The organism is Kitasatospora saccharophila (assembly GCF_039529925.1).
Lineage (GTDB): Bacteria > Actinomycetota > Actinomycetes > Streptomycetales > Streptomycetaceae > Kitasatospora > Kitasatospora saccharophila.
In genome coordinates, this window is sequence record NZ_BAAANS010000004.1 from 1 (window position 1) to 111,363 (window position 111,363).

Genomic DNA, 111,363 nt, shown 5'->3' on the forward strand with positions numbered 1-111,363 from the left:
CGCAGGACAGGGTGTGGTCGAGTTCTTCGAGGGGTTCGCGCAGCAGGTCGTCGAAGGTGAGCAACTGCGGCCGGTCCACCAGGCCGTGGATGCGCAGTGTCCAATCGCGCGGGTCGATCCGGGGCAGGGTGAGGGCGGTGTCGACCCGGTAGAAGTCGCCGTTCGGGGTGGTGAACGGGGACAGGCCCGCGACGTTCGGGCGCACGGCCGGGGGCGGCGGGGGGAGCGGACGGGCGGGCGGCGGGACGCGGACGGCCGCCGTGTCGTACGGGGGCTGCGCCAGCAGGCGTCCGGCCAGGCCCGCGGTGGCGCCCGCCGTGAAGGTGCCCGCGGTCGCGGCCAGCGCGGTGCGGCGGGTGACGGTGCGCCGGGTGCCGGTGCGGCGGCCCGGCAGGTGCCGGGTGACGACGCGTCCGGGCGGTGCGGCCGTCAGCGGGTCGACGGGGGGAGCAGCGGGCGGGTCAACTGCGGCGGCGTGCAGCAGGCGGGCCAGGGCGGCGGCCGCGAGCGCGCCCACCGCGCCGGCCAGCAGCGAGGGGCCGCAGTCGGCCGCGGCCGCGACCGGCCGGGACAGCGCCGCCCACCCGCCCAGCAGTCCGAACGCGCCGAACACGGCCGCGCCCGCGACCGGCCGGCGGAGCGTCAGCACCCCCGCCGCCAGGGCCAGCAGCGCGGTGGTCAGCAGGACGCCCGCCAGCAGCACCGCCTTGTCGTGCGTGCCGAACTCCCGTACCGCGTACTCCTTCAGGGCGGTCGGGGCCAGGTCGACGGCCGCCGCGCCCACCGCCACCACCGGCGAGGTCGCGGGCCCGGTCGCCAGCGCGGCCGACTCGCCCGCGCCCAGCGCCGCGACGGCGGCGGCCAGGCCGAGAGCGGCGCCGGTGACCGGGCCGGGGCGGCGCCGGGGGTTCTCGTTGTCCACATCCGGCATTCGGCGGGCGGTGGGGCCCGGATTGGTGCGAGTCGGGGAAGAGCCGGGGAAGAGCCGGGGAAGCGGCCGCGGTGAAGTGGTTCGGCGGCGCGGGCAATCCGGACGGGCGACCGTGACGAACAGGGGTGCAGTCGTGTTGTCGAGTCGTCGCGGCCGGGAGTTCCGGCCGCCGCAGGGGAGGCCCAGGTGCCCGTGGTGCAGCGCAGGAACGTCCAAGGCGGGGTGACCGGATGAGCCACCTGGTCTCACTCGCCCCGCCGCGCCGGCCCGGGCCGGACCTGCGGGAGCTGCTCTCCCGCGTGGTGCGCGGCGACCAGGACGCGTTCGCCACGCTCTACGACGCCGTCGCCGGGCCGGTGTTCGGCCTGGTGCGGCGGGTGCTCCGGGATCCGGCGCAGTCGGAGGAGGTCACCCAGGAGGTGCTGCTGGAGGTGTGGCGCACCGCGGCCCGCTACCGGGCCGAGCGCGGCGAGGTGCTGCCCTGGGTGCTGACCATCGCGCACCGGCGCGCCGTCGACCGGGTGCGCTCCGCGCAGGCCGCCGCCGACCGCGACCGGCGGGTCGCCACCGCGAACCACGGCGGCACCCCGTACGACGAGGTCGCCGAACAGGTCGAGGGACGATTGGAGCGGGAGCAGGTGCGGCGCTGCCTGAAGACGCTGACGGAACTCCAGCGCGAGTCACTGACGCTCGCCTACTACCGCGGCTACAGCTACCCCGAGGTCGCCGAGGTGCTCGGCGCCCCCCTCGGCACCGTCAAGACCCGGATGCGCGACGGCCTGATCCGGATGCGCGACTGCCTGGGGGTGGGCGCGTGAACACCCTCGACCCGCACACCCTCACCGGTGCCTACGCCACCCACGCGCTCGGCCCCGACGAACACCGCGACTTCGAACGCCACCTCGACCACTGCCCGTCCTGCGCCCAGGAGACCGCCGAGTTCGCCGCCACCCTGGCCCGGCTCGGCGCCGCCGAGGCGGTCACCCCGCCCGAAGCGCTCAAGGGCCGGGTGCTGGCCGCGCTGCCCGGCGTCCGGCAGGAAGCCCCGCCGGTCGCCCGGACCGCCCCGGCCCGCGGCCGACTCGCCCGCCACGCGACGAAGTTCGCCCTCGCGGCCTGCCTCGCCCTCGCCCTCGGCGCCGGCGCGGTCGCCGTCCAGCAGCACCACGAGGCCGAGCTGGCCCGCGACCGCGCCACCACGCTGGCCCGCCAGCAGCAGACCGTCACCGCCCTGCTCACCGCACCCGACGCCCGCACCGCGACCGCCACCACCCCCGGCGGCGGCACCGGCACCGTCGTCTGGTCCGGCAGCCGCGGCCAGGCCGGCTTCCTCGCCGCCGGCCTCCCCGCCCCGGGCCCCGACCGCACCTACCAGCTCTGGTACGACGACGCGGGCACCATGCGCCCCGCCGGCCTGCTGCCCACCGGCAGCGGCACCCTGCTGCTCACCGGCGCGCTCGACGGCGCGGCGGGCGTGGGCGTCACGCTCGAACCGGCCGGCGGGTCGGCGCACCCGAGCGGGGCGCCGGTGCTGCTGCTGCCGTTCAGCTGAGGCGGCGGGAGCCGGTCGTCGGTCGTCGGTCGTCGGTCTGCGGCCGTGGCCGGCGCCGCCCGGCTTCCCGCGCCGGCCGCTCCGGGGCGGTCGTGGACGTGTGTCGGCCGGGTCAGGCGAAGGAGAAGCGCGCGGCCGCTTCGGCGGGCGTGGTCGCCTGGCGGCGCCCGGGGACGTCGTGGACGGCCGCCGCGCCCTCGGAGCGGAGCCGGTCGGGGCTCGCGTCCCGGGCCATCACCGCGGCGTAGGCGCGGACGTCCGCCGGGGTCAGGTCGGTGCGGCCCCGCTCGGTGTACTGCCGGAGGAGGTCGGTGAGGCCCGGGTCGAACCGCAGCACGGTCACCGGGGCGTCGAAGCGCCCGGCGAGGGCGATCAGCCGTTCGCGCGCCTGCGCGGTGACGTTCGTCGACTCGGCGACCGCGCACTTCCCGGCGGCCAGCCGGGCGGCGATCCTGCGGTCGCGCTCCTCGAAGACCCGTGCGTCCGCCGCGTCGGATTCCGCCTCCGCGGGTGACGAGGTGCCGAAGAGTTCCGCCCGGATCGCGTCGCTGGACACCACGGCCGCCGCGTCGATCCGGCGGCCCGCGACCAGGGCCCGGACGAAGCTGGTCTTCCCCGAGGCCGGGGGACCGACCAGGACGACGAGCCCGGTCGGCACCCGGATGGTCGGCGGCTGCGGCGGGTTGTTCGGCACGGTCCCATTCTGTCGGGTGGCGGCGGCCGGCCGGGAGACCCGGGGCGGGGCCTCGCCGGTCGGGCCCCCGGTCAGCGGCCGGGGCCGCGGCGCGGCGGCAGCGGCAGGAACGGGTTGGTGCGGGCCAGGTACTCGGACCAGCCGGGGCGGTCGGTGGTGGCCAGGTGGCGTTCCAGCATGGGCTTGCCGCTGCCGAAGGCGAGCAGGTAGGTCATCAGCAGCGGGCTGCCGACGAAGGCCCAGCCGATCGGGTGGTCGGCGACCAGCAGGAACAGGCCCCACCAGACGCAGGCGTCGCCGAAGTAGTTGGGGTGGCGGGTCCAGCGCCACAGGCCGCGGTCCATCACCCGGCCCCGGTGGGCCGGATCGGCCTTGAACCGGGCGAGTTGGGCGTCGCCGACGGCCTCGAAGAACAGGCCGACCGCCCACAGCGCGGTGCCCGCCCAGGCGGTGGCGCCGGGCGGGTCGGGCAGGTACTGGGCGGCCAGCACGGGGAGCGCGACGAACCAGACCAGGGCGGCCTGCAGCAGGTAGACGGTCCGCAGCGCGTACCGGGTGCGGGCCGGGCCGGCGGGGGCCTTGGCGAGCATCCGGGCGTACCGGGCGTCCTCGGGCAGGCCGCGGGCCCGCCACCACAGGTGGGCGGCCAGCCGCAGCCCCCAGACCGCGACCAGGACGGTGGCCAGCGCCCGGCGGCCCCCGTCGCCGTACCCGGCGGACAGCCCGCAGCCGGTCAGCGCGACGGCGGTGAACGCCAGGCCCCAGGCCACGTCCACGCCGCGGTGCCGGCCGGTGCGCACCCCGACCGCGAACGCGGCCAGCATGACGAGCAGCGCCACGCCCGCGGCGCAGGCCGCGCCGACGCCGAACGCGGCGGCGTTCACCGCAGGCCGTCCCGGCTCAGCAGCACCTGGTGGACGTTCAGGTAGCCGGAGCGGAACCCGGCCTCCGAGTAGGCGAGGTACAGCTCCCACATCCGCCGGAACACCTCGTCGAAGCCCAGCGCCGCGACCGGCCCGGCCTCGGCCGTGAACCGCTCCCGCCACAGCCGCAGGGTCTCCGCGTAGTGCGGCCCGTACGCGTCCGCGCTGTCCATCCGCAGCCGGGTGTGCGCGGCGGCGGTGTCGGCGATCGCCCGCAGCGAGGGGATCTGGCCGCCGGGGAACACGTACTTGAGGATCCAGGTGTACGTGCCGCTGCTGGCCAGCATCCGGTCGTGCGGCATGGTGATGGCCTGCAGGGCGACCCGGCCGCCGGGGGCGAGCAGCCCGTCCAGGGCGGTGAAGTAGGCGGGCCAGAACGGGCGGCCGACCGCCTCGATCATCTCGCAGCTGACGATCGCGTCGTACGAGCCCCGGGCCTGCCGGTAGTCGCACAGCCGGACGTCGACCCGCTCGGACTGCCCCGCGTCGGCGATCCGGCGGCGGGCCAGCACGAGCTGCTCGGCGGAGAGGGTCAGGGTGGTCACCCGGGCGCCGCGGGCGGCGGCCCGCAGGGCGAGTTCGCCCCAGCCGGTGCCGATCTCCAGCAGCCGGGTGCCGGGGCCGACCCGGGCCAGGTCGAGCAGCCGGTCGATCTTGCGGTGCTGGGCGGGCACCAGGTCGGCCCAGCGGGTGGCGGGGGACGGGTCGGAGAACACCGCCGAGGAGTACGACAGGGTCGGGTCGAGGAACAGCGCGAACAGCTCGTTCGACAGGTCGTAGTGCCGGTGGACGTTGTGCTGCGCGTTGTCCGCGGTGGACAGTTCCGCCGCCGGGGGCCGCCGCACGTACAGCCGGCGCAGCAGGCCGGAGCCGGGCGGCACCAGGGTCTCCGGGCGGGCGGCCAGCACGGTCAGCAGCCGGGCCAGGTCGGGGCTGTCCCAGTCGCCCGCCTGGTAGGACTCGCCGAAGCCGATCAGCCCGCCCGCGCCCACCCGGTGCAGGAACGCCTCCGGGCGGTGCAGTCGCAGCACCGGCGCGCCGGGCGGGGCGGGCAACAGCGGCCGTCCGCCCGGGAGTTCGACCCGCAGGCCGCGCCGGGCCGCCGCCCGGCGCAGCAGCCGTCCGGCCGCCGCGGCCCGCAGCGGGGCGTGCGGCACCCGGGCGACGTCCGGCCAGCGCGCCGGGTCGACGGCGGACGGGAGCGGGGCGGTGGTGACGGTCATGCGGGCGGGGCCTCTCCGGTGCGGGGACGGGGACGGGGACGGGTGTCGGGGCGGCCGACCGGACGGGTGCCGGGCCGACCGGTGGGCCGACCGGCGGGCGGGCCGGTGGGCCGGGGGTGGACGGGCAGGCCGCGCAGCCACAGGCGGATGCCCTGGGTCCGGATCCGCAAACTGACCGCGAAGGTCGCGAACGGGTGCCGGACGACGGCCCGCAGCAGCGCGGCCGGGCCGGCCGGGCGGCCGGTGCCGGTCACGGTGGCGGTGAACGCCCGCCCGCCGGGCAGCTCCAGCCGGACGGCCAGGTGCAGGCGGGCGGTCCCGGCTCCGGTTTCGGTTCCGGCTCCGGCGCGGTCCGGGGCCGGACGCGGGTGCGGATCCGGTTCGGGGAGCAGCAGGTCGTAGTGGCCGTCGAGCGGCAGGAACGGCGAGACGTAGAACTCCTTCGGGCTCCGCGCCCGCCCGGCGGCGTCCGCCCGCAGCAGGTAGCGGTGCCGCCCGCCGTACGTGTTGTGCACCTCGGCGACGGTGCACAGCGGCGCGCCCGCCGCGTCCCGGCACCAGTACACCGTCAGCGGGTTGAACACGTGCCCGAGCGAGCGGGCCTGGGTGAGCATCAGCACCCGGCCGCCGCCCAGCTCCAGGCCGTGCGCGGCGAGGTGGCGCTCCAGGTCGCGCCGGATACCGCCGGGGCCGCCGCCGGGGCTGCCGTCGAGGGTGTGGTCGCGGGGCAGGAAGCGGGCCAACGGGCGCAGCGGCCACGGCAGTTCGGGCAGCCGGTCGAGATCGACCAGCCACAGGTAGCCGCGGTGCCGGAAGACCCGGCGGGGTTCGGCCCGGACGTGTGTGGTGCGGGTCTCGTACAGCACCGCGCCCCACCGGCCGGGCAGTGCGGCGGGTGCGGCGTCCGGCGCGTGCGAGGGGTCGTTCAGGCTCACGGGGCGACCGCCGCCAGCAGTCGGTGGGCGGCGGCCAGGCCGGAGCGGCAGCCGTCCTCGTGGAACCCCCAGCCGTGGTACGCCCCGGCGAACGCGGTGCGGCCGGTGGCCAGTTCGGGCAGCCGCCGCTGGGCGGCGACCGTGCGGGCGGTGTAGATCGGGTGCTCGTAGACGGTGCGGGAGACCACCAGCGGCTCGGGGACGGGGGAGTGGCCGTCCTCGTTCAGGGTGACCAGGTAGTCCTCGGCGCCGCCCAGCCGCAGCAGCCGGTTCAGGTGGTAGCTGACCCGGACCCGGTCGGAGGGCGCGTCGCAGTCGGGCATCCGGTAGTTCCAGGACGCGCGGGCCCAGGCGGACCGGGGCAGCAGCGAGGCGTCCCGGTGCAGCACCGTCGGGTTGCGGGAGTAGGCGAAGGCGCCCAGCACCTCCTGCTCGGCCCGGGTCGGGTCGGCCAGCAGCCGCAGCGCCTGGTCGGCGTGGACGGCGACCACCACCGCGTCCGCCGTCGCGGACCGCCCGTCCTCGGTGCTCACCGTGACGCCGTCCGGGTGCCGCCGCACCGCGCGCACCGGCGCGGACCGGTGCACGGTGCCGGAGTGCGCGGCCAGGTGGGCGGCGATCCGCTCCACGTACGCGGCCGAGCCGCCGACCACGGTGCGCCAGGTCGGCGAGCCGGTGACGCTCAGCAGGCCGTGGTTGGACAGGAACGCGAACAGGTAGCGGGCCGGGTAGTCGCCGGCCAGGTCGGGCGCGCAGGACCAGACCGCGGACACCACCGGCGTCATGAAGTGCTGCGTGAAGTACGCCGAGAAGCCGTGCCCCGCCAGGAACTCGCGCAGGCTCGGCTCGTGCTGCTCCGGCCCGCTCTGCCCGCTCTGCCCTCGGACGTCCGGCCCCCGGCCGCCCTGTTCCGGGTCGGCGAGCAGGGCGCGGGCCAGCCGGTGGAAGCGCGGCACCTCGCCGAGCATCCGCAGGTACCGGCCGCGGGCCAGGTTGCCCGGCGTGGCCAGCAGCCCGGAGGGGCCGCGGGCGCCCGCGTACTCCAGGCCGCAGCCCGCGCAGGACACCGACATGCTCATGTCGCTCTCCTGTGTCCGCACCCCCAACTCGCCGAACAGGCGCACCAGTTCCGGGTAGGTGCGGGTGTTGTGCACCAGGAAACCGGTGTCCAGGGCCAGCTCCCGGCCGTCCGCGGCGGTGGTCCGCTGGGTGTGCGCGTGCCCGCCCAGGCGACCGTCCGCCTCGAACAGCTCCACCGCCACCCCGGCCCGCGCCAACGCGTACGCCGCGCTCAGCCCCGCCACCCCCGCGCCCACCACGGCCACCCGCCGCACCGGCGGCCGGCGGCGCGGCGCCGGGGGGACGGACCCCCCGGCGGAAACGGTGCCGAGTGTCGTCACGTCGATCCTCCCCTGCTCGCGGACCGCCCGCGGCGGCCCTCACACCCCGCATTCGGCGCCGCCCCCCGCCCGGATTGCTCCGAACGGGCCACCCGGCCCGGCCCCGGTCAGAGCCGGTCCAGCACCTCGGGCAGTCGCTGCTCCACCGCGTCGGCCAACCGCTCGAACTCCCGCCGCAACAACGGCTCCGCCAGCCGCGCCAGCCCGTGGAACCGCAACCGGGCCCGGTAGCGCAGCACGGCCCCGGCCCCGTCCCGGTCCGGATCCGCCAGGATCTCGTCGGTGGCCGTCACCGTCCGGTTCCGCCCGACGAACACCAACCGGTCCGACTCCCGGGCCACCAGCTGGTACACCAACTCGCTGCGCCGCCCCCGGAACACCGACACGTTCCGCCACCGCGCCCCCACCACCGGCCCGCCCGCCCCCAACCGGACGCACTCCACCGTCCCCGGATCCCACTCGACGGCGTGCCCGAAGTCCGCCAGGTACTCCAGCACCCCGCCCGCCGGGCACACCGTCCGCATCTCCCGCACCACCTCGATCACCGGACCTCCTCGCTCAGGGGACGACCAGGTGATTCGGAGCCGGACGGTGAACGGATGGGGCGGAGGCTCGGGTTGCCGGGCCGAGGGCGATCGGCGATGGCCGGCGGTGTCGCCGAGGCGGGCGGGGGACGGGCGGCGAGGGGCGGGGTCGGTGGGTCGGGGCCCGGCTGCCGGGGGCACGGGGCGGCGGCATTGCTGCGCTGCGCTGTGCCCGGGACGGGTGGGGACGGGCAGTGGGCGGTGGGTCGGGGCGTTCTCGGCGGGGGCCTGCGGTCGGCGGTGTCGCCGAGCCGTGCCCGAGCCGGACGGCGTCGGCGGGCGGGGGCTCGGGGTGCTGGGCCGAGTGCGGTGAACGGGACGGAGGTTGCTGCGGGACCGGTCGGTTGTCGGTGGGGCCTGCGATCGGCGGTGTCGCCGAGCCGTGCCCGAGGCGGGCGGGCGGTGAGGGGTGGGGTCGGTGGGTCGGGGCCCGGCTGCCCGGGGCACGGGGCGGCGGCATTGCTGCGCTGTGCCCGGGACGGGTGGGGGACGGGCAGTGGGCGGTGGGTCGGGGCGTGAGTGGGTGGGCCGGTCGGTTCCAGGCGGGGGCCTGCGCGGCCGGCGGTGTCGCCGGGCCCTGCCCGAGCCGGGCGGGGGCTCGGGTCGGCGGGGTCGTGGTCAGCGGGTGACGGCTCGGGTGGCCAGGTCGAGGGCGGCGGTGAGGGAGCGCGGGACGGCGGAGGCCGCGGCGGGGCCGGTGGGGCCCCAGCCGGGGCCCGCGGTCAGGACCACCGAGCCCGTCCGGGCGCCGCGCTGGCCCCAGGCGGCTTCGGCGACCAGGCGGACCAGCCGGTGCTCCGCCGTCTGCGGGGTCTGGGACCAGAGCAGCACGGCGGACGGTCCGATCCGCCGCTGGGCGTCCAGCAGTGCCCGGGCGGGGACGGCGGCGCCCAGCATCCGCAGCGGCAGGCCGCGTTCGGCCGCGCCCGCCGCGACCGCCTCCAGGGGCAGGCTGTGCTGCTCCCCGGGCATCGCCGCGAGCAGCACCGGCGGGCCCGGCAGGACCGGGACGGTCGGGTGCAGCGCCGTCGAGCGCAGCACGGCCGACACCTGCCAGGACAGCAGGTGCTCCACCTCGACGTACTGCTCGCCGTCCGCCGCCCACCGGCGACCGGCGGCCCGCAGCGCCGGGGCCATCACCTCCGTCCAGGCGCGCACCGTCCCCAGGGACCGCACCGCCTCGCCGAGGACGCGGGCGACCTCCGGCGCGTCCAGCCGCAGGGCCGCGCGGGTCAGTCCGCGGCCGGCCGACCGCTCCCCGTCCGGGAGGAAGGGCGGGAGCGGGTCCGCAGGCGGGAGGGGGTCCGCGGGCGGGGACGGGTCCGGGCGGTCGGGGCCGGCCAGGGCGATCCGGGCGGCCTCGCCCGGGGGGAGGCCGCGGGAGGTCAGCCGGCACATCGTCTCCAGCACCGCGACGTCCCCGGCGTGCCAGCGGCGGTGGCGGCCGGGCTCCTGGTCGGCCGGGCCGATGCCGTAGCGGCGCTCCCAGGAGCGCACCGTGGTCGGCGACACGCCGAACAGCCGCGCGACCGCGCCGGTCGGCAGTCCCGGGTCGGTGGTGCCGGGCGTCCGCATCTGGGGCCTCCGGGGACGGGCGGGCAGTACGCCGCGAGTGTGCGGCCCGGCGGCCGTCGCTGTCCTCCCGCAGCGTTCGTGCAGCGTTACGGAGGAGCCGCCGGACGGTCCCGAAGCGCTGCACCAGCGTTGCGGGAGGACGCCCGCCCGGTCGACGGCGAAACCTTTCCGGCAGGAGGGGCAACCGCGGAGGGCCCGGCCCGCCGCAGCGAGAGGAGAACCGCCATGGAACGCCACGACCCGTCCACCGCCGACCGCCGACTGTCCCGGACCCACCGCCTCGGGGCCGGCCTGTGCGCCCTGGTGCTGCTGGCCTTCGGCGCCCTCGGCCTCGCCGACGGCCTGCCCTACTTCGGGACGCGCGGCGAACGCGTCGCCGGGCTCTCCAGCAACGGCCTGCTCAGCACCGTCTCGATCGTCACCGCCGTCGTGCTGCTCGCCGCGGCCCTGATCGGCGGGCGCACCGCCTCCACCGTCACCATCGCGGTCGGGACGCTGTTCGTGCTCAGCGGGTTCGTCAACCTCGCGCTGCTGGACTCCCCGGCCAACCTGCTCGCCTTCCGCGTCCCGAACGTCCTGTTCAGCTTCGTGGCGGGCCTGCTGATCGCCACCTGCGGCATGTACGGCCGGGTCAGCGGCGGACTCCCGCACGACAACCCGTACTGGCTCCGCCGCCACCCCGGGACCGCGCCCGCCACCCGGTCCGCCACCGCGCTGCCCGTCGGGTCCGCCGACCGGCGGACCGCACTGCCCGGCAACCCCGGCTGACGCCCGGAGAGGTGGCGGACCCCGATGGACACCCGACTCACCGCCCGGGAACGCGTCCTGCTCGCGGAGATCGAACACCACCTGCGCCGGGCCGACCCCCGCCTGGACCGGCGGTTGCGCCGCCGGCCCGGGCGGGCCGTCCGGCTCGCCGCCCGTCCGGGCCCGCTGGTCGTCGCCGTCGCCCTGCTGGCCGTCCTGACGGCCGCCGGAGCACTGTGGGCCGGGGCGGGCGGGCCGCAGCCGCTCGCCGCCGCGCTGCTCGCCGCCGGGGCCGCACTGCTGGGCGGGCTCGCGCTGCGGCGGCTGGCCGGGCTGCGCCTCCGCTGACGGCGGGCCGTCCCCCGAGCCGTCCCCCGGGTTGTCCCCGAGCCGTCCCCGGGCCGTCCTCCCGGGCGGCCGGAGCGCCGTTGCACCCTGCGGTGGAACCGGGCGGACCGGCCGTGACCCCGGCGGGGGTCGGAAGTTGGAACGGGCGTGACAGAGCCTGCACATACCAGCCCGCTGCCCGTGGTCCGCCTCCAGTGGACGCAGCTGCAACCCCTGCTGGCCGCCCTCTCGGAGGCCGGAGTGCCGCTCCGGCCCGGGGACCTGGACCAGTTGCAGCACGCCGCCGCGATCGGACCGGAGTTCGCCCACGCCCTGGCCCGGTGGATCCGCGCCGCGCACAGCACCGCCGAGCCCGCCCGCGCCCCGGCCGGGATCCGCACGCTGGCCCCGCGCCCCGAACGCCCCGCCCTCGGCGCCCCCGCACCCGCCGCGGCCCAGGACCGGCACGCCTCCTGAACCCCCGCCGGGCCCGGCCCCGCCCGGCCCGTCGGGCCACCCGAACGTTCCGGCCGCGTAACCGTCGCGGCCCGTGACCCGTTGGACGGAACATGCCCGTGATCAACGAACCGCGCCGCCCGCAGGGCGGGCACCCGGTGTCGGCGCCCCCGCGCGTCCCCGACCCCGCCGATCCGCACGGCCGCCCGCCCGCCCCGCCGGGACGGCCGTCCGGCCCCCAGGGACGGCCCGCCGACCCGCCGTCGCTCGGGCACCAGGCCGCCGCCCAACTGCTCGGCCTGCGCGAGGTCGTCCTCCCCGCCGCCGTGGTCGCCGCCGCCGACCTGCTGCTCGGCGACGCCCTCGGCAGCGACGACCCCGTCACCCGGGAGGCCGCCGCCGCCACCCGCGGACGGCTGCGCGCCGCCCTCGGCCTGGGGTGACCCGGCCCGCCCGCCACCGCCACCGCCACCGCCTTCCGGCACCCCCGCCCGCACCCCGTCACTGAAGCCGCCGCCGGACCGTCCGGGACGACCCGGCCGGGCTGACGTGCTGAAGGGCTGCCGGGCGGTCGGTGCGCGCTCGGTGGGCGGTGGCGCGCGGTGGTGCGGTCGGTGACCGGGCCGGCGCCACCCGCGCCGAGGCCCCCGGATGGTGACGCACGGTGATTGACGTGGTGCCAGTTCCTGTACATCCAAGTGGCACCTGCTCGTGCCCTGCCGGGACGAGGAGGCGGTGATCGGCGACACCCTGGTCTACCTGCGCCGCTCCTGCCCCGAGGCGCACGTCTGGGTGATCGACGACGCCCGCCCGGCCCCCGACGGCGGCTGGCGCAGCCTGCTGCTGTACGCGGCGATCGGCCAGTTCGTCGTCCGGGGCCCGATCTACCGCCGCAAGTGGGAACCGGGCACCGGCTTCTGGCGCTCCGTCGCCTGGGGCCTGACCTACCCCGCCTACCTGCTCTCCCGGTACGTCGTCTCCTGGCGCGCCGTCGGCCGGATGACCAGCGGGCGCAACGGCTGGGCCAAGACCCGCCGCAACGCCGAGACCGCGGCCGGACCGGTCGCCAAGGAGGCCTGAGCCACCGGGCGGCACCGGCCGGCACCGGGCGGTGTCGGCCGACGGGCGGTGCCGCCCGAAGCGCTGACTGTGGCGTGCGCATGGGTAGTTGGGATTTTGCGCGATCCGATCCGGGCATTGCGGATTCATGTCAACGGGATTACGTTCGCTGCTGTCCCGCCGCTCCCCGCCCCACGCGCCCGCGCCTCCGCGGAGCGCGCCCCGCGCACGCCCAGGAAGGGACCCGATGAGACCGCCCGCCGCCCCGCGCCGCGCCCGCACCGCCCTGCTCGCCACCACCGCGCTGCTCGCCACCGCCCTCGCCGGCGCCACGGCCGCCGCCACTACGGCCGCCGCCGCCGACAGCGCGGGCGCCACCCTCCCGTTCGTCCAGTTCGAGGCCGAGGCGGGCACCCCGACCGGCGGCGCCGTCGTCGTCGCGCTGGCCGCCGCGCCCACCACCCGGTACTCCAGCGCCGCGCTGGAAGCCTCCGGCCACGCGTACGTGCACCTGGCGGCCACCGGGCAGGGGGTGCGCTGGACGAACACCACCGGCGGGCCGGTCAGCGCGATCAACCTGCGCGAGAGCATCCCGGACTCCGCGGCCGGCGGCGGCAGCACCGCCACCCTGAACCTGTACGTGGACGGGGCGTTCCGGCAGGCGCTGAACCTCAACTCCCGGCAGAGCTGGTTCTACGAGGGCGGCGACGGCCACTACAACGGCAGCGACCAGAACCCCGCCGACGGCGACCCGCGCGACTTCTTCGACGAGGCGCACGCCTTCGTCACCGGCGCCCCGATCGCCCCCGGCAGCACCGTCGAACTGCGCAAGGACGCCGCCAACACCGCCGCGTACTACGACATCGACGTGCTGGACGCGGAGAACCCGCCGCCGCCCGCCGCCCGGCCCGCCGGGTCGCTGTCGATCACCGACTGCGGCGCCGTCGCGAGCAGCACCCCGACCAACGGCTCGGCCGCGCCCGACGCCGTCGACTCCACCGCCGCCATCCAGACCTGCATCGACCAGGCGCAGGCCCAGCAGCGCACCCTGTGGATCCCGCCGGGCACCTTCTACCTGCGCGGCACCACCGGCCTGACCGCCAGGGGCATCACCATCGTCGGCGCCGGCCAGTGGTACTCGACGATCTACCGGGACGTCCCGCTGCCCAACAGCACGCCGCTGGCCGCCCTGTTCAACCTCACCTCCACCCACGTCCAGGGCTTCCACCTGGACTCCGACTCCACCAGCCGGGAGACGGTCGACGGCGGCGGCGGGGCGATGGACACCACCGGTGACGGCTGGAGCGCCGACGGCATCTGGAGCCAGCACGTCGAGTCCGGCTACTGGGCGTCCGGCACCCGCGGCAGCGTCCGCAACGCCCGGGTCACCGCGGTCTGGGCCGACGGCATCAACGTCAACAACGTCTCGCTCGGCAACTCGGTCGGCAGCGACATCACCGCCACGAACAACTTCGTCCGCGGCACCGGCGACGACGGCATGGCCGTCAACTCGGTGAACTACAACACCGACGGCAACGGCAACCGGACGTACTACACGCCGATGGCCCGGATCACCATGACCCGCAACACGGTCGTCGCGCCCTGGGGCGGCAAGGGCATCGGCGTCTACGGCGGCAGCGGCCACCTGATCGAGCACAACCTGATCTCCGACACCGCCCGCTACATCGGCCTCGGCGCGGGCCGGTTCGGCGTCAACGGCAGCGACCTGCTCGGCGCCACCCTGAACGCCAACACCGTGGTCCGCTCCGGCGGCAACGGCTACGACCAGGGCCAGCCCGCGCTGCACGTCGGCAACGGCGGCGACGGCCAGAACACCGGCACCGTCGACCGGGTCACCGTCACCGACAACACTGTGCTGAACCCGCTGTACGACGGCGTCGGCCTGTCCGCCTCCACCAACACCGTGCTGCGCGACAACACCGTCACCTCCCCCGGCCGCAACGGCTTCGTGGTCGCCCCGCCGTTCTACCCCGCGCCCACCGGCTCGGCCACCCTCACCGACAACACCGTCACCGGCCTGAGCGCCCCCGGCGCCACCGCCTACCGCAACAACTCGCCCGCCTTCGCCGTCACCGCGAGCGGCAACAGCTGGGGCGGCGGCGGTGCCGAACCCGAAGCCCCGTACGGCGGTTCGCCCGCCGCGGTGCCCGGCACCGTGCAGGCCGAGGACTACGACACCGGCGGCCCCGGCACCGGCTACTTCGTCAACACCGTCAACGGCACCGCCAACGGCTACCGGGCCGACGGCGTCGACCTGGAGGCGATCACCGACACCGGCGGCGGCTACGGCCTCGGCTGGACCTCCGGCGGCCAGTGGCAGCGCTACACCGTCGACGTCGCCACCGCCGGGACGTACACCCTCACCCTCCGGTACGCCGCGCCCGCCGCCGTCACCGGCGCCCTGCACCTGGCGGACGCCACCGGCACGAACCTCACCGGCGCCGTCGGCCTGCCCGCCACCGGCGACTGGCAGACCTGGGCCGACGCCACCGCCCGGCTCACCCTGCCCGCCGGACGCCAGGTGCTCACCCTGGTCCAGGACACCGGCGGCTGGAACCTCAACAGCCTCCGCTTCCAAGGCACTTCCGCCCCGCCCGCCACCGACCTGGCGGCCGGCCGGCCCACCGCCGAGTCCTCGCACACCGACGTGTACGGCTCCGGCAACCTCACCGACGGCAACCGCGCCAGCTACTGGGAGAGCGCCAACAACGCCCACCCGCAGTGGGCCCAGGTCGACCTCGGCACCACCCGCACGCTCTCCCGCGCCGTGCTGCGGCTGCCCGCCGGCTGGGGCGCCCGCACCCAGACCCTCACCCTGCTCGGCTCCACCGACGGCACCGCCTTCACCCCGCTGAAGGCGTCCGCCCCCTACCTCTTCGACCCGGCCGCCGACAACACCGTCACCGTCGCCTTCCCCGCCGCCCAGGCCCGCTACGTCCGGGTCCAGGTCATCGCCAACACCGGCTGGCCCGCCGGGCAGCTCTCCGAACTCCAGCTCTGGCAGCAGTAGTTCCCCCCGCCCCGCGCCGGTGGTCCGGACCCCCGAGCAGGGGTCCGGACCACCGGTGCGGAGCGTCGCGGGCCTCAGCCGGAGAGGATCCGGGCCTTCTGCGCCGCCAGTTCGTCGTCGGTGAGGACGCCCTGCTCCTTGAGCGCCGCCAACTGCTGGAGCTGCTCCAGCTTCTGGTCCATGGTCGGGGCGGCGGGCGCGGTGGCCGGAGGCGGTGCGACGGGTGCGGGGGCGGGTGCTTCGGGCGGGGGTGCGTACCGGGTGTCGCCCTGCTGGGCCCAGCGGCCGGCTTGGCGGCGGGACACCCGGTTCGAGACGGCGGTGGCGGTCCCGGCGACGACGGCGGTACGGGCCACTCCGCGGAGCAGTCCAGGCATGTGCGTCCTCCCTCGGAGGCGGTCGGTGGGTCCGGCCCGTCCGGTGGCGCGGGCCGGGGGCGGTCAGCGGGTCGAGCCGAGCGCCTCGATGGTGTCGAGGACCTCGACGACGTCCTGCAGCGGCACGCGCCCGCCGGCGACCATCCGGGCGTCGGCCCGGCGCAGCGCGGCGGCCAGCGGCGCCGCCCACCGGTTCTCGTACAGCAGGACGGCGGCGCTGTCGCCCGGCTCCAGCAGCGCACTGGCCTCGTCGAGGTCGGTGTCGCCGAGCAGGCCGGAGGACGCGCCCTCGAAGACGGCGAGGTCGAGGCGGCCGTCGCCGTCCAGGTCGGCGATCTGGACCACCGAGACCGTTCCGTCCTCGTCCTTGCGCAGGAACGTGAGGTCCAGGACGCGGATGATCGCGCGGTCGACCAGGTCGACGAGGAGCGGCAGCCCCTCGCCGGTCAGTCGGCTGCCCGGGAAGGAGATCACCAGGTAGTCGATCGGACCGAGCTCTTCCGACTCTTCCGGGGCGTGGGACAGGTCGTTCACGTCAGCTCCAAGAGGGCGTCGCCCGGCCGCCGGTACCGCGACCGGGGGCCGGTGCCCGGAACGTCCCCGGCCTCGGCCCGGTCCCACGCTAACCCGGACGGCCGGTCGCCGCCCGGCGGTGCTCCCCGCGCTCCCGGGCCGGGGAGGACGCAGGATGGGGAGGGAGTCCGCTGTCCCCGTGCGACCGGGAGGGTTGCCGTGAAAGACCTGGAGTTCACGCAGAAGCGCGCACTGTCACGCGCCGAGGCCGCCGACCAGCTGGAGGCGCTGGCCGCCGCGATCCGGCGGGGCGGCCAGGCGGAGCTGGCCCTCGGGCCCGGCAGGCTGACCCTGCGCATCCCCGAGGAGCTCCACACCGAGATCGAGGTCGAGCTGGACGGCGACGAGGTCGAGCTGGAGATCGAGATGTCCTGGCGCACGACGGCGGCGGAGCGCTCCGAGGACCCCGGGGACTGACACCCCCGCCCCGCCCGGCCCCGCCCCCAATCACCCCCGGTCGAGCACGCGACCGGGGGTGACGGCTGTTCAGTTGCGCTCCCGCTCAAGGCGGTTAGGCTCGTCCGTCATGTCTGCGACCTCCCTGGACGACCTCCTGCACCCGCCGACCACCCCCTACGACCGAGGGTTCCTCGACACCGGCGACGGCAACCGCGTCTACTACGAGCAGCTCGGCAACCCCGACGGCAAGCCCGCCCTGTACGTGCACGGCGGCCCCGGCGCGGGCACGCCGGACCGGCCGACCCGGGCCTGGGACCCGGCGCGCTACCGGGTGGTCCGCTACGACCAGCGCAACTGCGGGCGCAGCACCCCGCACGCCAGTGACCCGGCCGCGGACCTGGCGCTGAACACCACGCAGCACCTGGTCGACGACATGGAGCGGCTGCGCGCGCACCTGGGCATCGAACGCTGGCTGCTGGACGGCGCCTCCTGGGGCTGCACGCTGATCCTGGCCTACGCGCAGCAGCACCCGGAACGGGTCAGCGAGATCGTCCTCCAGGCGGTCACCACCACCCGCCGGGCCGAGACCGACTGGCTCTACCACCGGGTGTCGGCCTTCAAGCCCGAGGCGTGGGACCGCTTCCGGGCCGCCGTCCCCGAGCACGCCTGGGACGGCGACGTGTACGCCCTGCTGGCCGCCTACGCGCGCCGGATGGAGCACCCGGACCGGGCGGTGCGGGCGGCCGCCGCCGACGCCTGGCTGGCCTGGGAGGACGCGGTGGTCTCGGACGAGCCGAACGGCGTCCCCGGGATGTACAGCGCCCGGGAGGCGGACGCCCGGATCGCCTTCGTCCGGATCTGCGCGCACTTCTTCAGCCGCGGCGCCTGGCTGGCGGAGGACCAACTGCTGCGCGGGGCACACAGGTTGGCGGGCATCCCGGGCGTGCTGGTGCACGGCCGGTACGACATGGGCTCCCCGGTGCAGACCGCGTGGGAGCTGGCGAAGGCGTGGCCGGACGCCCGGCTGCACGTCTTCGACGACTCCGGGCACGTCGGCGGCGAGGCGATGCGGCGGACGGTGTTCGAGGCCCTGGAGGAGTTCAAGCACCGCTGAGCCGCCCGGTGCCGGCCGGTGCCGCCCGCCGCGGGCGGCACCGGCCCGGGCGGTCACTTCTGCCAGCCGACCGAGGTGATCACGATGCTGGCCAGGCTGCCGGCGCCGTAGTTGGCCAGGCCCTTGCGGACGGCGACGATGCTGGGGCGCTGGTAGAGCTCCACGGTGTGGCCGAGTTCCCAGATCCTCGCGTCCGCCTGGTTGTACAGCTCGGCGGCCTGCGCCGGGTCGAGGGTGGCGGCGGCCTTGCGCAGCAGGGTGTCGATCTCGGGGGTGCTGAGCTTCGAGTAGTTGCCGAACACGTTGTCGCCCTGCGGGGCGCGGTAGATCGCCACCGTCTGGGAGAGCGGGAAGGAGTCGGTGTTGCGCCAGCTGGCCAGGTCGAACTTCCCCTGGTTGACGTACTTGGTGAAGTACTCCTTGCTGGGCACCTTGTCGACGGTCAGCTTGACGCCGACCTGCTGGAGCATGTTCTGCACGGCGGTGGCCAGGTCGGTCTGCGCCTGGTTGGAGGCGTCGTTCAGCACGTAGTGCAGCTCCAGCGGCTGCCCGTCCTTGCTGCGGGTGCCGCCCGCGTCCTTCCACCCGGCCTCGTCCAGCCACTTCTTCGCGGTGGCCGGGTCGTAGGAGGCCCAGTCGCCGGAGTTGTCGCGGTAGCCGTTCTGGTTGGTCATGAACAGGTGGTTGCCGAGCGGCTTGAACTCCACCGGGACGCCCTTGTTGGCGATCTTGATCAGCGAGGCGCGGTCCAGCGCCCGGCCGAGCGCCTGGCGGACTCTCTGGTCGGCGAGCGCGCCGTTGCCGCCGAAGGAGATGTGCACCTCGTCCCAGGGGGTGCCGGTGCGGATCGCGGTGTCGGGGGCGTCCTTGAGCTGGCCGTACGCGGCGGCGGTGCCGGCCGTGGCGAGGTCGGTCTCGTTGTTCAGGAACGCCTGGGTGATCGCGGCGGCGTCCAGCACCCGGTAGGTGATCCGGTCCAGCTTGGGCTTCGGGCCCCACCAGCGCGGGTTGGGCGTCAGGGTGATGGTCTGCGCGGTCTTGTCGGCGTTCGCGACCACGAACGGGCCGCCGAAGACCGGGGTCTTCTCCACCCAGCCCTCGTTGAAGTCCTGCGGGGTGGAGAGCCCGGAGGCGGGCAGCAGCGGGTTGAACAGGTTCTGCCAGTCGGCGTACGGCTCGGCGAAGGTGATCTTGACCTCGCTCGGGTCCGCGCCCTGCTCGACGGCGGAGATCTGCTCGTAGCCGGAGGGGTCGGCGATGTTGTAGGCCGGGTCCTTGCCGTTGGAGGACTTCCAGACCGCCGCGAAGTCGCGGTAGCCGATCGGGGTGCCGTCCGACCAGACCGCCTTCGGGTTGAGCTTGTACGTCACCACCTGCGGCGAGGTGGAGGTGACCTCGGCGGAGACCAGGTACGAGGGGTCGGGGTGGAAGACGCCCTTGGCGTCGACCCGGAAGAGCTTGGCCTCGGTGTAGTACATGATCTCCACCGCGTCCCCGTACCGGCCGTCGACCTGGTACGGGTTCCACTGGGTGATCCACTGCTGGAGCGGGAGGCGCAGCTCGCCGCCGTCCTTGACGTTCTCCGGCGGCTGCGGGTTGTTGTCCTCGGCGTCCACGGTGGGGGAGACGGTCTTGGCCACGTCACCGCCGGAGCCGCCCGCCGAGCTGCAGGCGGTCGCGGTGAGGAGGACGGCGAGGGCCGCGGCGGCGGCGCGGCCGGTCCGGCGGGCGGCGGGCGGTGTGCGCATCGGGGGAGTCCTCGGATTTCGAAGAGTCGGGGGCCGCCGGGTGTGGCGGCACTTGATGGTGGGCAGCCAAGTCGGTGCCGGCGGGCCGAACGTAACAGCCCGTCAGCCGACCCACCAGGGGGCCGTGCGCAGAACTGATCGAAGCGAAACCCGGCGCAACACCGCCGCAACACGCCGTCCGTACCCGTCTGGTCAGCTGTGACCAGCGGGTTCACCGGACCGGACGGACCCGCCGACCCGGCGGGCCTGGACGGACCGCCCGGCGTGGCGTACAACTGCTGCGCGAAAGTGCGTCAAAACCCGTACTAGCGAAGGCAAATGACCATGTTCCAGAGGTGTGCGAACCACACCGGGGGCAGGCCGTGACGCGATACCTCGCGGGGCGGCTCGGCTACTACGCCGCCCTGCTGACCGCAGCGGTGTTCCTCTCGTACGCCCTCACCGGCACCGCGCTCGGCCCCCGCTCCTACTTCGAGGCCAGACAGCCGCGCCCCTCCGCCGCCTCCGTGGACCGGCAGCTGACCGCGCTCAACCTCAACGACCGCACCCCCGTGGTCGAACGCTTCGGCACCTGGGCGAACGGCCTGCTGCACGGCGACCTCGGCCGCACCATCCACGGCACCGCCGTCAACGACGAGTTCGGCCGCCGGATCTGGGTCTCGCTGCGGCTGCTGCTGGTCGGCAGCCTGCTCGGCATGCTGCTCGGCGTCGCCGCCGGGGCCTGGAGCGCGGTGCGCCAGTACCGGCTCTCCGACCGGGCGCTGACCGTGCTCTCCTTCGTGCTGCTCTCCACCCCCGTCTTCCTGCTCGCCCTGCTGCTCAAGAACGGCGCGATCGCCGCCAAGACCGCCGCCGGGCACGAGGTGATCCCGTTCACCGGCTACGAGACGCCCAACCTGGCCGGCGGGATCGGCACCCACCTCGCCGACTGGGGACTGCACCTGCTGCTGCCCACCCTCTCGCTCGCCCTCGGCGGCCTCGCCACCTACAGCCGCTACCAGCGCGCCACCATGCTCGACGTGCTCGGCGCCGACTACCTGCGCACCGCCGAGGCCAAGGGGCTCACCCGCGGCCGCGCCCTGCTCAAGCACGGCCTGCGCACCGCGATCATCCCGATGACCACGATGTTCGCCTACGCCTTCCTCGGCCTGTTCACCGGCGCCGCCTTCACCGAGACCATCTTCGGCTGGCACGGCATGGGCGAGTGGTTCATCCAGGCCGTCAACGAGCAGGACGTCAACTCGGTGGCCGCGGTCAACCTCTTCGCCGCCGTGGTGGTCCTCGCCGCCGGCTTCCTCGCCGACGCCCTGCACGCCGCGCTCGACCCCCGGGTGCGGACCGGATGAGCGCCGAACTCGCCGCCGCCGCCCGGCAACCGGCCGAGGAGCCGGCCGCGCCGCGCGGGCGGGTGCGGCTGGCCGCCGCCCGGCTGAGGGCCTCGCGCGGGGCGGTGCTCGGGCTGGCCGTGCTGGTCCTGCTGTTCCTGCTGGCCTTCGCCGGGCCCTACCTGACGCCCTGGGACTACGCCGCCCCCGACTACGGCAGCCTGCGCCAACCCCCGTCCGGCACGCACTGGTTCGGCACCAACGGGCTCGGCCAGGACGTGTTCGCGCAGACCGTCCGCGGCCTGCAGAAGTCCCTGGTGATCGGACTGCTGGTGGCCGTCCTCTCCACCGGACTGGCCTCGCTGGTCGGCGCCTGCGCCGGGTACTTCGGCGGCTGGACCGACCGGGTGCTGACCTTCCTGGTCGACCTGCTGCTGATCTTCCCCGCCTTCCTGGTGATCGCGGTGCTCTCGCCGCGGCTGCGCGGCAGCGGCTGGATCGCCTTCGTGCTGCTGCTCGCCGTCTTCAACTGGATGGTCACCGCCCGGGTGGTCCGCTCGATGACCCGCTCGCTGCGCGAGCGCGAATTCGTCGCCGCCGCCCGGTACATGGGCGTCGGACCGTTCCGGATCATCTGGCGGCACGTGCTGCCGAACGTCTCCTCCTTCCTGATCATCGACGCCACCGTGACCGTCGGCGGCGCCGTGATGAGCGAGGCCGCCCTCTCCTACTTCGGCTTCGGCGTCCGCCCGCCCGACGTCTCGCTCGGCACCCTGCTGGCCGCCGGAGCCGCCGACGCGCCCGTCTTCCCCTGGCTGTTCTACTTCGCCGCCGGACTGCTCGTGCTGTTCGTGCTCGCCGTCAACCTGGTCGGCGACGGCCTGCGCGACGCCCTCGACCCGACGGCCGCCGCCGGGCGCCACCGCCCCCGCCGCCGTTCCACCACCCCGCCGCGCCGGAGCAGCCCGTGAACACCCCGCCCAGCACCCCGCCCACCACCCCGCTGCTCACCGTCCGCGACCTCACCGTCGACTTCGACGGCCACCCGGCGGTCCGCGGCGTCGACCTCGACCTGCACCGCGGCGAGACGCTCGGCCTGGTCGGCGAGTCCGGCTCCGGCAAGTCCGTCACCGCGCTCGCCGTCCTCGGCCTGCTGCCCGCCACCGCCCGCACCGGCGGCTCCGTCCGGCTGGACGGCCGCGAACTGCTCGGCCTGCCCGCCCGGCAGCTCGCCGCCGTCCGCGGCCGCCGCATCGCCATGGTCTTCCAGGACCCGCTGTCCGCCTTCACCCCCGTCCACCGGATCGGCGACCAGATCGCCGAAGCCGTCCGGATCCACCAGGACGTCGGCCGCGCCGCCGCCCGCAAGCGCGCCGCCGACCTCCTCGACCTGGTCGGCATCCCCGACCCGGCCCGCGCCCTGGACGCCTTCCCGCACGAGTTCTCCGGCGGCATGCGCCAACGCGCCGTGATCGCCATGGCGGTGGCCAACGAACCCGACGTGCTGCTCGCCGACGAACCCACCACCGCCCTCGACGTCACCATCCAGGCCCAGGTCCTCGACGTGCTGCGCACCGCCCGGCGGGAGAGCGGCGCCGCCCTCCTCCTGGTCAGCCACGACCTCGGGGTGATCGCGGGCAGCGCCGACCGGGTCGCCGTCATGTACGCCGGACGGATCGTCGAGACCGCCCCCGTCGACGAACTGTTCGCCGCGCCCCGCCACCCCTACACCCTCGGCCTGATCGGCGCCGTCCCCCGGCTCGACGGCCGCGGCGGCCCGCTCGTCCCGATCCCCGGCCGGCCGCCCGCCGCCGGTGAACCCGCCGGCCCCGGCTGCGCCTTCGCCGACCGCTGCCCGCTCGCCGAGGACCGCTGCCGCACCGCCGAACCCCCGCTGGCCGGCACCGGTGGGCACCGCGCCGCCTGCGTCCGCGCCGACCACCTCGCCGCCACCCGGCCCGCCCCCGCCGAGGTCTACCCCGTCCCGGCCCCGCCCGCCGCCGTCCCCCGCCCGCGCGCCGCCCGCGACAGCGTCCTCGCCGTCCGCGGCCTCACCCGCAGCTTCCCCCGCCGCCGCGGCGGCCTGCTGCGCCGCCGGGCGGGCGAGGTGCACGCCGTCGACGGCGTCGACCTCGACATCCGGCGGGGCGAGACGCTCGGCCTGGTCGGCGAGTCCGGCTCCGGCAAGTCCACCACCCTGTACGAGATCCTGCGGCTGGCGGCCCCGCAGGGCGGCCGGATCGAGCTCCTCGGCCAGGACACCGCCGCCCTCGACCGGGCCGCCGTCCGACGGCTGCGCTCCCGCGTCCAGATCGTCTTCCAGGACCCGGCGGCCTCCCTCGACCCGCGGATGCCGGTCGGCGACGTGCTGGCCGAACCGCTGCTCGCCCGGCGCACCCCCAAGGCCGAGGCCCGCCGCCGCGTCCCCGAACTGCTGCGCCAGGTCGGCCTCGACCCCGCGCACGCCGACCGCTACCCGCACGAGTTCTCCGGCGGCCAGCGCCAGCGGATCTCCATCGCCCGCGCCCTCGCCGTCCGCCCCGACCTGCTGGTGCTGGACGAACCCGTCTCCGCCCTCGACGTCTCGGTCCAGGCCGGCGTGCTCAACCTGCTCCAACGGCTCAAGGCCGAACTCGGGCTGGCCTACCTGTTCGTCTCCCACGACCTGTCGGTGGTGCGCCACCTCGCCGACCGGGTCGCCGTGATGTACCTCGGCCGCACCGTCGAGACCGGCGCCGCCGAGGAGGTCTTCACCCGCCCCCGCCACCCCTACACCCGGGCCCTGCTGGCCGCCGTCCCGCTCCCCGACCCGGCCGCCGAACGGGCCCGCCCCCGCCTGCTGCTGGCGGGCGACCCGCCCTCCCCGGCCGAGCGCCACCCCGGCTGCCCCTTCCGGGCCCGCTGCCCCGTCCACGCCGCCCTCGCCCCCGAGCGGCGCGAGCGCTGCGCCACCGAGGCGCCCGCCGCCCGGCCCGCGGCCCCGGGGACCGACCACACCGCCGCCTGCCACCACCCGGACCACCCGGACCACCCGGACGACCCGGACGACCCGGACCATCCGGGCTGAGGGAACGCGTCGGGCCCCGGGCACCAGCGCCCGGGGCCCGACGGCCGGTCACTTCCCGTAGATCCCGACCTCGTCCAGCGAGTAGCGGTTGTCGGTGCCGCGCGCCAGCATCACCACCCGGACGTGCCGGGCGTCGGTCGGGGTGAAGGAGCGGTTCTCCAGGCCGCCGCCGTCGGTGGTGGTGGAGTAGACGGTCCGCCAGGAGGCGCCGTCGGTGGAGACGTCGATCCGGTAGGCGGTCGCGTACTGGTCGGACCAGTCCAGCACCACCCGGCCGACCTTGCGGACGCCGCCCAGGTCGACGTTCAGCCAGGCGGTGGCCACCGTCTTGGAGGCCCAGCGGGTGCCGGCGTCGCCGTCGACGGCCTGCTTGGGCGGGTAGGCCACCACGATCGCGTCCTGGTAGTCGGAGGCGGTCGCGGTGGCGCCGCGGGCCAGGTTGGTCAGGTCGTCGGTGCGGCGGGCCGGGAACTCCACCACCTGCTGGTAGGTGGGCCGGTTCTGCCAGGCGATCCGCGGGACGGTGATGCCGCCCATCGCCCGGTGCACGATCGAGTCGGCGCACAGCTGGTCGCCCGCCGCGCAGTACTTGTCCGCCGGGTACGTGGTGGTCGCCGGGGTCGCCACCGCCTGGGTCAGCGTGGTCAGCAGCACCTGCCGGCAGGCGCCGAGCGCGCCGCCGCCGCAGTACGCCCGGTCCAGCGGGCCGGAGACCGGCCGGCCGAGCACCGCGCGCAGGTCCTTGTCCACGTACGACCACCAGCCGTGCTGGAAGGACGAGCCCTTGTGTGCCTGGCCCGCCGCGATGTCGTCGCCGCCGGACGTCCCACCCAACTGCCCGCCCGAGGGCGTCTCGTTGATCGGGGCGACGGCGGTCAGCGCCCGCCACGGCCCGTCGCCCAGGCCGGGCCGGAACTCGCCCTCGACCAGCAGCGGCCACCAGGCGTCCAGGATCCGGATCGCCTCCGCGTCGGTGTACACCCCCGCGCCCTTGGTGGCCTCGCGCCGGTGCGAGCCGCCCGCCGCCCAGGCCCGCAGCTTGGTGACCGCGGCGGCCGCGGCCGGGTCGGTGACCGGCGCCGAGTCCAGCACCGCGAGCAGTTCGGGCAGCACCCGATCGGCCCGCAGGTCGACGTTGGCGGCGTCCTCCATCGCCTTGACCAGGTCGGTGCGGGTGACGCCGCCGCGCTGCGTCAGCGCCTTCACCCGGGTGTCCAGCAGGTCGGCCCGGTGGACGGCGCCGTTGCCCCAGGCGGAGGTGAAGCCCGGCGCCTGCTTGTTGTTCCAACTGACGTAGTAGTCCTGGTCGGTGGACTGCGCGTGCCGGGCCGGCGGCTCGACCGCGGAGGTGTTGGCGGCCTTGTCCCAGCCCTGCCAGGTGTAGCCGCCCTGGGCGAGGATCGGCAGGTCCGGGTCGGTGCCGGCGGCGCGCAGCGGCTCGGTGCCGGAGTTGTAGTACGCGGTGTGGTCGGCGTCCGCGTAGAACCAGTTGAAGGTGTAGCCGATGTCCTGCGCGGCGCGCTGGAAGGCCGCCGCCGAGGTGATCGCCGCCGGGTCGTTGAACTGCTGGAAGCCGATCACCGAGTCCACCTCGTGCCGGTAGGTGGAGCGCAGCGCGGTGTACGCCACCGGCCGCCCGCCGACCTTCCCGGTGTGGGTGACCAGGCCGTACGCCGAACGCAGCGTCACCAGGTCGTAGGCGCCCGCCGCGGTGGAGTCCGCGGTGCTCGGCTGCCAGGCGTTGTGCTTGGTCAGCTGCTCGAACGGGGTGCAGACGCCGTCCAGCAGGTAGCCGCGCGAGGAGGTGGACGGCGTGCCGCCGCCCGGCTCGCACAGGTCGACGGCGAAGGTGTCGGTGATGTCCTGGTTGGCGGAGGTCGCGCTCCACGAGTAGTCCAGGCCGCGGCCGATCTCCACGTAGAAGCTCAGCCCCGGGAAGGACGCGCCCCGGCTGCGCAGGCCCGGGCCGTCCAGCTCCTGCACCATCAGGATCTGCGGCGCGTAGTAGCCGGTCTGCGGGCCGTACACGGCGATCGGGTGCCCGGAGGCGGTGTGCGCGCCCGACACCAGCAGGGCGTTCGACATGCCCTTCTTCGCGGTGATCAGGTCGGCGGGCAGCACGCCCTCGGCGCTCGTCGAGGTGCTCGCGGCGCTCGTCGAGGTGCTCGCGACCGCCGCCGTCCCGGTGCCGTTGGCGGTGTGGGGGACCTCGGTGACCGAGCCCGGGTCCGGCAGCGCGGTGCCCACCGGGTTCGCGGGCGAGGCCGCGTACGGGAAGGCGGTGCCGTCGTGCACGGTGGCCGTCGCCTCCGGGTCGTCCTCGGCCCGCCAGGCCGCGTACGCCCGGTCGCCCGCCTCGGTGCCGTACTGCTGGCGCAGCGCGATCCGGGCCAGCGCGTTGCCGACCTCGCCGCCGCCACCGCCGCCGAAGATCGCCCCGATCACCGAGGAGATCGCCACCACGTCGGTGGCCGTGAACGGTTCGATGGTCGAGCCGTGCCCGGTCAGCACGTACTCGCCCGGGTAGTTGTTGGCGGCGACGTCGGCCGCGGCGAAGGCGTTCAGGCCCGCCACGTAGTCCTGCACGTCCTGCCAGGCCTGCGCGCCGCGCGGGCCGGACGCCTTCACCCGGTCGATCTGCTGCTGCAGGTCCGCCTCGGTGTACGGGGCCACCGCCCACAGGCTCTGTTCCAGCGCCCGGTTGCCCGCCGCGCCGCCCGCGAACGAGGACAGCTGCCCGCGGCCCACGTGCCGCAGCACGTCGATCAGCCAGAGCCGGTCCTGCCCGGCCGCGTACCCGGCGCCGAACTCGGTGTCGGAGCGGGTGACGCCCTTGACGTGCGGCGTCCCGGTCGCCTTGTCCCGGGTGATGGTCACCCCGGTGCGCGGCGTGGTGGTGCTCTCCACCTGCCCGGCGGGCACCCCGAACGAGGCGTCGTTGAAGTACGCGGAGAGCTGGTCCGGCGTCAGGCCGCTGTAGTCGTGCAGCAGCGCGTCGTACTCGTCGACCTGGTCCGCCGAGTGCGCCGGCCGGGTGCCCACGCTCTGGTGCAGCAGGATCCCGGCCAGCGTGGCGTGGCCGTTCTCCCCGGCCGTCAGGATGTCCTGGCACTGGCCCAGGCACGGGTCCCCGGCGGTCGGGGCGGGCCCGGCGGCGGCCGCGCCGGCCGGCTGGGCGGTGAGCGCGCCGAGCAGCAGCGCGGCGGAGGAGAGCAGGGCGACGAACGCCGAACGCGTTCGGCGCGGGACGGGAGCAGCGGGCACCTGGGCCTCTTCCTGACAGGGGGTATCGGAAGTCCGGCCGCACGTTAGTCCGCGAAGTGACCCCCGGGTAGGGGGTGCGCGGGCACCGCCACGGAACTGTCATCCGGCTGTCATGAACGCGAGTTGACGGCCCGTCGGGAGGGGCCGGAACGCGCGGGGAGGTGAGCGGGCGGCCGCGGAGCGTCAGGAGCGGGCGGACCCGGACCCGGAGCCGGACCCGGACCCGACCGGGACGGGCCGCCGCTCGGCGAGCAGGCGCAGGGCCGCCTGCGAGGGGGAACCCTCCTCGGCGGTGTACGTCACCAGGGTCTGGTCGGGGTCGCCGGGCAGGGTCAGGCTCTCGTAGGCGACGGTGAACCCGCCGACCGCCGGGTGGCGCAGGCGGTAGCTGCCGTGGGTCTTCTCGCGGATCTCCTGCTGCTCCCACAGCCGCCCGAACTCCGGGCTGGCGTCCGACAGTTCACCGATCAGCGCCGGGTAGGCCGGATCCTCCGGGTGGCGGCCGTGGTCCAGCCGCAGGTAGCCGACGACGTCGCGGGCCTTGGCCTCCCAGTCGACGAAGCGGCCGCGCAACTCCTCGTGGCAGAACACCAGCCACGCCTTGTTCAGCCGCCCGGCGGGCAGCGCGGCGAAGTCGACCATCATCGCGGCCATCGGCGCGTTCCAGGCCAGCACGTCGGTGCGCCGCCCGACCACGTACGCCGGGGTGTGCGGCATCGAGTCCATCAGCCGGCGCAGCCCGGGCCGCACCCGCTGGGCGGGCGCCGGCCGGCCACCCGCGCCGGCCGGGCGCACCAGCCGGTGCAGGTGGCCGGTCTCCACCGCGTCCAGCCGCAGCGCCGAAGCCACCGCGTCCACCACCGCGTCCGAGACGTTCTCCGCCCGGCCCTGCTCGAACCGGGTGTAGTAGTCGACGCTCACCCCCGCCAGCTGCGCCAGCTCCTCACGGCGCAGCCCGGGCACCCGGCGGCGCTCGCCGAAGGACCGCAGCCCCGCCTCCTCCGGCCGGATCCGGGCACGCCGGGACCGCAGGAAGGCACCGAGGTCGGCTCGTCGGTTCATGGCCACGATCCTAGGCGCTGCCCCGTACGGGCCCGGTGCCCGGTGCTCGGCGCCCGGAGCCCGGAGCCCCGCGGAATTCGGCGCGCCGCCGATCCATCCGGATCCGGCCGGGCTCCGAAACCGGTCGTGGACCACCCGCCGGACCGGCGGCGCGGCGGCCGCGGGCGGGAGGGGCACCAGGTGGAGCTGGTCGGTGGCGGTGGCGGTGGCGGTGGCGGTGGCGGACGGGTGTGGGAGCCCTGGGCCGAACTGATGGCCGATCACCGCCCGGTGCTGGTCGCCCCGGCGGCCCCGGGACGCCCCGCCCCCGCCGGCGACGGCTGGAGCGGCCCGGGCGCCCCGCCCGAACTGCGCCGGGACTGGTCCGCGGCCTTCGACGGCACCCGACTGGTCGTCACCCGCCCCGACGGGCAACCCTGGTACGACGGGCCGCTCACGGCCGCCCGCGAATGGGCCCGCGCGCTGCGCGCCCACGGCACCCTGGTCATCGTCACCGGCCCGTTCACCGCCCCCGCCGACCTGCGCCCCGCCGCCGCCGGGGGCCGGCTCTCCACCCTCGCCGTCCCGGCCCGCCTGGTCGACGCCCACCGGCCCCCGCCCGCCGCCGCGGACTGACCGGCCCCGGCGGCGAAGGGGGTTCCGGCAGACCCGGGTTCGGCGGTACCGGGGACGAGCAGGGCCCTGGGTACGGGCGGGGCGGGCCGCGACGATGGGTCGGGCGCCGCCGGACGGACGGCGGCGCACCGCGACCCGAGACCCGAACGCGAGGACCCGCATGACCGCGAACGCCCTGCCCACCACCCCGCTCGGCGGCACCGACCTGCACGTCACCCGGCTCGGCTTCGGCGCCTGGGCGATCGGCGGGAGCGGCTGGAGCTTCTCCTGGGGACCGCAGGACGACGCCGACTCGATCGCCACCGTCCACCGGGCCGTCGCCGCCGGGATCAACTGGATCGACACCGCCCCCGCCTACGGCCTCGGCCACTCCGAGGAGGTCGTCGGCAAGGCCCTCGCCGCCCTCCCGGAAGCCGACCGCCCGTACGTCTTCACCAAGGCCGGCCTGGTCTGGGACGAGCCCGACCCGTTCGCCGCCCCGCGCAAACTGCTCAAGCCCGCCAGCATCCGGGCCGAACTGGAGGGCTCGCTGCGCCGCCTCGGCGTCGAACGGATCGACCTCTACCAGGCGCACTGGCCCGGCGACGGCGCACTGCTCACCTTCGGCCCCGACCAGGACCCGGCGACCACCGCCCGGCACGCCACCGCGCTGGAGGAGTACTGGGCGACGCTGGCCGCACTCAAGGCCGAGGGCAAGGTCCGGGCGATCGCGCTGTCCAACCACGACGCCGCCCAGCTGACCGCCGCCGAAGCGGTCGCGCACGTGGACGCCGTCCAGCCGCAGTTCAGCCTGCTGCACCGGCACGCCGCCCCCGAACTGGCCTGGGCGCACGCCCACGGCACCGGCTCGATCGTCTACCAGCCGCTGCACTCCGGACTGCTGACCGGCACCTTCAGCCCCGAACGGGTCGCGGCCCTGCCCGCCGACGACTGGCGCAAGGGCGCCCCGGACTTCACCACCGCCCTGCCCGCCAACCTCGCCCTGGTCGACGCGCTGCGCCCGATCGCCGAGGCGCACGCCACCACGGTCGCCGCCGTCGCCCTCGCCTGGACGCTGCACTGGCCCGGCGTCACCGGCGCGATCGTCGGCGCCCGCCGCCCCGAACAGGTCGACGGCTGGATCGCCGCCGCCGACCTGAGGCTGACCGGCGACGACCTGGACGCGATCGCCGCCGCGCTCACCGCGACCGGCGCGGGCGGCGGCCCGGTCCGCCCGTGAACCCGGCGGTCGGGGCCGGAGCGCGGGCCCGCCCCGACCCGCTCGGCCCGCGGGCGGCGGTGTCGGCGGTGCGCTGTTGAATGTGCGGCATGACCGCCCGTGAACTGGTGTCCTCGTTGCCCGAACCCGCTGCCCTGCTCGCCCGTTGCCGGGCGATCGCGCTGCTCGACACCATCCTCGACCCGTACGGCCCCATGCACACGTTCGTACCCGGCTGGCGGGACGGCGTGGATCTGGCCTGCATGGACAACGGCTCGGGCGACCAGTACGCGATCGTGTTCGACCCGGCCGGAGTGTTCCTCTACGGCTTCGACCACGAGAGCGACGCCACTCCGTGGCGGGAGCAGGACCGCGCGCACTGGCCCGGCCTGCTCGACGGCCTGCCCACCCCGCTCGCGCACTACCCGGAGGCGCCGGAGTTCCGGTTCGAGGGGTTCTTCGACGCCACGGTGTGCGCCTGGCGCGAGAGCGGTGACACCGGGTGGCGGTGCGGGCCGGTGGAGTTCGCCGACGACGAGTCGGACGGCGCCGACTGGCTGTTCGACCTCGTCGTGGACGGAAGCCCGGAAGCCTACGTGAGCCACACCGAGGAGTACCTCGAACGTTCCGTCGACCGGGACGCGGTGGCGGCGGTCATGGCAGGCGCCCCGCTGACCCGCGGGACGGTCGCCTCGCTCGCCCCCTCCGCAGGCTACGAAGCCGTCGCCGAGCAGGCCCGCAGGCTGGGCTACAGCGTCATGGACTGACCCTGGTCCGACCGCCGCCCCGCCCGCCGGGGACGGACGTGTGCGCGGGGCCGGAGTCGGGGCCCGGGCCGGCCGAGGGCGATGCTCGCCAGGACCAGGGCCATGCCGGCGTACTGGGCCGGGCCCGGGTGCTCGCCGCCCAGGGCCGCGCCGAGCAGGACGCCGGTGACGGGGTTGAGCAGGCCGATCAGGCCGACGGTGGCGGCGGGCAGGCGGCGCAGTCCGGTGAACCAGACCAGGAAGGCCAGCGCGGTGGCGACCAGCGAGCTGTAGCCGAAGGCGAGCACGGCCCCGCCGTCCAGTGCGGGCGGCGGCCCTTCGGCGAGGGCCGCCACCGGTAGCAGGAGCAGTCCGCCGAGCGTCAACTGCCAGGCGGTGGAGGCCAGTACGCCCGGGGTGGCGTCCCCGTCCGGGGTCGGGGCGCCGCCCCCGTCCGGGGTCGGGGTCGTCCAGCGGGCGGTGAGCACGTAGCCGACCGAGGAGACCAGCAGGGCGCCCAGCGCGGCGAGCAGTCCGGCGGGCCCGGCCGGGCCGGTGCCGCCCGCGAGCATCAGGGCCGCGCCGCCGACGCCGACCACGCCGCCCGCGAGTTGGGCGGGCAGCGGGCGCCGGCCGGCCAGCAGCCAGGCGCAGAGCATCAGGGCGAGCGGGGAGAGGGCCATCACCATGGCGGCGGTGCCCGCCGGGAGCCACTGCGAGGCCAGGTAGACCAGGACGAAGAAGGCGGCGGTGTTCAGCGCGCCGAGCACGGCCGAGCGCCACCACCAGGCGCCGCGCGGCAGCCGCCGGGCAGCGGCGAGCAGCAGGAGGCCGGCGGGCAGGGCGCGCAGGACGGCGCCCCAGAGCGGGGCGCCGGCGGGCAGGTAGTGGTGGGTGACGTAGTAGTTGGCGCCCCAGGCGACCGGGGCGAGGGCGGTCAGCGCGCCCCACCGGAGAACAGCTTCCATGGAAGACAATATAGCTTCCATGGAAAACACCGGGCTATGCTGGTGCCATGGAGCAGCCGGCCCAGCGGCCACCCGACCACGTCGCCCGGATCCAGGCCGTCTGGCGCCGCGAACGCCCGGACCTGGACGTCGCCCCGCAGGGCGTGATCGGCCGCCTGCACCGGGTCGCCACCCTGCTCACCCACGAACTGTGCGCCGTCTACGCCCGCTACGACCTGGGCGAGGGCGAGTTCGACGTGCTCGCCGCACTGCGCCGGGCCGGGGCCCCGTACGAGCGCGCCCCCGGCGAACTCGCCGCGCACACCATGGTCACCACCGGGGCCGTCACCAAGCGCATCGACCGCCTGGAACGGGCCGGACTGGTCACCCGCCGCGCCGCCGCCGAGGACCGGCGCGGCCGGGTCGTCGCCCTCACCCCGGCCGGGCGCGAACTGATCGACCGCGCCTTCACCGACCACATCCGCAACGAGCACGAACTCCTGGCCGCCCTCACCCCCGCCGAGGCCGCCCAACTGGAGGCCCTGCTCACCGGCTGGCTGGCCCGGCTCGAACCCGCCGACGGCACCGCGCCCGGAGCTGCGCCCGGTGCCGCGTCGACCGGCTGAGCGCGGTCCGGTCCGAGCGGGCTGAGCGCGTTCCGGCCCGAATCCGCCGAAAAGCCGCGCATGCCCCGGCCGAAACCGGGCAGCCGGACCGCAGAACGACGAACTCCCCTCGACAAGGAGGCAGTTGTGAGCGACGGCATGTGGGGTTACGAGAAGGCCGAGGGCTACAACCCGGGCGTCGACCTGACCGGTTACCGGGTCGAAGCCACCGACGGCCACATCGGCAAGGTCGACAAGCACTCCTACGAGGCCGAGGACGGCTACGTGGTGGTCGACACCGGCCCGTGGATCTTCGGCCGCGAGGTGCTGCTCCCGGCGGGCGTCATCCGGCGCATCGACGAGGAGGCCAAGACCGTCTGGGTCGACCGCCCCAAGGAGGAGATCAAGAGCGCCCCGGAGTACCACCGCGAGTCGCACGCCATGGACAGCGACTACCGGCGCGGCGTCGGCGGCTACTACGGCACCGGCCTGTGACCGGCCCACCAGCTCGGACGCGCCGCAGCGCCCCGTCGGCGGACGGGGCGCTGCGGCGCGTCCGGCGGACCCGGGCGATCCGGGGCGTCGCGTCGCGGCGCGGCCCCGCCGTGGAGCGTCACTCGTTCGGCTGACGGTGCGGCGCGGTGGAGGTTCCCGGCCGGATCGGTCGTACTCGATCTGCCATGGTGGGCGACGGGGCGTCAGACGCCCCCTCACCCGCCAACTCCCGTACCGGGGGCCCCTGGTGCGCGGGCCGCCGCAGTCCGGCCCCGCGCCCGCCCGGTGCGGCGGAAAGGACGTCGAGCGCGATGACCGACGACATCTCCTACGCGAAGATCCACCCCGCCATCGGGCTGGCCCGGCTGGGCAACAGCGCCCACCCCGACGGCTGGTTCTACGGACCCGAGACCCCCGCCCCCGAACCCGTCACCCCCGGCGCCCACAAGGACGACACCGGCGCGATCAAGCGCCAGGCCGCCCGGTTCCGGATCTACGGCTACGACGCCCGGGGCCGGGTGGTGCGCGAACTCACCACCGCCGAGGCCGGGGTGGAGATCGAGTGGGCCGTGCACGTCGCCAACCGGAAGTCCGCCTGGTACAACTTCGACCTGGCCTTCGACATCCCCGACATGCAGGGCATGAAGTCCGCCCGCCGCAACCCCAAGCAGACCGACCGCGCCCGGCTCGTCATCGACCCCGGCCGCAAGACCCTGCGGGCCGGCACCGGCGACCAGGTCGAGTTCACCGGCGGCACCTTCCTCGGCGTCGACGTCCCGCTCGGCCGGATGCACACCGACGACCACGGCCGGCTCGTCCTCCTCGGCGGCACCGGCACCTCCGGCGCCCCGAACGGCGAGGAGCTGCACTCCTTCGGCAACAACGACGGCTGGTACGACGACACTTCGGACGGCCCGGTCACCGCCACCCTCACCCTCGGCGGCCGCAACGTCCCGGTCGAGGGCGCCTGGGTCGCCGTCGCCCCGCCCAACTACGCCCCCGACGTCAAGACCCTGCGCACCCTGTGGGACCTGCTGCACGACCTCTTCCTCCAGCAGGGCACCGTCCCGCCCGACCCCGCGGTCAACTTCGAGCGCGACGTCCTGCCGATCCTCCGGCGCTTCCACGAACTCCAGTGGGTCAACAACGGCTTCGCCGCCCACTACGGCTTCGGCGGCCCCCAGGACTTCCTCGCCCCCGCGATGCTCGCCCGCCTCGGCAGCACCGCCGACCGCAACCGCGAACTGCGCCGCCAGGTCTGGATCGCGATCCGCGACCACGCCCGCGACGGCCTCTCCCCGCAGCCCTGGCCCTGGTTCTACGGCGACGCGATGGCCAGCAGGCCCAAGTCCGCCCTCCAGTACATGACCCTCTCCGACACCCAGATCGCCCACCTCGCCGCCTGGGCCAAGGGCGAGTTCGACACCACCCCCTGGCCCGGCTTCCCGCACCGCCTGGAGGACGCCCCCGTCGCCGACCAGCCCGGCCTGCTCGACCGCGCCGCCCTCGACTTCTGCCTCGCCGACGCCTTCCACCCCGGCTGCGAAGTCACCTGGCCGATCCGCCACACCACCATGTACCAGGAGCCCTACCGCATCCTGCACCGCCCCGACGGCCAGGACGAACCCGACTACGGCCCCGAACTCACCGACCGCCAGGCCCTCGCCGCCGACGGCCCGCTGCACGCCCAGGGCCCCGGCGACCTCACCCGCTGGATGGCCATCCCCTGGCAGACCGACACCGCCAGCTGCCGCTCCGGCTACGAGTCGATCGCCCTGCCCAGCGTCCGCTACGACCCGCACGTCCCCACCTTCTGGCCCGCCCGGGTGCCCAACCACGTGCTCACCGAGGAGGACTTCCGGATCGTCAACAAGGAGGACGGCGGCACCCCCACCGAGGAGGAGCGCGAGGACGCCTTCGCCCGCCGGGCCTCCTGGCTGCGCGGGCTGCGCGGCGAGTACAAGGAGCAGCTCGCCCAGGCGGTGAAGGAGTGGCACGACTTCGGCATCGTCGAGACCCGGCGGTACACCGTCGGCGACGGCCGCTTCCCCGAGGTCCTCCAGGTCGAGTCCACCCCCGGCTTCCCGCTCGAAGGCGTCTCCCCCGACCGCAACCGCGTCACCCTGCACGTCCCCGAGACCACCCTCGACACCGCCCCCCACTCCGGCCTCCTCGCCGCCGCGGCCACCCACACCGGCTACTCCACGGAGGAGATCACCGTCGGCTACATCGACAAGCTGGACCCGTTCGGCGAGGAGTCCGCGAACGGCGGCGGCGCGAAGCCCGTGGACGGGACGGAGTGAGCGCGGCGGGGTCGGTGGGGGACGGCATGAGCCTGGTGCCCGGGATGCCGGGGGGCGGAGGGGGCGCGGCGGGGTCGGTGGGGGAGGTCCTGGTGGCGGGTGGGGCGGGGGGACGGTGAGCGGGCGGTACGAGGTGGTGGTGGCCGGGGGCGGGCCGGCCGGGGTGGCGGCGGCTTCGGTGCTGGCGCGGGCCGGGCGGGCGGTGCTGCTGGTGGAGGCCGGACGCGGGCCGGGGTCGGTGGGGGAGGCGCTGCCCGCCGCGGCCCGGGTGCTGCTGCGGGACCTGGGCGCGGAGCGGGTGCTGGCGGACGGTCACCTGCCGTGCCTGGCCAACCGCTCGGCCTGGGGCAGCGCGTTGCTGGGCTCGGCGGACAGCATCCTCGATCCGCACGGCCACGGCTGGCACCTCGACCGTCCGCGCTTCGACCGCCGGTTGCGCGAGTGCGCCCTCGCCCAGGGCGTCCGGTTCGCCGACCGCACCACCGTGCGCCCGCTGGCCCGGACCCCGGACGGCGGCTGGACGGTCGAACTGCGCGGGAGCGGACGGCGGACGGTGGACTGCCGCTGGCTGGTCGACGCGACCGGCCGCCGGGCGGCCCTCGCCCGGTCCTGCGGGGCCCGGATCCTGACCCGGGACCGGCTGGTCGCCGTCCACCTCACCCTCGGCCCCGCCGAACCGCCGGGCGCCGACACCACGACCACCGTCGAGTCCGCCCCCGACGGCTGGTGGTACACCGCACCGCTGCCCGCCGGGCGGCGCCTGCTCGCCTGGTACACCGACGCCGACACCCTCGCCGGGCAGACCGGGAGGAGCGGCTCCCGGTCGGCCGGCCCGGAGGCTTTCCGGCGGGCCCTCGCCGCCACCCGGTACGTCGGCCCGCTGGCCGCCGCACACCCGTGGCCCGCCGCCGGGGTGCCGAGGCGGGCGCCCGCGCACGGTGCGGAGCTGGACGCCGTGCACGGGGAGGGCTGGGTCGCGGCCGGGGACGCGGCCGTCGCGTTCGACCCGCTGTCCTCGCAGGGCATCCTGACCGCCCTGTTCACCGGCCTGCGGGCCGGGCAGGCCGTGCACGCCCGGCTGGGGGGAGACCGGGGGGCACCGGGGGAGTACGCCCGGACGGTGGCCGCCGTCCGGGAGGCACACCTGCGCAACCACCGCGCACACTACGCCGCCGAACGGCGCTGGTCCGACCGGCCGTTCTGGCAGCGCAGACACCGCACCACGACACCCGAGGAGACACCCGCATGAGCACCGGACCCCTGCCCGACACCCTCAGCGCCACCGGCGACCGGCACGGCCACCGCTTCCTGCTGATCGGCAAGAAGACGGTCTTCAGCTACCACCTGGGCCTCTACCACGTCCCGATCCACGCCTTCCAGCTGATCACCGCCTTCGGCCTGGACGACCGGCTGCGCACCACCTACCTCGACGACCTCGCCGCCCACGAGGACCAGCAGGTCTACTACTCGCTGTTCACCGAGGGCCACTGGCCGCTCCAGGAACTCGTCGACGGCACCCGCACCTCGCTCCCCGTCGAGCTGGAGCGGGTCACCGTCGACGCCGAGGGCCGGCGCACCTTCACCCCGCTGCTCCCGGCCGTCGACGTCAGCAGCCGCAAGGAGGACGTGGTCCACTACCGGCCGCTGGTGGCCGACGCCGGCTACCCCGACTTCCTGACCGAACTGGTCTTCGGCCGGGGCGACGAGATCCACCTCACCCACGCCCTGGCCGGCGCCCCCAACTGGGACGAGGTGATCACCACCGTCGACCCGCAGGGCTTCCAGCCCGCCGACCTGGCCCCCGCCGCGACGCTCACCGTGCCCTCGGTCAAGGACCCGCACGGCGCCGCCCCGAAGAGCCCGCTGACCCCCGGCGCCCGCTACGAGGCGGGGATCGGCGACCGCGCCGTCTCGTTCACCGTCGGCCGCCAGGGCTGGTGGAACAACACCTCGCTGAACGCGCAGTGACCGCTCCGCGCTGACCTCCGCCCCCGGCCGCCAGGGACGAAAGCCCCGGTGACCGGGGGCGCGGGGGCGGGCAGGCTGGAAGGGGGAGCGGCCCCGCCGGGCGCCGCCGTTCCGGGGCGGGCCCGGGGCCGGGGAGAGTCCAGGGCCGGGGAGAGCCCGAGGCCGGGTGGGTCCGAGGCCGGAGAAGTCGCCGGAGAAGTCCGTGGGGAGTCCGCGGGGGGAGGAAGCAGAACCGTCATGCCGCTGCGCACCGTCGGGCCCCCGTCGCTGCCCGCCCTCGTCCTGTCGCTGTCCGCGCTGGTCGCCGGGGCCTCCGCGGTCGGCGGCTACCTGGTCAACGAGCGCCACGAGAGCACCGTCCGGCAGTTGGAGCAGCGGATCCGTCCCGCCCAGAGCGCCCTCGCCCAGGCCCGGACCGCGGTCGGCGACGCCCGCAGCGCCTGCCTGGCCGAGGACGGCGCCCAGGCCGAAACGCTGCGTACCGACGCCCGCGGCCGCCTCGCCCAGCGGCTCCCGGAACTGCGCACCCTCACCGCGTACCACCCGCAACTCGCCGCCAGCACCGCGGACTTCGACCGCGCCACCACCGGCTGGCTGGACGGCCTGCCCGCCGAGGACCGGGCCGCCGCGCTCGCCGCCTGCGGCGCCGCCGGCACCGACGTCGACGGCACCAGCGCGGCCGGCGCCGACGGGGACGGCTACCCGGCCGTCCACCGGCACGCCGACCGGCTCGGCGGCCAGCTCGCCGCCGAGGCCCACCACGCCACCGCCGACGCCACCCGGGAAGGCCGGGCCGTGCTGCTCTACCTGCTCCTGCTGTGCGGCGGCCTGGTCGTGCTGGCCGGACTGACCGCCCGCCAGATCACCCGCCGCCTGCTCACCCCGCTGGCCGGGATCGAACAGCGGCTGCGCCAGGACGCCCCGGCCGCCGGCCCCCCGGCCGCCGACGGCCCCGCCCCCGCCGCGCTCAACCGGCTCGCCCACGCCGCCGACACCCTGCGCGGACGGCTGCGCACCGCCCAGCGGCAGGCCCACCGCGACCACCAGGCGCTGGTCCAGAACGGGCCCTGCGTCCAGGGCCTCGGTGCGATCCTCGCCTCCCGGCACCGCTCCGGCCCCGGCGTCACCGCGCACGGCGAACTGGTCGCCGCCGAGGGGCTGCTGGCCGGCGACTACCTCGGCGTGCTCGCGCTGCCCGACGGCTCCACCGCGCTGCTGCTCGGCGACGTCTCCGGGCACGGCGTCGAGGCCGCGCTGCTCGCCGTCCAGCTCAAGTGCGCGCTGCGCGGCGCCCTGCGCACCGCCGCCGACCCGGCCGCGGCCGTCCGCGCCGCCTGGCACACCCTCGACCCGGACGACGAGCACTTCAGCACCCTGGTGCTGGCCCGCCTCGACCCGCGCACCGGCCGCCTCGGCTGGCTGAACGCCGGACACGAACGGCCCTTCCTGCGCCGCGCCGACGGCACCGTCGAACGGCTCGCCCCCACCGGCCCGCTGCTGCACCCGCTGATCGAGCCCGACGCCGACACCTGGACCGAGCGCAGCACCCCCTTCCACCCGGGCGACCTGCTGCTGCTGTGCACCGACGGCCTGACCGAAGGACGCGGCCCCGGCGGCGAGTTCGGCGAACGGCGGATCGCCGAGCTGCTGGCCGCGCTGCCCGCCGGCGCCACCCCCGCCGAGGCGGTCCGCGCCCTGCACGCCGAGGCCGAGCGCTTCGGCCTGGACTGGCGCCGGGACGACGTCACCGTCCTCGCCGCGACACTGGATTGACGGAGCGTCAGGCGATGGGTTCGAGCGCTGCCCGGGCCCGAGGGGCGCTGGCCGTCCGCGCGTTGGTGGGGGCGCCACTCTCCTTGCGGCGGGGCCGGATCGACGTCGGGTCAGGTTCCGGGCTCGAGCACCACCCGCTGGTCCGGTCCGAGGAACGCCGCCAGTCGTTCGGCCTCCGCCGCCACCTCCCCGGCGGCCGGACCCGGCAGCGGGCGGAACGGGCGGACCAGCAGCTCCGGGCCGCTGACCGTCCAGGTGCCCGCGACGAAACCGTCCAGCAGGAAGGTCGGCAGGACCCGGGCCGCGCCCGGTAGCACCCGCGGCCGGTCCGCGTCGGCGAGCACCCGGGTGCGGTCGGCGTGCCCGAGCAGCAGGTTGTCGTACGCGGGCAGGAACCGCACCGGGACGGGGCGGGCCGGGTCGGCGAGCACCGCGTCCGGCAGGTCGAACAGCTCGGTGCCGCGCTCGTCGCGGTGCACCCGCAGCCGGGGGCGCAGCTCCTCGAACACCGCCCGCATCCGGGTCAGCCCGGACCAGCTCTGGAAGTCCTTCACCCCGGCGGGGCCGAACGCCGCCAGGTAGCGCAGCACCGCCGTGCCCGCCGACAGCTCGCCGGGCCGCAGTTCGGCGAGTGCCAGCGAGGTGTTCGCCCGGGTGCCCCAGCCGCCCCAGGCGGCGCTGTCCGGTCCGTGCAGCACCGGCACCCGCAGTTGCACCGCGCCCGCCAGCAGTCTGCCGTCCCGGCCCGGGTAGCGGGTGGCCAGCCCGGTGGCGAGGGTCTGTCGGGACAGTGTCCGGCCGGCCAGCAACTCCCGTCCGGCATCGGCGAGTTCGTCCAGGTCGAGGCCGTCGGTGGCGGGGGCGAAGTACCGGGACCGCGAGGTCCGGTCCAGCACCGGCTGGAGCAGCGGCCGCCACTGCCCGAAGTCCGCGCCGCCGGACAGGTGCTGGGTGCTGCGCAGCGAGGCCGAGCGCACCACCCGCCCGTCGGCGAGCAGCGCCGCCAGCTCCTCGCGCCGGAAGTCCTCGATCCGCGCCCACAGGCCGAGGTAGGGCCAGTTCGGCTCCTGCGCCTGGAGCGCGACCAGCCGGTCCACCACCTCCGCCGCGCCGAGCCCGGTCCGTTCGGTGAGGAACTGCCGTTCGAGCAGCGTCCGGTTCAGGGTGCGGACGGACAGTACGTCGTTCATGCGGCGCGGGTTCTCCCGTCGGATCGTGGGTCTGCCCGCCACGCTACGGGCCGCAGCGGTCACTTCCCGTCCGCAATTCACGGCTCACCGGAAGCGGGCGAGCGCGGCGGCGGGACGGTCGGGCCCTGCGGGTGTGTCGCGCGGGCGGATCGATCTTCGGCGGTCAGGATGGTGCTTCCCGCGCCGAAACGCCCCTCCCCGGGGCCGACGAGGAGCAGTCATGGACGTGTCCGCAGGGCTGTGGGCAGGCACCATCGCGGTGCTGGTCGCGCTGATCGTGGCCGACTTCTTCATCGGCGGCCGCAAGCCGCACGAGGTCTCGATCAAGGAGGCCGGGATCTGGACCACCGTGTGGGTGGTGCTGGCCGGCCTGTTCGGCGGCTTCGTCTGGTGGTACGGCGGCTCGAAGCCCGCGGTGGAGTTCTTCGCCGGGTACGTCACGGAGAAGTCGCTCAGCGTGGACAACCTGTTCGTGTTCATCCTGATCATGGGCAAGTTCGCGGTGCCGAAGATCTACCAGCAGTGGGTGCTGATGTTCGGGGTGATCATCGCCCTGGTGCTGCGCGGCGTCTTCATCGCGGGCGGCGCCGCGCTGGTCGCCAAGTTCTCCTGGGTGTTCTACCTCTTCGGCGCGTTCCTGGTCTGGACGGCCGTCAAGCTGGTCAAGGAGGCCGGGCAGGACAAGACCGAGGAGGAGTTCGAGGAGGGGCGGCTGCTGCGGCTGATCAAGAAGCGCGTCCCGTCCACCGACGAGTACCACGGCACCAAGCTGTTCGTCCGGATCGACGGCAGGCGGCTGATGACGCCGATGACGACCGTGATGCTGGCCATCGGCACCACCGACATGCTGTTCGCCCTCGACTCGATCCCGGCGATCTTCGGCCTGACCCAGGACGCGTACATCGTCTTCACCGCCAACGCCTTCGCGCTGATGGGCCTGCGCCAGCTCTACTTCCTGATCGGCGGCCTGCTGACCAGGCTGGTCTACCTCTCCTACGGCCTGTCGGTGATCCTCGGCTTCATCGGCGTCAAGCTGATCCTGCACGCCCTGCACGAGAGCGGCGTGCACGTGCCGGAGATCAGCATCGCATTCTCGCTGGCCTTCATCGTGGTGGTGCTGGCGGTCACCACCGTCGCCAGCCTGCTGGCCTCCCGGAAGCAGGACCGGGGGCAGGACCGGGCGGCCGGCGCCTGACCCGCGGTCAGGCACCGGCCCCTAGGGTTCAGCCGCGCGGGCTGAGCTCGGCCATCGCGCTCCAACCGGTGCCGGGGACCTCGACGTTGACGATCTCCGGGGTCCGGGAGATGAAGTCCGGCATCCAGGCCATCGCGGTCTTGAAGTGCTCCGACTCGACGTGCCGGGCGCCCGCCTCGCCGTCCCGGAACGCCTCCAGCAGCACGTACTGGTGCGGGTCGTCGACGCTGCGGGACCACTCGAAGAAGACGTTGCCCTCCTCGGCGCGGGTCGAGGAGGTGAACTCCTCGACCCGCTCGATCCAGCCGGCGCTGTACTCGGGCCGGACGGTGAACTTGACGGCGATGAAGATCACGACTGCTGCTCCTCGACGGTGGTTCGCGCGCGCTCGCGCGCCTTCACCTGCAACGATCGCAGATCGGCGCGGTGCGCCGCGTCACCGGCTCCGCAGGTACGCCGCCGCGGCCGCCCGCAGCCGCCCGTGCAGGCCGTCGTACGCCCGGGCCCGGCCCAGCACGGACTTCGGCAGCTTGGCGACCATCGTGTAGTTGGTGTCGCAGACGTTCGCCGCCGGGGCCAGCCCGGCCTGGCTGACCAACTGGTAGGCGTCCAACTGGTCCAGGCCCAGCAGGTCGGCCGTCCAGCCGACCAGGTCGTGCTGGCTGATCCGGAACGCGTCCTCCAGCGGACGGGCCGAACCGGTGCTGATCAGGAAGTCGTCGTTCTCCAGCCGGGGCCAGGCCGGGCCGCCGCCCTTCACCAGGTCGACGATCACGGTGGTGCGCATCGCCGCCTCCACCGCCGTCCCGCACACCTCGCCCTCGCCCTGCCGGGCGTGCCCGTCGCCGATCGCCAGCAGCCCGCCGGCCACGTTCACGCCGAAGTACGCGGTGGTCCCGGCCCGCATCTCGGGGGTGTCCAGGTTGCCGCCGTGCGCGCCCGGCGTGATCGAGGCCAGCACCTCGCCCGCGGCCGGGGCCACCCCGACCGTGCCGTGCATCGGGTCCAGCGGCAGCGCGACGGTGAAGTCGCCGCTGCGGGCCCGGAAGTGGCACCGGCCCGCCGCCACGTCCAGCTCGTACACCCAGACCCGCTCCTCCAGCGCCGGGTGCAGCATCGCCGTCTGGTGGGTGGCCGTCAGCGCCCCGAAGTGCGGGAAGGTGCTGGAGAAGCCGTGCTCCCGGGCCGGGACGACCTCCACGAAGTGCACCGCCAGCACGTCCCCCGGCTCGGCGCCCACCACCGCGATCGGCCCGGTCACCGGGTTGAGGTACGGGAACACGCACACCCGGCTGGGCAGGTCGTCCACGCCGCGCACCTTGCCGCCGAAGCAGTCCTCGGTGGTCAGCTCCACGATGCTGCCGGGCCGGACGGTGAGCAGCGGGGCCCGGCCGCCGAAGGTGTAGGCCCAGTCCTCCGGGCCGGGGGACAGGCGAACGGGCTCGGGCAGGCTCACGGGGTCTCCTCGGTGGTGTTCTCGGTGGCGTTCTCGGCGGTGGGGGCCCCGGCGACGGACAGCTTCGGGGTGCGGCCGGTGACGACCAGTCCGGTCAGCACCACCGCGCCGACCAGCAGCCAGACGAAGCCGAGCCGCTGCGCCGCGATGTTCGCGTTGACCACCACGTACGCCAGGATCGCGAAGCCCAGTACCGGCGCGGCCAGGTGCCGCCAGTAGTCCCTGCTGCGGTTGCGCACCAGGTAGTGCACGACCACCGCGACGTGCAGCACCAGGAAGGTGGTCAGCGCGCCGAAGTTGACCAGGGTGCTGAGCAGCGTGATCCCGTCGTCCCGGGAGGACATGTACAGGCCCAGGGCCAGCGAGACCCCGGCGGTCAGCAGGGTCGCGTTCACCGGCACCCGGCGCCTCGGGTGGACCTTCGCCAGGAAGGACGGCAGCTGGCGGTCGCGGGCCATCGCGAACAGCAGCCGGGACGTCGCCGCCTGGGCCACCAGGGAGTTGGCGAAGCCCCAGGCCACGGCCGTCGCGGCGGCCGTCAGGGTGGCCAGCCAGCCGCCCGCCGCGGTGCGCGCCGCGTCGTAGAACGCGGTGCCGTCCGGGTCGCCGTCCGCCACCAGCGCGGCCGGATCGGTGACCAGCAGCGACGCCACCCAGGTCTGCACGATGAACAGGGTGCCCGCCAGCAGCAGCGCGGCCACCATCGACCGGCCGATCGCCCTCGCCGAATCCCGGTTCTCCTCCGCGAGGGTGGAGATGCCGTCGAAGCCGAGGAAGCTGAGCACCGCGATCGACACCGCGCCGAACACCAGGCTCCAGGAGAAGGTGTGCCCGTCGTACAGCGGCGTGAAGTCGAAGCCCCGGCCCTTGCCGTCGGCCAGCGCCGCCACGCCGACCACCACGAACAGCGCCAGCACCACCAACTCGCCGACCAGCACCGCCTTGTTGACCTTGGCGGTGGTCTCGATGCCCAGGTAGTTGACCGCCGTGTTCAGCAGCACGAACCCGACCACCCACAGCCACACCGGCACCGAGGGCACCAGCGAGTTCATCGCCACCCCGGCGATCAGGTACAGCAGCCCCGGCACCAGCACGTAGTCCAGCAGGATCATCCACCCCGACAGGAAGCCCACCGGCGCGCCGATCCCGCGCCCCGCGTAGGTGTACACCGAGCCCGCCATCGGGAACGCCCGCGACATCTGGGCGTACGAGAGCGCGGTGAACGCCATCGCCACCATGCCGAGCACGTACGCCAGCGCGACCATGCCGCCGGAGCCCTGGAAGACGCTGCCGAAGATGCCGAAGGGCGCGATCGGCACCATGAACACCAGCCCGTAGACGAGCAGGTCGGTGAAGGTCAGCGAGCGGCGCAACTCCTGTCGGTAGCCGTAGCTCTCGATGCCCTGCGGCGCGGGTGTGTCGGCCATGGGTGGTCCCTCTCCGTGGCGGGCCAGCGGGTGTGGGGGAGACTGTAGGGGCAAGTATTTCCATATGGAAGGGTTTTCTCGGCGTGCGGGACGGCCCGGGGCAAGGCGGGCGGCGCACGGCCGCGGACGGCTCGGGGCAGGACGGCTCGGGGCAGGACGGCTCAGGGCAGGACGGTGAAGGCCGGGCCCTCGGCGCGGGCCAGGTGCACCGTGCGCCGCCCGGCGCGCAGCAGCGGGGCGGCCGCCCGGACCAGGTCGGCCGGCTCCAGCGCCCGGCGGGCGGCCAGCGCGGCCAGCAGGTGCAGGCCGTCGTACAGGCCCACCGCGTACGCGTCCAGCACCGGCGCCCACGGGCCGCACAGCGCGCGGTGGCGCTCGGCCAGCAGTTGGCGGGGCTCCTCGGCCAGGGTCGCGAACGAGGGCATCGCGGCGTACAGCGTGCCGGTGCCGTCACCGCCCAGGGCCAGCAGGCCGTTCTCCTCCAGCGCGCCGGACAGCCGCACCAGCCGCCGGTCCAGCCCGCTGCGGCGCAGCGCCCGGTGGAACACCACCTGGTCGCGCCCGATCAGGCTGAGCAGCAGGCCGTCCGCGCGGGAGGCGCGCAACTCGTCCAGCAGCGGCTCGACCGCCCGCTCGACCGCCCCGAACGCGACCCGGCGGTCCAGCACCACCCGGGCCCCGGCGCGGGCCGCGAGCCGGGCGGCGGCCCGGTGCACATTGCGCGGCCAGATGTAGTCGTTGCCGATCAGCGCCCACCGGCGCAGCCCGTGACGCTCCGTCAACGTACCGATGGCTGACCCGAGTTGGGCGGTCGGCGCGATGCCGGTGCAGAGCACCCCGGGCCGCCGGGAGCCGCCCTCGTGCGGCGGGGTGAACACGTACGCGATCCGCTCGGCGGCCACCGCCTCCACCACCCGGTGCACGTCGCTGGTGTGGCAGCCGGCCAGTGCGTCCAGCGCCCCCGCCGCCAGCAGCCGGCGCACCTCGGCGGCCACCGGCTGCGGCGCGCCGCCGCCGTCCACCAGCACCAGTTCCAGCGGGCGGCCGAGCACCCCGCCGCGGGCGTTCACCTCGTGCGCCGCCAGCAGCGCGCCGTCCAGCGCGGACGGGCCGGTCAGCCCGAGCGTCCCGGACTGCGGCACGACGAGACCCACCCGGAACGCGCCGCCCTCCCGGCCGAGGAGCAGCGCGTCGAGCGGATCGACCAGCCTGGCGTCCAGCATCACCCGTCCCTCACGCCCTCCCCGACGGTGCGAGTATGGTCGTCCCGCCGGGCGCCGGGAAACCCCGGCGGGCCGCGGCAAGGGATCGGAACGGATCGGAACGGATCGGAACGGGAGGCCGGATGTCCGCGAACACCGCCGGGTCGGACGCCGCCTACCTGGACGCCGGCCTGGACGCCGGCACGCGGGACGCCGCCGGGTCGGACGCCGCTCCCGCACCGCTGCTGGTCGAACTCGTCGCGCTCGCCCACCGCCGCCTCACCACCGGCCTGGCCGTCGCCCTCGCCGAGGAGGACTGCACCGTCGACCAGTGGCGGGTGCTGCGCGCACTCGCCGACGGGCAGGGCCACCCGATGGGCGAACTCGCCCAGTCCCTGCTGATCCCGCAGGCCAGCCTGAGCCGCCTGGTGGACGCCCTCGCCGACACCGGCCAGGTCTACCGCCGCCACGACGACCGGGACCGCCGCCGGATCACCGCCCACCTCTCCCGGCAGGGCCGCACCCGCCTGGCCCGCCTCGACGCCCTCGCCGCCGCCCACGACGCCGCCGTCCGCGCCGCCTGCGCCCCCCTCCCCGACCCGGCCGGCCCGCTGGCCCGGCTCGCCGCGCTCTGACGCGTCGCGCCCTGGCGCCCTGTCAGTAGGGCCAGGGCTCGGTCCGCCAGTGCGGGAGTTCCCGCTCGAGCCGGTCCTCGACCGCCCGCCGCCACGGGTCCGCCGGGCCGCAGTCGGCCGCGTCCGTCCAGCTCGGCTCCGCCGTGTCCGGGTCGAGGACCAGCGCGTCGGTCCGGGGCGACCTCGGTGCGCACCCCGTGCCGCAGCCGTCCCGGCCACGGGACGCCGAACACGTAGGCGCACAGCCGTCCGTGCGTCGCCGGGCACGGGTCGGGGAACAGGGTGTCCCCGCCGCCGCTGCGGGCGATCGGCAGCAGGCCGCGGAACTCCGGCGGGTTGGCCCGGTGCTCGCCCAGCAGGGTGCCGGGTCGTACCGCCCGGCGGCGTCCCGGCCGAGCGCGTACAGCAGCTCGTCGAAGGCGTGCAGCGGCTCCAGCTCGCAGGCCGGCAGGTGCACCGCGTAGTCGAGCCCGGAGCCCCGGCGGCCCGCAGAAGGGCCGGGTACGGCTCCGGCAGCGGCCGTCCGGTCTCCCGTTCGAGCGCCGCCGCCTCGGCCCCGTCGACCGCCGGGAACGGTCCGGTGACCATCCGGCCCCGGTAGTGGCGCACCGGTTCGTCGCCCGTCTCCTCGTGCACGGCCGGGATTCTCACCCCCGTCCCCGTCCCCGTCCCCGTCCCCGTCCCTGCCCTCGCCCCCCCGGCCGCACGGCCACCGCCCTGACCAGGGGAAATCCGCTTGCACGGCACCCCCGGCGGGTGCTGGGGTGGGCGGATGGACCAGCACGAGGTACTCGCCCTGTTCGACCGGCGGTTGCGGCGCGACGCGCGGCCGGACAGCCCCACCGCCCGGGTCGAGCGGGACGGCGCCGTGGTGCGGCAGACCGGGGCGGAGCACGACTGGAACGGCGTCCTCTGGTCGGACCTCGACGCGGCGGGCGCGGACGCGGCGATCGCCGCCCAGGCCCGGCACTTCGCCGCGCGCGGCCTGGAGTGCGAGTGGAAGGCGTACGCCCACGACCGGCCCGCCGACCTCGGGCGGCGGCTGTGCGCGGCCGGTTTCACCGCCGGGCCGGCCGAGGCGGTGATGGTCGCCGACGTCCGGGAGTCGGGGACCGACGCGGTCCTGCCCGCGGGCGTCCGGCTCCGCCCGGTCACCGACGCCGCCGGGGTCGACCTGGTGGCGGCCGTCCACGAGCAGGCGTTCGGCACCGACGCCGCCCAGCTGCGGCAGCGGCTGCTCGACCGCCTCGCCCACGACCCCGACACCCTCCGCCTGGTGGTCGCCACGGTCGACGGGACGCCCGTCTGCTCCGCCCGGATGGAACTCCTCCCCGGCACCGGGTTCGCCGGCCTCTGGGGCGGCGGCACCCACCCGGCCTGGCGCGGCCGGGGCATCTACCGGGCGCTGGTCGCCCACCGGGCCCGCCTCGCCGCCGAGCTCGGCTACCGCTACCTCCAGGTCGACGCCACCGACGACAGCCGTCCGATCCTGGGCCGGCTCGGCTTCACGACCCTCACCACGACCACGCCGTACCTCCGCCCGCCCCTGGCCTGCTGACCGCCTCGGCCGTCCGGCCCCCCTGGCCCCTCTGGCTGTCCGGGCCGTTCGTCCACCACCGCCGTGAAGTGCGGGGACGGGCGCCGCGGTGCTCGATGGGCGTCGGTCGCCGCCCCTACGATGGGCGGCATGACGACAGCCGGGCCCGGGGGCCAACTGATCGACGGCCGCTTCGAGTTGCTGGCGCGGCTCGGGGGCGGCGGGATGGGGCTGGTCTGGCGGGCCAGGGACACCCTGCTGGAGCGCGAGGTGGCGCTGAAGGAGGTCCGGCCGCCGGACCCGGCGATGCTGGACGCGGATCCGGCGGCCGCGTACGAGCTGCGCGAGCGGGTCCTGCGGGAGGCGCGGGCGCTGGCCCGGCTGCAGCACCCCAACGTGGTGACCATCCACCACATCGTCGACAACGCCGAACTCGCCCACCCCTGGCTGGTGATGGAGCTGGTCCCCGGCGGCTCGCTGGCCGACCGGCTCGGCCGCGGCCCGCTCGCGCCGCAGGAGGCGGCCCGGCTCGGCCGCGGCCTGCTGGCCGCGCTCGGCGCCGCGCACGCCGCCGGGATCCAGCACCGGGACGTCAAACCGGGCAACGTGCTGCTGCGCGCCGACGGCACGCCCGTGCTCACCGACTTCGGGATCGCCGCGCTCAGCGAGTCCACCAGCCTGACCGCCACCGGCGCGCTGATCGGCTCCCCCGAGTACATCGCCCCCGAGCGGATCCGCGGCCACGAGGGCGACCCGGCCTCCGACCTGTGGTCGCTCGGCATGACGCTGTACGTCGCCGTCGAGGGCCACCACCCGCTGCGCCGGGCCAACAGCATCGCCACCCTGGCCGCCGTCCTGGACCAGCCGCTGCCGCCGCCGGTCCGCTCCGGCCCGCTCGGGCCGACGCTGACCGCGCTACTGTCCCGCGACCCGGCCGAGCGGCCCGACGCCGCCCGCCTGGACCGGCTGTTCGCGGCCGCCGAGCAGGGCGTCGACGGCACCCTCGGCGGCAGCCCGGCCTTCTCGCCGACCGAGACCAACTCCCCGCCCCCGCACGCCCGGACGGAGACCGACGGCACCCTCCCGCACACCCCGGACACCCCGGGTACCCCGGACACCCCGGGTACCTCGGGCACCCCGCACGCTCCGCACGCCCCGACCGGGGCGATCGGCCCGGAGCGGTCGCGGCGGCCCGGGGCGCAACTGGCCGTGCTGGCCGGGGTCGCGGCGCTCGGGGTGCTGGGGTGGACGCTCGGGCCGGGCCTGTTCGACCGGAAGGAGGCCGAGGGCGGCGGGCGTTCGGCCCCGAAGGTCTCGGCGCCCGCGAGCACCCCGGCCGCCCCGCCGAGCAGTCCGGCGGCCCCCGCCTCGTCCGCCGGTGCCGACCCCGGGGCGTCCGTCGACCCCGTCACCCCCGGTGCGCCCGTCGATCCGGGCACGGGCCTGCTCACCGCGGACGGCGCCCGCGGCCTGGTGGAGAAGATCCGCGCGGCCACCGGCAGCACCACCGTCATCGACATGTCGATCTATCCGGACCACGCCAACGGCAAGGTGCTGAAGAAGGACGACCCCACCCGCTACGACGAGGTCAGCTACCGCGACGGCAAGCTCACCAGCCGGCCCGGCGGCACCGTCATCGAGGGGCAGGACCCCGCCGACCTGGCGAAGATCGACTGGAGCCAGATCCCGACCGTGATGGCCACCGCCAGGGCCCAGCTCGGCGTGCCGCACCCCAAGTCCAGCTACCTGCACGTCGACTACGGCTGGTTCGCCGACGAGATCACCCTGCGCTACTACGTTTCCGACGACTACAACAGCAGCGGCTACCTCACCGCGGGCGCCAGCGGGAAGGTCCTCCGGGTGGTGAAGTCCTGACCACCCGGAGCGCCGCGGTGACCGGCCGTCAGCCGACGGCCGGTCACCACGGCGGCCTTGCCCGCTCCACCGCCCAGTGCCACCTCAGACGACGCGCCCAGGACCGCCGGCTGCGGCTGTCGCTGCGCTACGGCGACACCGGGCGCCCCGCACACCGCCACCTGCCGGCCGCCGCGACGCCCCGCTGATCCTTTTCAGCGGACCGGGCGGACCATCGCCACCAGCTCCGGCGACACCGCCGTGGCGGGCTGCGTGCCGAACGCCCGGTAGCCCCAGTCCTCGTACAGCCGCCGCACCCGGCCCGCCCCCGCCAGCGGGTTCACCATCAGGCAGACCCGCCGCTCCGGCCGGTCGGCCAGCAGCGCGTCGTGGATCCGGCGGGCGAGCCCGGTGCCCCGCCACGGACCCCGGACGCCGATCTCCCGCAGGGCGAACACCGGCTCGTCGGCGAACCCCGCCGGCAGCGGCCCCGCCAACCGCCCCCAGTACCCGTCACCGGGCCCGACCGTGTTCCCGTACGCGTACCCGACCGGCGTGTCGCCGTCCCGGCCGAGGACCAGCGCGAAGCCCGCCCCCGCCGCGTGCAGGTCGAGCCGCCCGGCGAACGCCCCGACCCGGTAGTTCGGCTCGTGCAGCAACGGCGCCCGCACGTCCGCGTACACCTCCAGCAGTGCGGCCCGGACCGGCGGGGTGAGGACGGTGCAGCGGCGCAGTTCGACGGGCACGCGGGGCCTCCGCTTCCTCCGCGAGGCGGATCCAGGGTCGGCGAACCGTAGCACCGGGGCGGCGGGCGCCGGGCGGTAAACGCGTCGACAGTGCCGCCGGTGCCCGGCAGAGTGGACGTCCGTGACGAGCAGCGAACTGTGGGACCGGGAGACCGCCGAGCGCTACGACGCCGGGGAGGCCGAGTCGTCCTCGGCGGCCGCCCTCGAACCGACCCTCGCCTTCCTCGCCGAACTCGCCGGGGACGGCCGCGCCCTGGAGTTCGCCATCGGAACCGGACGGGTGGGCGTCCCGCTCCGGGAACGCGGCGTGCCGGTGGCGGGCATCGAACTGTCCGAGCACATGGCGGCCGTGCTGCGGCGCAAGGTCGACGAGGACACCCTCCCCGTGGTCCTCGGGGACATGGCAACCACCGTCGTCCCCGGCGGGTTCACCCTGGTCTACCTCGTCTACAACACCATCTCCAACCTGCTCACCCAGGACGAGCAGGTCGAGTGCTTCCGCAACGCCGCCCGCCACCTGGAACCCGGCGGCCGGTTCGTCATCGAACTCGGCGTCCCCCCGCTACGGCTCCTGCCACCCGGCCAACTCGCGGTGCCCTTCGACCTCTCCGACCGCCACCTCGGCTTCGACACCTTCGACCCGGTCGACCAGATCCTGGTCTCGCACCACTTCACCCGCGACGGCGACCACGCCTCCTACCGCCGCGCCAACTCCCGCCACCGCTACGCCTGGCCCGCCGAACTCGACCTGATGGCCCAGATCGCCGGCCTCGAACTCGAACGCCGCGTCGCGGACTGGGACGGCACCCCGTTCACCCGGGACTCCGCGAAGCACGTCTCCGTCTGGCGCAGACCGCCGTCCTGACCGGCCGTCCCACCGCCGGACCGGGGATGTCGGCGGTCGTGGCTAGAGTGGCGGCCATGACCCTGGCAGCAGTGATGATCACGGTGGACTGTGCGGAACCGCGGGAACTGGCCCGCTGGTGGGCCGAGGCGCTGGGCGGCGAGATCGCCGAGGACCACGGCGACTTCGTCATCGTCGGCGCGAAGCCCGTCGCGATGGGCTTCCAGCGGGTGGCCGAGGAGCGGCTGGGCAAGAACCGGGTGCACGTCGACTTCGCCGTCGCGTCCGGCGCCGGCATGGCGCAGGAGGTGGCGCGCCTGGTCGCCCTGGGGGCGAGCGTCGTCGGGGAGCACAGCATCCCCGGCCTGACCTGGACGGTGCTGCGGGACCCGGTCGGGAACGAGTTCTGCGTCCACTGAGCCCGGCCCGGCGGCCCCGGCCGCAACGACGGAGCCCTGTAGGGTGCTTGGCCGAGCGGGGCGTTCTGCTGTCTCGGCCACCAGGCCCGGCAGGTGCTCCTGGAGTGCCGCAATGACCATCCCGGTCTGTGCGAGCCTCCGGGCCAGTGGGGCGGGGCGTGGGCGGTGCGCTGCGGGGCGGCCGGTGGGGGCGTCCGTCAGCGCGGGAGCCGTGGCAGCAGCCGCACTCCGAGCGCCAGCCAGGCGGCTGCCAGCAGCCAGCCGCCCAGGACGTCCAGGGGCCAGTGCACGCCCAGGTAGACCCGGGTGAAGCCGATCACGGCGGTGAACAGCGCTGCCGCTGCCGCTGCGGGGCGGGCCGCCGGGGGGTGGGCGCGGGCCACCGCGACGGCGAGCAGGCCGGCGGAGAGGGCCGAGGTGAAGGCGTGGCCGGAGGGGAAGGCGTGGCCGGAGGCGTCGAAGGCCCAGTCGGCGATCGGGGGGCGGGGGCGGGCGAGGATGCGCATCAGCCCCTGTCGGAGCAGTTGGCCCGCGATCAGCCAGGCCACCGGGGCGAGGAGGAGAAGGGCCGGCCGGGCGCCGGAGGGGCGGCGGGACCGGACCGCGACCGCGCCCGCCGCCAGGGCCAGCAGGTACGGGAAGACGTCGGTGCCCAGCGCGGTCACCGCCATCGCCACCGTCCGGGCCCAGCCCGGTCGGTGGGTCACGCCCCAGTGCACCGCCGCCGTCTCGAAGCCGAACGGGGCCCGGCCGTGGGCCAGCACCACGACCGTGAGCAGTGCGAACGCCCCGCCGCAGGCCGAAGCCGGCAGGACGGGGCGACGCGGGGAGGAGGCGCTCACTCGGCCCCGGCCCGGCGGCGGGAGCGCAGCAGTTCCAGGGCCAGCGGCAGCAGCGAGACCAGCACCACCAGGGCCACGATCGGCAGCAGGTAGTGGTCGACGTTCGGGATCGACGAGCCGAGCGCGTACCCGGCCAGCACCAGCCCCACCGTCCAGACCAGGCCGCCCGCGACCTGCCACACCGTGAAGGTCCGGACGTCCACGCCCAGGGCGCCCGCCAGCGGGTTCAGCACGGTGCGCACCACCGGGACGAAGCGGGCCAGCACCACCGCCTTGGCGTGCCCGTAGCGGGTCAGGATCTCCTCGGCCCGCACCGCCCCGGCCTGCAGGTGCTTGTTGCGGGACCGGGCCAGCAGCGCCCGGCCGCCCCGCTTCCCGATCAGGTACCCGACCTGCGCCCCGGCCAGTGCGCCGACCACCGCGGCGGCCAGCACCTCGCCCAGGTTCAGGTGCGGCCCGCTGTGCGCACCGGTGGTGCACAGCAGGCCCGCGGTGAACAGCAGCGAGTCGCCCGGCAGGAAGAACCCGACCAGCAGGCCGGTCTCCGCGAACATCACCACCGCGATGCCCAGCGCGCCGAACGAGGCCAGCAGCGATCCCGCGTCCAGCGGGTTGACGGCCAGCAGGGCCGAGGAGGAGAGCATCGGCGGTGCGCCTTTCCGAGGAGGGACGTCGAGGAGATCCGTTGAGGACGGGCGGCACCCTCACCACCAGCATGGCCCAGGTGTGCTGAACGGTTCCTGAAGACCTGAAGACGGCTTCAGGTGGCGGCGGGACCCGAGGTCAGGCGGCCCCGCGCCCGTGAGCAGCACCGCCAGCAGCAGCCCCGACGGCGGGTGGCTGCTCACCGCGGGTGTGGCCCTGCCGGGGGAGGGGAGGGGGCGGAAGGGAGGCAGGAGGGGCGGTCAGCCGTTGAGGACGGTGTTGCCGGTCAGGGCGCCGGTCGTGCCGTCCACCGTGACCAGGTGCCGCACGCCGTCCGGGCCGAGCACCACCACCTGCCAGGCCCGGCCGCCGTCGGCGGTGGGCGCCGGGCGGAGCGACTCGGCCCGGCCGTCCGGTACCGCGGCGGTCGCCTTCGCCACCGCGTCGGCGGCGGCCAGCGCGGGCAGCGGCGCCGGTGCGGCGGAGGAGCCGGAGGAGCCGGGGGCGCCGGGGCCGGTGGGGCCCGGCCGGTCCTGCCGGGTCGACCCGTCGCCGGAGCGGCCGTCACGGCCGTCGCGCCCGCCCCGGTCGTGCCGTTCGCCGTGCCGCCCCCGGCCGTGCTCCTCGCCGCGGGCCGCGCTCTTCCCACCGTGGAGCTCGTGGCGCTCGTGGTGCCCGGCGGCCGCGACCGCCGCCGCCCCGCCGAGCAGCAGCGCCGCGACCGCGACCCCGCCGCCCCAGCGCACCGCCCGCCCGCGCAGCCGTACCGGCACCGACCGTCCCGCCGGCTCCGGGCGCCCCGCCGCCGGCTGCTCCGCCGGTATCGGCGGGCCCGCCGGCTCCGGGCGCCCCGCCCCCGACCGCTGCTGCTCGTCCACGGTTCCCGACCCCTGTTCCCCTCCGTGCCCGGGCACCGCGCCGGGGCGAGGGCCCCAGCATGGCGGGGGCGCGCTGAAGGGTTGCTGAAGACCTGAAGACGCCTTCAGTGCGCGGCCGCGCTGACCTGCCACCCTGGGGGCATGCGCGTACTGGTGGTGGAGGACGAACAGCGGCTGGCCCTGGCGATCAAGCACGGGCTGGAGGCGGAGGGCTTCACCGTCGACATCGTCCACGACGGGCTGTCGGGCCTGGCCAGGGCCACCGACCACTCCTACGACGTGGTGATCCTGGACATCATGCTGCCCGGTCTCAACGGCTACCGGGTCTGCGCCCGGCTGCGGGCGGCGGGCAGCGACGCGGGCATCCTGATGCTCACCGCCAAGGACGGCGAGTGGGACGAGGCCGAGGCCCTGGACACCGGCGCCGACGACTACCTGTCCAAGCCGTTCTCCTTCGTCGTGCTGGTCGCCCGGCTCAAGGCGCTGGCCCGCCGGATCGGCTCCCGGGCCCCGCGCCGGGCCGTCCTCGGCGACCTGGTGGTCGACTCCGCCGCCCGCACCTGCACCCGGGGCGGCACCCCGATCGCGCTGACGCCGCGCGAGTTCGCCGTCCTCGACCACCTGGCCCGGCGGGCCGGGGAGGCCGTCTCCAAGCGGGAGATCCTCGAACAGGTCTGGGACGCCGCCGCCGACAGCGACCCCAACACCGTCGAGGTGCACATCAGCGCGCTCCGCCGCAAGATCGACACCCCGTTCGGCCGCAGCGCCCTGCAGACCGTGCGCGGCGCGGGCTACCGGCTGGAGCCCGACGGTGGCTGAACGGCCCCGCGCCCCCCGCGCGCCCCGCGCGCCCCGCACCCTCCGGGCCCGCGCGGCCGCCGCCGTCCGCCGCCTCGCGCCCCGCTCGGTGCGCACCCGCACCACCATCGCGGCCTGCCTCAGCGTCGCCGCCGTCCTGCTGATCGCCTCCGCCGCCGTGGTGCTGCTGCTGCGGGTCAACCTGGTGCGCACGGTCGAGGCCGGGGCCCGCGAACAGGCGCTCGCGGTGGCCGGACTGGCCGCCGACGGGCACCTGCCCGGGCAGCTGCCGCTCGACCACGGCACCGACTTCATCCAGGTCACCGACGCCGACGGCAAGGTCGTCGCGGCCAGCCAGAACCTGGCCGGCCACCCCGCGCTGGCCCCCTCCGGCACCAGCGAGGGCCGCTCCACCTTCGACCTCGGCGCGCTCGGCGACGAGCACCACCAGCGGGTCACCACCGTCACCACCGGCACCCCCGGCGGGCCGGTCACCATCCGGGTCGGCGCCTCGCTGCACACCGCCGACACCGCCGAGGACCTGACCACCGCCGCGCTCGCCGCGCTCAGCGCCGTCCTGGTCGGCACCGTCGGCGCGGTCACCTGGCGGGCCACCGGACGCGCCCTGCGGCCGGTCGAGGCGATCCGCTCCGAGGTCGCCGGGATCGGCGACCGCGACCTGGACCGGCGGGTCCCCGAACCGGGCAGCGACGACGAGATCGCCCGGCTCGCCCACACCATGAACGCCATGCTGGACCGGCTGGAGGCCGCCGGCGTCCGCCAGCGCCGCTTCATCGCCGACGCCTCGCACGAACTGCGCAGCCCGCTCGCCGTGCTGCGCACCCAGTTGGAGGTGGCCCACAGCCACCCCGACCCGGCGGTCCGCGCCGAGATGGTCGCCGGGGCGCTCCAGGACAGCGACCGCCTCCAGTCGCTCGCCGCCGACCTGCTGCTGCTCGCCCGGCTCGACGCCGCCGGGCACGACGGCCCCCGCGAGGTGCTCGACCTCGCCGAACTCGCCCGCACCGCGACGGCCGGCCGCCCCCGGGTCGAGGTCCGTACCGAGGACGGCGCCCGGGTGCTCGGCAACCGCCTGTGGCTGGGCCGCCTGCTCACCAACCTGCTCGACAACGCCCAGCGGCACGCCCGCACCGGGGTCACCGTCCTCGTCACCACCGACCCCGCCGCCGGCACCGTCGTCCTGGACGTCGGCAACGACGGCCCGCCGATCGCCCCCGCCGACCGGGAGAAGGTCTTCGAACGGTTCACCCGGCTCGACGACGCCCGCAGCCGCGACGACGGCGGCACCGGCCTCGGCCTGCCGATCGCCCGCGACATCGCCACCCTGCACGGTGGCACCCTGACCGTCACCGACGGCCCGGGCACCACCTTCCGCACCACCCTGCCCGCCGCCGGGGAGGGCCCCGACCGGCCTGCCGGGTAGGAGGCGCGGGGAGTGCCGGGCGGCGCGCTACCCGGGGGAGTTGGGGCGGGTCAGGCCCAGGTCGTAGGTGAAGATGACGGCCTGCACCCGGTCGCGGGCGCCGATCTTGGCGAGGACCCGGCCGACGTGGGTCTTGACGGTGGATTCGGAGAGGACGAGGCGTTCGGCGATCTCGCCGTTGGTCCAGCCCCGGCCGACGGCGAGCAGGATCTCGCGTTCGCGGCCGGTCAGCGCGGCCAGCCGGGGGTCGTCGTCGACCGGGCCGGCCGGGCGGGCCGGGAGGTGGTGGGCGTAGGCGTCGAGCAGGCGGCGGGTGACGGCGGGGGCCACCACGGCGTCGCCGACGGCCACCGCGCGCACGCCGGCCAGGAGTTCCTCGGGGCGGGCGTCCTTGAGCAGGAAGCCGCTGGCCCCGGCGCGCAGCGCGGCGTGCGCGTACTCGTCCAGGTCGAAGGTGGTCAGCACCAGGACCCGGGAGCGGCCGCCGGCGGCGACGATCAGCCGGGTCGCCTCGATGCCGTCCATGCCGGGCATCCGGATGTCCATCAGGACCACGTCGGGGCGCAGTTCGGCGGCCAGCCGGACCGCTTCCGCGCCGTGCCCGGCCTCCCCGGCCACCGAGGTGTCGGGCTGGCTCTCCAGCAGCATCCGGAAGCCGAAGCGCTGCAGGGGCTGGTCGTCCACGATCAGGACGGTGGTCACACCGGGCCTCCGGCCGGGTCGAGGGCGTGCGGGGCGGGCAGGTCGAGGGCGTGCTGGGCGTGCGGGTCGAGGGCGTGCGGGGCGTGCGCAGGCAGGGCGCCCAACGCGGGTGCCGGGGCGACGGGGGTGACGTCCAGGTCGGCGAGCACCGACCAGCCCCCGCCCGGGGCCGGGCCCGCCGTGACGGTGCCACCGTACAGCGCGGCCCGCTCCCGCATGCCGGTGACGCCCTGGCCCTCGCCGGGGGGCGTGCCGTCCGGCGCGGGGGCGCCGCCGGGCGGGCCGCTGTCGTCGATCCGGACCCGCAGCCGGGTGTCCACGAGCGAGACGGAGACCCGGGTGCGGGCCTGCGGGCCGGCGTGCTTGAGGGTGTTGGTGAGCGCCTCCTGGACGATCCGGTAGACCGTCAACTGGACGCCGCGGTCCAGCGTTTCGAGGGCACCCTCGGTGCGGTGCAGCACCTCGGGGCCCGCCGCCCGGATCCGGCCGCACAGTCCGTCCAGGTCGGCGATGCCCGGCTGCGGGGCCAGTTCGGGGCCGGCGCCGTGCTCGCGCAGCACGCCCAGCATCCGGCGCAGCTCGCCGAGCGCCTGCCGGCCCGCGTCGCCGATCAGGGTCAGCGCCTCCGGCCCGCGCTCGGGGGTGGAGCGGGCCGCGTAGGCGCCGCCGTCCGCGAGGGTGATGATCACCGACAGGTTGTGGCCGATGATGTCGTGCATCTCCCGGGCCACCCGGGCGCGTTCGCTCGCCGCGGCCAGCCGGCTGCGCTGGTCGCGCTCCACCTCCAGCCGGGCGGCCCGCTCGCGCAGCCCGGCCAGCTGGGCCCGGCGCACCCGCACCGCGATGCCCAGGGCGACGGCGGCCGTCACCGCCGCGACCAGGAAGAACAGCACGTCCCACACCGGCACCGCCGAGGACAGCCGGGCGGCGACCAGCCCGGTGCCGAGCGCGCTGGCCGCGCAGGCCCAGGCGAGGTCGCGCAGCCGCCCGTGCAGGGCCAGCGCGTACAGCGCCAGCAGCAGCGCCGCGTCCGCCCGCAGCGCCGCGCCGAGCGACCACTGCACCAGGAACACCGCCGTCACGGCGGCGAACGCGGCGGCCGGCCGGCGGCGGCGCCACAGCAGCGGCAGCAGCAGCGCGGCCTGGAAGGCCAGCACGGCGGGCAGCGGCAGGTGGGTGAAGGCGACGCGGTGCCCGCGCGGGCCGTCGCCGTCCCCGTCGTGCACCAGGTCGGGGACGCAGAACGCCAGGAAGGAGAGGGCGACCACGGCGGCGTCCAGCAGCCAGGGGCGCCGGACGGCGGGCCCGCGCAGGCGCTGCCCGGCCCGGGCCAGCTGGTCGAGCAGCGGGTGGCCCGGCAGTGGCGCGCCCTCGGCGCCCTGCGGGTGGTGGGGGAGGACCGGATCGTGCACGGGAAGCCCCAGGGGTGGTCGGACGGCGTACGGCGCGGCGCCCGGGCGGCGGTCGGCCGCCCGGGCACCACGGGGGTGGATCAGTCTGTCAGGTGTCGGACGGGGGGTCAGGCGTCGCGCCGCAGCAGCCGCACCGCGGCGCCGGCCAGCGCCGCCGCCGTCCACAGCGCGAACACGGCGAGCCCGGCGCCCGGCGACAGCGTGGTGCTGTCGTGGTGCAGGGCGAACATCGCCTCGCCCGCGCTGCTCGGCAGGTACGGGCTGATGTGGCTGTGCCAGGACTCGGGCAGCAGCGAGATCAGGCCGGGCACCAGCATCAGCGAGGCGACCAGCACCGAGATGCCGCCGGCGATCGAGCGCAGCAGCATGCCCAGCGCGACGCCGATCACGCCGACCAGCGCCAGGTACAGGCCCGCGCCGAACAGGCCGCGCACCACCCCGGCGTCCGAGAGGGTCAGCGCCGCCCTGGTGCCGGAGAGGATCCCGCTGCCGCACAGGAAGGCGACGAACACCCCGACCGTGGCCAGCACCAGCGCGACCGCCCCGTACACCAGGGCCTTCGCCCACAGCACCGGCAGCCGGCGCGGCACCGCGGCCAGCGTGGAGCGGATCATGCCGGTCGAGTACTCGCCCGCCGCGATCAGCACGCCCAGCACGCCGAGCGCGAGCTGCGCGAAGTTGGTGCCGAACAGCGACAGGGTGAGCGCGCTGGCATCGGCGAAGTCCCGGTCCATCTGCCGGCCGGAGGTCAGCCGGGACTTGAACTGGTAGGCGGCGATCAGGCCGAACGCGATCAGGAAGAACAGGCCGAGGCCCAGGGTGATCCAGGTCGAGCGCAGCGACCAGGCCTTCGCCCACTCGGAGCGCAGCACCCGGACGAAGGTGACCCGGTAGGGCGGACGGGCGGGGCGGGCGGCGGTGGCGGCCGGCTCGGTGACGGTGGTGGTGCTCACGCGGCGCTCCTCGAAGCCTCGGCGGGGGTGGTGGCGGAGCCGTGGTACTCCACGGCGTCCCGGGTCAGGTCCATGAACGCCTGCTCCAGGGAGACCGTGCGGGTGGCCAACTCGTAGAGCGTGATGCCGTGTTCGGCCGCGACGGTGCCGATCCGGCGGGCCGTCAGGCCGGTCACCTCCAGCTCCTCCGAACCGCTCCGGCCGGTGATCTCCACGCCGGGCCCGGTGAGCAGCCCGCGCAGCTTCGCCGGGTCGGCGGAGGCGACCGTGACCCGGTCCCCGCCGGCCTGCCCGACCAGCTCCCGCACCGTGGTGTCGGCCAGCAGCCGGCCCCGGCCGACCACGATCAGGTGGTCGGCGACCAGCGCGACCTCGCTCATCAGGTGCGAGGAGACGAACACCGTCCGCCCCTCGGCGGCCAGGCCGGTGAGCAGGTTGCGGATCCACAGCACGCCCTCCGGGTCGAGGCCGTTGACCGGCTCGTCCAGCATCACCGTGGCCGGGTCGCCCAGCAGCGCCGCCGCGATGCCCAGCCGCTGCCCCATGCCCAGCGAGAACGCCCCGGCCCGCTTCTTCGCCACCGACTCCAGGCCGGTCAGGCCGATCACCTCCTCGACCCGGGCGCGCGGGATGCCGTGGGTGTGCGCCAGCGCCATCAGGTGGTTGAACGCCGAGCGCCCCGGGTGGATCGACTTCGCCTCCAGCAGCGCGCCGACCTCCTGCAGCGGCGCGGCGTGCTCGGCGTAGCGGCGGCCGTTGACCCGCACCGAGCCGCCGGTGGGCGCGTCCAGCCCGACGATCATCCGCATCGTGGTGGACTTCCCGGCGCCGTTCGGGCCGAGGAACCCGGTCACGCTGCCCGGCCTGACGGTGAAGTCCAACCCGTCGACGGCGGTCTTCTCGCCGTAACGCTTCGTCAACTGCTGCGCCTCGATCATCGGCCCGCTCCCTACCGCCACCGGCCGGGACCGTCCCGACCGCCTCGCCAGCGCCGCGTCAGGTGCGGCACCGGCAACGCTAGGCGCGGCCCGGGCCCGGACGGCGGCACCCGGGGACGATCATTCGCCGCCGGGTGGTACCGGGGTACTACCCCCTCCGGGTGCCGGGTGCCGGGTGCGAGGTGGGGACGCCGTACCCGACGCGGTGCCGCCGTACCCGACGCGGCGCCGCCGCCCGCCGGGCCCGTTTCGCCGCCCGGGGCGGGGGCACACGCGCCGACATGGACCAGTCCCAAGCGCCGGTGCTAGAGGCCCTCGCGGCCTTCCACGCCAACCCGCTGACCGTGTTCACCCCGCCCGGCCACAAGCAGGGGCGGGGCGCCGACCCGCGCGTCCTGGAGGTACTCGGGCCGGACGTGTTCCGCTCCGACGTGCTGGCCAGCGGCGGCCTCGACGACCGCACCGACTCGCGCGGCATCCTGCCGCACGCCCAGGCGCTGATGGCCGAGGCGGTCGGCGCCGAGCACACCTTCTTCTCCACCTGCGGCAGCTCGCTGTCGGTCAAGGCCGCGATGCTCTCCGTCGCCGGGCCGCACGAGGAACTGCTGGTGAGCCGGGACGCCCACAAGTCCGTGGTGGCCGGTCTGATCCTGGCCGGGATCCGCCCGGTCTGGGTCGACCCGTCCTGGGACCCGAAGCTGCACCTGGCCCACCCGCCGCGCGCCGAGGCGTTCCGGGCCGCCCTGGAGCGGCACCCGGACGTCAAGGGCGCGCTGGTCACCTCGCCCACCCCGTACGGCACCTGCGCCGACCTGAAGGGCATCGCCGAGGTGTGCCACGCGGCCGGGAAGCCCCTGATCGTCGACGAGGCGTGGGGCGCGCACCTGCCCTTCCACCCCGACCTGCCGCAGTGGGCGATGGACGCCGGGGCGGACGTGTGCGTCACCTCCGTCCACAAGATGGGATCGGCCCTCGAACAGAGCTCGGTCTTCCACCTGCAGGGCGACCTGGTCGCCCCCGACGTCCTCAAGCAGCGCGAGGACCTGCTCGGCACCACCAGCCCCTCCGTGCTGCTGTACGCCGCGCTCGACGGCTGGCGCCGCCAGATGGTCCAGCACGGCCGCGAGCTGTTCGGCGCCGCGCTGGCGCTGGCCGCCGACGTCCGCGAGCGGATCGACGCCCTGGACGGGCTGCACGTCCACGGCCGGGCCGACTTCTGCGGGCCCGAACTGGCCGCCGACCTCGACCCGCTGCAGGTGATCGTCGACGTCTCCGCGCTCGGCACCACCGGCTACCGGGCCGGCGACTGGCTGCGCTCCCACCACCAGCTCACCCTGCACGTCTGCGACCACCGCCGGATCAGCGCCCAGCTCACCCACGCCGACGACAGCACCACCGCCGACGCCCTGCTGCACGGCCTGCGCGAACTCGTCGACGCCGTGCCGACCCTGCGCCCGGCCACCACCGTGGACGTCCCCGACCCGGGCGAGCTGCGGCTGGAGCAGGCGGACCTGCCGCGCGACGCGTTCTTCGGGCCGACCGAGCAGGTGCCGCTGAAGGAGGCGGCCGGCCGGATCGCCGCCGAGATGCTCACCCCGTACCCGCCCGGCATCCCCGCCGCGCTCCCCGGCGAACGCCTGAACGACGCCGTCCTGGAGTACCTGCGCACCGGACTGGAGGCGGGCATGCTCATCCCCGACAGCGCCGATTCCGACCTGGCGACCGTCAAGGTCGTCCGCGAGCCGTGAGCACCGACGGCCCCCGGCCCGGCCTGGACGAGCGCGCCGTGCTGGCCCGGCAGGTCACCGCCGCGCTCGCCGCCGCCGGACACACCGTCGCCACCGCCGAGTCGCTCACCGCCGGACGGCTCGCCGCCGTCCTCGCCGACGCCCCCGGCGCGGGCGGGGTCTTCCTCGGCGGCGTCGTCGCCTACGCGGCCGAGCTCAAGACCGGCCTGCTGCGGGTGGACGCCGCGCTGGTCGCCGAGCAGGGCACCGTCCACCCCGAGGTCGCCGCCCAGATGGCCGAGGGCGTCCGGGGCCGCACCGGCGCCACCTACGGCCTGGCCACCACCGGCGTGGCCGGGCCCGCCCCGCACGACGGCCGCCCCGTCGGCACCGTGCACGTCGCCGTCAGCGGCCCCGGCGGCACCCGCACCGCCTGCCCCGAGCCGCCCACCGACCGGCCCGCCGACGTCCGGGCCGCCACCGTCGAAGCCGCCCTGCGCCTGCTGCGCGACGCGCTGCGCCCCGACGGCTGAACGGACGGACAGGTGTGGTGCGCGGACCCCGGGGTACACGCGGCGGCCGTCGGGCCGCGACAGACGGAGGTGGAGCCATGCGCGGACGGATCGACCGGATCGCCGAACCCTGGGGCGACCGGACCCCGTACGGACCGGGGCAGCCGTGGCCGGCCCGCCGCGACAGCCACCTGACCGGATCCGGCGTCGACCGCTGGGTGCCGGCCGCCTCGCTGCTGCACTCCAACGGCGACGCGATGGACGTCGCGGTGCGCGACGGCCGGATCGTCGGGGTGCGCGGCCGGACCGACGACCGGACGAAGCAGCCGCTGGACGCGCACGGCCCCGGCGCGATCGGTTTCCACACCTCCGGGCAGCTGTTCCCGGAGGAGTACCACACGCTCGCGGTGATCGCCCGCGCGGGCATCGACACCAACCACCTGGACGGCAGCACCCGGCTGTGCACCGCCACCGCCGCCGAGGCGCTCAAGGAGACCTTCGGCTGCGACGGCCAGCCCGCCTCCCACACCGACGTCGACCACTGCGACACGTTCGCCCTGTTCGGCCGCAACATGGCCGAGACCCAGCCGGTGCTGTGGATGCGGGTGCCGGACCGCCTCGCCGGGCCCGAACCGCCCCGGCTGCTGTGCGTCGAGAAGCGCACCCCCGCGTGGGCCGCGCGGATCTGCGACGTGCCCGCCCGGGAGATCCGGCGGGCCGCCGAACTGCTCGGCGACGCACGGAGGTTGCTCTCCACCGTGCTGCAGGGCGTCTACCAGTCGCGCCAGGCCACCGCCGCCGTCCAGGTCGACAACCTCCAGCTGCTGCGCGGCATGCTCGGCCGCCCCGGCTGCGGGGTGCTCCAGATGAACGGCCAGCCCACCGCCGAGAACACCCGCGAGTGCGGCGCCGACGGCGACCTGCCCGGCTTCCGCAACTGGCAGAACGCCGCGCACGTCGCCGAACTCGCCGACCAGCGGCCCGACCCCGCCCCGGAGGCCACCCCGTGAACCCCGTCGAAGCCGTGCTGTACGCCCTCCACAGCGGCGAACTCGCCCTCCGGGACGGCCTGCTGGCCGCCGCCGAGGACCACCGGGACGAACACGAGTTCCACCACGTCGCCACCGACACCGCCCGCTGGTCCGCCGAACACGCCCGGCTGATCGCCGCCACCGCCACCGAGCGCGGCCTGCACCTGCCCGCCGACCGGGAGCCCTCCGCCGCCCTCACCCGGCTGCGCCGCAAGGCCGCGGAGGATCTCGACCCGCACCCCGAACCCGGCCTCCCCGCCCTGCTGGAGACCCTGGGCGAACTGCACCTCGCCGCGAGCCGCAACTCGCTGCACTGGGAGATGCTCGCCCAGGCCGCGCAGGCCGGCCGGGACGGCGGACTGCTCGCCCTGGCGAGCCGCTGCCACCCGCAGACGCTCCGCCAGATGCCGCTGGACCAACACCCTGATCAAGACGCTCTCACCACAGCTGCTGACCGCGTAGACCACTACGGGAGGAGCCACCCATGCGCATCGGATACACCCTCATGACCGAGCAGCGCGGCCCGCGCGACCTGGTCGCCGACGCGGTGCGCGCCGAACGGGCCGGGTTCGACTTCGCGGTCGTCTCCGACCACTACTTCCCCTGGCTGGACGAGCAGGGCCACGCCCCCTACGCCTGGGCGGTGCTCGGCGCGGTCGCCCAGGCCACCGCCGAACTGCCGCTGATGACGTACGTGACCTGCCCGACCGTCCGCTACCACCCGGCGGTGGTCGCGCAGAAGGCCGCCACCGTGCAACTGCTCTCCGAGGGGCGGTTCCGGCTCGGGCTGGGCAGCGGGGAGAACCTCAACGAGCACGTGGTGGGCCGCGGTTGGCCCCCCGTCGCGGTCCGGCAGGAGATGCTGGCCGAGGCCGTGGAGATCATCCGGGCGCTGTTCGCCGGCGGCTACGTCACCCACCACGGACGCCACTTCCAGGTGGACGGCGCCAAGCTCTGGGACCTGCCCGAGCAGCCGCCGCCGATCGGCGTCGCCGTCTCCGGGCCGGTCTCCTGCGCCACCGCCGGGCGGCTCGCCGACCTGGTGATCGCCGTCCAGCCCGAGCGCGAACTGCTCACCGCCTTCGCCGAGGCCGGCGGCGCGGGCAAGCCCGCGGTCGGCCAGGTGCCGGTCTGCTTCGACCGTGACCGGGACGCCGCCGTCGCCCGCGCGCACGCCCAGTTCCGCTGGTTCGGCGGTGGCTGGAAGGTCAACGCCGACCTCCCCGGCACCGCCGCCTTCGCCGCCGCCAACCAGTACGTCCGCCCCGAGGACGTCGCCGGCTCCATCCCGTGCGGCGACCGGGTCGAGGACTTCCTCGACGCCGTCCGCCCCTACGCCGCGGCCGGGTTCGACGAACTCGCCCTGATCCAGGTCGGCGGCGAGAGCCAGCCCGCGTTCGCCGACTGGGCCGAGCACGAGCTGCTGCCCGCGCTGCGCGCCGCCTGACCCGGCCGGGTCGCGGCGGGGCGGTCGGCTACACCGAAGCAGCCCGCCGCCTCGCCGACGACCTCAAGAACGAGCAATCACCCGAATATCCGACACTTCCTCAGGCGGGCTGCCCGTCGGCGGGGGGCGGGGAGGCGCGCCGCCACTCCGCGGTGATGGTGAAGTTGGCCTCCGTCGCGGTCTTGGCGATCACCACACCGGCCTCGGCCGTGAGCTTGATCCCGAACCCGACGGTGACCCGCTCCGGCGCGTCGGCCAGGCTCCTGATCTGGCCGACGACCGAGGCGAGTGCGGGTCGGATCCGACCGACGGCCTCCTGGAAGGTCTCCGCGCCGTGGCGCACCGCGTCGGGTCCGCGGCCCACCCGCTGGATCCCGCCGGCCTCCTCCGCGACCTCGACGGTGAGGTGTCCGCCGTCGTCGAGAGGAATCGTGAAGAGTTCCGGCATTCTTTCAATCTCCTTTGCTGCAAAGCATGTTGATGTGGCATTAGGCTAGCTCCAGGCGCTGTCGGACGGGGGGCGGGTCGTTCGCGCGGAGGGCCGGGGGAGCCTCATGACGGTCGGCATCAGCGGAGTGACGGGGCCCGGTGCGGCCGTGGTCCGGGTCTGGGACCACCGCGGGAGGCCGGCCGGCGGCGCCGTGCTGGCGGCGCCGGGGCACCTGGTCACCGTCGCCCACGTGGTGAACGTCGCGCTGGGCCGGGGCAAGGAGTCGGCCGAGCGTCCGGACGGGCCGGTCGAGGTGGACTTCCCGCTGCTGGCGCCCGGCCGCCGGATCGCGGCCGAGGTCGTCCACTGGGTGCCGCCCGCCGCGGACGGGCCTCCCGGAGAGCCCGAGGACCTGGCGCTGCTGCGCCTGCTGGAGGACGCCCCGCCGGGAGCCGCGCCGGCCGCCCTCTCCGAGCGCGCCGCCCGGTTCGACGACCGGATCATGACGTTCGGCTTCCCGAAGCGCCTGGACGACGGGGTGTGGATCCTGGGCCGACTGCGCGGACCGCAGGCTGCCGGCTGGGTGCAGGTCGACGTGGACCGGGCCGGTGCCTTCGACTTCCAGGAGGGGGTCTCCGGGGCGCCGGTGTGGGACGCCGGCGGCGAGGGCGCGCTCGGCGTCATGGTCGCCGCCTGGCAGGGGCCGCGCGGCGGCCTCAGCGGCTACCTGGTGCCGACGGCCGTCCTGCACGCCGCGCTGCCCGGGCTGCGCGCGGTGGCGCGCCCGCCCTCCCCGTTCCCCGGCCTGCGCGCCTTCGACGAAGAGGACGCGCACCTGTTCTTCGGCCGGACCGAGCTGGTCCGCCGCATCACCGACCTCGTCGACCGGACGCCGGTGACGACGGTCATCGGGTCGTCCGGCGCGGGGAAGTCCTCGCTGGTTCGGGCCGGAGTCCTGCCCGCCCTCCGCGCGCGACAGGACACGCTGGTCGTCCTGCTGCGGCCCTCGGGCGGCCTCACCCCGCTGCGGGCGCTCGCCGCCGCGCTCGACCGCGCGGTCGCCCCGGACCGCGAACCGGCCGACCGGGTCGCCGGCAGCGGCCGGATCGAGCAGGCGCTCAGGGACGGGCACGAACGCGAGGTCGTCCGGACCGTCCTCGCGCGGTGCGGGGCCGACCGGCTGCTGCTCGTCGTCGACCAGTGGGAGGAGGCGTGGGCCGGGGCGTCCGAGGAGGCGGCCGACTTCAACGACCTGCTCGGCCGGGCCCTGGACCCCCACCCGCCGTTCACCGTGCTGACCGTGCTCCGGGCCGACTTCCTCGGCACCGCCCTCCAGGCCGCCGAGTCCTCGCCGCTGGTCCAGGAGGAACGGCTGGTCACGGTCGCCGAGCCGAGCAGCGGCGAACTGCACGAGGCGCTGACCGGACCGCTGCGCCACACGCCGTCGGTGACCTTCGAAGCGGGCCTGGTGGACCGCCTGCTGACGGACGCGGGGCCGACCTCCGGAGCTCTGCCGCTGCTCCAGTTCGTGGCCGCCGAGCTGTGGGCGCGGCAGGACCACGGCCGGCTCACCCACGCGGCGTACGACACGCTCGGCGGTGTGCGGGGCGCCCTCGCCCGGCACGCCGAGAACGTGTGGAGCGGACTCGACGCCGAGCACCGGGCCCACGCCGACCGGCTGCTGGCCCAGTTGGCCAGCCCGCTGTCCGAGGGCAGCGGCTACGTCCGCCGGCTCGCCCTCCTCGAAGACGAGGACACCGGCCTGCTCGCCGTCGCGAGCGTCCTGGCGGGCGCCCGGCTGCTCGTCCTGCGGGAGACGGACCGCACGTCGCCGGACGGGTACCCGGTGGTCGGGGCCGAGCTCGCCCACGACACCCTCGCCACCCACTGGGCCCGGCTGAACGACGTCCTTGCCGCCAGCCGGGAGTTCCGGCTCTGGCAGGAGGGCCTCCGGCAACGGATTGCCCAGTGGGAGGCGAGCGGCGAACGCGGTCGGCGCCTGCTGACCGGCGCGGCAGACCTCCGGGACGCCCGTCGGTGGGCACGCTCGCACGACCTCGAACTGAGCCTGGACGAACACGACTTCATCACCCGGAGCCGCCGGAGGCGGCGGACCCGGCGGGGATTCCTGGCGGTCCTGGCCTTCCTGACCGCGTGGATCGTGCCCATAGCGGTGACCGAGCACAACGACGAGGTGCGGCGCGCCGCCGACGAGGCCGCCACGCTGGCCATGGACGCCAGGGACCACGCGGGCGCCAACAACTACTGGTCGGCCACCGAGGCGCTGCGGGCGTACCGGAGCAGCCCGATCGGCACGGCACGGCACGCGGTCGACGACGCGTGGACCTGGGCCCGTGACGTCGACCGGCTCCTCCCGGACGGCACGACCGGGGGCTCCCGGGAGGACGCCTCCTCGGACGCCTACAACCTGCGGAACACCTCCACGGCGGACGGCCGCACGCTCATCAGCACCGATGGCGGACGGGCCACCGTCTGGCAGCTGCGCGACGGCCGACTGACCCCGCGGGTGCTCCCGAACAGCGAGGTCGGCTTCCTCCGCCTGGCCGCCGTCAGCGCCGGCGGTCGGTACGCCGCCTACGCGGTGGTGTCGTCCTCGCCCGAGGACTCGGGCGGGCGGACCACGGCCTGCAACGACGGGGCCACCGGCATGCAGCTGACCGTGTGCGTGGTCGTCCACGACCTCGTCGGCGGGCGCGTCCGGTCCTTCCCGATCGGACCGTTCGGCTTGGCGACCGGTGTCGCCGCCCTCAGCGTCGACCCGTCGGAACGGGTGCTCGGCGTGGTGCGGGACGACGCCGAGCTGCTGCGGTGGGACCTCGACACGGGCGCGGCGCTCCCCGACGTCGGGCGAGTCCCACCGGCGTCCGGCCGGAGCGTGCCGCTCTCCCAGGTGTCCGGCCTCTGGCTGGCGCCCGGTGGCTCGGCGGCGGTCCTGCTGGGCGGCGACGGGTCCGACGACCGTCCCACGGCCGACGGCCGACCTTCCTCCTCCCTCCACCACGTCGACCTCACCGGTGCGCCGGCCCGCTGGACGGTACTGGCCCGGGGGCTGGCGCCCGCAGGGGCGGCGGTGTCGGCGGACGGCACCCGGGTGGCGGCCGGGGTACCCGCCGACGGCGGTGCGAACGCTCCGTCCGGGCTCGCCGGAGAGTTCCGGGCGTGGGACGTCGCCAGCGGGTCCCTGGTCGCCCGCTCCGGCGGACAGCCGGCCGCCGCGGTCGCCGGAGCGCTCGCGCTCGACCCGCACGGCACCCGGCTGACCATCGTGACCGCCTCCTTGACGTCCGACACCGGGCACGAGGTGTTCGAGTGGCAGGTCGGCCGCGACGAGCTCGACGATCCCGCCGTTCCCCCTGCTCGGCTCGGCGACCCCTGGTTGCTGGTGCGTCGGATCGGCGAGGGACCGGACGCGCCGATCGCGCTGTTCACCCGGGGCGCCGTGGGCCTGATCCTGCCGAAGGACGGACGCACGCCGTGGGAACGGCTCCAGGCCGAGGAACGGTCGCCGCAGGCCGTGCCCGACTCCCGCCACCAGGTGGCACACCTCTGTGCGGCGCTCCTGAACGACGGCGACCCGCCCGACGGGTGGCGGGACACCGCCGCGGGCCGGGCGTGCCCGGCCGGCTGAGCGCCCGCCGCCCGGCGGCGTCGGCGGTCCGGCCGGTCACTGCCACGGCGCCGTCCCACTGGCGGACCAACCCCGACCCGGCCCGGAACACGAGCCCTGAACGCGGGGATGAAACGCCCGGTCAGCCGCCGAACTCGGCGACCGCCGCCGCCACGATCGCGTCCAGGCGCGCGTGGTGCGCCCCGCGCCAGTAGACCTGCCCGCAGTCGGCGCACTGGGCGAAGGCGTCGTACGAGCGCTCGGTCCCCTCCTCGATCCGGTCGTGCACCGCCTCCTTGGCGGCGGCGCGCAGCGTGCCGTTGCAGGCGGTGCACCTGGTCCACGGCGCCAGCGGCGGCGCGAACCGGGAGAGCACGTCGCGCAGTTGGTCGGCCGGCCGGTGGCTGTAGACGTAGCCGCCGGCCCACAGCTCGCGCCGGTGCAGCAGGCCCCGGTCCCGGGAGAGCAGCACCCGCCGCTCGGCGGCCGACCGGGCGGCCAGCGCCGGGTCGCCGATGTCCACGCTCTCGTACGCGGCGTCGACGCCGAGCAGCCGCAGCCGGCGGGCCAGCGTGCCCAGGTGGACGTCGAGCAGGAAGCGGGCCGGTCCGGCCAGCCGCTGGGGCCTGGTCACCCCGAGCACCGCGACCCGGGCGCCCGGCCCGGCGACCCGGGAGGCGGGCACGGGCCCGCCGTCGACGCGCAGTTCGCCGACCTCGGTGAGCGGGACGCCCAGCGACTCGACCACGTGCCCGAGCGTCGAGGCGCCGTCGGTCCGCACCGCGGCGAGCCCGTCGCGGTACCGGGCGCGGACGAAGAGGTGCAGGTCGGGGGCGAACTCGATCCAGATCTCCGGTCTCTCCACGGCACCAGCATGCCAGCGGCCCCGAGCGCTCCTCCCACCCGGGGCCGCGGTCCGCCCGGTCAGGGCTTGAACAGCACCTTGACCGCGCCGTCCCGCTTCTGCTGGAACATCGCGTACGCCTCCGGCGCCTCGGCCAGCGGCAGGTGGTGGGTGGCGAAGGAGTCCACGCCCAGCGGGTCGGCGTCGGTCAGCAGCGGCAGCAGCTCGTCCGTCCAGCGGCGCACGTTGGCCTGGCCCATCCGCAGCTGGAGCTGCTTGTCGAACATGGTCAGCAGCGGCATCGGGTCGGCCGCGCCGCCGTACACGCCGGACACCGAGATGGTGCCGCCGCGCCGCACCAGCTCCACCGCCAGGTGCAGCGCCTGCAGCCGGTCCACCCCGGCCTTCTGCATCAGCGTCCGGGCCAGCGCGTCCGGCAGCAGGCCGGTCACCCGCTGCGCCACCGACGCGGCGGGGGAGCCGTGCGCCTCCATGCCGACCGCGTCGACCACGCTGTCCGGGCCGAGCCCGTCGGTCAGGTCGCGGACGACCTCCGGCAGCTGCTCGGGCCGGTCGTTCAGGTCCAGCACCACCGCGCCGCGCTCGCGGGCCCGCTGCAGCCGCTCCGGCACCAGGTCGACGCCGATCACCTGCCGCACCCCCGGGCGCAGCAGCGCCATCCGCACGCACATCTCGCCGATCGGGCCCAGGCCCAGCACCAGCAGCGTGCCGCCCTCCGGCACCGCCGCGTACTCCAGCGCCTGCCAGGCCGTCGGCAGCACGTCGGAGAGGAACACGAACCGGTCGTCCGGCGGCCCGTGCGGCACCTTCACCGGCAGCGTGTCGCCGAACGGGACCCGCAGCAGCTCGGCCTGACCGCCCGGCACCTGGCCGTACAGCTTGGTGTAGCCGAACAGCGCCGCGCCGCTGCCGTACTCGCGCACCTGGGTGGTCTCGCACTGCGAGTGCAGCCCGTTCGCGCACATCCGGCAGGTGCCGCAGCTGACGTTGAACGGCACCACCACCCGGTCGCCCGGGCTCAGCGCGCGCACCGCGCCGCCCACCTCGCGGACGGTGCCCATCGCCTCGTGGCCCAGGACGTCGCCCGGGTCGAGGAACGGCCCGAGCACCTCGTACAGGTGCAGGTCGGAGCCGCACAGGCCGGTCGAGGTCACCTCCACCAGCACGTCCGAGGGTTCTTGGATCCGCGGGTCGGGCACCTCCGTCACCTTGACGTCCCGCCTGCCCTGCCAGGTCACCGCGCGCATCACGCGCTCCTTCCGTGGGGATGGTCAATTCGCCTGCGGGCCGGGTTCGTTGTTCTCCCGCCCGGCCCGGTCGCCGAGGGCGGTCAGCACCGGCACCAGCCGTCCGGTGCGCCCGGCCGCCGCCTCGCCCGGCAGGTCGTGCTCCGCCACCCGGCCCGGCCCCGGCAGCAGCCGGCCCGCCGCGCCCAGCAGCGCCCCGAACGTCGCCGGGGCCACCCCCTCCAGGCGCACCGCCAGCTTCGCCGCCGGGGTCAGCACCAGCTCCGGCCGCCCCCGTTCGGCGGCCCGCACGATCCGGCGCGCCGCCCGGCCCGCGTCCATCGACAGCAGCGGCAGGCTCGCCGCCGGGCCGAACCAGGAGTACTCCAGCGGCGCCCGGCCGGAGAACCGGGCCGCCCGGTGCGAGCCCGTCCGCATCAGGCCCGGCACCACCGTGGTCACCCGCACCCCCGTGCCGGCCAGCTCCACCCGCAGCCCGCGGGAGAACGCCGCCAGCGCGGCCTTCGCCGTCACGTACGGCAGCAGGTGCGGCGCCGGGACGGGCCCGCCGATCGAGGCGATGTTCACCACCGAGCCCGCGCCGCGCTCGCGCATGCCGGGCAGCACGGCCAGCACCAGTTCCACCGGCGCCGCGACCATGACGTCCCAGGAGGAGCGGAAGTCGTCCCCGACCAGCGCCGGCAGCGGCCCGACCTGGATCACCCCCGCGTTGTTCACCAGCAGGTCCAGCGGACGCCCCAGCCGTTCGGCCGCCTCCGCGGCCACCGCCCGCCCCGCGCCCGGCACCGACAGGTCGCACTCCAGCGCCGCCCGCCGGGTCGTCAGCCGCCCCAGTCTCCGCTCCGCGAAAGCCAGTTCGGCGCCGTTCCGGGCGCACACCGCGACCCGGCAGCCGCGCCGGGCCAGCTCCTCGGCGACCAGCAGGCCCAACCCGCGCGACCCGCCGGTGACCAGCGCCGCCCGGTCCGCGAAATCCACCCGTGCCACGTCCGTCACCCCTTCTCCGCATCCGACTGTGCCGCGCCTGCCCGAGGTGCAGGGGAGGAAACCGGGCGATAAGAGATGTACGGGGACATTCGTCCGTTTCTGCTCGGGCCCGGCGGGTTAGCCGGGACGGTGACGCCCACGACCTCCACGCTCCGGAAGGACACCCATGACTGCCGACGACACCCGCCCCGACCTGCCCGGCGCGCCCAGCGCCGGCGAACCGACGGTCGAGGAGCCCGTCGAGCCCCGCCCGCCGCTGCCGCCCAAGCCCGACCAGGCCGCCCCCGAGCCGCTCTCGGCGACCGGCCGCCGCCCGCAGGACGGCAGCGGCCCGGTCCGCGCCCAGGACGGTGCGTACCTGACCAACGCGCAGGGCACCCGGCTGCCGGACTCCGACCACTCGCTGAAGGCCGGACCGCGCGGCCCCGTCCTGCTCCAGGACCACCACCTGCGCGAGAAGATCACCCATTTCGACCACGAGCGGATCCCCGAGCGCGTGGTGCACGCCCGCGGCGCCGCCGCGCACGGCGTGTTCGAGAGCTACGGCACGGGCGCGGGCCTCAGCAAGGCCGGGTTCCTCGCGGCCGGAGTCAGGACGCCCGTCTTCGTCCGGTTCTCCACCGTGCTCGGCTCGCGCGGCTCCGCCGACACCGTCCGCGACACCCGCGGCTTCGCCACCAAGTTCTACACCGACGAGGGCGTCTTCGACCTGGTCGGCAACAACATCCCGGTGTTCTTCATCCAGGACGCGATCAAGTTCCCGGACGTCATCCACGCGGGCAAACCGCACCCCGACCGGGAGATCCCGCAGGCGCAGTCCGCCCACGACACCTTCTGGGACTTCGTCTCGCTGCACACCGAGGCCACCCACCACACCCTGTGGAACATGTCCGACCGGGGCATCCCGCGCTCCTACCGGACGATGGAGGGCTTCGGCATCCACACCTTCCGGCTGATCGCCCCCGACGGCTCCACCTCCCTGGTCAAGTGGCACTGGAAGCCCAAGCTCGGCGTCCACTCGCTGACCTGGGACGAGGCCCAGCTGATCGGCGGCGCCGACCCCGACTTCCACCGCCGCGACCTGTACGACGCCATCGAGGCCGGCGCGTTCCCGCACTGGGAACTCGGCGTCCAGGTCATGCCGGACACCCCCGAGCAGACCTTCGAGGGCATCGACCTGCTCGACCCGACGAAGATCGTCCCCGAGGAGCTGGTGCCGGTCCAGCCGCTCGGCCTGATGACCCTGAACGCCAACCCGACCAACTTCTTCGCCGAGGTCGAGCAGGTCGCCTTCCACCCCGGCCACCTGGTGCCCGGCATCGACATCACCGACGACCCGCTGCTCTCCGGCCGGCTCTTCTCCTACCTGGACACCCAGATCACCCGGCTGGGTGGCCCCAACTTCGCCCAGATCCCGATCAACCGCACCCACGCCCCCGTCAACGACATGCTGCGCGACGGCTTCCACCAGGACGCCGTGCACACCGGCGTCGCCCCCTACAAGCCCAACTCGCTGGACGGCGGCTGCCCGTTCTTCGCCGGCGCCGACGAACACGCCTTCATCGAGCACCCGCAGCCCGTCCCCGAGTCCCGGAAGGTCCGGGAGGCGCCCGCCTCGTTCGACGACCACTACAGCCAGGCCCGGCTCTTCTGGCTCAGCATGACGCCCGTCGAGCAGGAGCACATCATCAACGCCTACTCCTTCGAGCTCGGCAAGTGCACCGAACCCGCCGTCCGCGAACGCAACCTGCGGGTGCTGGCCCGGATCGACGCCCGGCTGTGCGCCGAGGTCGCCACCGGCCTCGGCCTGCCCGCGCCCGCCCCCGACGGCGACCTGGCCGACCCCGACCCCAGCCCCGCGCTCTCCCAGCTCGGCCGCGAGTGGCCGGTCGCGGGCCGGACGGTGGGCATCCTCACCGGCCCCGACACCGACCCCGGCGTGCTCGCCGCCGTCCGCGAGGCCGCGCTCGCCGCCGACCTGGTGCCCCTGGTGGTCGCCCCCACCGGCGGCGATCCGGCCGAGGTGCAGCGCAGCTTCGCCACCGCCCGCTCGATCGAGTTCGACGCCGTCCTGCTGGCCGGCGTCCCCGGCCCCGCCCCCGACGCCGCCCCCGCCCGGGACGCCCGCGCCGCCGGACCGCACGCCGCCCTCGACCCGCGGCTGGTCCTGCTGCTCGGCGAGGCGTGGCGGCACGCCAAGGCGATCGGCGGCTGGGGCGACGCCCGCGACGTCCTGGCGGCCGCCGGGCTCCCGTCGGACGGGCCCGGCCTCGTCCTCGGCACCGACCCGGTGCAGGTCCTGCGCGACCTGGCGGACCTGCTCGCCGGGCACCGGGTCTGGGACCGCTTCCCGCCGCCCGAGCAGGGCTGAACCGGCGCGGAATCGGACGGATTTTCGTACCGGTGACGGCATGGACGGGCGATCAGCGGGCAGACGGCGGACGTACTGATCCGAAGGAGGACAAATCGTGGTTCCGCTTCTGCTGGTCCTGCTCCTGGCCCTGCTCCTGTTCGGCGCCGGGTTCGCGGTGAAGATCCTGTGGTGGGTCGCGGTCATCGTGCTCGTCGTGTGGCTGGTGGGCTTCATCGCCCGCGGCACCAACGCGACCGGCGGCCGCGGACGTTGGTACCGCTGGTAGCGGATCCCGCGGTACCGACGACGCCGACGGCGGAGGCTCACGGCCTCCGCCGTCGGCGTACGTGCGGTGCGGGCGGTACGTACGACGTGCGGCACGTCGAGCGGGGGCCTCACCAGCGGGAGGCGCGGGGACGGGTGTCGTCCAGCAGCGGCGGGGCGAGCGGCTGCCACTCGATCATCATGATGGTCGCGTCGTCGGTGAGCCCCTCGTCCTGGTGCTCCAGGATCGCGTGCATCAGCCGGCGCAGCGTCTCCGGCGCGGTCTCCCCGGCGCCGGCGGCCCGGATCACGAAGTCGGTGAACCGGGCCAGGCCGAAGAACTCGTGGTTGGCCCCCTTCGCGTCCACCACCCCGTCGGTGTAGATCAGCAGCCGGTCGCCCGGCTTGAGCGAGAAGGTCCGCACCGTCCGCGCGGCGCCGGTGTAGTGGCTCAGCCCCAGCGGCAGCTCGCCGGGCCCGTCCAGCGCGCCCGGGACCACCTCGCCGGAGCGGATCAGCAGCGGGTGCGGATGGCCGCAGTTCGCCCAGTGCAGGGTGCCGGTGGCGAGGTCCAGCCGCAGAAAGACACCGGTGGCGAACCGGTCCGGGAACCAGGCGTGCAGCGCCTCGTCGATGGTGTCCACCAGGTCCGGCAGGTCGGCGCCGTTGCGGCGGGCGTTGCGGCAGGCGCCCAGCGCCAGCGCGGCGGTCAGGCCGGACGCCAGGTCGTGGCCCATCGCGTCCAGCACCGCGGCGTGCAGCACCCCGTCGGCCAGCGAGTGCTCGAACGCGTCCCCGCCCAGCCGGTAGGCCGGCTCCAGGACGGCGGTGGAGATCGCCCGGTCGGTGCAGACCGTCCGCGGCGGCAGGAAGGCCCGCAGCATCTCGGACGGCAGGCTCATGGTGTCGGACCGGGTGCCGTGCGCGTAACTGTCGCTGGTGTCCCGCTTGGAGGTGATCACCATCGCCAGCACCGAGGTCAGCAGCCGGCAGCGCCGCACCGCCTCCCGGTCCAGCGACGGCGTGCGCAGCCCCAGCACGCCCAGCCGCTCGGCGCCGTCGGTCAGCGGGAACCAGGCCACCAGGCCCGCGTCGGGGTCCTCGGCCACCCGCATCGTCCCGGTCCGGAACGCCCAGCCCGCCAGCGTGCCGTCGACCGGCAGGTCCGGCCCCTCGGCGAGGGCGACCAGCCGGTGCTGCTGGATGTCCGCCAGGTACACGGCCGCCGAGCCCAGGCCCAGCGCCCGGGTGTACTGCTCGGCGAAGCGCGGCGCCTCCCCCGGGTCGAGGGTGCGGCCCGCGGTCAGGAACCGCTCCAGCAGCTCCTCGCCGAGGTTCAGCGGCGGTGTCGTGTCGGGTGCCCCGGGCGCTCCCGGTACCTCAGGCATCGCTCAGGCTCGTTCCGGGCACGGCCCGGCCCGCCGGGCGGGAGCCGGACGGGCGGGGAGCGGACGGACGGGACCCCGACGGACGGGACCCCGACGGACGAGACCCCGACGGACGGGGCGCGGGCAGCCGGGGGGCCGGCTCGGCGTGCGGGCCCAGCCGCAGGTCGCGTTCGAGCTCCTCGATCCGGGCCGCGACCGCCGACGGCTCCGGACGGACCGCGGCCCCGGGGCGCCCGCGGTCCAGCGCCACCGCGCCGACCAGGCCGTGCAGCGCCAGGACGGGCAGCGCCACCGGCCACAGCGCGCCCGCGCACAGCGCGAACGCCTCGGTCTGCTGCCGCTCCTGCCGCTCGAACGTGCCGACCCGCCGCGCCGCGGCACCCGCCCGCGCCCCGCCCGCCCGCAGGAAGCGCTCCCGCTCCCGCCGGAAGACCGCCCGGGCCGTCAACAGCCCTCCGAGCAGGTAACCCGCCACCACCCCCAGACACAGCACCACCACCGTTGCTCGCCTCCTCGCTCACTACGCCTCTCCGGGTACGCCGCGCGTATGCCCGGCCTCGCGCCGGTCAACGGCCCCGCTCCCGGATCGGCGTTCGAATCAGCGCTCGGGCCGGCGTTCGGACGGGCGCCCGGCCGGGTCGTCGGCACCGCCCCCGGGCCCCTCCCCGTCCGGCGTGCGCCAGGACTCCGTCCCCTGCCCGGTCGGGCCCGGCCCGCCCGGGAGCCGGCGGCGGTTCCACCGTCGGCTGCCCCAGACGAACGCCCCGATCAGCAGCACCGCGACGATCAGCGCCGGAATGATCACCACCAGGAGGGACGGGCCGCTCGACTCCGCTGCCAGTACCGCGTCGACCGTCATGACCTGCTCCTTCCGCTCGGACGGGCCCGCTCGAACGGACCCGTGACGCCGGGCGTCTACCCGGTCAATTCGGGATGAATGCCGAAAAGCCCTGGAAATCGCCGTGTCGTTCTCGGGCCCCCGGGTAGGCGGTACGACTGTCGAAGCGGAGCGGCCCCCCCTGGCCGTCCGACTCCTTACCGGGGAATCCCATGAACAACACGAAGTTGGCAACCGCCGTGGTCGCGGGCTACTTCCTGGGGCGCTGGCACAAGGCCCGCTGGGCGTTGGCACTGGCCGGAATGGCGGCAGGAAAGAAACTCAGCACGAATCCCGGCGTTCTGGTCGGTCAACTCCTGGAGTCCTCACCGCAGTTGCGCGGCCTGGTGGACGAAATGCGGGGCGACCTGGCGGACGCGGGCAAGGACGCCGTCATGGCGGCTGCGGGCAACCGGATGAGCGCGCTCACCGACCGCCTCCAGCAGCAGACCGAAGCCGTCCGGGAACGGACCGCCGCGCGCGGCCAGGACGACGAGGGACCGGACGACCAGGAACCGGACGAGGTGGACGAGACCGAGTCCGACGACAGCGAGCCCGACGAGCCCGAGCCCGACGAGGAACCGGACGACGAGGAGTCGGACGAGGCCGAGGAGGAGCCCGAGGACGAGGCCGAGTCGGAGGAGGAACCGGAGGAGGAGCCCGAGGAGGAGAAGAAGCCGCGCCGCCGCACGTCCCGCAGCAGTAGCAGCGGAGCGTCCGGCACGAGCAGCTCCTCGAAGCGCCCCTCCCGGTCGACCGCCGCGAAGAAGGCGGCGGCCCCGCGCAAGTCGGCGGCCCCGCGCACGACCGCGGCCCGCAAGACCGCCGCCTCGTCGTCGTCCGGCCGGAAGTCGACCGGGACCGCGTCCGCCCGCAAGAGCGCGTCGGGCGCGAAGAGCGCCGGGGGCGGCGGGACGCGGACCAAGGCGTCGTCCAGGAAGAAGACGGGGTGAGCGGCGATGGCCAGGCAGTCCGATGACGGCAAGAACGGCTCGGGCGGTGTGACGAAAGCGCTGCCCACCGAACAACTGATGGACCAGGCGAAGGACCTGATGTCCGCGCTGGGGGAGCGCGCGGTGGCCGCGGCGAGCGACAAGGTCGGTTCGGTGACCGACCGGCTGGTCGGCTACGTGGCCGACGGCGGTGGTGGCGGCGGGGGCGGCGGGATCGGCGGGGGCATGGCGAAGACGCTGCTGAAGACGGGCGCGTCCGGGCTGAAGCAGGCCGTGGTGGGGAAGTTCGGCGGCGGCGGGGGAGACGACGGCGGGGACGGCGGCGGCGGTGGTGGCGGGGGCGGGGGAGGCGGCAAGGAGACCAAGGTCACCAACATCATCGAGCAGATCGACGTCGGGGTCCCGATCCGGGTCGCGTACAACACGTGGACGGAGTTCCAGGACTTCCCGAAGTACACCAAGCGCGTCGAGAACGTCGACCAGTCCGCCGACGAGAAGCTCAGCTGGAAGGCCGGCATCTTCCTCTCGCACCGCACCTGGGAGTCGACGATCGTCGAACAGGTCCCGGAGGACCGGATCGTGTGGCGCTCCAAGGGCGAGAAGGGCTCGGTGGACGGTGCGGTGACGTTCCACGAACTCACCCCCAACCTGACCAGGATCCTGGTGGTCCTCGAGTACCACCCCCAGGGCCTGTTCGAACGGACCGGCAACCTGTGGCGGGCCCAGGGCAGGCGCGCCCGGCTGGAGCTGAAGCACTTCCGGCGGCACGTGATGACCCGGACCATCCTCGACCCCGACAGCGTCGAGGGCTGGCGCGGCGAGATCCGCGACAGCGAGGTCGTGCGCTCGCACGAGGACGCGGTGAAGGAGGAAGAGGAGCAGCAGCAGGACCAGGACGAGCCCGACGAGGAGTACGACGAGGAGGAGCCCGAGGACGAGGGCTACGAGGACGAGGACCAGGAGCGGCCCGAGGACGAGGACGAGGACGAGGGCCAGGACGACGACGAGGAGTACGACGAGGAGTACGACGACGAGGGCGAGGACGAGCCCGACGACGACGAGTACGAGGACGAGGAGGGTGCGGACGAGGACGCGGAGGACGCGGAGGACACCGAGGACGAGGACGAACAGCCCACCCGCCGAAGCTCCCGCCGGGCCTCCTCCCGGAAGAGGTGAGAGCGGTGTCAGTGACCCCGCGTTCCAGTAACTACATGTCCCGCCCGTCCTCCTCGGGCCTGGTGGACGTGGTCGACCTGATCCTCGACAAGGGCCTGGTCATCGACATCTACATCCGGGTCTCCCTGGTCGGGATCGAACTGCTGACCATCGACGCCCGCATCGTGGTGGCGAGCGTCGACACGTACCTGCGCTTCGCCGAGGCGGTCAACCGGCTCGACCTGGCGGACGACAAGAGCCAGGGGCTGCCGGAGCTGGTGCAGGGCATGCAGGAGGGCGGAGCGCGGCACAAGACCCGCGGTGCGCTCGAAGGCGTGAAGGACAAGGTGTCCGGCCTGATCGGCGGGGGAGAGGACGAGGACGACGAGGAGGAGCCGGAGGAGCGGCCCCGCCGCCGTTCGCGGCCCACCAGCCGGAAGGGGCACGAGCGATGAGCGCCACCCCGCCGCAAGCGGCCTGCTACGTCTACGGGATCGTCCCGTCCGGCACCCGCCCGCCCGAGGCGGCCGGGGTCGGCGATCCGCCCGCGCCGGTGACGCTGGTGAGCCACCACGGGGTGGCCGCCCTGGTCGGCGAGATCGACGTCCGCCGCCCGCTCGGCACGCCCCGGGACCTGATCGGCCACGCCCGGGTGCTGGACGAGGTGGCGGCCGCCCGCACGCCCGTCCTGCCGTTCCGGTTCGGCGCGGTGGTCCGGGACACGGCGGCCGTCACGGACGAACTGCTCGCCCCGCAGGAACAGCGGTTCCTGGCCGCGCTGGAGGACCTGGACGGCCTCGCCCAGTTCACCGCCCGGGCCACCTACCGGCAGGACCGGGTGCTGCGCGAGATCGTCGCCCACCGCCCGGACATCGCCCGGCTCCGGGAGGAGGTCGCCGAGCTACCGGAAGCCGCCTCCCGGCCCCGCCGGATCCGGCTCGGCGAACTGGTCGCCGAGGCACTGGTCGCCCGCGGCCGCTCCGACACCGACCACCTGGTGGCCGAGCTCGGACCGCTCGCCGCGGCCACCTCCCGGGCCGAGTCGACCGCCGACCAGCCGGCCACCGTCTCCTTCCTGGTCGCCGCCGACCGCTGGAGCGCCTTCGAACGCGCCGCGGACGCGCTCGCCGCCGACTGGGACGGACGCGTCGACTTCCGGCTGATCGGCCCACTGGCCCCGTACGACTTCGCCCCGCAGCTCGTCGACGCGCAAGGGCCCGGGTCATGGGACTGATCACCGGCCTGCTCACCCTGCCGCTCGCCCCCGTCCGCGGCGTGGTCTGGGTGGCCGAGCGGCTGCACGAGCAGGCGTGGCAGGAACTGAACGACCCGGCCGCCGTGCGCCGGCAGCTGATGGAGGTCCAGGCCGCCCGGGAGGCCGGGACGATCGACGAGCAGGAGGCCGAGCGCCGGGAGGCGGAACTGGTCCGGCGCCTGCTGCCGCCCACCATCGGGGACCTGGAGGTATGAACCGTGCCCGAGTCACGCACCCGCCGCCCGTCCACCGCCGCACCCCGACGGCGCACCGCGCGCCGCGACCCCGAAGCGGAGCCGCGACCCCGCCGCCGGACCGTGAAGGAGCGGGACGCGCCGGAGGAGCCGGACGAGCCGGACGAGCCGGAGGAGCCGGATGAGGAGCCGGACGAGTCGCCCCGGCGGCGGCGTCGGCCGGCGGCGGAGCGCGGGACGAGCGGGTCGGCGCCGCGCCGCCGCAAGGCCCGGCCGGACGAAGCCGACGACCGCGACGAGGAGGAGGGCGAGGACGAGGAGCCGGACGAGGGCGAGGAGCCGGACGAGGAGCAGGGCGACGACCGGGACGAGCGGCAGGCCGGGATCGGGGCCGCGGCGGCCGCCGCCCGGGCCGCCACCCACGTACGGGCGATGACCGGGCGCAGCCCGGAGGGCGTCACCTCGCTGGAGCGGACCGAGGAGGGCTGGCGGATCGGCGTCGAGGTGGTGGAGAGCCGGCGGATCCCCGACACCACCGACATCCTGGCCGTCTACCGGGTCGACCTCGACCGTGACGGCGAACTGCTCGCCTACCGCCGGGAGGACCGCTACCACCGCGGTCGCACCCCCGACCGGGAGGAGGACCCGTGAGCACGCCCGCCCCGTGGCGCGGCACCGGCGCGGTGCCCGCCTACCCCGGGACCTCCGCCGCGCCGCAACCCGCCAACCTGGCCGACCTGCTCGAACGCGTCCTGGACAAGGGCATCGTGATCGCCGGGGACATCCGGATCAACCTGCTGGACATCGAACTGCTCACGATCAGGATCCGGCTGCTGATCGCCTCGGTCGACCGGGCCCGCGAGATGGGCATCGACTGGTGGGAGCACGACCCCACCCTCTCCTCCGGCGACCGCCGCCGGGACCTCGCCGCCGAGAACCGCCGCCTGCGCGAACGCCTCGGCGAACTGGAGGCCGCCCGCTCGCAGGACGCCCGGGAGGCCCGGGAGGCCGGCGCCGGAGCCGCACCCGAACCCGAACCGGTGGACGACGACCGCCCGGCCCGGAAGGGCACCCGGCGGCGGCGGGAGGAGCCGTGACCTACACCTGGCTGTACGCCGTCGCCCCGGCGGGCCCCGAGCCGTCCCCGCCGAAGGGCGCCCCCGGAGGCGTCGCCGACGAGCACCCGAGGACGGTCGCGGCCGCCGACCTGCTCGCGGTGGTCGGCTCGGTGCCCGACGCCGACTTCGACTCCGACGCCCTGCAGCGCCACCTCGGCGACCCGCAGTGGCTCGAACGCGCGGTGCGCGCCCACCACCGGGTGGTCTCCGCCACCGCCACCGGCGGCCGGGCCCTCCCGGTCCGCTTCGGCACGGTGTACCGCGACGACGACCGGGTCCGCGCCCTGCTGGCGGCGCACGCCGACGACATCCGCGCCGCCCTGTCCGACATCGCCGACCGCACCGAGTGGGGCGTCAAGGCGTACCTGGACCGGGCGCACCCGGACGGCGCGGACGACGCCGGGAGCGGAGCCGACCGTCCGGCGGGGGACCGGCCGGGCACCGCCTACCTGCTGCGCCGCCGGACCGCCCGCGACCGGGCCGAACACGCCCTGACGGACGCCGCCGGGCAGGCCCGGCAGGTCCACCTGGCGCTGTCCGGGCTCGCCGACCGCAGCACCGAGCACCCGCCGCAGCCCACGGAGGCGACCGGCGTCCGCGATCCGATGCTGCTCAACGGCGCCTACCTGGTGCACCGTTCGCGGGCGGCGGAGTTCGCCCGCACGGTCGAGGCGCTCCGGGCCCGGCACGGCCCCGCACTGCGGCTGGAACTCACCGGTCCCTGGCCGCCGTACTCCTTCGCCGCCCTGCCGACCGCCGGGGACGGTGCGCGATGACCACCGAAGAGCTCGCCCCCGAGCTGCGGCAGCGCGACGTCGCACTGGTCGACCTGCTCGACCGGCTGCTGGCCGGCGGCGTGGTGATCGCGGGCGAGATCACCCTCTCGATCGCCGACATCGACCTGGTCCGGATCAGCCTGCGGGCCCTGATCGCCTCGGTCAGCTCGCTGGTCGACCCGGGGGGAAGCGACGGGGGAGCCGCCCCGTGAGCGACGAACCGGTCCGCCGGGTCGAGCTCGACCCCGAGACGGTCGGTCGGGACCTCGCCTCGCTGGTCCTCACCGTGGTCGAACTGCTCCGGCAGCTGATGGAGCGCCAGGCGCTGCGCCGGATCGACCAGGGCGATCTGGACGAGGACCAGGTCGAGCGGCTGGGCCTGACCCTGATGGCGCTGGAGGAGCGGATGGCGGAACTCCGCGAGCACTTCGGCCTCACCCCGGAGGACCTCAACCTCGACCTCGGCCCGCTCGGCCCGCTGCTCTCCACCGAGTGACCGAGTGACCGAGTGACCGAGTGGCCGCGTAGCCGCGTGTCTGCGGACGGGACGGGGCGCCCGCCGGTTCAGGACGCCCGCTTGAGGTTCCGGCGCGGACGGGTGGCCGCCTTCAGCGCGTACTGGAGCTGGTCGCGGGTCATGGTCGACCGGTGCGGGATGCCGAGCGCGGCGGCCCGCCGGTACAGCTCGGTCTTGCTGAGCGAGCCGAGGTCCTCCACGGCCTCCGCAGGCTCCGCCGATTTCGCCGCCTTCGCCGCCTTCGCCGATTTCGCGGACTTCGCGGACTTCACCGACCGCACCGAGCGCTCCGCCCTCGCGGCCGGTTTCGCGGCCGGTTTCGCCCGGCCGCCGCCCTGCGCCCGGGCCTGGTCCAGGCTGCGGCGCAGCACGTCCACCAGGTCGGTGAGGTCGGTGGGTTCGGGTTCCTCGCCGGTGGACAGCGCGATCTCCCGGCCCTCGGCCTTCGCCTCGACCAGCGCCCGGACCCGCTCCTCGTAGGTGTCGTGGTAGTCGTCCGGGTGCCAGCCGACGGTGAGCATGTCGATCAGCTGCTCGGCGGTGGCGAGCTCCGTCCGGTTGAAGTCCTTGCGCCGGGAGGGCAGGTCGGGCACCTCCGCCTGCGGGTCGCGGAGCTCGTCGGACCAGTGCATGGTGCGCAGTTCGAGCAGCCCGTCGGTGGAGTCGACCGCGGTCAGGTACTCCCGGCCGCGCATCGAGAACACCGCGATCCCGGCCCGGCCGGAGTGCGCGAGCGCCTCGACCAGGAGCTGGTAGACCTTGGCGGTCGCCGGATCGCCCGGGCCCAGGTAGTAGGTCTTGTCGAAGAAGACCGGATCGATCTCCGCCAGGTCGGCGAAGCCGCCGATCTCGATCGTCCGGGACCGCCCGGGGGACAGCTCCTCCAGCTCGGCGGGCTCCACGACGACGTACTGCCCCTCGCCGAGCTCGTAGCCCTTGACCACGTCCTCGAACGGCACCTCCTCGCCGGTGCGCTCGTTCACCCGCCGCTGCCGCACCCGGTCGGTGGTGCCGCGCTGCAACTGGTGGAAGCGCACCGCGTGCGACTCGGTCGCCGGGTACAGCGCCACCGGCAGGCTCACCAGTCCGAAGGACAACGTCCCCTTCCACACCGGCTTGGCCATCGTGCCCACCTTCCTCCTCGTCGGGGGCGCGTCCGTCCGGCCGGCGCCCGTCCGTGTCCTGCCGCGCGGCTGCCCGATCCGGCCCGCGCCCACACCAGGGTCCGACCGCGCGCCCCGGCCCGCACCCGCTCACGGCCCCGCGCCGGGCCCCGCACCCACGACCGCGCGCTCCGGGAGGCCCGGCGCTCGTCCGGCAGTGCGGGCGTGTCGGACCCGCCCCGGCCGGGTAGACGCCGGGACCGGCCCGACCGGCTGGGACAGGACCGCCCGTCGTCCGCCGACCGGGTCCGGGCGCGGGGCGCGCCACGACCACCGTCGAACGGGGCACGCCATGACCACCGTCGAGATCCGGGCCAGCGGCCGGATCGTCCAGCTGAAACGGGCCGACAAGGAGCTGTTCCCGGCGGACGGCCGCGCCGGGGCGATCACCAAGGCGGACCTCGCCGCGCACTACCGCCGGGTCTCCCGCCGCGTCCTGCCGCAGCTGCGCGGCCGGCCGCTGATGCTGGAGCGCTACCCCGACGGCATCGACGGGCCCCGGCTCGTCCAGAAGGACACCCCCGCGCACTTCCCCGACTGGATCCACCGCAGCGAACTGCCCAAGGCCGGCGGCACCGTCGACTACCCGGTCTGCGACGACCTGGCCACCCTGCTCTACCTGGTCGGCCAGGCGTGCGTCACCCCGCACCGCTGGCTGTCCAGGGCGGACCGGCCCGACCACCCCGACCTGCTGGTCATCGACCTCGACCCGGCGGGCGAGGACTTCGCACCGGTCCGGGAGGCCGCCGTCCTGGCGCACGCCCTGCTCGGCGAACTCGGCCTCCCCGCCGACCTGATGACCACCGGCTCGCGCGGCCTGCACGTCCTGGTCCGGCTCGACCGCCGGGCCCCCTTCGACGAGGTCCGGGCCTTCGCCCACGACGTGGCCGCCGTGCTCGCCGACCGCCGCCCCGACCTGCTCACCACCGAGCCCCGCAAGGCGGCCCGCCGGGGGCGGCTCTACCTCGACGTCCAGCGCAACGCCTACGGCCAGAACGCGGTCACCCCCTACGCGGTCCGCCCGCTGCCCGGCGCGCCGGTCGCCACCCCGCTGGCCCGGGCCGAACTCGACGACCCCGCCCTCATCCCGCGCCGCTGGACCCTCGCCACCGTGCAGGAGCGCCTGGACGCCCCCGACCCGTGGCGCGACGCGGCGCGCCGGGCCCGTTCACTGGGCCCGGCGCGCCGCCGTCTCGACCTGCTCCGGTCCGGGGACGCCTGAGGTCAGAAGCGGCGCCAGCGCGCCGAGGCGAAGGAGAACACGCCGTACAGCACCAGCCCGGCCGCCACCACGACCAGCAGCCACGGGCCGGCCGCGCTGCCGGCGAAGGAGCGCAGGGTGTCGTCCATGCCCCGGGCCCGGTCCGGGTCGAACCGGACGGCCGCCACCACGACGAACGCCCCCGCGGCCGCGTACACGGCGCCGCGGGCCACGTTGCCGGAGACGCCCGTCCCGGTCACCGCGCTCCGGGTGCGCGGCCGCATCGAGCCGGTGTCGAGCTTGCGCAGGAACCGCCGCTGCACGGCGCGCACCGCGATCGCCGCACCGACGCCCGCCAGCACCAGCCCGGCCGTGCCCACCAGCCAGCGGCCGCCGGGCAGGCCCAGCGTGGTGGCCGTCCAGTCCTTGGAGGTGGAGTCGCTGTCCGACCCGCCGCCCGAGCCCGCCGCGTACGCGGCCGTCCCCCACGCCACGAAGCCGTAGAACACCGCCCGCCCGGCCGACAGCACCCGCGAGCCGGTCTTCTTCTGCCCGGCCTCGCCGAACACCGCCGTCGAGGCCCGCCACAGCGCCATCCCGACGAAGCCGACCGCCAGCACCCACAGCAGCACCGTGCCGAACGGCTGCTCCGCCACCTGGTGCAGCGCCCCCTGCCGGTCGGCCTCCTCGCCGCCCGCCCCGAAGGCGATCCGCAGGGCCAGCACCCCGACCAGGGCGTACACCACGCCCCGGGCCACGAAGCCGGAACGGCCCGCGACCTCCGTCACCCGGCCCAGCCGGGCGTCCTCCCGCGTGTCCGCGTCCATCGACGTCCTCCTCCACTCGTTCCTAGGGTTCCGGCCGGTCAGTCGAGGGCCCGGCCGCGGGTGACGAGGTTGCCGATGGCCACGTAGACGACGGCGGGGATGCCGTAGTCCAGGAGGACCTGCCCGGTGTGGTTGGACACCGTGAACAGGCCGCGCGACCAGCCCGAGAGCCAGTCCGCCGCGGTGTGGAACCAGCTGACCAGGCCGTTGCCCTGATTGGCGCCGAAGAGGTCCAGCAGGATCCAGACCACCAGGATCCCGGCGAGTACGTGGGCCAGTACCGATATCACTGAAGTCGTCTGTCTCATGGCTGCCGCCTTGCCCGTCGTGACCACCCCAAACCCCTTACCTCGCAAGGGAGTTCGGCGAAAATGCCGGATCCGGGGCGGCCCGCTCAGAGGAAGTGCCGGATCGGCGCGGTGGCCACCTCCAGGGCGCGGCGGGCCGGGCCGCGGCGGTGCCAGCGCTCCGGGACGATGGCCTCGCTGCGGGCCAGGTCCTCGTCGAAGTGCCGGTCCAGGACGGCGGTGAACCCCTCGTCGACCACGGCGAGCACCACCTCCTCGTCGTGGTCGAGCGAGCGGCGGTTGAAGTTCGCCGAACCGACCACCGCCGCCGTCCCGTCGACGGTCAGCACCTTGGCGTGCATCATCGTCGGCCCGTACCGCCACACCGTGGCCCCGGCGGCGGTCAGCCGCCCGAAGTACCGCTCGCCCGCCAGCTGGCACACCCGCTTGTCGGTGTGCTCGCCCGGCACCAGCAGCTCGACGGCCACCCCCCGGCGGGCCACCGCGCACAGCAGGTCGACGAAGTACTCGTCGGGCGCGAAGTACGCCGTCGCCAGGCGCAGCCGCCGCTCCGCCGAGGAGATCACCACCCGCATCAGGGTCTGCAGGTCCTGCCAGCCGACGGCCGCCGAACCCCGCACCACCTGCACCACCGCGCCGCCCGGCTGCTCGTGCTCCTCGAACCGGTCCGCCGCGTCGTACAGCGTGCCGGGGGCGCACTCGGCCCAGTTCTGCGCGAAGGCCGCCGCGATGCCGTCGACGGCCGGCCCGACCACCCGCACGTGGGTGTCGCGCCACTCGCCCGGGTGCCGGGCGTCGCCGCACCACTCCTCGGCGATGCCCACCCCGCCGGTGAACGCGACCCGGCCGTCCACCACCAGGACCTTGCGGTGACAGCGGTGGTTCTGCTTGAACGGGGACAGCCGCACCGGTCGGCGGAACCAGGAGATCTGCACGCCGGCCCGCTCCATCAGGTCGGTCAGCTCCGGCTCGATCAGCCGGCTGCCGAAGCCGTCCAGCAGCAGCCGCACCCGCACGCCCTGCGCCGCCTTGCGGGCCAGCGCGCGGGCGAACACCCGGGCGATCTCCCCGCGCCAGTAGACGAAGGTCATCAGGTCGACCGTCCGCCGCGCCCCGTCGACGGCCTCCAGCATGGCCGGGAAGATCTCGTCCCCGTTGCGCAGCGGCGTCAGCAGGTTCCCCTCGGTCGCGGCGATGCCGAGCAGTCCTTCCAGGCGGCGGCGCAGCAGCCGGGCGCCCTCCGATGGCGCGGCGGCGGCGATCGGGGCGGCTTCGGGCGCGATCTCGGTGGTCACGGGGCTCCTCCGGACGGGGCGGGCGGCTGTGGTGCGCCTCGGCTACCCCGTTCGCCGGGATCGACGCCTGCCGACCGGACGCCTGCCGACCGGACGCCTGCCGACCGGCCGGAACGGTGCGCGGCGGAGTACGGGGGTGGAGCGCGGGTGGGGGAGCACGGGCCGGGGAGCGCGGGCCGGGGGCGGGGCGTCACGGATCGTCCGGGGATGAAAACGCCGCTCCGGGGGACACGGGTGCCATGACGAGGACTCAGGGGCGCGTGCCGCCGTACGTCGCAGTGGTGGTGGCGGTGCTCGCGCAGGGGACCGCGCTGGTCGCGGCGGGACTACTGGTCACCCACCCACCGGCGGGCTGGTGGGACCCGGGCGAGCGGGGCCTGGTCGGTTGGCTGGCCGCGCACCGCACCCCCGCCCTGACCACGGTCAGCGAGTGGCTCTCGGCGCTCGCCTTCACCCCGGCCGTCGTGGCGGTGACGGCCGCCGTCGCCGCCCTGCTGCTGATCCGGCACCGGTGGCGGGCGGCCGGGTGGCTCGCGGGCGCGGTCGCCCTCCAGGCGACGCTGTTCGTGACCGCCGCGCACCTGGTGGACCGGGCCCGGCCCGACGTCGTCCGGCTGGACGGCGCGCTGCCCACCTCCAGCTTCCCGTCCGGCCACGTCGGCGCGGCCACCGCGCTGTACGGCGGCCTGGGCCTGCTCGCCCTGCGCGGGGTGCGCGGCCGGTGGCGGGTCGTGCTGTGCGCGCTGGCCTGGACGGTACCGGTGCTGGTCGCCGCCAGCCGGCTCTACCGGGGCATGCACCACCCCACCGACGTGCTGTTCGGCGTCCTCAACGGCGCGGCCGCGCTGTGGGTGGTCGCGCACGCGCTGCCCGCCCGGGAACGCCCCGCCCCGGCCGCCCCCGGCACCTCGCCGCGACTGCCCGCCGCCCTGGTCCACAACCCGGTGGCGGTCGACCCCGCCCGGCTGGAGGAACTCTCCGCCGTCCTGGCGGCCCACGGCTACGGGCCGGTCCAGCACCTGCCCGGCGACCCGGACGACTGCGGCCGGGCCGCCGCCGGCCGGGCCCTCGCCGGCGGCGCCCGCCTGGTGGCGGCCTGCGGCGGCGACGGCACGGTCACCGCCTGCGCCGAAGCACTGGCCGGCACCGACGCCGTCCTGGCCGTCGTCCCCTGCGGCACCGGCAACCTGCTGGCCCGCAACCTCGGCCTCCCCACCGACCCCGCGGCCGCGCTGACCGCCGCCCTGACCGGCCGTACCCGCCGGATCGACCTGATGCGCGCCGAGGGCGACGGCCTGCCCGTCCGGGCCGCCGCCGTGATGGCCGGCATCGGCCTGGACGCCGCCGTGATGGCCGACACCGGCCGCGCCCTCAAACGCCGCCTCGGCTGGCCCGCGTACGCGATCGCCGCCACCCGGCACCTGCGCGACCGGCGGTTCCCGCTCACCGTCACCGTGGACGACGCCCCGCCGGTGCGCCGCCAGGTGCGGACGGCCGTGGTCGGCAACGTCGGCACCCTCCAGGGCGGTGTGCGACTGCTGCCCGACGCCGCCCCCGACGACGGCCTGCTCGACCTCGTCCTGGTCCAGCCGCACGGCCCGCGCGGCTGGAGCCGGGCCCTGCTGTCCCTCCTCACCGGAACCCGCCACCGGGGCCCGGCCGCCCCGCTGGAACACTTCCGGGGCCGCCGGATCCAGCTGACCGCGGACCACCCCCACCCGCGCGAGTGCGACGGCGACTCGGTCGGCGACGGCCGGACGCTGACCCTGACCGCCCGCCCGAACGCCCTGCTGGTCCGCGTCCCCGCCACCGCGCAGGACGCACCCGCGGCCCCCACCGGGCCCGCCGCCGCGCAGGACGCGCCCGCCGTCGCGCAGGACGCGCCCGCCGTCGCGCAGGACGCGACCGCCGTCGCGCAGGACGCGACCGCCGGGGCCGGACGGGAGGCGGCCTGATGGGGACCGCCAGCCGGGTCAGGCCCGGCCGCGAGCACCTCGCCGCCGACGAGGCCGTGCACACCCTGCGGCGGGGCGACTGGTGGCCGCTGGTGCGGGACGCCTTCGTGCGCTTCCGCTACGCCGACGGGTTCAGCCACGCCCGCGCCCTGGCCTTCCAGACGGTGCTGGCCCTCGTCCCGTTCGCGATCGCCGCCGTCGGCCTCGCCTCCTCGCTGCACGGCGGTCCGCTCGGACGACTGGTCGCGGGCAGCATCGAACGGATGGTCCCGGCCTCCAGCGCCGACCTGGTGCACGACGTCCTCGACCGCAGCCAGCACAGCGGCGGCACCCTCGCGCTCTGGTTCGGCGCGCTGTTCGCGCTCTCCAACCTGGTCACCGCGATGTCCCAGATCGAGCGCGGCGCCAACCGGATCTACGGGATCGAACGGGACCGCCCCTTCGACCGCAAGTACGGCCGCAGCCTGCTGATGGCGGTCGCCGCGGGGCTGCCGCTGGGGATCGGCTTCCTGGTGCTGGTGGCCGGGCCGCAGGTCACCGCGGCCGCCGACGAGGTGTTCGGGCTGGGCCCGGTCACCGCCGCCGCCTGGACGCTGCTGCGCTGGCCGGTCGGCGTGCTGCTCACCGTCACCTCGGTCGCCGTGATCTTCCGCCGGGCCCCCCGCCGGCACCAGCCCGGCTACGGCTGGCTGGCCTTCGGCGCGGGCGTCCACCTGGTGCTCTGGCTGGCCTCGACCTGGCTGCTCACCCTCTACCTGCGGCTGAGCGGTTCCTTCGACGCCGTCTACGGCCCGCTCAGCGCGGTGTTCTCGCTGCTGGTGTGGGCGTACCTGACGGCGATCTCGCTCTTCCTCGGCCTGTCCTTCGCCGCCCAACTGGAGGCCGACCGGGCCGGGCGCCCCGGCCCGGTGCTGCCCGACCCGCTGGCCACCGAGGAGACCGGAACCGGCTGGCCCGCGGCCGACCAGCCGTCCGGCACCGACCAGCCCTCAGACACCGACCTGCCCGCCATCGACTCCGGGCCGGCGCCCGGGCGCGAACCGTCGCCCCGCGTCCCGGCCCCGGGAAGGACGGAGCCGTGATCCGCCGCCCCGCCCCGCGCCGTCCCTCGCCGCGCACCACCCGCCTGCGCACCGCCGACCTGCACCTGGGCGAGCGGCTGCTGGCCTCCGTCGCCGCGTTCGCGCTGGCCGCGGTGCCCGCCGCGCTGCTGCTGGTGCTGATCGAGGCCAACTGGCCGCCGCTGCACCGGCTCGACGCGGGGGCGGCGCACCGCCTGCACACCACGGTGCGCGAGCACCCCGCCGTCCTCTCGGCGCTGCGCACCCTCACCGACGTGGTGTGGGGCCCGTCGACGATGCGGCTGCTGGTCGCCGCGGCCGTCGGCTGGCTGCTGTGGCGGCGCGCCTGGCGGCTGGCGGTGTGGGCCGCCGCGACCGTGACCGCCTCCGGGCTGATCGGCTGGGCGGTCAAGGCCGCCGTCGCCCGGGCCCGGCCCGCGCTGCCCGACCCGGTGGCGCACGCCCCGGGGTTCTCGTTCCCGTCCGGGCACGCGATGACGGCGGCGACCTGCTGCACCGTGCTGCTACTGGTGTTCTCCCCGGCGCTGCGCCCGCCGTGGCGCCGGGCGGCCCGGGCGCTGGCCGTGCTGAGCGTGCTGGGGGTGGGGTTCACCCGGGTCGCGCTCGGTGTGCACTGGGCCAGCGACGTGCTGGGCGGGTGGCTGCTCGGCCTGGCCCTGGTCGCCGCCACCGCCTGGGCGTTCGAGGGCTGGCGGCGGGAGACCGGCCGCCCCGTCCCGCCGCCGCTGGCCGAGGGCCTGGAGCCCGAACTCGCCCCGGACGGCCCGCCCCGGCCCGAGGGGTGAGGCGCCCCCCGGGCGGGTCAGGGCCGGTGCAGCGCGCTGACCGCGGCGTCCACGGTGTCGTGGCAGGGCAGCAGCCGGTCCACGCCGGTCATGGCGAGCAGCCGGCCGACGTCGGGGGTGGGAGCGACCAGGGCCAGCGCGGTGCCGGCGCCCTGGGTGCGGCGGAAGGCGAAGAGCAGTTCGGCCACGCCGAGCGAGTCGCAGAAGCTCAGCCGCGCGAGGTCCAGCACCAGCGGCAGGGCCTCGGCGGTGCGTTCCACGGCGCGGTGCAGGCGTGGCGCGGTGTGGTAGTCGAGTTCGCCCGCGAGCACGACGACGGTCGCCCCCACGGGATGGGTGCGGACCTCGATGGTCAGGGCGTAATCGGGCACGGGGCTCCGTACGGTGCAGGGTGGGTGGGACTGCGGGCGGGTCTGTGCGGGGCGGGGTGCGGCGGGGGTCAGTGGAGCCGGGCGAGCAGCAGCGCGACGTCGTCGGTCTGCGCCCGGGCGAACGAGGAGAGCAGCAGGTCGGCCGCCGGGTCCAGCTCCGGCGGGGCCCCGGCGAAGGCGTCCCGCAGCGCGTTCAGGCCGCTCTGCAGGTGCTCGCCGGGCACCTCGATCAGGCCGTCGGTGACCAGCAGCAGGGTGCTGCCCGGCGCCACGGCGTGGTCGACCGGCGGTGGCTGCGGCACGTTCAGGCCGAGCAGGATGCCGTGCTCGGTCAGGTAGCGGGCCGAGCCGTCCGGCAGCCGCAGCAGCGGCGGCAGGTGGCCGGCGTTGGCGACCCGGACGCTGCGGCGGTCGGGGGCGATCAGCACCAGGCAGACCGTCACGGTCAGGCCGGGGCGCAGCCGGGCCAGCAGCGCGTCCAGCCGGTGCAGCAGGGTCTGCGGGTCGTGGCCCTCGATGGCGTAGGCGCGCAGCGCGTGGCGCAGCTCGCCCATCGCCATCGCGGCCTCCAGGGAGTGCCCGGCCACGTCGCCGATGGCCAGCAGCAGTCCGGCGGGGGTGTCGATGGCCTCGTAGAAGTCGCCGCCGATCTCGCTGCGGGCGGAGGCCGGCTCGTAGCGGACGGCGAGGTCGACGCCGGGGACGGCGGGCAGCCGGCTGGGCAGGAAGCTGCGCTGCAGGGTGAGCGCGAGGGCGTGCTCCTCGGCCTGGCTGCGCTGGGCCTCCAGGGCGAGCGCGCCGGCCTGGGTGAGCTGGGGGAGCAGGCCGCGCTCGTCTGGGGCGGCGACCGCGTCCCGGTCGACGACCACGGCGAGCAGCGGCCGGCCGGGCTTGGTGCGGGCCGCCACCAGGGCGACCGGCCCGGTCGGCAGGCCCGCGCCGTCCAGCCCGTGGCCGGCCAGGACGTCCTGCCACTCCCCGGCCTCCAGCAGGGTGGTGTCGGTACCGGTGGCGTCGCCCAGGGTGTGGTGGGCGATGACGTCGAGCAGCACGGGCGGGGCCTGGAGCAGCCGCACCGCCGGGCCGCCCGGCGGGTCCGGGTCGTGGTGCGCCAGGTGCAGGGCGTCGCGGTCCGGGCCGAGGGCGATCGCGGTGGCCCGGGCGGCGCCGAGCCGGACCGCGCCGAGCACGGCCGAGGTGACCAGGGCGTCGGTGTCGGCGGCGCCGTACAGGTCGAGCGTGCTGCGGTGCAGGGCGGCGACCCGGGCGGCCAGCCGTTCGGCGCGCCGGCGGGCCCGGGTGTAGCGCAGCACCGCGGTGACGGTGGCCTGGAGCTCCGCCGGGTCGATCGGCTCGGTCAGGTAGGCGTCGGCGCCCCGGTGCAGGCCCTGAGTGCGGTCGCTGGCCCCGATCGCGGTGGCGGAGATGTGGACCACCGGCAGGGCGGCGGTGCGCGGCTCCTCCTTGATCCGCTCGCACACCTCGAAGCCGGTCATGTCGGGCAGGCTGATGTCCACCACGGCGAGCTCGGGCAGTTCGGCGGTGGGGGTGCGCTCCAGCAGGGCGAGGGCCTGGGTGCCGTCGACCGCCTCGACGACGGTGTGCCCGGAGCGGCGCAGCCAGCTGCCCACCACGTACCGGGTGGCGTCGTTGTCGTCGAGCACCAGGACGGTGGCGGGCCCGGCGTCGAGGCCGTTCACGACCCCTCCTCGGGGGACGGCGGCCGCCGCGGCGCGGCGGGGCGGGGGGCGGACAGGGCGGCGGCGATCCGGCCTGCGCTCAGGCCGGACTTGGGCAGCACGGCGCGGGCGTGCGACAGGCGGGCCCGGTCGGCGGCGGTCAGCGAGGCGGAGGTGAGGATGACGACCGGGATCTGCCGCAGCGCCGGGTCGGCCCGCAGGTCGGCGAGGATCCGGTCGCCGTCCACGTCCCCCAGGTGCAGGTCGAGGACGATCCCGTCCGGCCGGGTGTCGCGGACGGCGGCCAGCGCGGCCGCGCCGTCGTGGACCTCCACCACCCGCTCGGCGATCTCGTGCAGCAGCGGGCGCAGCACGTCCCGGAACACCGGGTCGTCGTCGACCGCGACCAGCACGCCCCGCCGGGCGCCGGCCGGCGGGGCCGGGCGGGCGGGCAGCCGGACGGTGAGCGCGCTGCCCCGCCCGGGGGCGCTGTCCAGGCGCAGCGTGCCGCCGAGGATCTCGGTCAGCCGGCGGGCGTACGGCAGGCCCAGGCCGGTGCCGCGGCGCCCCCGCTGGTGCGCGCCCTTCACCTGGTAGAACTCCTCGAAGACCCGTTCGTGCTGGTCGGCCGGTATGCCCACGCCGGTGTCGGTGACGGTCAGCACCAGGAACGGGCCGCCGTCCCGGTCCGCCTCGATCGCGGCGGTCAGCTCCACCGACCCGTGCTCGGTGAACTTCAGCGCGTTGGACAGCAGGTTGCGCAGGATCCGCACCAGCATCGTCTCGTCGCCGATCAGCGGCTCCGGCAGCTCGGGCGCCGGGCCGATCCGCAGCGCGACGCCGGGGCGGGCCAGGCCGCGCAGGGTGCCGTCCAGGTGGGCGAGGACGGCGCGCAGGTCCAGCGGCGCCCACAGCGGGTCGAGGGTGCCGGACTCCGCCTTGGCGACGTCCAGCAGCTCGTCCACCAGGGCCAGCAGGGTGCGGCCGGAGTCCGCGATCAGGGACAGCTGCCGGCAGCGCTCCTCCGGCGGGGCTTCGGTGTCGGCGCGCAGCAGCTCGGCCAGGCCCACCACCGCGTTGACGGGGGTGCGCAGCTCGTGGCTGACGTTCGCCCAGAACCGGCTCTTGGCCTCGCTGGCCTCGCGCAGCTGCTGCGACTTCTCGTCGAGCTCGGCGTACAGCGCGACCACGCCCCGGTTGGTCTCCTCCAGCTCCTCCGACAGCTCCGAGTACAGCGCCAGGACGCCCCGGTTGGTCTCCTCCAGCTCGCTGTTCAGGCGGCGCAGCTCCTCGCGCTGGGCGCGGGTGTGCTCCAGCGCGGCGATCAGGTCGCGGGTCTGCGCCCGGGAGTCCTCCAGGGCGCTGCCGTCGGTGTGCGCGCCGAGCAGGTCGCAGGCCCGCCCGACCAGCTCGGGGTCGGGGTCGGGGCCGTGGCCGAGCCGCTGCTCGACCCGGACCAGGCCGTCCCCGCCGCCGTGCTCGTGGTGGGTGGACAGCAGCCGGGCGGACGCCTCCAGCGCCTCGGCGGGCAGCCGGTGGCCGCCCCGCCAGGCCAGGGTCACCCGCAGGCCGGCCGGCGGCCCCGGCAGCAGGTCGAACGCGGCGGTGAGCCGGCCCGCCCCGAGCAGGCCGCGGCCCAGCTCGCTCAGCGCGGTGGCCAGCCGGACGGCGTCCTGCCCGTCCGCGCCGAGCAGGTCGGCGACGGCGCGGGCGCTGCGGCGCAGCGCGAAGGTGTCCTGGACGGTGACCACGGCGGTGGTGCCCAGGTGCACGGCCGGGGAGTCGGGCCCGGGCCCGCTCGGCGCGTTCACCAGGCCCCCTTCGCGACCACCACGCCGGCGTCGTCCCGGCGCACCCCCGCCTCGCGCAGCAGCAGCGCGGCGGCGGTCACCGGCAGGTGGGAGAACAGGCCGGGCACGTCGGAGGCCCGCCAGCGGTCGGTCAGCCCGTCCGAGTGCAGCACCACCGCGCTGCCGGGCGGCAGCTCCTGCCGGACGGGGTGCGGCGCGGGCAGCTGGTGGCCGACGATGCCGGGGGAGGAGGGCAGCGAACGCCGGACCCCGGTGGCGGTGTCCACCACGAAGGCGCTGACGTTGCCGACCCCGCAGAAGGTCAGCCGGGCGGCGGCGGGCTCGACCAGGGCGACGGCGACCGCCCCGCCGCGCCCGGTGCGCAGCGCCCGGTGCAGGTCGGCCAGCACCTCCTCGGGCCGCTGCCCGGAAGCGCGGTGGAAGGCGGCGACGGCCTCCGAGGCGGCCCGGGCGGCGAGCGGGCCGTGGCCCAGGCCGTCGCAGAACATCAGCAGGAAGGCGCCGGCCGTCCCGCCGGGCTCCGTCCCGGGGGCGGCGGGCGTCCGGGGCGCGCGGTCGGTCGGCACCGGGCGGTCGGTCGGCGTCGAGCGGTTGGTCAGCACCGACCAGTCCAGCCGGGCGGCGGCCGCCCGGGGCGCGGCCGGGGCGGGGGCCGGCCGCGGCCCGACCGGGCGCACCGCCCAGGCGTCGCCGCACAGCTCCTGCCCGCTCATCGGCCGGGTCAGCCCGGCCGCGACCGGCTCGCCCGCCGCGGCGGCCGCCCGGCCGGCCGGGGTGCGCATCCAGAACCGGGCGGCCAGCACGGTGCCCCGGCCGGGCAGCGAGTGCAGGTCGAAGGCGTCGGCGAGACGGGCGATCGCGCCCAGGCCGATGCCCAGGGTCGGGCCGGAGGAGTAGCCGTCGGCGAGCGCGGCGGGGACGTCCGCCATCCCCGGCCCGCTGTCGACGGTGAGGAACTCCAGCGCCGCCTCGGTGTCGGTGCGCACCACGCGCAGCACCATCGCCCCGTCGACGGCGTGCCGGCGCAGGTTGGTGGCGGCCTCGCTGACGGCGAGCGCCACCTCGGCGGCCCGCTCGGGCAGCAGGCCGATCCGGTGGGCGAGCTGCCGGGCCGCGCTGCGGGCGGCGGCGGGCAGCGAGTCGGAGTGCCGGAACCACGCGGTGTCCTCGCACTCCGCCAGGGCGGGGGTCACCGGGCCCACTTGGTCACCGAGACCTTCGTCCCGGAGCCGGGTTCGCTGTGCAGGGCGAACTCGTCCACCAGCCGGCGGGCCCCGCTCAGGCCCAGGCCCATGCCGCTGCCGGAGGTCCAGCCGTCGGTCAGGGCGAGGTCCAGGTCGGGGATGCCGGGGCCGTTGTCCTCGAACACGGCGTGCACGCCCACCCGGGCGCCGTTGCGGACGGTGGCGCAGCGCATCCGCCCGCCGCCGCCGTACACCAGCGTGTTGCGGGCCAGTTCGCTGGCCGCGGTCACCAGCTTCGTCTGGTCGACCAGCGACAGCCCGCACTGCTGGGCGTACGTCCGGACGGTCTGTCTGGCCCGCACCACGTCGTCGTTGGAGCCGATCGGCACGGTCTGCTCGTCCTCGACCGCCCTGGGGCCGGTCACGGGCGGCCCGTACGCACGGTACGGTCCCGTTCCAGTAGCGCCAGACCCTTCTCCAGGGTGAGCGCGGTGCGCACCCCGCCGAGCGAGAGGCCCAGTTCGACCAGGGTGATCGCCACCGCCGGGCGCATGCCGACCACCACGGTCTCGGCGTCCAGCATGCGCGAGATCGCGGCGGTGTTGGCGAGCATCCGGCCGACGAAGGAGTCGACGATCTCCAGGGCCGTGATGTCGATGACCACGCCGGTCGCGCCGGTGGAGACGATCCGTTCGGCCAGGTCGTCCTGCAGGTCCAGGACGATCTGGTCCTCCAGGTCGACCTGGATGGAGACCAGCAGGACCTGGCCGAGCTTCAGGACGGGGACGCGCTCGCTCACCGGGTGCCGCCCGCGGGGGCCTGGGCGCCGCTGAGGTGCAGCACGTGGCGCAGCGCGTCCTGCAGGGTCGCCTTGGTGACGATGTCGCCGAACTGCACGCCGAGCGCGACCAGGGTCTGCGCGATCTGCGGACGGATGCCGGAGATGGTGCACTCCGCGCCCATCAGCCGGGCCGCGACCACGGTCTTCAGCAGGTGCTGGGCGACCTCGGTGTCCACGGCGGGCACGCCGGTGATGTCGATGATGGCGTGCTCGGACTCGGTGTCCACCAGGCTCTGCAGCAGCTTCTCCATCACCACCTGGGTGCGCGCCGAGTCCAGCGTGCCGACCAGCGGCACCGCCACCACGCCCTCCCACAGCTTGACCACCGGCGTGGACAGTTCGAGCAGCTGCTCGGCCTGGGCGCTGATGATCTCCTCCCGGGTGCGGGCGTACGTCTCGATGGTGAACATGCCCAGCGCGTCCAGCAGCCGGGTCAGCTGGAGGTAGGCCGTGACGTCCTCGGCCGTGCTCTCCGAGGTGGGCTCCAGCACGTCCTTGCAGGCGAAGACGCTGACGGCGGTCTCGGTCGGCGTGAAGCCGTGCCGGGCCCGGCTCCGGGAGAGCTCCACCAGCAGGGCGCGCACCTCCGAGTACCCCTCGCCCTGCCACTCCAGCCCCTCCTTGCCCAGGGCCTGCACCAGGGCCTGGTACAGCTCCGAGAGCTCGCGCTCCAGCTCCGCCCGGCTGATCCGGCCGCCGAGGGTCGCCGCCACGGCCGACACCCACTGCTCCTGCACCGCATCGTCCCGGGTCAGCAGCTCAACGAGCCGTTCGGACGCACGCTCCACCGCCATCAGGCGTTCTCCTCGCTCCATAGGCCCCCGTGGTCGGGGGGACCCGGCCGTCACACGACGGCGCGCGGCAGCCCGGACCGGTCGGTCGGGTCGCCGCGCGGCGTCTGCCCCGGTCGCCGCGAGGTATGCAGCGGCGGCCGGAAAATCTCCGATCTTTTTTTCCGCAGGGGTTCCGCCGCAGGTCAGCGCGGGTCGGAGTGTTCGGCCCGGAACATCCAGGCGTGCTTCTCCAGCGCCGCGGACACCGTGATCAGCAGGTCCTGGGTGACGGGGTCGGCCTCGCCGGTCTTCGCGATCCGCTCGCGCATCCGGGCGGTCACGGCCGCGAGCGCGTCCACCAGCCGCTCCACGACGGCGGTGTCCGCCTGCCAGCCGGCCGGCATCGCGGGCAGGCCGCCGGCCGCGACGGTGGAGGCCCGCCCGTCCGGGCTGACCCCGATCGCCGCCGCCCGCTCCGCCACCTGGTCGGCGAAGTCGCGGGCGGTGGCCACCACCTCGTCCAACTGCAGGTGGACCGAGCGGAACCGGGGGCCGTACAGGTTCCAGTGGGCCTGCTTGCCGATCAACGACAGGTCCACGAGATCGACCAGGGCGCCCTGGAGCGCCTCCCCGGCCGTGTCGCGGTCGTGCTCGGCCAGCGGGCTGCCGGTGGCGATGTCCATCGTCTGTCCTCTCCGGGTCGGGGGTCGGCCAGCGAACGCCGGCCGCCACCTCGGCTGCCCGCCGGGGCCGAACGGAAACCCCCTCCGGGCCGCGGATAACGGTTTCGCATCGTTCGCGTGGATCTTGCCGGCCCGGGTAACCGCGTCGGCGCCGCCACCGGTCGCCCGGGCGCTCCCGCAGCACGCCACCGGCGCACCACCACGAACAGGAATGGGGACCAGCATGCCCGTCGCCGTGTCCAGGCCGATCTCCGTCACCCTCCCGGAGAGCCCCTACCCCCACATCCCGCTCACCGGGGAGCTGCGCTTCGACTCCGCCCTGCCCTACGGCGTCGGACTCGCCTTCCCGCCGCGCCGGCCCGGCGACGACGAACTCGTCTGGTGGTTCGGCCGCGACCTGCTCGCCGAGGGCCGCCGCGCCCCGGCCGGCGAGGGGGACGTCCTGGTCGCCCCCGGCGTGGGCGGCCGGGTCCTGGTCACCCTCGGCAGCCGCACCGACCGCGCCGTGATCAGCGTCCCCGCCGAGCCGGTCGCCGAGTTCCTCGCCGACACCTTCGCCGAGGTGCCCCCCGGCACCGAGTCCGCCCACCTCGACCTCGACCCCGGCCTCGCCCGCCTGCTGGCCTGAGCCCACCCGACCCCGGCGGCCCGGCACGACCGGCCCCGGGGATCCCGCACGGCCTGCCCCGGAGGACGGGCTTCGGGTGCTCTGCCTCGGACGACGGGCGCCGGACGACCAGCCCCGACGACCGGCCTCGGCGACCAGCCCCGACGACCGGTCCGGACGGCCGGCCTCAGCCGGTCAGGACGACGCGGATCCGCTTGCCGCCGCCGGGCAGCGGCTGGATCTCCCAGCCGGCGGCGACCAGCTGGATCAGGGGCCAGCCCCGGCCGCCCAGCCGGGTGGGGTCCTGGAGGTTCGCCCGGTCGCCCTGCGGGTGCGCGTCGCTGGCGTCCTCCACGTCGACGGTCAGCACGCTGCCGCCCTCGCTCGCCCGGGCCGCGAACCCGGTCACCCCGCCGGCGTGCCGGATCGCGTTGGTGACCAGCTCGGTGACGGCCAGGCAGGCGTCGCCGAGCAGCCGCCCCCCGGCCGCGGAGTGCCCGGCGAGCGCCTCGGTGACGGCGGCCCGGGCATCGGCCGCGGTGCACACCCCCGGGCCCGCCCCGGCACGGGGCCGGCCACCGCTCGGAGGGCGGCGCCGGATCGGGTCGGTCTCGGCGCGGGACATCGGGCGACCTCGAATCGGACGGGACGGGAACGGTGCTTGGGACGCCCGGCGGCCGGACGGCGTGCGGGTCACGCCCGGGGGGAGCGCGGCGGACGCAGCGCGGACGGGTCGGGCGCGCAGCGCGCCGCGGCGTCCGCGTCCGCCGCGATGTGCAGGTACCCGGTGGCGGACGCCAGGTCGAGCAGCCGGCGCACCGGCTCCCGCAGCGGCCCGGCCAGGACGAGCCGCCCGCCGGCCTCCGCCATCCGGCGGTGCGCCTCCAGCAGACCTTGCAGCACCGAGGAGTCGGCGAAGGTGACCTCGGCGAAGTCCACCACCAGCAGCCGGGGCGGCCGGTCGAGCGCAGCGGCCAGCCGCCGCACGAAGTCCTGGGCGTCCTCCCAGTCCAACTCGCCCCGCGCCCGCACCGTCTCGACCCCCACCGGAGCCGCCCCGGCCGCGCCGGGCGTGTGATCGGTCATGCCCGGCATGGTAGTCGCCCCCCACTCCCGGCCCCCGCCCGCCTCCGGCTCTGCCCGGCCCCGCCCGGCCTGTCCTGCCCCTGATCGGCTCGTTCTGCCCGTCCCGGGCCGGCTCCGTCCCGGGCCGCCTCCGTCCCGGGCCGCCTCCGTCCCCGGGGGCCGTCCGTCGGCTGTGTTCCCGGGCCGCCGCGCGGTCGGGGCTCGGGCTTCGAGCGGGCGGCGGTAGCATGGCGGTTCGGGTGCGGCCCGCCGGATCCGTCCGTACGGTCCGGCAGTTCGCGCCAAACCCGCCGGTCGCGGTGGGCCTCCGGGCCCGGGGCGGTCGGTGGAAACCGGACTGCGAGGTGAGGGCCCGTCAGGGCCCGGACGATGGCATTTTCGACATCCCCCACCACGGCCACCGGCGGGGAGTCGCTCGCGGCTTCCCCCTACCCGGTGGCGGTGCTCGGCCCCGACGGCGAGCTGCTGCACGCCAGCCACAGTGCCCGCCGCCTGCTGACCGGCCCGGGCGGTGGCCCCGCCGGGGTGCCGCACTGGCTGCGCCGCGCCCACCTGGGCCTCCCGGCCGCGGGCGCCCGCCCGGGCACCGTCCGGTACACCGATCCGGTCGCGGGCCCCGTCGAGGCGCACCCCTCGCCCCGGCCCGACGGCAGCACCGTGTGGTGGTTCGTCCTCCCGGACGGCTGCGCGGGCCTGCTGCCCGGGCCGGCCGGCGGCGGTCCCTGCGACTGGGAGCTGCTGACCCGGCTGTCCGGCCTGCTGCTGTCCTCGCTGAACGTCGACCGGATCCTGGAGACGGCCGCCCGGCAGGCGGCGCTGCACCTGGCGGACGCCGCCGTGCTGCTCGCCCCCGGTGCCGGGCGGACCCTGCACCTGGTGACCTGCCTGCGCGGCGGCGACCCCGTGCACGTCCAGCTGCGGGCCGACCCGGCGGAGGTGCCCGGTCTGGCCGAGGCGCTCCAGGGCTTCCCGCCGGTGCCCTCGCGCTGGATCGACCCGGGTGCCGTCCCGCGCTGGCTGGTGCCCGCCGGTCTCGACCGGGGCGGCCCGGTCCTGGTCACCCCGCTGCCCGGGCACGGCGTCCCCGCCGGGGCGCTGGTGCTGCTGCGCGCGCCGGGCGGCGGACCGTTCGGCTCCGAGGAGGAGGTCTTCGCCCGGCTGTTCGCGGCCCGGGCCGGCGCGGCCGTGTCCGCCGCCGTCATGTACTCCGAGCAGGCCGCCGTCACCGACCTGCTGATGCGCGAACTGCTCCCGCCCCGGCTCGAACACCTCAGCGGGGTGGACTTCGCGGGCGGCTACCGGGCCTCCGTCGACCGCGACCGGATCGGCGGCGACTTCTACGACGTCCACCCCGCCGCCGACCCGGACGGCGAGACCCTCGCGCTGCTCGGCGACGTCAGCGGCAAGGGCCTGGAGGCCGCCGTGATGACCGGCAAGGTCCGCAACACGCTGCACGCGCTGCTCCCTCTGGCCGACGACCACGGGCGGGTCCTCAACCTGCTCAACCGGGCCCTGCTGACCTCCCACCACACCCGCTTCGCCAGCCTGGTGCTGGCCTCGGTGCGCCGCGAGGGGGAGCGGGTGCGGGTCCGGCTGTCGGCCGCCGGGCACCCCGCGCCGATAGTGGTCCGGGCGGACGGCCGGGTCACCGAGTCCACCACCCTCGGCAGCATCGTCGGCGTCCTGCCGGAGGTGGTCACCCGCACCGACACCGTCCTCCTCGAACCCGGCGAGGCGTGCGTCCTCTACAGCGACGGCATCACCGAGGCCAAGGGCGGCCCCACCGGCCGCGAGCAGTTCGGCGAGCACCGCCTGCGCCAGGCGCTCGCGCAGTGCGCGGGCATGCCCGCCGAGGCGATCGTGGAGCGGGTCCAGATGCTCACCGCGCAGTGGCTGCGCGAGGGCCGGCACGACGACATGGCGGTCATGGTCATCGCCGCGCCCCCGCGCGGCCACCTGGCCGTGACCGGCGGACGACAGGGAAACGCGGCATGAACACCGACGCACCGACCACCACCCTCCGGCCCGCCCCGGACGCCCCGGCCCCGGCCCGGGTGCCGGCCCCGGCCCCGCCTCCGGCCGCCCCGGCCGCACCTCCGGCAGCCCCGGCCGCACCCCCGGCCGCCCCGGCCCCGCCCGGGCCCGACCTCACCGAGCGGCTCTGGGAGGCCGTCACCGGCGGCGACCAGGTCCGGGCCGCCGCGCTCGCGGTGGGAGCGCTGGAGGCCGGGCTGCACCCGGAGGCGCTACTGCTCGACGTGATCGGGGCGCTCCAGGCGCGGATCGGGCGGGAGTGGGCGGCCGACCGGATCACGGTGATCCAGGAGCACGCCGCCACCGCCGTCAACGAGCGGGTGGTGGCCCTGGTGACCGGCCACCCGGCGTTCGCCGCCGCGGCCCACCCGCCGGAGCGCGGGCGGGTCGCGGTGGCCTGCGTGGACGGCGAGTGGCACGCCTTCCCCGCCCGGCTGCTGGCCGAGGTGCTGGTGCTGCGCGGCTGGCGGGTCGACTACCTCGGCGCCCAGTGCCCCACCCCCCACCTGATCGCGCACCTGCACCGCACCGCCCCCGACGCGCTGGCGCTGTCCGCCTCGCTGTCCACCCGGCTGCCCGCCGCGCACGCCGCGGTCAGCGCCGCCCAGGCGGCCGGCGTGCCGGTGATCGCCGGTGGCGCCGCGTTCGGTCCGGACGGCCGGCACGCCCGGCTGCTCGGGGCCGACGCCTGGGCCCCGGACGCCCGGGCCGCGGCCGAGCGGCTGGCCCGGGGGCTGCCGCTGCCCGCCTCCCCGCACCAGCCCGTCGACGACATCCCGCACCTCGCCGACCAGGAGTACACCCTGGTCACCCGGAGCTCCCGGGAGCTGGTGGGCGCCGTGATGGCCGCCCTGGAGCGCGCGCACCCCGCCGTCCGCTCCTACACCCCGCTCCAGCGCGAGCACACCCTCGACGACCTGGCCCACATCGTGGAGTACCTGGCGGTCGCCCTCTACACGGGGGACCCGGAGCTGTTCACCGGGTTCGCCGACTGGACCAGGGAGGTCCTGCTCGCCCGCGGCGTCCCGGACGCGCTGCTCGCCGCCGCGCTGACCGTGCTGCGCGAGCAGCTGCGCGACCTGCCGCGCAGCGTCGCCGTCCTGGACGCCGCGCTGCGGACGGGAGCGGCCGCGTGACCACCCGCCCCGCGCCGCCGCCCCGGACCGTCACCGTCCCGGTGGAGGGCGAACTCGACCACGAGAGCTGCGAGGGCCTCGTCCGGGAGGTCACCCTCCACCTGGCCGCCCGCCCGCCGGTCGACATGGTCCGGGTGGACTGCGCCGGGATGACGCTGTGCGACTCGATGGGCCTGTCCGCGCTGCTCCAGGTCCGCCGGGACGTCGACGCCGCCGGCCGCCGGCTGCGGCTCGACCACCGCCCCGCCCACCTGGACCGCCTGCTGCACCTCACCGGCACCGCCGAGTACCTGCTCGCCGACCGCCCGGACTGAGACCGGCCCGCCGCCCGGACTGAGACCGGCCCGCCCGGAACGGGACCGGCCCGCCCCCGGGGTCCGCCACCCGGGGGAACGGGCGGTTTCGGACGGTTGCGCCCGTTTCCGATCCGCCGGCCGGGGCAGCCGACGGCCATGGACCGACGACACCACCCCAGGTGGGACAACACCCTCCCGCTGCTGGCGCGCGGCTACGCGTGGCTCCCCGACCTGCGCCGCCGCCACCCCGGCCCGGTCGTGCGGACCAGGCTGGCGGGCCGGCCCGCGGTCGCCCTGCACGGACCGGACGCCGTCCGGTTCTTCTACGACGAGCGGCACGTCGAGCGGGCGGGCGCGCTGCCCGAGCCGGTGCGGAGCACGCTCTTCGGGCACGGCGCCGTGCACTCGCTGGACGGCCCGGTGCACCGGTTGCGCAAGGCGATGTTCCTCTCGCTGCTGGCCGACCCGGTCCGGGTCCGGGCCCTGGTCGACGAGGTCGGCGCGGCCTGGGAGGCCGCGGTGCAGGACTGGGCCGGGCGGCCCCGGGTGGTGCTGCTGGACGAGGCGGCGCGGGTCCTCGCCGCGGGCGCCTGCCGGTGGGCCGGCCTGCCGCCGCCCGAGGACGGCACGGGCCCGCTCGCCGCCGACCTGGTCGCCATGGTCGACGGCTTCGCCACCCCGGGCCCGCGGCACTGGCGCGGACGGCTGGCCCGCCGCCGCCGGGAGGCGTGGATCGCCGGGGTGGTCGAGGGCGTCCGGGACGGCAGCGCGCCGCTCCCGGCCGGCTGCCCGGTCGAGCGGGTGGCGCTGCACCGGGACGCGGACGGCGAACTGCTGGAGCCCCGGGTCGCCGCCGTCGAGGTGCTCAACCTGATCCGCCCCACCGTCGCGGTCTGCTGGTTCGTCGCGTTCGCCGCCCACGCCGCGTACCGCTGGCCGCGGACCCGCGAGGCGCTCGCCACCGGCGACCCGGACTACGCGCGGGCGTTCGCCCAGGAGGTCCGCCGCTTCTACCCGTTCGCCCCGTTCGTCGGCGGCCGGGCCGCCGCCGACCTGACCCACCGGGGCGAGCCGATCGCCGCCGGCACCACGGTGCTGCTCGACCTGTACGGGCAGAACCACGACCCGGAGCTGTGGCCCGACCCGTACGCCTTCCGCCCCGAACGGTTCCTCGAACGGCCGGAGGACGTCGAGCAGTTGGTCCCGCAGGGCGGCGGCGACCCGGGGCGCGGGCACCGCTGCCCGGGTGAGGCCGCGGTGGTCGGGCTGCTGGAGGACCTGTCGGTGCGGCTGGCCCGGCTGGAGTACGTGCTGCCCGCCCAGGACCTCTCCATCCCGCTCGGGCGGATGATCGCCCGGCCGCGCAGCGGCTTCGTGATCGAGGCGGTCCGGGCCTGATGGGCGCGCACGAGCACGAGGAGGCGCGGGTGTCGCCGCAGGAGCACGACGGGCACCGCGGCCGGGCCGGGAGCACCGCCGCCCCGGCCGGGCCGCAGGACGTCCCGGCCCGCGGCTGGCTCGCGGTGCTCCGGCGCACCGCGAAGGAGTTCCTGGACGACGAACTGCCGGACCGGGCGGCCGCACTGACCTACTACGGAGTGCTGGCGGTCTTCCCGGCGCTGCTGGTGCTGGTCTCCGGGCTCGGGCTGCTCGGGCGCTCCGCGACCGACACCGTCCTCGACAACCTGCGGCAGCTCGCCCCCGGCCCGGCCCAGGACGTCCTGCGCACCGCGGTCGAACAGCTGCAGGGCGGGCGCGGCGCCAGCGGGGTGCTGGCCGTGGTCGGCCTGCTGGGCGCGCTCTGGTCGGCCTCCGGCTACGTGGCCGCGTTCATCCGGGCCGCCAACGCGGTCTACGACATCCGGGAGGGCCGCCCGGTGTGGAAGATCACCCCGCTGCGGGTCGGCCTGACCCTGCTGATGATGGTGCTGCTGCTGGCCAGCGCCGTGATCGTGGTCTTCACCGGCCCGGTCGCCCAGCGCGCCGGGGACGTCCTCGGGCTGGGCGCCACCGCCGTGACGGTCTGGTCGGTCGCCAAGTGGCCGGTCCTGGTGCTGCTGGTCTGCGTCATGATCGCGCTGCTGTACTGGGCGGCCCCCAACGTGCGCGGCCGCGGCTGGCGCTGGATCTCCCCGGGCAGCCTGCTGGCCGTCCTGCTCTGGCTGGCCCTCTCCGGCGGGTTCGCCGCGTACGTCGCCAACTTCGGCTCCTACAACCGCACCTACGGCACCCTCGCCGGGGTGATCGTCTTTCTGGTGTGGCTGTGGCTGTCCAACCTCGCCATCCTGCTCGGCCTGGAGTTCGACGCCGAACTCGCCCGCGAGCGGGCCGTCGAGGGCGGACTGCCGCCCGACGAGGAGCCGTACGTGCCGCCGCGCGACACCCGCAAGTGGCCCGAGGGGGAGACGGCCCCCGACATCGAGACGAACCGAGACGAGGAGACGTGATGACCGAGTACGGGTTCTTCCTCTCCTGCGAGGAGTTCACCCCGCAGGAACTGATCCGCCAGGCCGAACGGGCCCGGGAGGCCGGGTTCACCCGGCTCGCCATCTCCGACCACTTCCACCCGTGGAACGAGGCGCAGGGCAACAGCGCCTTCGTCTGGTCGGTGATCGGCGCGCTCTCGCAGGCCGTCGACCTGCCCGTCACCACCCTGGTGACCTGCCCCACCGTCCGGCTGCACCCGGCGGTCACCGCCCAGGCGGCGGCCACCTCCAGCGTCCTGCTGGACGGGCGGTTCGCCCTCGGCGTCGGCACCGGCGAGGCGCTCAACGAGCACGTCCTCGGCGACCGCTGGCCCTCCTTCGAGGAGCGCGCCGAGATGCTGGAGGAGGCCGTCGGGGTGATGCGCGAACTGTTCACCGGCCGCCAGGTCAGCCACCGCGGCCCGCACTACACCGTCGACAACGCCCGCCTGTACACCGCGCCGCGCGGCCCGCTGCCGATCCTGGTCTCCGGGTTCGGCCCCAAGGCCGCCGCCACCGCCGCCCGGATCGGCGAGGGCTTCGTCACCATGCAGCCCGACGCCGACCTGGTCGCCGCCTTCCGCGACGCGGGCGGCACCGGCAAGGTCGTCGGCGGCCTGAAGGTCTGCTGGAGCGCCGACCGGGACGCGGCGATCGACGAGGTGCACCGCCGCTGGCCCACCGAACTGCTCCCCGGCGAACTCGCCCAGGTCCTGCCCACCCCCGCCCACTTCGAGCAGGCCAGCACGCTCGTCACCCGGGAGATGGTCGCCGACGCGGTGGTCTGCGGCGACGACGTCGACGCGCACGTCGAGGCGGTCCTCGCCTACCCGCGGGCCGGCTTCGACGAGGTGTACGTCGGACAGATCGGCCCCGACCAGGACGCCTTCTTCGAGGCGTACCGGACCCGGGTGCTGCCCGCGCTGAAGGGCGCCGACCCCGGCTCGGGCGCCGGCCGGGGCGCGGCCCCGGACCGGCCGCTGGAGACCCCCGAGGCCCGGATGACCGGCGAGGGCGCCCCCGCGCCCGACGAGGACGCCAAGGACGCCGGGGACGGCCCGGAGTTCGCCCCCACCGACCCCGGCCGCTGATCCGGTCGGCGCCGGCGTGCATGACCTGCGGCGGGGCGGTTAGACGGCGGTTGTTCGATTGACTCCGTTCGGAAGGCACCGTCGTGACCAAGGTCTCCCGCCTCCCCGGCGCTCAGACGCACCACTGGGACTGGCAGCTCGAAGGCTCCTGCCGCACCGTCGGCAGCGAGGTCTTCTTCCGACCCGCGAACGAGGGCCGGGCCGAGGCCCGGCAACGGGAGCAGGCCGCCAAGCGGGTCTGCGCCGGCTGCCCCGTCCGGCTGGAGTGCCGGCGGCACGCCCTCGCCACCCAGGAGCCCTACGGCGTCTGGGGCGGCCTGACCGAGGAGGAGCGGCGCGTCCTGCTGGTGCGCCGCGAGCCCGGGGAGATCATGCCCAGTGCCGCCTGAAGGTGGTGCCGTGCCGCGGGCCGACCGGATTCCGGTCGGCCCGCGGCGTTCCCGGCGGTCTGCGCGGGGAGCGCCGCCGGGCCCGGGCCGGGCCGCTGTCCTCGACCGGCAGGTACGGCGCGGACCGGCTGATCTCCAGGAAGCGGCGCACGCAGCGCGAGGGCGAGTCCAGGGCCAGCACCACCCCGAGGGCGCGGGCCTCGTACCTGGTCCGCAGCAGGGTGTCCAGGGCGGACGAGGTGAACAGGTCCACCGCCCGCAGGTCCACCGACAGCCGGGCCGGGCGGGCCCGCAGGCCGTCCCGCAGGGCCAGCGCGAACACCTGCTGGTTGTCCTGGTGCAGGGCGCCGATCAGGGCGCACCGGACGGTGCCGCCGGTGCGGCGGGTCTCGATCCGCAGGTCCGGGGTCCGCACCACGACCGGTCGCCCGGGACGCGGGGTCACCGAGTGGCACCGGCCGGGGCGACCCGGGGCGGCGGCAGCGGGGCGGGCCCGGCGGTGGAGCCCACCGCCGCGCACAGGGTGTCCCACAGCGCCACGGCGTTGCCGTGCAGGTGGCCGGCGGCCGGCGCCCCCTCCTCCAGGGCCGCCAGGTAGGCGCCCACTCCGGTGATCGCGTACCGCAGCTGCGGCGGCAGGGCCTCGACGGCGCCGGTGCCGGCGGTCAGGACCTCGGTGAAGCGCTCCAGGCGGGCCCGGGTGGGGAAGTCCACGAACATCGCCTCCAAGCGCTGGTGCGGGGGACCGGCACGGTCCACTCTCCCCGCACGCATGACATGCGTCAATGAATACACGAAAATTATGTCATGCATGACGTGTCGTGAATCGCAGTGCATATCCTGGACCGGTGGAGAGAACCGCCGAAGCCAGCCGCCAGTGGACCTTCCTGACCAACCACGCCAGGGTGCTGATCCAGATCTACCGCGACCCCGGCATCCGGGTCCGGGACATAGCCGCCCGCTGCCTGCTCACCGAGCGCGCGGTCCAGCGGATCATCTCCGACCTGGAGGACGCCGGGTACCTCTCCCACGAGCGCGTCGGCCGCACCAACCACTACCACGTCATCGACGGCCAACTGCGCCATCCCGCCGACGCCGGCCCCACCATCGCCGAACTGCTCTCGGCCCTCCTCACCCCGCCGCCGGACGCGCCCTGACCCCCGGCGCCCGCAGGGCCGGGGGTCAGCGGTCAGGGGTCGGCCGCCGACTCCCGGCGGCCGGTGATCAGGGGGCCTGGGTGTCCGCCGCCGGGGGCTCGGGCTCCTCGTCGCCGTTGCCCTCGGCCTTGGCCCGCACGTCGGCCGGGGTCGGCGCGGTGATCTCGCGCTCCTCGGCCGAACGCTCGCGCACGCTCTGCCCGGCCGCCTCCTCGGCGGCCCGGTCCTTCTTCTCGCCGTCCTGCGTGGTCATGGCTGCTCCTCTCCTGCACTCCGTCGGGGACACCCGGCGGCTACCCCCGACCCGGGCGGCCACACCGGGCCGACCGGGTGAACCCCGGCCGCCCTCAGCCCCGCCCGGCCGGCCACACGCCCGTCACCCGCTTCCAGGCCGTCGCACCCGACCGGTCCAGGGCCGCCTTCACCAGCGCGAACACCGCCCCCTGGAGCGCGGCGGCGATCAGCACCTGCCGCCAGCCCCGGTCCTCGTCGGTCGCGTCCGGCGCGTCGTCCTCGTGGGCGACCCACTGCCACACCCGCTTGAACACCGCCCCGGCCACCACCCCGCCCAGCGCCCCCACGGCCAGACCGACCGGCTTGTACACCACCGCTGCCGCCTTCATCACGACCTCCTCCAGCTACGGGCCCCGGGCCCCGGACCCTCCGGCGGCTGCCCGGCGGACCACGCCGCAAACGGCGGCCCCGCGTGACCCGGCCCGTTCCGGGTAGCCGACCGCCGTCCCACCCGTACCGGACCGAGGAGACCCGATGGACGCGATCGTGCTGCTGAAGGAAGACCACAAGACCGTCGAGAAGCTCTTCAAGGAGTTCGAGAAGGCCGGCGACCGGGCCCACGCGACCAAGCGCCGGATCGCCGACCGGGTGATCGAGGAGCTGACCGTCCACGCCGTCATCGAGGAGGAGGTCTTCTACCCGGCCGCGCGCGAAGCCGCCCCCGGGACCGCCGACCACGTCCTGGAGAGCGTCGAGGAGCACCACGTCGTGGTGTGGACGCTGGCCGAACTGGCCGGCCTCGATCCGCACGACGAGCGGTTCGACGCCAAGATGACGGTGCTGATGGAGAACGTCCGCCACCACGTCGAGGAGGAGGAGCGGGACTGGTTCCCCGAGGTCCGCAAGGCCATGGGGCGCAACCGCCTGCTCGAACTCGGCGAACGCCTGGAGGCGGCCAAGGAGACCGCCACCCGCGACCCGCTGAAGGTGCCCAGCGCCGCGAAGTGACCGCGAAACGGCCCGGCCCCCGCGGGGGCCGGGCCGTTCTCACGCCGGGCGGCCGCTACCGCTCGCCGTGGCGGCGCTCCTCGTGGCGCAGCAGCAGGAACGGCAGCACCAGCCAGGTGACCGCGAAGTAGGCGACGGTGCAGGCGGACACCGTCGCGGCCAGCACGGCGTTGCCGGTCGCGGTGCGCAGCAGCAGCAACAGGGCGCAGCCGATGGTGAGCGCGAGCAGCGTCAGGCCCAGGCCGATCAGCCGGGAGCCGGTGCGGACCAGCACCGGCTTCAGGTCGTGCCCGGCCAGCAGTCGGTGGAAGGAGACCGGCGCGATCAGCGAGGCGGTCGCGCAGGCGCCCAGGACGACGGTGACCGTGTACAGGCCCTTGTCGAAGCCGCCGAGCCCGGCGAACCGCGGGGTGAAGGCCACGCTCAGCAGGAAGCCGAACAGGATCTGCGCCCCGGTCTGCGCCACCCGCACCTCCTGCAGCATCTCGTCCCACTGCCGGTCGGCCCGCTCCTGCGCGCTCTCGTCACGGCCGGGGCCGCCGCCGGTGTTCCGGGAGTCGTCCACGGGGAGTCCCCTCGCTCGTCGTACCGCTCGTCGTGTTTGATCGGGACGCGGTGCACCGCCTCCGCAGCCGATCGTCCGTCGGCCCGGGGGCCACGGGCGGCACCCGCGCCCGTGTCGTCCCTCGGGACCCGGCTGCCCGGCGCGGGCAGCCGCCATGCCGGGCGCGGGCGGCGGCCGTGCCCGGCGTGGGCGGCGCACGGCGGGGCAAGCGTGCAGGGCCATCCACTCCGACCGGGAGGATCCGTCCATGAGCAGTGCGCAACGGTCCGTCAACGACTACCGGGAGAGGGCCCGGCAGCGCTTCGCGCGCCACGAGCGCCGGGGCGAGGCCAGGCTGCCGGCGGTGATCGCCACCCTGGCGGCGATCCTGCTCTACCTGGTCCTGCCGGAGCAGCTGCTGTTCGTCCCGCGCTTCGTCCTGCCGGCGCTGGAGGTGCTGCTGCTGGTCCCGCTGATCGCGGTCAACCCGCGCCGGATGAC

General features: G+C 75.8%; 113 protein-coding genes and 4 pseudogenes (1 of these 117 only partly in view). 64 read left to right on the top strand and 53 right to left on the bottom strand.

Going from position 1 to position 111,363, the window contains the following annotated elements; all coding sequences use genetic code 11:
* Positions 1–922, bottom strand: a 922-nt coding sequence (locus ABD345_RS04260; protein WP_344550376.1) for a molybdopterin-dependent oxidoreductase, incomplete at its 3' end; no start/stop codon positions are given.
* A gap of 239 nt (positions 923–1,161) precedes the next feature.
* Here ABD345_RS04260 and ABD345_RS04265 point away from each other — a divergent pair.
* Positions 1,162–1,749, top strand: a complete 588-nt coding sequence (locus ABD345_RS04265) for a sigma-70 family RNA polymerase sigma factor (protein WP_344550377.1) — start codon at positions 1,162–1,164, stop codon at positions 1,747–1,749.
* Positions 1,746–2,483, top strand: coding sequence for an anti-sigma factor (locus tag ABD345_RS04270; RefSeq protein ID WP_344550378.1), 738 nt, complete (start codon positions 1,746–1,748; stop codon positions 2,481–2,483). Before ABD345_RS04265 ends, ABD345_RS04270 begins: the two co-directional genes overlap by 4 nt.
* Before the next feature lie 112 nt (positions 2,484–2,595).
* Here the strand turns inward: ABD345_RS04270 and ABD345_RS04275 are convergent, their stop codons facing one another.
* From ABD345_RS04275 to ABD345_RS04305, 7 genes are all read right to left on the bottom strand, one after another.
* The gene (locus tag ABD345_RS04275) at positions 2,596–3,177 is read right to left on the bottom strand and encodes an AAA family ATPase (RefSeq protein ID WP_344550379.1); all 582 of its coding nucleotides are present in this window, start codon (positions 3,175–3,177) and stop codon (positions 2,596–2,598) included.
* A gap of 71 nt (positions 3,178–3,248) precedes the next feature.
* Positions 3,249–4,001, bottom strand: a complete 753-nt coding sequence (locus tag ABD345_RS04280; protein WP_344550566.1) for a DUF1295 domain-containing protein — start codon at positions 3,999–4,001, stop codon at positions 3,249–3,251.
* Positions 4,002–4,057: 56 nt separating this feature from the next.
* Positions 4,058–5,323 carry a class I SAM-dependent methyltransferase gene (locus ABD345_RS04285; protein WP_344550380.1) on the bottom strand — a complete coding sequence of 422 codons (1,266 nt, stop codon included), beginning with the start codon at positions 5,321–5,323 and terminating at the stop codon, positions 4,058–4,060.
* Positions 5,320–6,210 (bottom strand): DUF1365 domain-containing protein, encoded by an 891-nt coding sequence (locus ABD345_RS04290; RefSeq protein ID WP_425556769.1) that lies wholly within the window; start codon positions 6,208–6,210, stop codon positions 5,320–5,322. Before ABD345_RS04290 ends, ABD345_RS04285 begins: the two co-directional genes overlap by 4 nt.
* Positions 6,211–6,254: 44 nt before the next feature.
* A complete protein-coding gene (locus tag ABD345_RS04295; RefSeq protein WP_344550381.1) occupies positions 6,255–7,583 on the bottom strand; it encodes an NAD(P)/FAD-dependent oxidoreductase in 1,329 nt (442 codons plus the stop codon).
* A 182-nt stretch (positions 7,584–7,765) separates the two neighbouring features.
* Positions 7,766–8,203, bottom strand: a complete 438-nt coding sequence (locus ABD345_RS04300; protein ID WP_344550382.1) for an SRPBCC family protein — start codon at positions 8,201–8,203, stop codon at positions 7,766–7,768.
* 657 nt (positions 8,204–8,860) lie between these two features.
* Positions 8,861–9,817 (bottom strand): MerR family transcriptional regulator, encoded by a 957-nt coding sequence (locus tag ABD345_RS04305; protein ID WP_344550383.1) that lies wholly within the window; start codon positions 9,815–9,817, stop codon positions 8,861–8,863.
* Positions 9,818–10,042: 225 nt separating this feature from the next.
* On the opposite strand from ABD345_RS04305, the gene ABD345_RS04310 reads away from it, so the two are divergent.
* The 6 genes from ABD345_RS04310 (at position 10,043) to ABD345_RS04335 (ending at position 15,437) form a co-directional block, all read left to right on the top strand.
* Positions 10,043–10,585 (top strand): DUF4383 domain-containing protein, encoded by a 543-nt coding sequence (locus tag ABD345_RS04310; RefSeq protein ID WP_344550384.1) that lies wholly within the window; start codon positions 10,043–10,045, stop codon positions 10,583–10,585.
* Between the two features lie 24 nt (positions 10,586–10,609).
* Positions 10,610–10,912 (top strand): DUF3040 domain-containing protein, encoded by a 303-nt coding sequence (locus ABD345_RS04315; RefSeq protein WP_344550385.1) that lies wholly within the window; start codon positions 10,610–10,612, stop codon positions 10,910–10,912.
* A gap of 147 nt (positions 10,913–11,059) precedes the next feature.
* Positions 11,060–11,368, top strand: coding sequence for a hypothetical protein (locus ABD345_RS04320; protein ID WP_344550386.1), 309 nt, complete (start codon positions 11,060–11,062; stop codon positions 11,366–11,368).
* A gap of 98 nt (positions 11,369–11,466) precedes the next feature.
* Positions 11,467–11,790 (top strand): hypothetical protein, encoded by a 324-nt coding sequence (locus ABD345_RS04325; protein WP_344550387.1) that lies wholly within the window; start codon positions 11,467–11,469, stop codon positions 11,788–11,790.
* Between the two features lie 268 nt (positions 11,791–12,058).
* On the top strand, positions 12,059–12,427 hold the full coding sequence (locus ABD345_RS04330; RefSeq protein WP_344550388.1) for a hypothetical protein: 369 nt from the start codon (positions 12,059–12,061) through the stop codon (positions 12,425–12,427).
* A gap of 226 nt (positions 12,428–12,653) precedes the next feature.
* Entirely contained in the window at positions 12,654–15,437 is a 2,784-nt protein-coding gene (locus ABD345_RS04335) for a discoidin domain-containing protein (RefSeq protein ID WP_344550389.1), read from the top strand.
* Between the two features lie 74 nt (positions 15,438–15,511).
* Here ABD345_RS04335 and ABD345_RS04340 read toward each other — a convergent pair whose 3' ends face one another.
* Both ABD345_RS04340 and ABD345_RS04345 read right to left on the bottom strand, forming a co-directional pair.
* Positions 15,512–15,814 carry an SHOCT domain-containing protein gene (locus ABD345_RS04340; protein WP_344550390.1) on the bottom strand — a complete coding sequence of 101 codons (303 nt, stop codon included), beginning with the start codon at positions 15,812–15,814 and terminating at the stop codon, positions 15,512–15,514.
* A gap of 63 nt (positions 15,815–15,877) precedes the next feature.
* Positions 15,878–16,348 (bottom strand): DUF6325 family protein, encoded by a 471-nt coding sequence (locus ABD345_RS04345; protein ID WP_380271927.1) that lies wholly within the window; start codon positions 16,346–16,348, stop codon positions 15,878–15,880.
* Between the two features lie 198 nt (positions 16,349–16,546).
* Between ABD345_RS04345 and ABD345_RS04350 the strand changes: the two genes are divergently transcribed.
* Positions 16,547–16,804, top strand: coding sequence for an amphi-Trp domain-containing protein (locus ABD345_RS04350; protein ID WP_344550391.1), 258 nt, complete (start codon positions 16,547–16,549; stop codon positions 16,802–16,804).
* Positions 16,805–16,913: 109 nt separating this feature from the next.
* The gene (gene pip / locus ABD345_RS04355) at positions 16,914–17,900 is read left to right on the top strand and encodes a prolyl aminopeptidase (RefSeq protein WP_344550392.1); all 987 of its coding nucleotides are present in this window, start codon (positions 16,914–16,916) and stop codon (positions 17,898–17,900) included.
* 53 nt (positions 17,901–17,953) lie between these two features.
* Here the strand turns inward: pip and ABD345_RS04360 are convergent, their stop codons facing one another.
* Positions 17,954–19,648, bottom strand: a complete 1,695-nt coding sequence (locus tag ABD345_RS04360; protein WP_344550393.1) for an ABC transporter family substrate-binding protein — start codon at positions 19,646–19,648, stop codon at positions 17,954–17,956.
* 362 nt (positions 19,649–20,010) lie between these two features.
* On the opposite strand from ABD345_RS04360, the gene ABD345_RS04365 reads away from it, so the two are divergent.
* From ABD345_RS04365 to ABD345_RS04375, 3 genes are read left to right on the top strand one after another with little or no spacing between them, the layout of a single operon-like run.
* Complete coding sequence (locus ABD345_RS04365; RefSeq protein ID WP_344550394.1) at positions 20,011–20,994, top strand: ABC transporter permease; 984 nt, start codon at positions 20,011–20,013, stop codon at positions 20,992–20,994.
* The gene (locus ABD345_RS04370) at positions 20,991–21,944 is read left to right on the top strand and encodes an ABC transporter permease (protein WP_344550395.1); all 954 of its coding nucleotides are present in this window, start codon (positions 20,991–20,993) and stop codon (positions 21,942–21,944) included. Before ABD345_RS04365 ends, ABD345_RS04370 begins: the two co-directional genes overlap by 4 nt.
* Positions 21,941–24,040, top strand: coding sequence for a dipeptide ABC transporter ATP-binding protein (locus ABD345_RS04375; protein ID WP_344550396.1), 2,100 nt, complete (start codon positions 21,941–21,943; stop codon positions 24,038–24,040). The genes ABD345_RS04370 and ABD345_RS04375 overlap by 4 nt, the downstream gene beginning before the upstream one ends.
* A 48-nt stretch (positions 24,041–24,088) precedes the next feature.
* Here the strand turns inward: ABD345_RS04375 and ABD345_RS04380 are convergent, their stop codons facing one another.
* Both ABD345_RS04380 and ABD345_RS04385 read right to left on the bottom strand, forming a co-directional pair.
* The gene (locus tag ABD345_RS04380; RefSeq protein ID WP_344550397.1) at positions 24,089–27,304 is read right to left on the bottom strand and encodes a penicillin acylase family protein; all 3,216 of its coding nucleotides are present in this window, start codon (positions 27,302–27,304) and stop codon (positions 24,089–24,091) included.
* Between the two features lie 183 nt (positions 27,305–27,487).
* Positions 27,488–28,366, bottom strand: a complete 879-nt coding sequence (locus ABD345_RS04385) for a helix-turn-helix transcriptional regulator (protein ID WP_344550398.1) — start codon at positions 28,364–28,366, stop codon at positions 27,488–27,490.
* Between the two features lie 126 nt (positions 28,367–28,492).
* Between ABD345_RS04385 and ABD345_RS04390 the strand changes: the two genes are divergently transcribed.
* The 3 genes from ABD345_RS04390 to ABD345_RS04400 all read left to right on the top strand — a co-directional run bounded on the left by ABD345_RS04390 (position 28,493) and on the right by ABD345_RS04400 (position 30,946).
* Positions 28,493–28,981, top strand: a complete 489-nt coding sequence (locus ABD345_RS04390; protein ID WP_344550399.1) for a hypothetical protein — start codon at positions 28,493–28,495, stop codon at positions 28,979–28,981.
* Between the two features lie 160 nt (positions 28,982–29,141).
* Positions 29,142–30,200, top strand: coding sequence for an aldo/keto reductase (locus tag ABD345_RS04395; RefSeq protein WP_344550400.1), 1,059 nt, complete (start codon positions 29,142–29,144; stop codon positions 30,198–30,200).
* Positions 30,201–30,289: 89 nt separating this feature from the next.
* A complete protein-coding gene (locus ABD345_RS04400; RefSeq protein ID WP_344550401.1) occupies positions 30,290–30,946 on the top strand; it encodes a hypothetical protein in 657 nt (218 codons plus the stop codon).
* On the opposite strand, the gene ABD345_RS04405 is transcribed toward ABD345_RS04400, so the two are convergent.
* Positions 30,928–31,893 carry a DMT family transporter gene (locus ABD345_RS04405; RefSeq protein ID WP_344550402.1) on the bottom strand — a complete coding sequence of 322 codons (966 nt, stop codon included), beginning with the start codon at positions 31,891–31,893 and terminating at the stop codon, positions 30,928–30,930. The two genes, ABD345_RS04400 and ABD345_RS04405, sit on opposite strands and share 19 nt — an antisense overlap.
* Before the next feature lie 47 nt (positions 31,894–31,940).
* Here ABD345_RS04405 and ABD345_RS04410 point away from each other — a divergent pair, with 47 nt between their 5' ends.
* The 6 genes from ABD345_RS04410 (at position 31,941) to ABD345_RS04435 (ending at position 39,016) form a co-directional block, all read left to right on the top strand.
* Positions 31,941–32,498, top strand: coding sequence for a MarR family winged helix-turn-helix transcriptional regulator (locus ABD345_RS04410; RefSeq protein ID WP_344550403.1), 558 nt, complete (start codon positions 31,941–31,943; stop codon positions 32,496–32,498).
* A 126-nt stretch (positions 32,499–32,624) separates the two neighbouring features.
* Positions 32,625–32,972, top strand: coding sequence for a PRC-barrel domain containing protein (locus ABD345_RS04415; protein WP_344550404.1), 348 nt, complete (start codon positions 32,625–32,627; stop codon positions 32,970–32,972).
* A gap of 311 nt (positions 32,973–33,283) precedes the next feature.
* Positions 33,284–35,275 (top strand): LodA/GoxA family CTQ-dependent oxidase, encoded by a 1,992-nt coding sequence (locus ABD345_RS04420; RefSeq protein WP_344550405.1) that lies wholly within the window; start codon positions 33,284–33,286, stop codon positions 35,273–35,275.
* A 115-nt stretch (positions 35,276–35,390) separates the two neighbouring features.
* Positions 35,391–36,524 (top strand): NAD(P)/FAD-dependent oxidoreductase, encoded by a 1,134-nt coding sequence (locus ABD345_RS04425; RefSeq protein ID WP_344550406.1) that lies wholly within the window; start codon positions 35,391–35,393, stop codon positions 36,522–36,524.
* On the top strand, positions 36,521–37,243 hold the full coding sequence (locus ABD345_RS04430; RefSeq protein ID WP_344550407.1) for a hypothetical protein: 723 nt from the start codon (positions 36,521–36,523) through the stop codon (positions 37,241–37,243). Before ABD345_RS04425 ends, ABD345_RS04430 begins: the two co-directional genes overlap by 4 nt.
* Before the next feature lie 237 nt (positions 37,244–37,480).
* Positions 37,481–39,016 (top strand): PP2C family protein-serine/threonine phosphatase, encoded by a 1,536-nt coding sequence (locus tag ABD345_RS04435; protein ID WP_344550408.1) that lies wholly within the window; start codon positions 37,481–37,483, stop codon positions 39,014–39,016.
* A gap of 110 nt (positions 39,017–39,126) precedes the next feature.
* On the opposite strand, the gene ABD345_RS04440 is transcribed toward ABD345_RS04435, so the two are convergent.
* A complete protein-coding gene (locus ABD345_RS04440; RefSeq protein WP_344550409.1) occupies positions 39,127–40,206 on the bottom strand; it encodes a winged helix DNA-binding domain-containing protein in 1,080 nt (359 codons plus the stop codon).
* Positions 40,207–40,426: 220 nt separating this feature from the next.
* On the opposite strand from ABD345_RS04440, the gene ABD345_RS04445 reads away from it, so the two are divergent.
* Positions 40,427–41,401 carry a TerC family protein gene (locus ABD345_RS04445; protein ID WP_344550410.1) on the top strand — a complete coding sequence of 325 codons (975 nt, stop codon included), beginning with the start codon at positions 40,427–40,429 and terminating at the stop codon, positions 41,399–41,401.
* 28 nt (positions 41,402–41,429) lie between these two features.
* Here ABD345_RS04445 and ABD345_RS04450 read toward each other — a convergent pair whose 3' ends face one another.
* From ABD345_RS04450 to ABD345_RS04465, 4 genes are all read right to left on the bottom strand, one after another.
* The gene (locus ABD345_RS04450; RefSeq protein ID WP_344550411.1) at positions 41,430–41,756 is read right to left on the bottom strand and encodes a putative quinol monooxygenase; all 327 of its coding nucleotides are present in this window, start codon (positions 41,754–41,756) and stop codon (positions 41,430–41,432) included.
* A gap of 81 nt (positions 41,757–41,837) precedes the next feature.
* Complete coding sequence (locus tag ABD345_RS04455; protein WP_344550412.1) at positions 41,838–42,857, bottom strand: acetamidase/formamidase family protein; 1,020 nt, start codon at positions 42,855–42,857, stop codon at positions 41,838–41,840.
* Positions 42,854–44,284 (bottom strand): APC family permease, encoded by a 1,431-nt coding sequence (locus ABD345_RS04460; protein ID WP_344550413.1) that lies wholly within the window; start codon positions 44,282–44,284, stop codon positions 42,854–42,856. Before ABD345_RS04460 ends, ABD345_RS04455 begins: the two co-directional genes overlap by 4 nt.
* A 161-nt stretch (positions 44,285–44,445) precedes the next feature.
* Entirely contained in the window at positions 44,446–45,507 is a 1,062-nt protein-coding gene (locus ABD345_RS04465) for an ABC transporter substrate-binding protein (protein ID WP_344550414.1), read from the bottom strand.
* Positions 45,508–45,629: 122 nt separating this feature from the next.
* Here ABD345_RS04465 and ABD345_RS04470 point away from each other — a divergent pair, with 122 nt between their 5' ends.
* From ABD345_RS04470 to ABD345_RS04485, 4 genes are all read left to right on the top strand, one after another.
* The gene (locus ABD345_RS04470; RefSeq protein ID WP_344550416.1) at positions 45,630–46,121 is read left to right on the top strand and encodes a MarR family transcriptional regulator; all 492 of its coding nucleotides are present in this window, start codon (positions 45,630–45,632) and stop codon (positions 46,119–46,121) included.
* A gap of 772 nt (positions 46,122–46,893) precedes the next feature.
* Entirely contained in the window at positions 46,894–47,679 is a 786-nt protein-coding gene (locus tag ABD345_RS04475) for a GNAT family N-acetyltransferase (protein WP_344550417.1), read from the top strand.
* A gap of 129 nt (positions 47,680–47,808) precedes the next feature.
* A complete protein-coding gene (locus tag ABD345_RS04480; protein ID WP_344550418.1) occupies positions 47,809–49,533 on the top strand; it encodes a serine/threonine-protein kinase in 1,725 nt (574 codons plus the stop codon).
* A 17-nt stretch (positions 49,534–49,550) separates the two neighbouring features.
* Positions 49,551–49,721: a hypothetical protein gene (locus ABD345_RS04485; protein ID WP_344550419.1), complete on the top strand. Its 171-nt coding sequence runs from the start codon at positions 49,551–49,553 to the stop codon at positions 49,719–49,721.
* Between the two features lie 6 nt (positions 49,722–49,727).
* Here the strand turns inward: ABD345_RS04485 and ABD345_RS04490 are convergent, their stop codons facing one another.
* Complete coding sequence (locus ABD345_RS04490) at positions 49,728–50,258, bottom strand: N-acetyltransferase (RefSeq protein WP_344550420.1); 531 nt, start codon at positions 50,256–50,258, stop codon at positions 49,728–49,730.
* 121 nt (positions 50,259–50,379) lie between these two features.
* Between ABD345_RS04490 and ABD345_RS04495 the strand changes: the two genes are divergently transcribed.
* Both ABD345_RS04495 and ABD345_RS04500 read left to right on the top strand, forming a co-directional pair.
* A complete protein-coding gene (locus tag ABD345_RS04495) occupies positions 50,380–51,123 on the top strand; it encodes a class I SAM-dependent DNA methyltransferase (RefSeq protein ID WP_344550421.1) in 744 nt (247 codons plus the stop codon).
* A gap of 56 nt (positions 51,124–51,179) precedes the next feature.
* Positions 51,180–51,521: a VOC family protein gene (locus ABD345_RS04500; protein WP_344550422.1), complete on the top strand. Its 342-nt coding sequence runs from the start codon at positions 51,180–51,182 to the stop codon at positions 51,519–51,521.
* A 197-nt stretch (positions 51,522–51,718) separates the two neighbouring features.
* Here ABD345_RS04500 and ABD345_RS04505 read toward each other — a convergent pair whose 3' ends face one another.
* From ABD345_RS04505 to ABD345_RS04515, 3 genes are all read right to left on the bottom strand, one after another.
* The gene (locus ABD345_RS04505) at positions 51,719–52,363 is read right to left on the bottom strand and encodes a phosphatase PAP2 family protein (RefSeq protein ID WP_344550423.1); all 645 of its coding nucleotides are present in this window, start codon (positions 52,361–52,363) and stop codon (positions 51,719–51,721) included.
* Positions 52,360–53,007 carry a DedA family protein gene (locus tag ABD345_RS04510; RefSeq protein WP_344550424.1) on the bottom strand — a complete coding sequence of 216 codons (648 nt, stop codon included), beginning with the start codon at positions 53,005–53,007 and terminating at the stop codon, positions 52,360–52,362. The genes ABD345_RS04505 and ABD345_RS04510 overlap by 4 nt, the downstream gene beginning before the upstream one ends.
* 261 nt (positions 53,008–53,268) lie before the next feature.
* Entirely contained in the window at positions 53,269–53,781 is a 513-nt protein-coding gene (locus tag ABD345_RS04515; protein WP_344550425.1) for a PepSY domain-containing protein, read from the bottom strand.
* A 246-nt stretch (positions 53,782–54,027) separates the two neighbouring features.
* Here ABD345_RS04515 and ABD345_RS04520 point away from each other — a divergent pair, with 246 nt between their 5' ends.
* Complete coding sequence (locus tag ABD345_RS04520; protein ID WP_344550426.1) at positions 54,028–54,705, top strand: response regulator transcription factor; 678 nt, start codon at positions 54,028–54,030, stop codon at positions 54,703–54,705.
* Entirely contained in the window at positions 54,698–56,128 is a 1,431-nt protein-coding gene (locus tag ABD345_RS04525) for a sensor histidine kinase (protein WP_344550427.1), read from the top strand. The genes ABD345_RS04520 and ABD345_RS04525 overlap by 8 nt, the downstream gene beginning before the upstream one ends.
* Before the next feature lie 27 nt (positions 56,129–56,155).
* Here ABD345_RS04525 and ABD345_RS04530 read toward each other — a convergent pair whose 3' ends face one another.
* The 4 genes from ABD345_RS04530 to ABD345_RS04545 all read right to left on the bottom strand — a co-directional run bounded on the left by ABD345_RS04530 (position 56,156) and on the right by ABD345_RS04545 (position 60,133).
* Positions 56,156–56,830 (bottom strand): response regulator, encoded by a 675-nt coding sequence (locus ABD345_RS04530; protein WP_344550428.1) that lies wholly within the window; start codon positions 56,828–56,830, stop codon positions 56,156–56,158.
* Entirely contained in the window at positions 56,827–58,191 is a 1,365-nt protein-coding gene (locus ABD345_RS04535; RefSeq protein WP_344550569.1) for a sensor histidine kinase, read from the bottom strand. The genes ABD345_RS04530 and ABD345_RS04535 overlap by 4 nt, the downstream gene beginning before the upstream one ends.
* A gap of 158 nt (positions 58,192–58,349) precedes the next feature.
* Complete coding sequence (locus tag ABD345_RS04540) at positions 58,350–59,195, bottom strand: ABC-2 transporter permease (RefSeq protein ID WP_344550429.1); 846 nt, start codon at positions 59,193–59,195, stop codon at positions 58,350–58,352.
* Positions 59,192–60,133: an ABC transporter ATP-binding protein gene (locus tag ABD345_RS04545; RefSeq protein ID WP_344550430.1), complete on the bottom strand. Its 942-nt coding sequence runs from the start codon at positions 60,131–60,133 to the stop codon at positions 59,192–59,194. Before ABD345_RS04545 ends, ABD345_RS04540 begins: the two co-directional genes overlap by 4 nt.
* 281 nt (positions 60,134–60,414) lie before the next feature.
* On the opposite strand from ABD345_RS04545, the gene ABD345_RS04550 reads away from it, so the two are divergent.
* From ABD345_RS04550 to ABD345_RS04570, 5 genes and pseudogenes are all read left to right on the top strand, one after another.
* Positions 60,415–61,881, top strand: a complete 1,467-nt coding sequence (locus ABD345_RS04550) for an aminotransferase class I/II-fold pyridoxal phosphate-dependent enzyme (RefSeq protein WP_344550431.1) — start codon at positions 60,415–60,417, stop codon at positions 61,879–61,881.
* Positions 61,878–62,393, top strand: a complete 516-nt coding sequence (locus tag ABD345_RS04555; protein ID WP_344550432.1) for a CinA family protein — start codon at positions 61,878–61,880, stop codon at positions 62,391–62,393. The genes ABD345_RS04550 and ABD345_RS04555 overlap by 4 nt, the downstream gene beginning before the upstream one ends.
* 77 nt (positions 62,394–62,470) lie before the next feature.
* Positions 62,471–63,379 (top strand): annotated as a pseudogene (locus ABD345_RS04560) (molybdopterin-binding domain-containing protein); the annotation flags it as partial.
* Positions 63,379–63,865, top strand: a pseudogene (locus tag ABD345_RS04565) (hypothetical protein). The pseudogenes ABD345_RS04560 and ABD345_RS04565, both read left to right, overlap by 1 nt.
* Before the next feature lie 22 nt (positions 63,866–63,887).
* On the top strand, positions 63,888–64,850 hold the full coding sequence (locus ABD345_RS04570) for an LLM class F420-dependent oxidoreductase (RefSeq protein WP_344550433.1): 963 nt from the start codon (positions 63,888–63,890) through the stop codon (positions 64,848–64,850).
* A 100-nt stretch (positions 64,851–64,950) separates the two neighbouring features.
* Here ABD345_RS04570 and ABD345_RS04575 read toward each other — a convergent pair whose 3' ends face one another.
* On the bottom strand, positions 64,951–65,298 hold the full coding sequence (locus ABD345_RS04575) for a CU044_2847 family protein (RefSeq protein ID WP_344550434.1): 348 nt from the start codon (positions 65,296–65,298) through the stop codon (positions 64,951–64,953).
* 106 nt (positions 65,299–65,404) lie between these two features.
* Here ABD345_RS04575 and ABD345_RS04580 point away from each other — a divergent pair, with 106 nt between their 5' ends.
* The gene (locus ABD345_RS04580) at positions 65,405–68,929 is read left to right on the top strand and encodes an nSTAND1 domain-containing NTPase (RefSeq protein WP_344550435.1); all 3,525 of its coding nucleotides are present in this window, start codon (positions 65,405–65,407) and stop codon (positions 68,927–68,929) included.
* A gap of 121 nt (positions 68,930–69,050) precedes the next feature.
* Here ABD345_RS04580 and ABD345_RS04585 read toward each other — a convergent pair whose 3' ends face one another.
* From ABD345_RS04585 to ABD345_RS04595, 3 genes are read right to left on the bottom strand one after another with little or no spacing between them, the layout of a single operon-like run.
* Positions 69,051–69,773, bottom strand: a complete 723-nt coding sequence (locus ABD345_RS04585; RefSeq protein ID WP_344550436.1) for a Mut7-C RNAse domain-containing protein — start codon at positions 69,771–69,773, stop codon at positions 69,051–69,053.
* A gap of 59 nt (positions 69,774–69,832) precedes the next feature.
* Positions 69,833–71,020, bottom strand: a complete 1,188-nt coding sequence (locus ABD345_RS04590; RefSeq protein ID WP_344550437.1) for an alcohol dehydrogenase catalytic domain-containing protein — start codon at positions 71,018–71,020, stop codon at positions 69,833–69,835.
* A gap of 24 nt (positions 71,021–71,044) precedes the next feature.
* The gene (locus ABD345_RS04595; RefSeq protein WP_344550438.1) at positions 71,045–72,007 is read right to left on the bottom strand and encodes an SDR family NAD(P)-dependent oxidoreductase; all 963 of its coding nucleotides are present in this window, start codon (positions 72,005–72,007) and stop codon (positions 71,045–71,047) included.
* Positions 72,008–72,173: 166 nt separating this feature from the next.
* Between ABD345_RS04595 and ABD345_RS04600 the strand changes: the two genes are divergently transcribed.
* Both ABD345_RS04600 and ABD345_RS04605 read left to right on the top strand, forming a co-directional pair.
* Positions 72,174–74,378: a catalase gene (locus ABD345_RS04600; protein WP_344550439.1), complete on the top strand. Its 2,205-nt coding sequence runs from the start codon at positions 72,174–72,176 to the stop codon at positions 74,376–74,378.
* A gap of 97 nt (positions 74,379–74,475) precedes the next feature.
* Positions 74,476–74,646 (top strand): hydrophobic protein, encoded by a 171-nt coding sequence (locus ABD345_RS04605; RefSeq protein WP_344550440.1) that lies wholly within the window; start codon positions 74,476–74,478, stop codon positions 74,644–74,646.
* Between the two features lie 109 nt (positions 74,647–74,755).
* Here the strand turns inward: ABD345_RS04605 and ABD345_RS04610 are convergent, their stop codons facing one another.
* The 3 genes from ABD345_RS04610 to ABD345_RS04620 form a co-directional block, all read right to left on the bottom strand.
* Positions 74,756–76,012, bottom strand: a complete 1,257-nt coding sequence (locus ABD345_RS04610) for a PP2C family protein-serine/threonine phosphatase (protein ID WP_344550441.1) — start codon at positions 76,010–76,012, stop codon at positions 74,756–74,758.
* Positions 76,005–76,508 carry a hypothetical protein gene (locus tag ABD345_RS04615; protein ID WP_344550442.1) on the bottom strand — a complete coding sequence of 168 codons (504 nt, stop codon included), beginning with the start codon at positions 76,506–76,508 and terminating at the stop codon, positions 76,005–76,007. Before ABD345_RS04615 ends, ABD345_RS04610 begins: the two co-directional genes overlap by 8 nt.
* 102 nt (positions 76,509–76,610) lie before the next feature.
* Entirely contained in the window at positions 76,611–76,871 is a 261-nt protein-coding gene (locus ABD345_RS04620; RefSeq protein WP_344550443.1) for a DUF6479 family protein, read from the bottom strand.
* A 191-nt stretch (positions 76,872–77,062) separates the two neighbouring features.
* Here ABD345_RS04620 and ABD345_RS04625 point away from each other — a divergent pair, with 191 nt between their 5' ends.
* From ABD345_RS04625 to ABD345_RS04670, 10 genes are read left to right on the top strand one after another with little or no spacing between them, the layout of a single operon-like run.
* On the top strand, positions 77,063–77,842 hold the full coding sequence (locus ABD345_RS04625; RefSeq protein ID WP_344550444.1) for a hypothetical protein: 780 nt from the start codon (positions 77,063–77,065) through the stop codon (positions 77,840–77,842).
* Positions 77,843–77,848: 6 nt separating this feature from the next.
* Positions 77,849–79,018: an SRPBCC family protein gene (locus ABD345_RS04630; protein ID WP_344550445.1), complete on the top strand. Its 1,170-nt coding sequence runs from the start codon at positions 77,849–77,851 to the stop codon at positions 79,016–79,018.
* Positions 79,019–79,053: 35 nt separating this feature from the next.
* Positions 79,054–79,452, top strand: a complete 399-nt coding sequence (gene gvpJ / locus ABD345_RS04635; protein ID WP_344550446.1) for a gas vesicle protein GvpJ — start codon at positions 79,054–79,056, stop codon at positions 79,450–79,452.
* A complete protein-coding gene (locus tag ABD345_RS04640; protein ID WP_344550447.1) occupies positions 79,449–80,231 on the top strand; it encodes a GvpL/GvpF family gas vesicle protein in 783 nt (260 codons plus the stop codon). Before gvpJ ends, ABD345_RS04640 begins: the two co-directional genes overlap by 4 nt.
* Entirely contained in the window at positions 80,222–80,467 is a 246-nt protein-coding gene (locus ABD345_RS04645) for a gas vesicle protein GvpG (RefSeq protein WP_344550448.1), read from the top strand. Before ABD345_RS04640 ends, ABD345_RS04645 begins: the two co-directional genes overlap by 10 nt.
* Before the next feature lie 3 nt (positions 80,468–80,470).
* Entirely contained in the window at positions 80,471–81,097 is a 627-nt protein-coding gene (gene gvpO, locus ABD345_RS04650; protein ID WP_344550449.1) for a gas vesicle protein GvpO, read from the top strand.
* Between the two features lie 32 nt (positions 81,098–81,129).
* Complete coding sequence (locus tag ABD345_RS04655; RefSeq protein WP_344550570.1) at positions 81,130–81,543, top strand: gas vesicle protein; 414 nt, start codon at positions 81,130–81,132, stop codon at positions 81,541–81,543.
* The gene (locus tag ABD345_RS04660) at positions 81,540–82,340 is read left to right on the top strand and encodes a GvpL/GvpF family gas vesicle protein (RefSeq protein ID WP_344550450.1); all 801 of its coding nucleotides are present in this window, start codon (positions 81,540–81,542) and stop codon (positions 82,338–82,340) included. Before ABD345_RS04655 ends, ABD345_RS04660 begins: the two co-directional genes overlap by 4 nt.
* Positions 82,337–82,552: a gas vesicle protein gene (locus tag ABD345_RS04665; protein ID WP_344550451.1), complete on the top strand. Its 216-nt coding sequence runs from the start codon at positions 82,337–82,339 to the stop codon at positions 82,550–82,552. Before ABD345_RS04660 ends, ABD345_RS04665 begins: the two co-directional genes overlap by 4 nt.
* Positions 82,549–82,836, top strand: a complete 288-nt coding sequence (locus ABD345_RS04670) for a gas vesicle protein K (RefSeq protein ID WP_344550452.1) — start codon at positions 82,549–82,551, stop codon at positions 82,834–82,836. The genes ABD345_RS04665 and ABD345_RS04670 overlap by 4 nt, the downstream gene beginning before the upstream one ends.
* Before the next feature lie 68 nt (positions 82,837–82,904).
* On the opposite strand, the gene ku is transcribed toward ABD345_RS04670, so the two are convergent.
* Positions 82,905–83,981: a non-homologous end joining protein Ku gene (ku, locus tag ABD345_RS04675; RefSeq protein WP_344550453.1), complete on the bottom strand. Its 1,077-nt coding sequence runs from the start codon at positions 83,979–83,981 to the stop codon at positions 82,905–82,907.
* Positions 83,982–84,312: 331 nt separating this feature from the next.
* On the opposite strand from ku, the gene ABD345_RS04680 reads away from it, so the two are divergent.
* Entirely contained in the window at positions 84,313–85,242 is a 930-nt protein-coding gene (locus ABD345_RS04680) for a DNA polymerase domain-containing protein (RefSeq protein WP_344550454.1), read from the top strand.
* Between the two features lie 2 nt (positions 85,243–85,244).
* On the opposite strand, the gene ABD345_RS04685 is transcribed toward ABD345_RS04680, so the two are convergent.
* From ABD345_RS04685 to ABD345_RS04695, 3 genes are all read right to left on the bottom strand, one after another.
* Complete coding sequence (locus tag ABD345_RS04685; RefSeq protein ID WP_344550455.1) at positions 85,245–86,048, bottom strand: DUF1206 domain-containing protein; 804 nt, start codon at positions 86,046–86,048, stop codon at positions 85,245–85,247.
* 38 nt (positions 86,049–86,086) lie between these two features.
* Entirely contained in the window at positions 86,087–86,338 is a 252-nt protein-coding gene (locus ABD345_RS04690; protein ID WP_344550456.1) for a hypothetical protein, read from the bottom strand.
* 104 nt (positions 86,339–86,442) lie between these two features.
* A complete protein-coding gene (locus ABD345_RS04695) occupies positions 86,443–87,651 on the bottom strand; it encodes a phospholipase D-like domain-containing protein (protein WP_425556765.1) in 1,209 nt (402 codons plus the stop codon).
* A 239-nt stretch (positions 87,652–87,890) separates the two neighbouring features.
* On the opposite strand from ABD345_RS04695, the gene ABD345_RS04700 reads away from it, so the two are divergent.
* The 3 genes and pseudogenes from ABD345_RS04700 (at position 87,891) to ABD345_RS04710 (ending at position 91,473) form a co-directional block, all read left to right on the top strand.
* Positions 87,891–89,606 (top strand): bifunctional phosphatase PAP2/diacylglycerol kinase family protein, encoded by a 1,716-nt coding sequence (locus tag ABD345_RS04700; protein ID WP_344550457.1) that lies wholly within the window; start codon positions 87,891–87,893, stop codon positions 89,604–89,606.
* Positions 89,606–90,529 (top strand): annotated as a pseudogene (locus ABD345_RS04705) (YihY/virulence factor BrkB family protein); the annotation flags it as partial. The gene ABD345_RS04700 and the pseudogene ABD345_RS04705, both read left to right, overlap by 1 nt.
* A 155-nt stretch (positions 90,530–90,684) precedes the next feature.
* The gene (locus ABD345_RS04710; protein ID WP_380271879.1) at positions 90,685–91,473 is read left to right on the top strand and encodes a phosphatase PAP2 family protein; all 789 of its coding nucleotides are present in this window, start codon (positions 90,685–90,687) and stop codon (positions 91,471–91,473) included.
* Between the two features lie 17 nt (positions 91,474–91,490).
* On the opposite strand, the gene ABD345_RS04715 is transcribed toward ABD345_RS04710, so the two are convergent.
* The 8 genes from ABD345_RS04715 to ABD345_RS04750 all read right to left on the bottom strand — a co-directional run bounded on the left by ABD345_RS04715 (position 91,491) and on the right by ABD345_RS04750 (position 98,815).
* Complete coding sequence (locus ABD345_RS04715; RefSeq protein ID WP_344550458.1) at positions 91,491–91,844, bottom strand: STAS domain-containing protein; 354 nt, start codon at positions 91,842–91,844, stop codon at positions 91,491–91,493.
* Between the two features lie 68 nt (positions 91,845–91,912).
* Entirely contained in the window at positions 91,913–93,544 is a 1,632-nt protein-coding gene (locus ABD345_RS04720) for a SpoIIE family protein phosphatase (RefSeq protein WP_344550459.1), read from the bottom strand.
* Complete coding sequence (locus tag ABD345_RS04725) at positions 93,541–95,334, bottom strand: hybrid sensor histidine kinase/response regulator (RefSeq protein WP_344550460.1); 1,794 nt, start codon at positions 95,332–95,334, stop codon at positions 93,541–93,543. The genes ABD345_RS04720 and ABD345_RS04725 overlap by 4 nt, the downstream gene beginning before the upstream one ends.
* Positions 95,331–96,536, bottom strand: coding sequence for an ATP-binding protein (locus ABD345_RS04730; protein ID WP_344550461.1), 1,206 nt, complete (start codon positions 96,534–96,536; stop codon positions 95,331–95,333). Before ABD345_RS04730 ends, ABD345_RS04725 begins: the two co-directional genes overlap by 4 nt.
* Positions 96,524–96,943 carry an anti-sigma regulatory factor gene (locus ABD345_RS04735; RefSeq protein ID WP_344550462.1) on the bottom strand — a complete coding sequence of 140 codons (420 nt, stop codon included), beginning with the start codon at positions 96,941–96,943 and terminating at the stop codon, positions 96,524–96,526. The genes ABD345_RS04730 and ABD345_RS04735 overlap by 13 nt, the downstream gene beginning before the upstream one ends.
* Positions 96,940–97,317 (bottom strand): STAS domain-containing protein, encoded by a 378-nt coding sequence (locus ABD345_RS04740; RefSeq protein ID WP_344550463.1) that lies wholly within the window; start codon positions 97,315–97,317, stop codon positions 96,940–96,942. Before ABD345_RS04740 ends, ABD345_RS04735 begins: the two co-directional genes overlap by 4 nt.
* Positions 97,314–98,153, bottom strand: a complete 840-nt coding sequence (locus ABD345_RS04745; RefSeq protein ID WP_344550464.1) for an STAS domain-containing protein — start codon at positions 98,151–98,153, stop codon at positions 97,314–97,316. Before ABD345_RS04745 ends, ABD345_RS04740 begins: the two co-directional genes overlap by 4 nt.
* A gap of 182 nt (positions 98,154–98,335) precedes the next feature.
* A complete protein-coding gene (locus tag ABD345_RS04750; RefSeq protein ID WP_344550465.1) occupies positions 98,336–98,815 on the bottom strand; it encodes a Dps family protein in 480 nt (159 codons plus the stop codon).
* A gap of 223 nt (positions 98,816–99,038) precedes the next feature.
* Here ABD345_RS04750 and ABD345_RS04755 point away from each other — a divergent pair, with 223 nt between their 5' ends.
* Positions 99,039–99,443, top strand: a complete 405-nt coding sequence (locus ABD345_RS04755) for an SsgA family sporulation/cell division regulator (protein ID WP_344550466.1) — start codon at positions 99,039–99,041, stop codon at positions 99,441–99,443.
* A 166-nt stretch (positions 99,444–99,609) separates the two neighbouring features.
* Here the strand turns inward: ABD345_RS04755 and ABD345_RS04760 are convergent, their stop codons facing one another.
* Positions 99,610–100,047 (bottom strand): ATP-binding protein, encoded by a 438-nt coding sequence (locus ABD345_RS04760; RefSeq protein ID WP_344550467.1) that lies wholly within the window; start codon positions 100,045–100,047, stop codon positions 99,610–99,612.
* A 68-nt stretch (positions 100,048–100,115) separates the two neighbouring features.
* Positions 100,116–100,508, bottom strand: coding sequence for an STAS domain-containing protein (locus tag ABD345_RS04765; protein WP_344550468.1), 393 nt, complete (start codon positions 100,506–100,508; stop codon positions 100,116–100,118).
* 369 nt (positions 100,509–100,877) lie between these two features.
* Here ABD345_RS04765 and ABD345_RS04770 point away from each other — a divergent pair, with 369 nt between their 5' ends.
* From ABD345_RS04770 to ABD345_RS04800, 7 genes and pseudogenes are all read left to right on the top strand, one after another.
* On the top strand, positions 100,878–102,503 hold the full coding sequence (locus ABD345_RS04770) for a PP2C family protein-serine/threonine phosphatase (protein WP_344550470.1): 1,626 nt from the start codon (positions 100,878–100,880) through the stop codon (positions 102,501–102,503).
* Entirely contained in the window at positions 102,500–103,678 is a 1,179-nt protein-coding gene (locus ABD345_RS04775; protein WP_344550471.1) for a cobalamin-dependent protein, read from the top strand. Before ABD345_RS04770 ends, ABD345_RS04775 begins: the two co-directional genes overlap by 4 nt.
* On the top strand, positions 103,675–103,992 hold the full coding sequence (locus ABD345_RS04780; RefSeq protein WP_344550472.1) for an STAS domain-containing protein: 318 nt from the start codon (positions 103,675–103,677) through the stop codon (positions 103,990–103,992). Before ABD345_RS04775 ends, ABD345_RS04780 begins: the two co-directional genes overlap by 4 nt.
* Before the next feature lie 138 nt (positions 103,993–104,130).
* Positions 104,131–105,372 carry a cytochrome P450 gene (locus tag ABD345_RS04785; protein ID WP_344550473.1) on the top strand — a complete coding sequence of 414 codons (1,242 nt, stop codon included), beginning with the start codon at positions 104,131–104,133 and terminating at the stop codon, positions 105,370–105,372.
* On the top strand, positions 105,372–106,421 hold the full coding sequence (locus ABD345_RS04790; protein ID WP_344550474.1) for a YihY/virulence factor BrkB family protein: 1,050 nt from the start codon (positions 105,372–105,374) through the stop codon (positions 106,419–106,421). The genes ABD345_RS04785 and ABD345_RS04790 overlap by 1 nt, the downstream gene beginning before the upstream one ends.
* Positions 106,421–107,365: pseudogene (locus ABD345_RS04795) on the top strand (TIGR03557 family F420-dependent LLM class oxidoreductase); the annotation flags it as partial. The gene ABD345_RS04790 and the pseudogene ABD345_RS04795, both read left to right, overlap by 1 nt.
* A gap of 248 nt (positions 107,366–107,613) precedes the next feature.
* A complete protein-coding gene (locus tag ABD345_RS04800) occupies positions 107,614–107,919 on the top strand; it encodes a WhiB family transcriptional regulator (protein ID WP_344550475.1) in 306 nt (101 codons plus the stop codon).
* On the opposite strand, the gene ABD345_RS04805 is transcribed toward ABD345_RS04800, so the two are convergent.
* A complete protein-coding gene (locus ABD345_RS04805) occupies positions 107,900–108,337 on the bottom strand; it encodes an STAS domain-containing protein (RefSeq protein WP_344550476.1) in 438 nt (145 codons plus the stop codon). The genes ABD345_RS04800 and ABD345_RS04805 overlap by 20 nt on opposite strands.
* A 23-nt stretch (positions 108,338–108,360) precedes the next feature.
* A complete protein-coding gene (locus tag ABD345_RS04810; protein WP_344550477.1) occupies positions 108,361–108,633 on the bottom strand; it encodes a hypothetical protein in 273 nt (90 codons plus the stop codon).
* Between the two features lie 134 nt (positions 108,634–108,767).
* On the opposite strand from ABD345_RS04810, the gene ABD345_RS04815 reads away from it, so the two are divergent.
* Entirely contained in the window at positions 108,768–109,076 is a 309-nt protein-coding gene (locus ABD345_RS04815) for a helix-turn-helix transcriptional regulator (RefSeq protein WP_344550478.1), read from the top strand.
* Positions 109,077–109,143: 67 nt separating this feature from the next.
* Here ABD345_RS04815 and ABD345_RS04820 read toward each other — a convergent pair whose 3' ends face one another.
* The gene (locus ABD345_RS04820; protein WP_344550479.1) at positions 109,144–109,329 is read right to left on the bottom strand and encodes a hypothetical protein; all 186 of its coding nucleotides are present in this window, start codon (positions 109,327–109,329) and stop codon (positions 109,144–109,146) included.
* A 94-nt stretch (positions 109,330–109,423) separates the two neighbouring features.
* Positions 109,424–109,699, bottom strand: coding sequence for a DUF4235 domain-containing protein (locus ABD345_RS04825; RefSeq protein ID WP_344550480.1), 276 nt, complete (start codon positions 109,697–109,699; stop codon positions 109,424–109,426).
* Positions 109,700–109,844: 145 nt separating this feature from the next.
* On the opposite strand from ABD345_RS04825, the gene ABD345_RS04830 reads away from it, so the two are divergent.
* A complete protein-coding gene (locus tag ABD345_RS04830) occupies positions 109,845–110,318 on the top strand; it encodes a hemerythrin domain-containing protein (RefSeq protein WP_344550481.1) in 474 nt (157 codons plus the stop codon).
* 55 nt (positions 110,319–110,373) lie between these two features.
* Here the strand turns inward: ABD345_RS04830 and ABD345_RS04835 are convergent, their stop codons facing one another.
* Entirely contained in the window at positions 110,374–110,883 is a 510-nt protein-coding gene (locus ABD345_RS04835; RefSeq protein ID WP_344550482.1) for a DUF6328 family protein, read from the bottom strand.
* A 247-nt stretch (positions 110,884–111,130) separates the two neighbouring features.
* Between ABD345_RS04835 and ABD345_RS04840 the strand changes: the two genes are divergently transcribed.
* Positions 111,131–111,363 carry the beginning of a hypothetical protein gene (locus tag ABD345_RS04840; protein ID WP_344550483.1) on the top strand. 508 nt of this gene lie beyond the right edge of the window, so the window shows 233 of its 741 coding nt (coding positions 1–233); its start codon is at positions 111,131–111,133; its stop codon lies off the right edge, out of view.

Bases quoted from the DNA above. Each gene is read 5' to 3' on its own strand.
- ABD345_RS04765 (WP_344550468.1), bottom strand. From the start codon at position 100,508: ATGACCGATCACACGCCCGGCGCGGCCGGGGCGGCTCCGGTGGGGGTC.
- ABD345_RS04645 (WP_344550448.1), top strand. From the start codon at position 80,222: ATGGGACTGATCACCGGCCTGCTCACCCTGCCGCTCGCCCCCGTCCGC.
- ABD345_RS04770 (WP_344550470.1), top strand. From the start codon at position 100,878: ATGGCATTTTCGACATCCCCCACCACGGCCACCGGCGGGGAGTCGCTC.
- ABD345_RS04465 (WP_344550414.1), bottom strand. From the start codon at position 45,507: ATGCTGGACGCCAGGCTGGTCGATCCGCTCGACGCGCTGCTCCTCGGC.
- ku (WP_344550453.1), bottom strand. From the start codon at position 83,981: ATGGCCAAGCCGGTGTGGAAGGGGACGTTGTCCTTCGGACTGGTGAGC.
- ABD345_RS04315 (WP_344550385.1), top strand. From the start codon at position 10,610: ATGGACACCCGACTCACCGCCCGGGAACGCGTCCTGCTCGCGGAGATC.
- ABD345_RS04335 (WP_344550389.1), top strand. From the start codon at position 12,654: ATGAGACCGCCCGCCGCCCCGCGCCGCGCCCGCACCGCCCTGCTCGCC.
- ABD345_RS04460 (WP_344550413.1), bottom strand. From the start codon at position 44,284: ATGGCCGACACACCCGCGCCGCAGGGCATCGAGAGCTACGGCTACCGA.
- ABD345_RS04790 (WP_344550474.1), top strand. From the start codon at position 105,372: ATGGGCGCGCACGAGCACGAGGAGGCGCGGGTGTCGCCGCAGGAGCAC.
- ABD345_RS04360 (WP_344550393.1), bottom strand. From the start codon at position 19,648: ATGCGCACACCGCCCGCCGCCCGCCGGACCGGCCGCGCCGCCGCCGCG.
- ABD345_RS04550 (WP_344550431.1), top strand. From the start codon at position 60,415: ATGGACCAGTCCCAAGCGCCGGTGCTAGAGGCCCTCGCGGCCTTCCAC.
- ABD345_RS04820 (WP_344550479.1), bottom strand. From the start codon at position 109,329: ATGACCACGCAGGACGGCGAGAAGAAGGACCGGGCCGCCGAGGAGGCG.
- ABD345_RS04395 (WP_344550400.1), top strand. From the start codon at position 29,142: ATGACCGCGAACGCCCTGCCCACCACCCCGCTCGGCGGCACCGACCTG.
- ABD345_RS04475 (WP_344550417.1), top strand. From the start codon at position 46,894: ATGGACCAGCACGAGGTACTCGCCCTGTTCGACCGGCGGTTGCGGCGC.
- ABD345_RS04305 (WP_344550383.1), bottom strand. From the start codon at position 9,817: ATGCGGACGCCCGGCACCACCGACCCGGGACTGCCGACCGGCGCGGTC.
- ABD345_RS04400 (WP_344550401.1), top strand. From the start codon at position 30,290: ATGACCGCCCGTGAACTGGTGTCCTCGTTGCCCGAACCCGCTGCCCTG.
- ABD345_RS04265 (WP_344550377.1), top strand. From the start codon at position 1,162: ATGAGCCACCTGGTCTCACTCGCCCCGCCGCGCCGGCCCGGGCCGGAC.
- gvpJ (WP_344550446.1), top strand. From the start codon at position 79,054: ATGTCCCGCCCGTCCTCCTCGGGCCTGGTGGACGTGGTCGACCTGATC.
- ABD345_RS04445 (WP_344550410.1), top strand. From the start codon at position 40,427: ATGGACGTGTCCGCAGGGCTGTGGGCAGGCACCATCGCGGTGCTGGTC.
- ABD345_RS04620 (WP_344550443.1), bottom strand. From the start codon at position 76,871: ATGACGGTCGACGCGGTACTGGCAGCGGAGTCGAGCGGCCCGTCCCTC.
- ABD345_RS04310 (WP_344550384.1), top strand. From the start codon at position 10,043: ATGGAACGCCACGACCCGTCCACCGCCGACCGCCGACTGTCCCGGACC.
- ABD345_RS04580 (WP_344550435.1), top strand. From the start codon at position 65,405: ATGACGGTCGGCATCAGCGGAGTGACGGGGCCCGGTGCGGCCGTGGTC.
- ABD345_RS04590 (WP_344550437.1), bottom strand. From the start codon at position 71,020: ATGCGCGCGGTGACCTGGCAGGGCAGGCGGGACGTCAAGGTGACGGAG.
- ABD345_RS04440 (WP_344550409.1), bottom strand. From the start codon at position 40,206: ATGAACGACGTACTGTCCGTCCGCACCCTGAACCGGACGCTGCTCGAA.
- ABD345_RS04280 (WP_344550566.1), bottom strand. From the start codon at position 4,001: ATGCTGGCCGCGTTCGCGGTCGGGGTGCGCACCGGCCGGCACCGCGGC.
- ABD345_RS04750 (WP_344550465.1), bottom strand. From the start codon at position 98,815: ATGGACATCGCCACCGGCAGCCCGCTGGCCGAGCACGACCGCGACACG.
- ABD345_RS04775 (WP_344550471.1), top strand. From the start codon at position 102,500: ATGAACACCGACGCACCGACCACCACCCTCCGGCCCGCCCCGGACGCC.
- ABD345_RS04420 (WP_344550405.1), top strand. From the start codon at position 33,284: ATGACCGACGACATCTCCTACGCGAAGATCCACCCCGCCATCGGGCTG.
- ABD345_RS04570 (WP_344550433.1), top strand. From the start codon at position 63,888: ATGCGCATCGGATACACCCTCATGACCGAGCAGCGCGGCCCGCGCGAC.
- ABD345_RS04575 (WP_344550434.1), bottom strand. From the start codon at position 65,298: ATGCCGGAACTCTTCACGATTCCTCTCGACGACGGCGGACACCTCACC.
- ABD345_RS04510 (WP_344550424.1), bottom strand. From the start codon at position 53,007: ATGCTCTCCTCCTCGGCCCTGCTGGCCGTCAACCCGCTGGACGCGGGA.
- ABD345_RS04700 (WP_344550457.1), top strand. From the start codon at position 87,891: ATGACGAGGACTCAGGGGCGCGTGCCGCCGTACGTCGCAGTGGTGGTG.
- ABD345_RS04685 (WP_344550455.1), bottom strand. From the start codon at position 86,048: ATGGACGCGGACACGCGGGAGGACGCCCGGCTGGGCCGGGTGACGGAG.
- ABD345_RS04405 (WP_344550402.1), bottom strand. From the start codon at position 31,893: ATGGAAGCTGTTCTCCGGTGGGGCGCGCTGACCGCCCTCGCCCCGGTC.
- ABD345_RS04285 (WP_344550380.1), bottom strand. From the start codon at position 5,323: ATGACCGTCACCACCGCCCCGCTCCCGTCCGCCGTCGACCCGGCGCGC.
- ABD345_RS04680 (WP_344550454.1), top strand. From the start codon at position 84,313: ATGACCACCGTCGAGATCCGGGCCAGCGGCCGGATCGTCCAGCTGAAA.
- ABD345_RS04630 (WP_344550445.1), top strand. From the start codon at position 77,849: ATGGCCAGGCAGTCCGATGACGGCAAGAACGGCTCGGGCGGTGTGACG.
- ABD345_RS04825 (WP_344550480.1), bottom strand. From the start codon at position 109,699: ATGAAGGCGGCAGCGGTGGTGTACAAGCCGGTCGGTCTGGCCGTGGGG.
- ABD345_RS04755 (WP_344550466.1), top strand. From the start codon at position 99,039: ATGCCCGTCGCCGTGTCCAGGCCGATCTCCGTCACCCTCCCGGAGAGC.
- ABD345_RS04430 (WP_344550407.1), top strand. From the start codon at position 36,521: ATGAGCACCGGACCCCTGCCCGACACCCTCAGCGCCACCGGCGACCGG.
- ABD345_RS04625 (WP_344550444.1), top strand. From the start codon at position 77,063: ATGAACAACACGAAGTTGGCAACCGCCGTGGTCGCGGGCTACTTCCTG.
- ABD345_RS04500 (WP_344550422.1), top strand. From the start codon at position 51,180: ATGACCCTGGCAGCAGTGATGATCACGGTGGACTGTGCGGAACCGCGG.
- ABD345_RS04385 (WP_344550398.1), bottom strand. From the start codon at position 28,366: ATGAACCGACGAGCCGACCTCGGTGCCTTCCTGCGGTCCCGGCGTGCC.
- ABD345_RS04760 (WP_344550467.1), bottom strand. From the start codon at position 100,047: ATGTCCCGCGCCGAGACCGACCCGATCCGGCGCCGCCCTCCGAGCGGT.
- ABD345_RS04640 (WP_344550447.1), top strand. From the start codon at position 79,449: ATGAGCGCCACCCCGCCGCAAGCGGCCTGCTACGTCTACGGGATCGTC.
- ABD345_RS04830 (WP_344550481.1), top strand. From the start codon at position 109,845: ATGGACGCGATCGTGCTGCTGAAGGAAGACCACAAGACCGTCGAGAAG.
- ABD345_RS04600 (WP_344550439.1), top strand. From the start codon at position 72,174: ATGACTGCCGACGACACCCGCCCCGACCTGCCCGGCGCGCCCAGCGCC.
- ABD345_RS04745 (WP_344550464.1), bottom strand. From the start codon at position 98,153: ATGGCGGTGGAGCGTGCGTCCGAACGGCTCGTTGAGCTGCTGACCCGG.
- ABD345_RS04610 (WP_344550441.1), bottom strand. From the start codon at position 76,012: ATGCCTGAGGTACCGGGAGCGCCCGGGGCACCCGACACGACACCGCCG.
- ABD345_RS04470 (WP_344550416.1), top strand. From the start codon at position 45,630: ATGTCCGCGAACACCGCCGGGTCGGACGCCGCCTACCTGGACGCCGGC.
- ABD345_RS04520 (WP_344550426.1), top strand. From the start codon at position 54,028: ATGCGCGTACTGGTGGTGGAGGACGAACAGCGGCTGGCCCTGGCGATC.
- ABD345_RS04435 (WP_344550408.1), top strand. From the start codon at position 37,481: ATGCCGCTGCGCACCGTCGGGCCCCCGTCGCTGCCCGCCCTCGTCCTG.
- ABD345_RS04545 (WP_344550430.1), bottom strand. From the start codon at position 60,133: ATGATCGAGGCGCAGCAGTTGACGAAGCGTTACGGCGAGAAGACCGCC.
- ABD345_RS04410 (WP_344550403.1), top strand. From the start codon at position 31,941: ATGGAGCAGCCGGCCCAGCGGCCACCCGACCACGTCGCCCGGATCCAG.
- ABD345_RS04665 (WP_344550451.1), top strand. From the start codon at position 82,337: ATGACCACCGAAGAGCTCGCCCCCGAGCTGCGGCAGCGCGACGTCGCA.
- ABD345_RS04480 (WP_344550418.1), top strand. From the start codon at position 47,809: ATGACGACAGCCGGGCCCGGGGGCCAACTGATCGACGGCCGCTTCGAG.
- ABD345_RS04370 (WP_344550395.1), top strand. From the start codon at position 20,991: ATGAGCGCCGAACTCGCCGCCGCCGCCCGGCAACCGGCCGAGGAGCCG.
- ABD345_RS04785 (WP_344550473.1), top strand. From the start codon at position 104,131: ATGGACCGACGACACCACCCCAGGTGGGACAACACCCTCCCGCTGCTG.
- ABD345_RS04340 (WP_344550390.1), bottom strand. From the start codon at position 15,814: ATGCCTGGACTGCTCCGCGGAGTGGCCCGTACCGCCGTCGTCGCCGGG.
- pip (WP_344550392.1), top strand. From the start codon at position 16,914: ATGTCTGCGACCTCCCTGGACGACCTCCTGCACCCGCCGACCACCCCC.